The sequence below is a fragment of the Clostridium cibarium genome, assembly GCF_014836335.1.
GTDB lineage: Bacteria > Bacillota > Clostridia > Clostridiales > Clostridiaceae > Clostridium > Clostridium cibarium.
In genome coordinates, this window is record NZ_JACSRA010000003.1 from 58025 (window position 1) to 173367 (window position 115343).

Below are 115343 nucleotides of genomic sequence, written 5' to 3' on the forward strand. Positions count from 1 at the left end.
ATCTGTACTTAAGGGACCTAGAGAGGGATTTACAGAACTTTTTGTAGATAATGTATCATTAATTAGAAGGAAAATTAAAAATGCAAATTTGAAATTTGAGCCTCTGTATGTAGGGGAAAATAGTCAAACAGTTGTGTGCATATCTTACATTAAAGGTATTGCTCCTGAATATTTGATTGAGTATGTTAAATCAAAGGTTAAAAATCTAGATTTGAAATTTATTTTAGATACCAATTATATAGAAGATACTCTAAGAGAGAAAAATAGTGCCTTTGATACAGTTGGATATACTGAAAAACCAGATGAAGTTGCTGCTAGAATATTAGAAGGAAGGGTAGCTGTAATGGTTGATGGAACACCTTTTGTAATAACCTTACCATACTTTTTTTTAGAAAACTTTCAAGCTCCAGATGATTATTATACCAATAAGTATTTTGCTAATTTTACAAGATTACTAAGATGGATTTCTTTTTTTATTGCAACTTTTTTACCAGGTTTATATGTAGCTGTATTAACTCATCATTTCGCTCTTATACCATCCTTATTTATTTTTAGATTAGCTGTTGCTAGAGCTGGAGTGCCGCTTCCTACTATAGTTGAAGTCATAGTTATGATGATAGCCTTTCAGTTAATTAAAGAGGCAGGTTTAAGATTACCGCAGCCAATTGGTGGGGCAATGAGTATTGTTGCAGCATTAATACTTGGAGATGCTGTAGTAGGAGCAGGAATAGCTTCGAGAACAACAATAATAGTTGTTGCTGCAAGTACATTAAGTTATTTCCTAACACCTAAGTTATATGGCGCTATGTCTATATGGTCTATAGTAATTACTATAGTAAGTTCTTTATTTGGATTACCAGGATTTTTTATAATATCGCTAATATTGTTAGCAATGCTTGGGGAATTAGAAACTGGGGGATTTCCTTATCTGTTCCCAATTGGTAGTGTTACAAGTCATAAATTCAAAGATATTATATTTAGGGGGAATTTAAATAAAATTTCTAATAATGTTATAGAGAAAGGTAGGAAAGATGGAAATGAAGCGAAGGGTAATTAGTATTTTATTTGTGCTAATTTTATCAATAAATTTAGGTGGATGCTTTAACTATAGAGAAATAAATAGGATTACCTTTGCTACATCTGTCATTTTTGATGTTGATGAATACAATAATGTGATTTTATATTTGGATTGTATGAGACCCTATAGAGATGCAGGAGAAAGTTCGGATAAAGGTAAAAGAATATTATTTAAGGGTCAAGGAAAGACTGCACTTGAAGCGATAAGGGATATAAATATATCATCAAGCAATAGAATAGATTTAAGTCAGATAAGAGCATATATATTTACAGAAAAGGTAGTTCGAAAGGGAATAAAGAGTTATATTAATTTAATAAATAATAATCAACAATTGAGTTTTAAACCTTATATGTTTGTTTTTTATGGGGATATCGAAAATTTACTGAAGATAAGTAATAATGATGAAGAATATTTAGGGATGTATTTAGATGAACTTATAAATAGGAATGAGCATAATGGACGTATTATTAAGTCAAATGTAAAAGACTATATGACTGATAGATTAACTGGTGATAATGTTAGTCTTATGAGTGCCTTACAGGTTAAGAATGACGAAACTCAGAGTAAGATTCAGTTAAATGGAGGAGTTGTAATAAAGGAAAATCATATTGTAGATAGGCTAGAAGAAAAGGATGCTTTAACTTATAATATCTTAATGGATAACATTAGGGAAGGTACACTTGAAGTTCATAATCCAGAAGAGATAGATAAATTAATTACTCTTGATATATTGGAAGAGGATAATAATACTGGAATAACAATAGAAGGTGATGAAATAGTATTAGAGAAGGATATAAATATTAGAGCAGCCATAGGAGAGATTCAAGGAAAACTTATTGTAAATGATGATGTTATAAATCAAATTAAGGCTAATGAAGAGTGGAAGATTAAAAATTATCAAGAAGAACTGTTTAAAAATTATAAAGAAAAAGGGATAGATATATTTGGAGTTACTAGGTTGTTACAAGAAAAACATCCTAATGTGAATTTAGATAATGTATTATCTAGAACAAAGTTAAAAACAGAAGTAAATTTGATTATTGAAGGTAGCAATTTAGTTAAGGGCAGTATGTGATTAAAAAACAGATTAATTGAAAGTTTTTCGTATTGATATAGAAAAGGAAAAGGGGTATCATATAATTGATTACAAAATATGATTGTTTTAGAATATAATTACATATAAGGTTGGGTGGGAAAATGCAAGAGGATACCTTAAATTATGAAGAACTCAAATTAGAATTTGAGAACTATCAAACTAGTACTGAACTGCAACTACAAAAGCTATCCAAAAGAAATATTAAACTAGAAGAAGACATAAATGTTCTTGCAAATATTGTTGAGATAAGCAAGTATATTAATTCCTTTTTAAGTAATGAAAATTTGATTGCAATGATAAATGACATGGTGTTGGGACTATTAGGAGTAGCGTATTCTACAATATTTATTGAAGAAAACAACATGTTAGAAATCAAGGTGACAAACATTAAAGGAAAGAAACTTAAATTAACTAGAGAAGAAAAAGCTTATATTAATTCAGGTCAGAATTATTTGTTAAATTATAAAGATGGCATTAGAAAATATGATGGTAGTGAATTTACAATATGTTCAGTTATGGGAATGCCTATAAAATTAAGAGAAAAGTTTTTTGGTTTTATATTAGTAGAACATCACAGGTATAATTTTTTTACTAAGGAACATGCAAAATTTCTTAAGGCTATATCTAATCAAATAGCGATTGCTTTAGAAAATTCTATGTTATATAGAGAATTACAGGAAACTGTAAAGAGAGACCCGTTACTCGGAATATATAATAGGAGGCATTTTTTTGAATTAGTAGAGAAAAAGGTAGATGAAAATAAAGAAATGCCTTTTGCAACAATCATGATGGACTTAGATGACTTTAAGAAGATAAATGATGAGTGTGGACACCAGTTTGGAGATAAGGTTTTAATTGAAACAACAGAAATAATTAAAGTTCATCTTGAGCCTAAGGATATTTTAGCGCGATATGGAGGAGAAGAACTTATATTATTTATAGAAGGTTTTAATGATATAAAAGATGTTTATAATAAAGTAGAAAGTATTAGAAGTAGTGTTGAAAACAATATCATAAGGGGAGACTTTATTTCCAAAACTATTACTGTGAGCTTTGGAATAGGATATTGTCCTAGGGACGGTAGAAATGTAAATCAAGTTATAAAAAAAGCAGATACATTGTTATATAAGGGAAAAAAACTAGGAAAGAACAAAGTTCTATATAAGGATATGTAGTGATTAGATTAAAGATTATCTTAAAATAAGATAATCTTTTTTGATTGGAGAAAATAAAATTGTTTAGTATAAAATAATAGTAAATATTAAAGAATGTTAAGAATATATTATATAGAGTGAAAGAATTAAGATAACTGCGACTGGAATTAATAATTAAATATGTGGAGGTATTAATATTGAATACATAAAAATTAGGTCAATAAACATAGATATTAAGTTATAAACGATAATTAGTTATTGTTTAAAATATATTGAAAAGGAGTGGTCCTAATGATACAAGTATTCTGCAATAAAAGAGGGTCTGGAAAGACCAAGAATTTGATTAATCTAGCAAATGAGCAGTTAACTGAGGCAAAAGGGGATTCCGTATACATTGATGATGATAATAGACATATTAGTCAAATAAATAGGAGGATTAGGTTTATTAATACTAATGAGTTTAATATAACAGGCTATAATGAATTTTATGGTTTATTATGTGGGATTATATCAGAAAATTATGACGTGGAAAATATCTATATTGACGGTGTATTTAAAATTAATTCAGGCACTACAAAGGAGTCATCAGAGTGGTTTAAAAGAATTTATAAGTTAACAAAACAGTTTGAAATAAATATTTATATGAATATAAATTATGAAAATCAAGAGATACCTGATTTTATTAAAGAGTATGTAGCTTAGATTTGAAAGTAATTAAATTTAGATAGATAAGATAGAAGTAAAAGCTTCTATCTTTTTTGATTTGGAATAAGATTACTGAAGGGGATAAAAATACAAAGCATAAGTTGATAAAACTAGTCTTTGAGGTTATACTATATATTATGTATAAATTAAAAGCAGGAGGTAAAATAATGGCTAATGTATTAGATGAGTTATTAGAACGTGGATACATAAAGCAATTCACTCATGAAGCGGAGACAAGAGAATTGCTAGAAAAGGAGAAAATAACTTTTTATATAGGCTTTGATCCAACAGCAGATAGTCTACATGTTGGACATTTTATTGCTATGATGTTTATGGCTCATATGCAAAGAGCTGGACATAGACCTATTGCTTTACTAGGTGGGGGAACAGCTATGGTTGGAGACCCAAGTGGTAAAACTGATATGAGAAAGATGCTTACAAAAGAACAAATACAACATAATGTTGATTCAATAAAAAAACAAATGGAAAGATTCATAGATTTTTCAGATGATAAGGCTCTATTAGTGAATAATGCTGATTGGTTATTAGGTCTTAACTATGTTGATTTTCTAAGAGATGTAGGGACACACTTTTCAGTTAATAGAATGTTAAGCGCTGAGTGTTTTAAGCAAAGATTGGAAAGAGGATTATCATTCTTAGAATTTAATTACATGCTAATGCAAGGATATGATTTCTATGTGCTAAATCAAAAGTATGGATGTAAGATGGAACTTGGTGGAGATGATCAATGGTCCAATATGATAGCTGGTGTAGAATTAGTTAGAAGAAAGGCTCAGGGAGAAGCATTTGCTATGACATGCACACTTTTAACTAATAGCCAAGGTCAAAAAATGGGTAAAACTGTAGGGGGAGCTTTATGGTTAAACCCAGAAAAGACGTCTCCATTTGATTTTTATCAATATTGGAGAAATGTTGATGATGCAGATGTAGAAAAATGTTTAGCATTGTTAACTTTCTTACCTATGGATGAAGTTAGAAGATTAGGAGCTTTAAAGGATGCTGAGATTAATAAAGCTAAGATGATTTTAGCTTATGAAGTAACAAAGCTTGTACATGGTGAAGAAGAAGCTAAGAAGGCAGAAGAAGCTTCAAAAGCTCTATTCTCAGGGGGAGCAGACATGAGTAATGTTCCTACTGTTACAATTTCTAGAGATAAATTAGGTACGGAATTACTTGAAGTTCTTGTAGAAAATAAGATTGTGCCATCAAAAGCTGAGGGCAAAAGACTAATTCAGCAAGGAGGCCTTTCCGTAAATGGGGAAAAGGTTACAGACTTTAAGAGAGTTATAAACGATGAAGATTTTAATGATGGATTTGCGTTAATTAAAAGAGGAAAGAAGAATTATAATAAGATAGAACTAGCTTAGTTTATAGTGAAAAAGTGCTTAGATTAATTTCTAAGCTTTTTTCATATAACGCTAAAACAAACTAATTTCTTATAAAATGGGAAAAATAAATATAAATAATCACTTAATATTTAAGGAATTATATACGATAACTATAGTAATAAATTGGATTAAGGGGTAGGTATATATGCCAGCAATTTGGAATGTAGGTACGTTAAATCAGGCTAATGAAAAAAAGGTGTCAAGTAAGTTGACTTTTGAAGTAGGGGAATCATTTAAAGGTAGAATAGTTAGTGAAGGCGATGGAAATGAAGTTGTAGTAAAATTAACTGATGGATGGCAGTTTTCAGCAGAGCTAACGGGTGAGAATATTTCTAAAGATGGAAGAATGGTTCAATTTGAAGTTGAAGGTTTTGAAGATGGAAAGCTAAAACTAAAAATAGTAGAAGGGCAACAAGGAAAAGAAAAAACTTCATCCGGTGATATTGTAGATGATTTTTTAAATAAAGAAGGTATATCTAAGAGTGATTCTGATATATTGAAAGCAATGGTTAAACATAATATTCCGCTTACTAAGGAAAATATATCATTTGTTAAAAGTGTACTTACATTTAGTGGAAAGATAAGTAACAATTCAAATGAGATAGAACAATTCATAAATAAATTTATATCAGGGAGAGGAATAGATTTAGAAAGTGTAGAAGGGCAAAATATCAAATCTACTTTAAATAATTTTTTCGATAGCTTTAAAACAATGGGAGAAAAAGACATTTTACTTTTCTTAGAGAATGATATTGAATTTACGAAAGAGAACATAGATAGCTATAATAAGCTTTTTAAAGAAGATGGGAATATGAAAGAATTTTTTGAGAAGATTTCAAAAGAACTTGAAAAAATGGATCTACCTAAAGGTAATTTAGATGATATAAATTTAGAAGAGAATATAAATTCTAAGTCAATTGAGTCAGAAAATGAACAAAGTGTTTTATCAAAAAATATTGCATCGAAGATATATGACGCAAATGTTCCAACTAAAGAAAAGTTAAGTATTCTTTCATTGATTAAGTCAATAAGTGGTAATGAAATGGAACTTGTAAAGGATTCGTTTAAAGACATAATAAAAGAAACAAAAAATAACTTTAATAGTAGTGAAGTTAAAGGTATGCTTGTAAAATTAGAATCTATGACAGATGAAGATATAATGAATAGCATTAAAAAGACTATAGCAAATGAGGGGATTACAAAGGATTCAATTGATAAAGTTGTATCAAATATATTAGGTAAAGAAGTTCATCTATCAGAGAGCAGTTCTGAAAAATTAATGGATATTATTAATCTTAAATTAAGTGAAGAAAAGCCTTCAACTAAGGAAAATGGCGGAGCTAACACTAGCAATAATAATATTATTAATAATGGAAAAACTACTGAAGAAGGTAATTCTGTAAAACAAGGAGCGACTTCAACTAAAATTAATGAAGCTTTTTCTACGACCGCAAAAGTTAGCAAAGAAGATATAATACAGAACAAGGGAATTCAGAATTCCAATATAGCAGATAAAAAGGCTGTAATTAATGAAGCCATAAAGAATAATAGTATCCAGACAAATTCATCTTCAACAGAGATAGTTAAAAGTGAATTAAATCAAAAGATTGAGAATATGAAGGAGATAATAAAGGATATTATGATACATACTCAACTTAAAGGTGAGGGTATGGAGAAGGTGATGGATTTTATTAAGAGTAATATAAATGATTTTAAAATGTTAAATTCTATAAGCAATGAGTATTATTATTTGGATGTACCTGTAAATAAGTCAGGAAAAGAGTATCCTTGTAAGCTTATAATAAAGGATAATAGAAAAGATAATAAGAAAATTGATAAAACTAATGTTAAGGTAGTGGTGGCTGTTAAAACATTAAATATAGGAACGGTAGACGGATATTTAACAGTGCATGATAAAAATCTTACAGTAGATTTAAAATGTGAAGAACAATTTGTTAAACCAATAGAATTGAGTAAGGATAAGCTAGTTAAAATGTTACAGGAAATTGGTTTCTTTGTTAATATTACAGTAAGCAAAAAGATTGAGGAAGTTAATTTGACTAGTTGTAGGGATTTCTTTGATAAATCTAATCAAAATGCAATTGATATAAAGGTTTAATGAAGAATGTGTTGACCTAATATCATTTAAGATATAAGATAAGTAGAGAAATAAAAGTAGGAGGGGTGATAATGTGAAGCAAAGAAGAAAGGCTGCGGCTTTAAGTTATGAACAGAATTTTGAGGCTCCAGTAGTTACAGCAGCAGGTATGGGTTTAATAGCAGAGAAAATTATTGAAAAGGCTGAAGAAAATGATGTTCCAGTTGTATATAATAAAGAGTTAACAGATCTATTATGTAATGTAGATGTTGGAGATTCCATACCACCAGAATTATATGAAGCTGTTGCTCATGTTATTGCCTATGTTACAGATTTAGATAAAATACTAGAAAGGTGATTAGCTTAATGGCACTTTACGCTATATCAGATTTACATCTGGCATTTAATGATGATAAACCAATGGATATTTTCGGTGAGAAATGGAATGAACATCATAAAAAAATAAAAGAAAATTGGATAACAAAAGTAAAAGATGAAGATACAGTTCTGATAGCTGGAGATATTTCATGGGCTATGAGAGCTGAAGATAGTTTGACGGATTTGGAATGGATAGATAATTTGCCAGGTAAGAAGATTATTTCTAAAGGTAATCATGACTATTGGTGGGGAAGCATAAGTAAGTTAAATTCTATGTTTGAAAAAACAAAATTCTTACAAAACAACTTTTTTGTGTATAGAGATTATGCTATATGTGGAACTAGAGGTTGGATATGTCCTGGTACAGATAGATTTACTGAAAAAGATAAAAAGATATATTTGAGAGAATTAATTAGGCTAAAACTTTCTTTAGATGAAGCAAAGAAAGCTGGTTATAGTAAAATAATAGCTATGCTCCATTATCCACCAACGAATGAAAAATTTGAAGAATCAGGATTTACTAGTGTTATGGAAGAGTATGTTGTGGAAAAGGTTATATATGGGCATCTTCATGGACCTTCATTAAATAGAGTTCTAAATGGTTACTTTAATGAAGTGGAGTATATAATGACATCAGCAGATTTTATAGATTTTAATCCTAAGATGATTATAGATGATTAAATGAAAAGGCTGTTTTAGTAGAAAACAAATCTAACTAAAACAGCCTTTTTATGAGATGAATTATCTAACAATAAAGATAGAAATTAGTTCTCATCTGTTAATTTGTTAACTAATGAAGATAAGGTTTTATTAAAATCATCGACATTAGTTGCTTGCATATCCATTGTAGCAGCGATCTCTTCAGCAAGAGCAGTGTGCTCTTGAGATATTGAATTTGCAGCTTCCACAGAAGTTAGAACTTCATCTTTTTGAGCTGCAGCCATAGCCAAGTTTTCGATACAATCATTTATTTCAGTTGTGGCCCCATCTATAGAAGTTTTAATACTATTAAAACTATCTTTAGTCTCTAATAAAGTAGATTGTTGGATATTTATAGCCTCATTACCAGCATTCATTGCATTAGATGCGTTTATTATGTCAGTTTTTATTTCATCTAATATTTTGGTAATACTTTGAACTGCTTGTTTTGAGTTTTCTGCTAACTTTCTAACTTCACCAGCAACTACTGAAAAGCCTTTACCAGCTTCTCCAGCTCTTGCAGCTTCAATAGCAGCATTTAATGATAATAAATTTGTTTGACTAGCTATTTGGCTTATTGAATCAGTAATACTATTAACAGATTCAAGTTTTGAGACTAGTTCGTTTACAGTTGAGCTAGAACTAGTAAATGCACTTTGAAGGTCATTCAAAGAGGAATCTAGTTTTTCAATTTTACTAATGCCTTCATTAGACAAAGAATCAGTATCAAAAACTGCAATTTGAACGTTAGTTATATTGTAAGCTAACTTTTCCATACTACCACTAAAATCTCTAAGGAGACTAGTTGCACTATCCATTTCTTGACTTTGCTTAACCGTTGCATTACTTAGTGTGCTTGCAGAATCAGAAATGTCATTGATTGAATGTGCGATATTATCGCTTGTAGTTTTTAATATATTGACTTCAGAAACAATATCTTGCGAAATTCCTGAAGGTTTTGTAATTACCTCTTTAGTATCATTATTTATGGTACTACTAGTATTAGTGGCTTCATTCTTAGTAAAAAGACCCATAAAAATCTCCCCCTCTTTGTCTGGATGTATATATTATATCATAATAATATATTCGGATAAAAATAAAATTTCTGAATATTCTATATCATATTGTTTTTAAGTGAATCCTTGCCATTTCTGGCTAAGTCCTTAAGTTTCTGAGAAGCGCCTACAGTAGAAAATACCTTAGAATACCATGTTAGAGCTTCCTTTTCGTTATTAGTCCTTCTATAAAGTTCCCCAATTAAATATGAGATAGAATCTCTTTGCATACCGTAAATTGGGAAATCCTCCATACTATATGCATCTAAAAAGGCAGTTATAGATTGTTTTAAAAATGCCATTTCCTTCTCTACATCTTTTTTTAGTCTATACATCCATGCTAATTTTAGCAAAATCATAGCTTTTGTACTATTAGGCTTCTCAATAATCATAGATGTTACAAGAGCTAATTTATATCTTTCTATTGCATTATCTACAGTTAAGCTTTCAGGATAAACTCTTGGGGTCCATTTTTTAGTTATACCGTCAAGCACAAGTTCCTTTTGGAAGCTTTTTATCTTTGGGAAATCTGCTTTCATAGAGGAATATCCACAATGATTGCACATCCAAACGTCGTAAAAATAAGGATTTACTACTGAATATCTTATGAAAAAGTCAGAGTCCTTGGATGTAATTCTCGGAGAATTAACCTTTACAATTTTCACCTTGAATTTGTTTTCACATATTGGACAGACAATTTCTTTATCATATGTATGTTTTAGTACATCGTTATCAGTCATTTCTATTACCTTTCAATTTACATAATTTTTATAATGCAATTATAACATAATTTTTTTATTTATAAAAAAAAACTTTTTGATATAATATAATGTAGAAGGAATAAATGAGGGTGGTTTTTATGGCAAGTACGAATTGGAAGAGCTTTCTCATGCCTTATGAACAAGCGGTAGAAGAACTTAAGGTAAAGCTTAAAAGTATTAGAAAAGAATATAGAAGAAATAATGAGTACTCACCTGTTGAATTTGTGACAGGAAGAGTAAAAGAAGTATCTAGTATATTAGAGAAGGCCAATAAATTTGAAATACCAATAAGTAGAGTTGGATATGAATTAGAGGATATTGCAGGTATAAGAATTATGTGCCAATTCGTAGATGATATAGATACTGTCGTAGGAATATTAAGAGGCAGAAAAGATATGCAAATACTCTACGAAAAAGACTATGTAAGAAGTGTAAAACAAAGTGGTTATAGAAGTTATCATATGATAATAAAATACCCAGTAAATATGGCAAGTGGACCAGTTGAGATTTTAGCAGAATTCCAAATTAGAACATTAGCTATGAATTTTTGGGCTACTATTGAGCATTCATTAAATTACAAGTATAAACAGCAGATTCCTTTTGAATTAAAAGAAAAGTTAAAGAGTGCAGCAGATGCAGCATTTAAACTAGATGAAGAGATGTTGGAAATAAAAGATGAAATAAAGGATGCTCAAAAGTTATTTGAGGTAAAATCAGATATAATTTCTACTATAATGAGTCAAATATTAACCCTTAAGTCATTGGGAAGAGTCGGAGAAGCAAACAGACATGAAAGATCTTTGAATAAGTTAATTGAAGAAGGAGAAGTATGGCAACTTAATAATTTATTATTTGCTATAAATAAGGATATAGATAAATTTGGGGAGAATTAGTGGAATTTTAAAAGAAAGAACTCGTAGAAATATTTTTACGGGTTTTCTTTTTAATTATTAAGTAATAATAGTTATTATATGATACAATGTAAATGTAATAATATATATGGGAGAAAAATTATGGATGATAGAATTTTATTAAAACAAGTTAAAGAGAATCCTATGGTAATTGAGAATATTAAAAATCCAAGTTTTGAAGTTATATTGGCAGCTATTAGGAAAAACGGAATAGCAATTAAGTTTGTAAAGAATCCATCTTTTGAATTGAAGAGAGAGGCAATAAAGAGTAATCCTTTAGCAATTCAATACATTGAAGATGTGGAAGATGATTTAGGAAAATTAGCTGTAAATTTGCTTTGGAATTCATTAAAGTTTATAAAAAATCCATCCTATGAAGTTCAAAAAGAAGCAATTAATACTAGAGGATGGGCAATACAATATATTGAAAATCCCAATGAGGAGTTATGTTTATTAGCTGTAATTAGAGATTATGATGCTATAAAATATATAGAAAATCCTTCGGAAAAAGTGCAAATTAAGGCTATAGAAAATTCATGGCAAGCTATAAAATATATAAAAGAACCTTCATTAATCGTAAAAAGAAAAGCGATTGTAGAAGATGAAGAAGCTATACATTTTATTCGTAGCTATGATATAGATCAGCTAAAGATTTTTATTGGAGATAACATAAAGATAGTTAAATATTTGTATGAATCTATAGAGCCAGAGCTAGTAGTAGAAGTATTAGTGAACAAATTAGAGAATGATGAGTTTACAAAAGAATATATGAAGGACTTTTTGGAATTGGAAATTTTAGAAATGGATAAGATTAGTTTAGTGTTAGAATATGGAACTAAAAGAGAAAGAAAGTTATTAGTTGATTATAAACTTTCCAAGTAGAAGAGGTGATGAAATGAAATATTCAGAAGTTTTAGGGACTATAAACTTGATAATTGAAACAGATGAGGTTCCACTAATAGTTGGAGAAAGTGGGATAGGAAAGACTGCTTTGGTTCATGAACTAGCAAGAGAAAATAAATATCATTTAGTTATAATAGATGCTAATCTTCTTAAAGAAGGAGAAATTGGTGGACTTCCAACAGTAAATAATGGGGAAACGGTATATGCAACTCATTATAAGTTAGTTGAAATAAAGCGAGCTCTAGAAGAAGGCAAAAGAGTTTTATTATTTGTAGACGAATTAAACAGATGTGAACATGCAGTGCAACAAGAACTTATGAACCTTATATTAAATAGAGAGATAAATGGATACAGTTTGGGGGGAAATGTAAGTATAATAGCAGCCATGAATCCATCAAGTAAATATGATAATTTTAGAGATAGTGAGTATCAAGTTGTGGATATGGATCTAGCTCAAGAAGATAGATTTGTTTGGATAGAGATGGATTCGGATATAAAGGAATGGATAAAGTGGGGAATGGGGAAAGGTGAGATTCATGCAGATATAATTGAATTTTTATCTGCTTTTCCTGAGTATTTTCATACTCCAGATTCAAGAGAGAACTTAAAGGCAACACCAAGAAGTTGGGAAAGGGTATCGAAGGCCTATAAAATATATAAAGCACCTGGAAGTAAATATTCATTAAATATATTTTTAAATGTGGTTAGAGGTAATGTAGGGGAAAGTATATGTATAGATTTTGCAAATTACATATCAAATATAAAAAAACAACTAATATCTCCTGAAAAGTTATTTAATTATGAAGTTTTACCTGTTGAAATAAAAGAGGAAGTAGAAGGTGAATCTCATTCAAGGTTATACATTTTGATGAAAAATTCATTAAGTTATGTAGAAAGGAAGGACAATGAAAGTAATATTATTAGGCTGTCAGAAATTTTAAAGCTTTATCCAAGAGATTTAAGGCTTGGAATTATGAAAGAAATCAGAAAAGATTATAGAAAGGATTTATATGAAAAGTTATTAGATTGTGATGAATTTCTAGAGAGCTTCTTTGAAATCTATACTAGAGTGTAGGTGAAAAATATGTTTGAAGAAAAAAGGCAAAGACTTTTAAAGAAAGCTATGGATATGAAGTTTACAGAAGATTTGAAGAGTGACTTTACTAAAGAATTTTTTGATTTTGTAGGTAGTGTAATAATAGATATGCTAGATGGTGAAGATGATTTTTTCGGAACATTTATGTTAAGGATTGAAAGAAGTATTAGGTTAGATATTAGTTGGCCTATATCAACTTTGCCAAGGGTTTCTGGATTTATAATGTATTTTAATCCAATTTTATTTTTGCAGTTAACAAAAAAAGAAATGGTGGCATTATTTAAACATGAAATATATCATATTATGTATTCTCATTATGAGAGGGTAAATAGCTTGAAAAATAGTTATAGTAGTGAAGCAATTTCTATAGCAATAGATATATCAGTTAATCAATTTATAAAAAATTTACCTGCAAATGCAAAGAAAATAGAAGGTGTTAATAGGGAGTATAACATAGATTTAAAAGGTGATAGAAGCATAGAAGAATATGCAAAAGCTATTCAAGGATCTATTAATAAACGGGTGACTAATAGGGATAAGAATGTAAAAAGTGATACTATAGTTAGAGAAATTGATATTACAAAAGCGCATAAGTTATGGGAAAATAGCGAACTGGCAAAAAAAACTGTAGAAGAAAATGCTAAGAAAATAGCTATAGGTATTAATGGTGAAAATGCTCCGGAAGATTTAAAGAAAATAATTAAATCATTTCATGAAAAAGAGGAATTATCTTGGGAACAAATTTTAAGAAGGCTCATTCCATCAGTAAAAAGTGATTATAGAAAGACAATCACGAGAAGGGACAGAAGGCAACCAGATAGAATGGATTTAAGGGGGAAACTTCCGAACAGTGTTCCAGAGATAATAATTGCTATAGATATAAGTGCTAGTATGACAGATGAAGATATTAGAAAAATAATGATAGAAGTATTAGCTATTACCGCCAATAGAAGAGGTAGAATAAAGGTTATAGAGTGTGATGATGAAATACGTAGTGTATATTCATTAAAATCAGTAAAGGATATAAGAAAAAGAACAGCTAATAACGGATCTACAAAATTTTCTCCAGTTTTTGAATATATTAAAGAAGAGGGACTTAAGGATAGTATAGTAATATATTTTACAGATGGAGTTGGAGAAGAAATATTATCTATTAGGCCTATAGTTAAGAAAATTATATGGGTAATTATAGGAGAAGAAAAATTGTCTTTAAAAAATCATTATGGAATAGTAAAGAGAATAAAAAGTAGTAGGAAAGTTGGAGAAGGAAAAAGTACTGCGCTAGATATGGTAAGAGAAGTAATACATGATTGGGCTAGATAATTTTAATATTGTTGTGATAGAGGGCTAATTTATTAAGTTGGTCCTTTTTTATGTGAAAAATTTTTACTTTTTCAAAAAAATATAATTAAAAATAAATTTGGTTTAAAAATACTAAAAACGAACATTAAATTATGCAAAATAAGTCGATATTATGGTATAATTATCGCATTAACATAAAATAAACAATCAGGGGATACATATGGAAAATAAGGATTCAAAAGAGCTTAAGATACTAAAGATAGTAATGTTTATATTACCTTTTATTTTTGGAATTTACTATGAGTTTACAGCGTTTTTAACATGTGCTATATTATGCACTTATTTAATCTATTTAATTTCAAAAAGAAAATCTGTTAAATTATTTATTAATGTTGTTGTTATTTCAATTATAATTTTTGTAATTACATATCTATTAGTGACGGTTTATTCAATAGATAAGGGAATGGCATTTGTTGGATTTTTGAAAATAGTACCTATTATTCCGTTTTTAGTTATTTTAATGCAATTTGAAAAAGAACAATTAAATGAAGTCTTTTCTGTAATTCCGTATTCAGGAGGAAGCATGGTTTTAATATGCATAGGAGCTTTGCTATTTCCGAATCTTAAAGAAAGTTTTTATATGGCAGATAGATTAGGTGGATTCTTTCAGTATTCTAATACTTTTGCCTTATTTTTATTAATTGGATTTATAGTAATAGGCTACAAGAAAGAGATTGGCTTTAAAGAACAAGGTGTTTTATCAATTTTACTAGTAGGAATTTTAATGACAGGAAGTAGAAGTGTTTTTGTTGTTACAGTAATATCACTTATTGTTCTATTTATTAGAAATAAAGATTTACGTAAGTTTTTAATGACGCTATCTATAATTCTATTTGTTTTTTCTATAATCTTTGTAGCTGTTACAGAAAGCTATCAAAGTTTTGGCAGATTTTTAACCATTTCTTCAGAATCAAGTACATTACTTGGAAGATTGCTTTATTATAAAGATGGAATAAGACTTTTTATGAACAAACCACTTGGTTTAGGATATATGGGATATTACTATATGGAACCATTAATTCAGACTGGGGAATATTCAATAAAATATATACATAATGATTTTTTACAAATAGCTTTAGATGCAGGGATAATTGCAGCTATTGCATTTATTATTTCAATTGTAAGCAGCTTATTTTCAAAAGGCCTTAATAAAATGCATAAGCATGTAATTATAGTTATAGCTGGATTATCTGTTTTTGATTTTAACCTGCAATTTTTAATTGTTTTTTTAATACTTATAATGGCTTTAGATTATAGACAAGCTTCTTCTAAAATTATTTTTATTAAAAAAAGAAGAAAGTTAACAATTTCTTATGGAGTTTTAGGGGCAACTGCAATTTTAAGTTTATATTTTTTTATAGCATTTTTTGCTGAATACAAGGAGAGTTATAAAATAGCCGCTGAGCTATATCCTGGAAATACTGTAGCTAAAACTAAATTGCTATTAAGTGCAGATTCAAAGGAAAAAGCTAGGGATTTAGCTGACGATATATTAGAAAGAAACAAGATGTCTTACCTTTCTTATAATGCAAAGGCTTTAGTGGCAGCAATGGATGGAAAGTTTGAAGATATGGTCTTTTATAAAAAGAAAACATTAAATATAGCCAAATATTCTATTAATGAATATGAGGATTATATAAAACTTTTAGCAAGAGCTATTAACTATTATGAAAGGGTGGGAGATGATACTTCAAGAGAAAAATATGTAGGATATATTAAGGAAGTTCCTAATATGCTTAGAAATATTGAAGAACAAACAGATGAATTAGCTTTTAAAGTTAAAGACAAACCAAACTTTGAATTATCAGAGCAAACGAAAAAATATATTGAATTTTTAGGGGGAGAATAATGAAAAAGGGATTTAGTACAATGGTTGCAGTAATAATGGCTGCGTTACTAACAATAATGTCAACATCAAAAACAGTTGAGGCGTTAGCTACATTAAGTGGGGATGAAATAATCAATATTACAGATACATATTTTTTACAAGCATTAAGAGATAAAGGGGTTGATACTAATAATGATGGCAAAATTAGTGTTAGCGAAATGGAAAAACTGCAGAGCTTATCTATATATGATAATACTGGGCAGATAGCGGATTTATCAGGAATTGAATATGCTAAAAATATAACTTTTCTTAACTTAAATGTTTCTTCGAAGATAAGAAATGTTAATTTTGTTAGTAATATGCTTAAGCTAAAATCTTTAGGAGTATATATAAATGATGATACTGATAATTATACATTAGATATAAATCAGATTAGTAATTTAACTGAATTAGGGAGTCTTGATCTTAATAGGTGTGGTATTAGTGATATTAGTGTATTGAAAAGTTTAACTTCTTTAATAAGTTTATCATTAATGAATAATAAGATAACAGATATAAGTCCATTAGGCGGGCTAATAAATCTATATACTGTTAATCTAAATTATAATAATATTACAGATATAACACCGTTGAAAAATTTAACTGGTTTAAGTGTAGCAAATTTATCTGGAAATAATATTTCTGATGCAGCAAAGTTTGATGTGCTTAGAATATCAGTTGAACAAATGTATAAGGGACAAAGAAAACTAGGTGAGGTTCTTCCTAATGGATTATTAAATGGAGTTTTGGTATCTACAGATACAAATAATATTATTTCATTAGGGGATACGGAGAGGTCTGAAAATATTATTGGGCTAAATCAAGGCTCTGCAACAATAAAGTTACAATATGGAGATTTAACAAAAACATCCACTATAAAGGTAGATGGAATTGATGCAGATCAGCCTATTGAAGGAAGTACAGATGTTACTACAGAATTCTATGATAAAGTAGCATTAAATTCAAAGGGTGAGTTATGGAATTTATCAGGTAACGGATCTAATATGGTTATGAATGGCGTGAAAAAATATGTAGCTTATGATGCTTATGAAGGAGATTGTACATATCTAGAAAGCCGTAAATTAGCAATAGATAATAACAATACTCTTTGGGCTTGGGCTGGAGATATATATTCAACTGTATCTTTTCAAGACAATAAAAGAGAAATGGAAAATGTAAAGTATGTTAATACTCGTTATGCAGTAACATATAGTGGAGAGCTGTGGGATTATTGTAAAGATGATGGTAAGCTGCTTGATAATGTAAAACAAGTTGAGAGAATAAATAACTATATTAAAGGACGAGATGTACAAATAGGAACTGAGGTATTAAAAACAGATAATACTTTATGGGTTAGACGTGATGTAAACCTTCAAGAAACTTCTAAAGCTTTTGCAAAAGTTGATGATGAAGTAAGAGAACTTGTTAGTGGTGGGAGATTCTTGAAAGGTGGATATATAAAAAATGATGGAAGCTACTGGCAAGGTAATGAAGGGGCTACAGGAAATATTGAATTTACAAAGATCACAGATAACGTTATGTCAGTAATAGAAGAGTTTATCGTTAAATCAGATGGAACTGTAATGTCGCCGGATAATAGTAAAGTTGTATTAACTACTGGACTAAAAGAGGTAAAAGACAATCAATATTTAGTTGATAATAATAATACATTATGGTCTTGGAACTCCTATTCAGGAGCAGTAAAAATTACAGATGGGTTTAAAGAATTTACTGAAAGTGGATTTATGAAAGTTGATGGCATTCTCTATGACTATAATAATAAGCCAATAGATTATATACAAAATGTATTTCGTTATAATGTTATGAATGGCGAAGTGAAGCTAGGAGCCGATAATGTGCTTTATTCATCAGGAGTTAAAATATTAACTAATGTTAATAAGATATATCCATATATTTATGGAAGTCAGAGAATTTATGTAGCAAGAATGGATGGAAGTATATGGCAAGTGGGTGACATGGTTCCTACAAAATTGATGGATTTAAGTTTTGATATAAATCATGATGGGATAGTAAATATGACCGATTTGGCTTTTGCTGGAAGTAGGTATAAAGCTACATCAACTTCAGGAAGTTATAATAGTGAGTGTGACTTCAATAAAGATAATATAATAGATATATATGATATAGTAACTCTAGCTAGAAAATTATAGATTTAATAAATAAAAACTCCTTAAGATACCAAAGAGAAATTTTTGGTATCTTTTTGTATAAAATGTTGTTGTTTACTAAAAAGACAACAATTATAATTAAATTTGTAAGGGGTGGAATAATGTGAATAAAAAGAGATTGAGTTTTATATTAATAATTTTGCTTTCAGTTTCATGGATTCTTAGCGGTTATGTAGAAAAGGTAAATGCATTAACTATTACGTCAGGAGACTATGAGTTTGATCAGGAGACAAGAACAATAGTAAAATACAAGGGGGCAGATACTACTGTAGTAATTCCAGATAAGATAAATGATATATCAGTGGAGTCTATAGGAGAGAAAGCTTTTGAGAAGTGTTCTAATATTGAAGAGGTAGTTTTACCTAATGGGTTGAAGAATATAGGCGATTTTGCTTTTCGCTATTGTAATAGTATCAAAGAAATAAATATACCTGAAAGTGTTATATCTATAGGAAAACTTGCTTTTGGAGAATGTTCTAATATTCAAAATATCTTATTACCTAATGATTTGGGAAAAATAGGTGAAATGGCTTTTAGTGAATGTACTAGTATTACTAAAATAATAATACCTAAAAATATTGTTGAAATTGGAAATTTTGCCTTTGATGGATGTACTGGTATTCAAGAAGTCATAGTGCCAAGTAATGTTAAAAGAATAGGAATTTATTGTTTTCGTGATTGTAATGAAATAGCAAGCCTAACAATTGAATATGGAGTTGAGGAAATAGGAAGAGGTGCATTTACGGGGTGTAAAGAAATACAAGAAGTTACTATCCCAGGAAGTGTTTCTCTGATAGGAGAATATGCCTTTAATAAATGCGATAATCTTAAGAAGGTTGAAATAGATAATGGGGTTAAGAAAATAGGATCAAGTGCATTTGCTGAATGTATAAATCTTGTTGAAGCATCAATTCCATCATCAGTAGAAAGTATAGGTGATAGTGCTTTCCAATACTGTCATTATTTTAAAACTTTAACTATGGGGGAAGGAATAAAGAGTATTGGTGAATATGCATTTAACGAATGTGATATAGAAGATATAACTATACCTAATAGTGTTACATCCATAGCAAAATATGCATTTTCAAATGCTGGGCCTACTAGTATATGGATAAGCAAAGCTTCACAAATAGAACCAGAAGCTTTTGGATATATGGATAATCCAAGTAATATATATGTTACAGGAAATCCAACAGAAGATGAGATAAATTCCTTCAAAAAGAATTTTAGTAGCTATATAGATTTTAATAGTATAAAGTTTGTTAGTGTTTTATGCAAGGAAGATATAGATAATAATAAAAAAGTAGAAATAGCTGATGTGGCAAGTTTGGCTGTTAATTATAATGCTTTAAAAGGTGATAGTAAATATAAAAGTGAAATGGATATAAACGGGGATGGAATAATTGATATCTATGATTTAGTAAGAGTAGCTAAAAAATGCAATTCATAGTTAGATCTAATAGTAAAGATTAGCTCTTTTCTATTAAGAAAGCGAATTAAGGATAAACAATATAAATTAAAGAGTAATTCTGATATAATAACTGTGTTAATTATAGGTTGTAGTAGTTAAAATGATAAAAAATATAAATAATGAGGTGTCTTTTTGAAGATTATAGAAAATACAAATAAAAGAAAATTCAAATTAGAAGAAATTATTCAGAAGTATTACTGGATTTTTATTGTTATAGAAGTAGTATTTTTAGCTTTCATATGTTTTTGGAATTTAGGTGAGTTTCCAGTTAGAGATTGGGATGAATCTAGACATGGTGTGAGTGCTTACGAAATGATGAAGAATAATGAAAATATAATTAATACTTATAATTACGAGAATGATTATTGGAATCTAAAACCACCTTTAAGTTTTAATTTAATAATTATTGCATTTAAAGTGCTTGGTACTACCATATTAGCTTTTAGGATCCCTTCAGCAATAGCTATGGTACTGACAGGAATTATAGTAGCTTTTTTTATTGGAAAAAGATATGGCAAAGTAGAATCATTGATTTCATTGATTGCATTTTCAGCTTGTAGCCCTTTATATAGGATTCATACAGGAAGACATGGAGATGCAGATGCTTTATTTATTTTATTTTTTACAATTTCAATGATATCTATGTTATGGATAGAAAAAAGCAAAAAAGCTTTATATATGTGTGGATTTTCTTTTGCCCTAGCATTTTTGACAAAGAGTTGGCATGCATTTGTTATTGTGGCTATTGGAGGATTATTCTTAATATTTACTGGATATATAAAGAAATATAGGATAAAACAATGGATATTATTCTTTTTGTCTTTTGCTGCCCCAATTGGATTATGGATTATAGCCAGAATCGTAGAAGATGGAACTAAGTTTTTAGTAGAAATGGTGAGATATGATTTATTAAAACGAAGTAGTGAGGCAATAGAAGGAAATAAGGGGTCTATATTTTATTATGCCAGATATATATTATTAAATGGTACTTCACTTGTTATTGCTTTAGGGCTAATTATAGTGGTTGGATGTCTATTCTATTATAAAAATTGGATGATGGTGAAAAGTGATGTTATAGGATATAGTTTATGGATTGTAGTTCCTTTTGTATTGTTCAGTGTAGCTAAAACTAAATTGGACTGGTATATAATACCTATGTATATTCCAATAATAATAGTTGGATCAATCCTTTTTGGAAAACTATTAAGTGAAACAAGCGTTAATAGAGTAATTAAAATAGGCTTAAGTATAATACTAGCTGTTGGACTAAGTTATGAAGGATATAATTTAATTAAATATATTAATAATCCACCGAAAGACGAATTGCAAACATTTATGATGAATACATTAAAAAATAACGAAAATATAAGAGGTAGAGAAACATATATTCAAGTAGAAGACTCGGAAGGTAAAGGATGGAGGCAAAGTCAACTTTTAGTTGGAGAACTATATGGAGATTTAAAGTGCAAAGAAGGTGGAGTAGAAGGATTTGCTGCTAACCAAGATGCTATGCTAATAACGAAAAAAGATATGTACTTACAAAATGCTGAAATATTTAAAAACTACGAAGTTGTAAGAGAAAACGAAACTTATATTATAATTAAGAAACAATAGATAAAAAGATTTTGGTGAAATATTTAGATATTTCACCAAAATCTTTTTTTATTTATCTAAGAATATATAATCATTCATTTGTTTTGCTGTTTCATTAATATCGAAGACATAATAGTATATTCCATTAATCATTTGTCCTTCCCCGCAATCATCTCTTGGAAACCTATCTTGAATTAACTCATGAGAAGAAAGAGAGTTTATCTTAAAAGCTAGAGATATAATGTCTGTAGAAGTCATATTAGTATTTATAAGTGGTAATAATTCTTTTAAAAAACCAGGGTAAGAGGTAGGAGAAGTACTTTTAAGTTTATTAAATAAAGCAGTAAGAATAGTTCTATGTCTATGACTTCTTTCAAAATCTCCGCCAGCTGTATATCTTATTCTGGAGTAAGCAAGAGTTTGAGATCCGTTTAATTTTTGTGTTCCAGAAGATGACAGTTGAGATGTACTATTTTCATTTATTAATTTTAGTTCCTCGTCAGTTATAGTTATATCAATTCCTCCAATGGAATCAATGAGTTTGGGAAGTGAAGAGAAATTTACAGATAAAAAATCTTTAATATTTAAGTTGAAGTTTCTATTTAATGTTTTGATTGCAAGGGTAGGGCCTCCATTTTCAGTTCCATCAACTGAGCCGAATGCATAAGCATGATTAATTTTATCTTTACCATCTCTTCCAGGAATCTCAACATAGGAATCTCTTATTATCGAAGATATCTTTAATTTATTATGTTTTTTATCAATAGTAAGTATCATAATAGAATCAGAGCGTCCAATTTCCTCGTCTTTTGAATCAATACCAAAAATAGCTATATTTCTAATTTCATCTAAATCTACCTCGTTGGTTATATTTGGACTGATTTCCAAGTTACTAGTATCTAGTTTGACTGTATTAATTTTGCCTAATGTTTTAAAAGTGTAAGTAAAGAATGCTATAAATAGGATAAGAATTAGAATAATTATTCCAATAATTATTTTGACTGGTTTAGTGATTTTTTTTTGCTTTCGCATAAGCGATATATCCTTTCATTGATAAATAATCATAATATTATATGAAATATTTGGAAAATGTTTACAAGTAATAAATGTGTTTAATAATTATTTAATATTTACAAAGCAAAGACTAGTATATAATATATAAAGTAAGGTAATTAAAATGATTAAGGAGTTACAGTATGGAAAAAAAGAGCAAAGTAAAATGGAGTACTAAGAGGAAAGTAATAGTTATATTATCATCTATTATAGGAGTTATATCACTGTGCATATTAGGAGTAGTTGGTTATGGATATTACGTTTATAGCAAGATGGATACGGTACAGATAAATAGAGAAGAAGTTCTAAATGAAGAAGGAAAAAAAGAGGAATCTAAACATATTATTAATGTAGCTTTATTTGGAGTAGATAGAGGAGAAAATGATGGCGGAGAAGATGGAATGAAAGGTCTATCTGATTCAAATATTATTTTGACTATAAATGAAGATAAAAAGGAAGTGAAAGTATCTTCAATTATGAGAGATACTTACGTTACTATTCCAGGTTATGGTGATAGTATAATCAATCAAGCTATGTATGAAGGTGGACCAGAACTTATGCTTAAAACTATTAATACAAACTTCAATTTAGATATTGATAAGTTTATAGGGGTTAACCTAAATACCTTACCTCAGCTAATTGATAAGTTGGGTGGATTAGATTTAGAAGTAGATAGTGATGAATTTAAGTTTATCAATAGTTATATTGATAATATTAACGGTAAGAACAATACCAACATAGCTCATTTGAAAAGTCCAGGAAAACAACATTTAAATGGAACACAGGCAACAGCTTACTGTAGAATTAGGTATACAGAAGGTACGGATTTTAAAAGAACTGAAAGGCAAAGAAATGTATTAACACTTATAGCTAAAAAGTTAAGTGCCATGTCAGTTGGTGAATTAAATTCTTTTGTACTTGAAGAATTGCCAATAGTAAAAACAAATCTTAGTTATGGAGAAATTGTTTCAATAGGTAAAGCTATATTAAATATAGGGACAGGAAATATACAACAGAATAGATTTCCAAATGATGGGGATCACTGGAGTACTGGTACATTTGGTGATTATAAGTTAAATATAGATAAGCAAGCAACAACTGAGAAGATGCATAAGTTTATTTATGAGTAAAATAAAAAAAGTGGATTTTTAATAAATCCACTTTTTTATATTAGTGACATCCGCCACCACAAGAACCACAGCCACCTTCTGGAGCTATAACTGGTCTTAATGAAAGACCTCTTCCTTCATTCTCTTCAGATGAAAGAATTATAAATCCTCCAAATTCATCTATTAGAGTTTTTTCAGCTATAAAGTTAATATCATTAATTGTTTCAGTTATATCAGAATCAGTTGATTGACTTACTGATATATTGAAAGCAGGGCCGCTACATGCGTAACCAGCTAAGTTGATTCTTATATTATAACCTTCAACTTTATTTTCATCTAAGAATTCCTTGAATTCATTATATGCTTCATCACTTATTGTAATGTTCTTCATAAAATTCACCTTCTTTAATTGATAATTTTTATTATTTAGTATAGTATAACATACTACTAATTAATTTCAAGAAGTTTTTATAAAGACTATTCAGGCAGTAATAAAATAGGTATAATATTATATAAATGGGTAAAAATCTTCCGGAGAATATATACTAAAGATACATTATAAGACTAAATAAGGGGATTAAGTTAATGAGACCATATGAAGGTGTTTTTATTGCAAGTAAGATAGAAGAATATAATTTATTAATCAATGAAGCTAAAAGTGGTGAGTGTAGCATTTCTAAAAGAGAAGGTATAAAAGAAGGATATCTTTATGAAAAGGATGAAGAGATAAAAACTAGAATTCCAGAGCTTTTACAAAGAAATAAACTTTCTATGAGGGTAGGACCAAAGGAAATTCAAGGGTGTTATGAGGCTATAAAATGGGCTAAAGGTAAAGTTGCTATAGTTGGACTAGGCCTTGGATATCTTGCTCAAGAAATGTCTAAGAAAAAAGATGTTAAAGAAGTTATAGTATATGAAATAAATTCAGATGTAATTAAGTTATATAATAGAAACTTCTCCCAAAATGAAAAGATTAAAATTATTGAAGGAGATGCTTATAAAGCAACGAAACAGAAATTTGATTTTTTCTTTGTAGATATATATGGTTATGAGTTAAGTTTAAGGGTAGTAGAAGATTACATTAAATTTAATGAAATACATGAAATACAAGAGTATTCATTTTGGGGAATGGAACATTTTCTTTTAAGCTGTTCGTATGAAGAAATAGTATGGGTATATATACCAGAACTTTGGATGGAAATGAGTAAAGATATTTCAAGAGAATTAGAAAAATCAGGATATATGGATTACTATAAGCAGTTAGATGAAAAGTTAGTTAGTGAAGTATTAGCTGCTTTCAAGGTAGTGTTAAATGAAGGTGAAGATGAATAAAAAGAGCCATAAGGCTCTTTTTATTTTACAACTATATTAACAAGTCTTCCTTTGATTACTATAACTTTAACTACAGTTTTTCCTTCAGTAGTGCTCTTTATAGTTTCATCATTTAGTGCAGCAGCTTTTATTCCTTCTTCATCTAGATCGGAAGCTACATTTATTCTATTTTTAATCTTACCATTAACTTGGATAGCTATTTCAACTTCATCTTTAACTAAAGCATTAGGATCAAATAATGGCCACTTTTCATTAAATACAGATGTTGTATATCCTAAATCACTCCATTCTTCTTCAGAGAAATGAGGTGCAAATGGTGCAAGTAATTTAACAAAGTCAGTGCAAACTTCTTTTAAGAAGTCTAAATTCTTAGTTCCCTCTTGCATATATTTAGATAGTGCATTAACAAATTCCATCATTCTTGCAATAGCAGTGTTAAATTGCATTTTATCTCCGTCTTCAGTAACACCTTTAATGGCATTATGTCTCCAGAAGTTTAATTCTTTTTCAGCTTTATCTATTGAAGATTTACCATTTCTAGCCTTTATAGCATCATTAGATGATTCTAAAGTTCTTTCAATTCTATCCACAAATCTTGCAACAGATTTAATTCCATCATCGCTCCAAGCTCCACCTTCAGTGTAAGCAAAACCAAACATTAAATACATTCTAAACACATCAGCACCATATTGGCTAATATAAGTATCTGGAGAAATTGTATTTCCTTTTGATTTACTCATCTTAAGTCCATCAGGTCCTAATATAAGTCCTTGATGAGTTAATGATTTAAATGGTTCATCAAACTTTAAGTATCCCATATCTCTTAATGCCTTAGTTATGAATCTTGCATAAAGAAGATGCATACAAGCATGTTCAGGTCCGCCAACATATTTATCAACTGGAAGCATTTTATTTATTACTTCTGGATTAAATGGCATATCAGCATTTTTGTTATCAGGATATCTTAGGTAATACCATGATGAACATACAAATGTATCTAAAGTATCGCATTCTCTTGTAGCTTTACCACCACAATGTGGGCAAGTTGTATTTAAGAATTCCTCGCTTTTAGCAAGTGGTGATTTACCATCTGGAGCAAATTCAACATCATAAGGTAATTTAACTGGAAGATCCTTTTCAGGGACAGGAACAATTCCACACTTATCACAGTAGACAACTGGAATTGGAGCTCCCCAATATCTTTGTCTTGAAACTAGCCAGTCTCTTAATCTATAATTAACTTTTTGAGAACCTAAATTTTCTTTAGCTAATTTCTCAACTATTTTAACTTTACCTTCTTCTGTAGTTAAACCATCAAATTCACCAGAGTTTACTATAACTCCATATTCGCAGTAAGGAAGTTCAACTTCTTCACCTTTCTTGTTAGTTATAACTCTTTCTATTGGTAAATTAAATTTAGTAGCAAAAGCAAAGTCTCTTTCATCATGAGCAGGAACGGCCATAACAGCGCCAGTACCATAGCTTACAAGAACATAATCAGAAATCCATATTGGGACTTCTTTTCCGTTTATAGGATTTATAGCATAGGATCCAGTGAATACTCCTGTCTTTTCTTTTGAAATAGATTGTCTTTCGATTTCTGATTGTTTAGCTGAAACTTCTTTATATTCTTCAACCGCATCTTTATATTCAGTAAGAGTTAATTTATCAACTAATTTATTTTCAGGTGCTAAAACAACATAAGTAACACCATTTAAAGTATCAACTCTTGTAGTAAATACATTAAAGCTTAAATCAGAATTTTTAACCTTAAATGTAACTTCAGCTCCAGTGGATTTACCAATCCAGTGTTTTTGCATAGCAACAGTTTTTTCTGGCCAATCTAAATCATCTAATTTATCAAGTAATTCATCAGCGTAATCAGTTATTTTAAAGAACCATTGAGTTAATTCCTTCTTAGTAACTTCACTTGAACATCTTTCACACTCACCATCAATAACTTGCTCATTAGCAAGAACTGTGTTACATGATGGACACCAGTTTACAGGAGCTTTTTTTCTATAAGCTAAACCTTTTTCATAAAGTTTTAAGAATAACCATTGAGTCCATTTATAATAATCAGCGTCACAAGTTACAACTTCATTTTCCCAGTTAAACATAGCGCCCATAGCTTTTAATTGTTGTTCCATAGTTTTTATATTTTTGTAAGTAGAATCTTGTGGATGAATTCCTGTTTTTATTGCAAAGTTTTCAGCAGGTAATCCAAAAGCATCAAATCCCATAGGTTGGAATACATTGTATCCTTCCATTCTCTTCATTCTAGCCCATGAATCAACTGGACCATAATTGAACCAATGACCTGCATGTAATTGACTACCTGATGGATAAGAGAACATTTCAAGAGTATAAAGTTTTTTATCTAAATTTTCGGCGTTGAATTTATAAAGATTATTATTTTCCCAAATTTCTTGCCATTTCTTATCAATACTAGTTCCGTATTTTCCCATGTTTAATTCCTCCTTAAAATAAGTAAAAATAAAAAACCTTTCATCTCTAAAATAAGAGACGAAAGGTGTATTTCCGTGGTACCACTCTAATTAGGATATTTAAAATATCCTCACTTAAAACTATAACGGGTTGCCCGTACTTGCTTCTAACAAGTATAGCTCCTAGACAAGTTCCTATACTTTTAACATTATCTTTCACCAACCGATAACTCTCTAAAGATAAAATATATAGTACTACTTCTACTCAACGCAAACTATAAAATTATTAACAATATAAGTAATTATATAGTTTTAAAGGTTTAAAGTCAACTAGAGGAGTCCATATTAAGAGTTTTTAGTTTCTTTCGAGCTCTAATTATTCTTAAAGCTACAGCATTAGGCGTCATACCATACATTTCTCCAATTTCTTTAAGACTTTTATTGTTGAAGAACTTTTCAATACAAATATTTTTATCTATTTCTTTAAGATTACAAATTTGATTTTTTATATTTTGCAGTTTTTCTTTTTCAATTATGTTTTTTTCAACATCTTCTTTTGAACACATAACTAGATTTTCAATAGTTATATCATAAAAGTGTTTTTTCTCCATTCTTAACATATCTATAGACGTATATTTAGCAATTGCAGAAATCCAATTTTTAAATTTATCATCAGAGTAATCAAAATGATTTATACAATTCCAAACTTTAAAGAGAACGATATTAACACATTCTTCACTAAGCTCATTTGAGCGCAAATTTGAATATGCTATTCTATACACTAGATTTCCGAAGTTGTCTAACACATATAATAAAGCATCTGGATTTTGAAGTTTTAATTGATTTATAAAATTAGAATTGTTTATCATAGCATATTCTCCTTATAAAAATTTGCCCAATATGAGGTTTATAAAAAAATAAGCTATGGCAATTGCAAATATTGAAAAGTATATAATTTCAATAATTCTACCTACAGAAAATCTCTTATGAATAAAAGGTCTAGCTCCAAGATTCATAAGTAAATTTCTAACTTCGATCATATCAAGCATTGTGCCTATTAAATAATAAGTAGTTACATTTTCATTAGACCAGTAATCTATATCAATTATCAAATTATCTCTAGAGAGCTTTAATCTATTTTTATCTAATTTTGATATTCCTACTGATTGTATATATTTTATTGGAATAATTCTTCGGTGTTGAAGTCTGAAAAAGTTATCGAAAGAATACGAAATGAAATAATCCTTTGATATATATATTTGACAATAAAATACTGAATAAAATATCGAAAGAGTAGCATCTCTATTTTCCATTCCAGTACCAATTTGAAAAAACTTTTGGCAAAGAATTTCTTCGTCCTTTAATGGACAATCTTTACGAGCTGCTTCCAAGGCGAGTTCTTTCAATACTCTAGCATGCTTTACTCCATGAATTACATCGTCCTTTTTTGAGCCTAATTTTTCTTCCATTCTTTTTATGTTTTCTAGAGAGTTATCTATTTTTAGTCCGTAATTATTTTCAGTGAATCTTTTTATATTTTTATATAAACTTTTTTTAATTCTATTTTTTTGATTATCTGATAAAAAGACATTGGGCAAACTGCGTTCATCCACATCAATTAAATCTTTTTTACTCATGATATTTTTCTCCTTTAAATTATAACAAAATTAATCTATATTATTATAATCGTAATAAAAGAATAAATATTTCAGGTTATGTATAGAAATTTCCTTTAAAGGGGGGGGGTGACTTTTTTGTATATAAAAAATGTATAACACTTATATATATTATGTATTATTAATAGTCATATATTTTTGGTATAATTAAAAAGAAACAAAAAATATTTAATTATAGTATATTATGAGGTAGAAAAATGAAACTTAATTTTAGAAATAAAGAAAATGGTATAAAAAATATTAAAATTGCAAAAATTACTATATTATTTATCACAATTGTATTATTTGTAATTGTTGGAGTGGCAGTAATTAATAATAAGGTTTCAACAAATGAAAAAGTGGTACAAGCTACAGATAATAATTCAGAACAAAGTGAAGATAAACCCTCCTTACATAATGAAGAAACTGAAGATTCTATAAATAAAGAAAGTAATAGTAGCGTAGAAAATGTTGCATATTTAGAAAAGTATATAAAACAACAAATAAAAGGGCAAAAGCCTGATGGGGCTGATGGGAAGAAAGTTGCCTATTTAACTTTTGATGATGGTCCATCAGAAACAGTGACACCACAGATATTGGATGTTCTTAAATCTGAAAAAGTAAATGCAACTTTCTTTGTTATAGGAAAATATGTTGATAGAAGTGATACAAATAAAAATTTAGCAAAGAGGGAAATAGCAGAAGGAAATACAATTGGTATACACTCTTACTCACATGATTATAATTATTTATTTCCTAATGGAAAGATAAGTTTAGAAAATTGTATGTCTGATTTTGATAAAACAGATAAAGCTTTAAAAAATGTTTTTGGACCAGATTTTTCAACACGTGCTATAAGATTTCCTGGTGGACTAGAGACATGGAGTAAAAAAGATCCACAAGGAGCAGAAAATGTGGACAAGGCTCTACATGAAAAAGGTTGGTATCAAATTGATTGGAATTCATTATCGGGAGATGCAGAAAGTGGACATAAAAATGCAGCACAATTAACTCAGGAAGCTATAAAAACTATAGGTAAAAAAGAAAAAGTTTTGATATTAATGCATGATACCTATGGAAAAGAAGAAACAGCAAAAGCTTTACCAGGAATAATACAATATTTGAAGCAGCAAGGTTATGAATTTAAAGCTATAAAATAATTAAAAAACGCAAAATAAAAGGAATGAATTCTATAGAATTCATTCCTTCTTAGTTTATTAAATAAGCAAAAGTAATAGATTGTGAAAGTGTCATAATTTTAATTATTTTTCTTAGATTGGAGTTCTTTATATGTATAGAAAGGTATTCCTATCAGCATTAAAATAAATATCCACATAGCAGAAGTTGCTCCTGATCCATAAATAATATATATAGAATATAAAAATGCTAATATTGATAGGAATCCGTGTTTTATAAATTTTGCAAAAGTTAATTTATTACCAGACTTATAAGTTAGTAGTATTTCTGCGCAAGCACTTAATGCATAGGCAGGAATAAATGATAAAGTTGCTAAATTTATCATAAAGTTAAATGCATCTGATAAACTTGAAGAATAATTAAGCATTAACAATAAATTTGTTAGTATGCTTGATATTACAAGTGCAGCTACAGGTGTTTTGGACTTTTGATTGACTTTACTAAAGAGTTTAGGAAATAATCCATCTTCGCCAGCAGCGTATGCAGCTCTTCCAGTAGTTAGTATCCATCCACTTGCAGTTCCAGCAGCAGAGATAGCTATTCCAATAGAAATAAATGAGCCACCCCAAGATTGCCCTGTAATATTATTTATTATAGCTGAAAGTGGGGCATCAGAACTAGCAAGCTCCCTTTGAGATAATCCCCCTATAGCTAAAACTGATAGCAATATATATATAATGGTAGCTAAAATTGTTCCGATAATTGTGCTCTTTTTAATATTTACCTCTGGATTTTTTATTTCACCACCAGATAATGAGGCGCTTTCTAGTCCGATAAAAGACCAAAGGGTAACGGCTATAGCGTTTGGAAGAGTTCCAAAGCCTTGAACATCTGGTGATGAGTAAGTATTTAAATATTCTGGGTTAAATCCATATATAGCTATAACAACAAATACTAAGATAGCTGCAAGTTTTAACGTAGTCGTAATTATTCCTACTATTCCAGCTTCTTTAACACCCTTGCAGTTAATAAATGTTAGTATCCATAAAAATGTTGATGATACTAAAAATGCAACGGTACTATTAGTAGATAAGATAGGAAAGAACGGAGTTAAGTATCTAATAATAGCCGTTATAATTGCAGCATTTCCTATCCAAGAACCAATCCAAAAAGTCCAAGCAACTAAAAAAGCGGTAAATTCACCAAAAGCTTTATTTGTATATATTATAGGACCTCCTGTAGAAGGATATTTAGTTCCGAGTTTTGCAAAACTTAATGCCAATAGAAGAGAACCAAAGCCTGTTATTATCCAAGCTAATATAGTAGTATATGGACTTGATACACTAGCTAAGGTTTGGGGTGCGGTAAAAATCCCTGACCCTATCATATTTCCAATAACAATAGCAGTAGCGGCGGTAAGTCCTAGCTCTCTTTTCAATTTATTTTTATTATTATTCATTGTATTCTCCTTCAGTAAAAATAAGTCAGACTTAATTATAAGGTACATATAATATTGAGACAAGCTATTTTATACGAATTATGAAATTTCATGTATTGGAATAAAATTAGGATAAATTTAATAAATATACTATGGTTATGGATAAATATTAGGCAAAAGGAATTAATAAAGATTTTTTTAAAAAAACACTTTACAACTAATAATAATTATTATATAATAAAACATGTAAGGAACACGCGATACAAAAGATGAGAAAATGAGATTAAAATTAAATTTAAATTTATAAATTAAGGGAGGATATTGATTATGAAAAAATTTGTATGTACAGTATGTGGTTATATTCACGAAGGAGATGTTGCGCCAGAAAAGTGTCCAGTATGTGGAGTAGGTGCTGATAAGTTTGCAGAACAAAGCGAAGGAATGGCTTATGCAGATGAACATCATATAGGAACAGCTAAGGGAGTAGACCCAAGAATTATAGAAGGATTACAAGCTAACTTTACTGGAGAATGTACTGAAGTAGGGATGTACTTAGCTATGTCAAGGCAAGCTGATAGAGAAGGATTCCCAGAAGTTGCTGAAGCTTATAAGAGAATTGCTTTCGAAGAAGCAGAACATGCAGCTAAATTTGCTGAATTATTAGGAGAAGTTGTTGATGCTGATACTAAGACTAACTTAGAAAAGAGAGTAGCGGCAGAACATGGAGCTTGCCAAGGTAAGAAGGATTTAGCTACATTAGCAAAACAACTTAATTTAGATGCAATTCATGACACAGTACATGAAATGTGTAAAGATGAAGCTAGACATGGGAAGGCATTCCAAGGTTTATTAAATAGATATTTCAAATAAAAATATAATTAGAAAGTTAGCTGATATTTAAAAAAATTAGACTGTTAATAATGCTGTGGTTCTCTTTATTTAGATAACTTAAATAGAAGATATCTATTTGAATGACGTGGCAATTTTAGAAATAACATTTTTGTAAAATAAAAACAGAAGAGATGTTTTCGATAATGAAAATATCTCTTCTGTTTTTATTTTTAGCTAATTTAGATTTTAGAGAGAACGCAGAATAATTTTCGTAATGAATCATCAGCAGGGTTACCGTTTTAGTTTTAGTAAATTTTCTTAATTGCCTATTCACAGTAACATCTATTCATATATATCCTGCTTTATTAATAATACATTAATCTCTTACCATGAATTGGATAATATCGATAATTTTATGTGTTATTTTAGGCACCATCGATTAAGATAAGTTTATACAATATAGTTATTTAAATTAAGTAGATGTAAGTTGAAATTTATTGATATAAATTAATTATATTAATAATGAGGAAATATTATTGAATAATAGGAGAAAGTTGTTAACAATATGGAAACATTTATGTGATAAAATTAGTGATGTTAGCTGGAGAAAATGTTAATAATGTGAAAAGTTATATGCATATAACTTTTCAAGGTTAAGATTATAGCTAAAATAATTTTATAAGAAATGAACGAACTTATTAGGGGGATAAAATGAAGGTAAAAAAGTTAATGGCGACAGTATTATTATTAGGCATGGTTCAAACATTATTGCCTAGTGTTGATGCTAAAGCAGCAATAGTTGATGAGATGAAGTGGAAAATACACACAGCTACATCTATGGAAGAAATAGGTAATTCAAAGTGGCAATTTTTAATTGGAGACTACAATAGAGATGGTAGAGAAGATTTATATTGCATAAGGAAAGATGCAGGAAATCATACAAGTGTTCATATATTAGATGGATATTCAAATTATAAAGAAAATATGTTACATAAGGAGCTTCCAATAGAAGCGACAGGAGACAATTGGACATTTGTATTGGGAGACTATAATGGCGATGGTATTAAAGATTTATATTGCGTAAGAAAAGATAGTGGAGAACATACTAATGTGCATATATTAGATGGAAGTACAAATTTTCAAACATATATAGTTAGCAATATATTACCAATAGAAAATACAGATGAGAATTGGGATTTTAAAGCAGGAGATTATGACGGAGATGGTAAGGATGACTTATATTGCATAAAGAAAAATGGAGGAGAACATACAACTCTGCATATATTAAGTGCTAAAAGTGATTTCCATGAATTTTTATGTCGAGTACCATTACCAATAGAAAACACAGGAAAGAACTGGGAGTTTGGGGTTAGTGATTATAATGGAGATAAAAAGCCAGATTTTTATGGTATAAGAAAAGATGGTGGAGCTACTACAAATGTACATGTAATGAATGGTAGCGATAATTATCAATCGTTTTTACTGCAGACAACTACAATAGCAGGGGCTACTGATGATAAAACTGATTTTATGGTCGGTAAAGGAAGATTTAATATATATTTTGTTAATAAAAATGGGACAGGCAGTGGAAAAACTGAATTGCATATGTTTGGATTGGATGAATTAGTACAACCAGAGAAGCCTAAACAAGAAGATAAAATAGGAAAATCATATAGAGTAACATATTATACTACATTAGGTGGTGGATCTGAAACAGCTTCTGGAGTTTCTCTTAGAGGGAAGAATATAACAAATTGTAGATATATAGCAGTAGACCCAAGAGTTATTCCATTAGGGGCAAAAGTGTACATTGACTTTGGTGCAAATCATACTGTAACACATAATGGGATTACTACGGATTTAAATGGGTATTATCAAGCTGTTGATACAGGTGGTGCAATTAAAGGTTATAAAATAGATGTATTTTTAGGAGATGGCAGCTGGGAAAATGATGCCAATAGGTTAGGCGTTGGCCAGGCAACTGTTACTATAGTAGGTTAGTAATAATAAAATAAGTTTTTTATATCAATACACTGTTTATTGTAAGAATATAACTAGTTTATCATAAAAGTACTTAAGCGTTTGGATTAATATAAATCAAATATTATTATCCACTACATAAAGGTAACTTATGATGAGTTAGATATTATTAAATAAATTATATATAGTATGGGGGATAAAATGAAGGTAAAAAAGTTAATGGCGACAGTATTATTATTAGGTATGGTTCAAACATTATTGCCTAGTGTTGATGCTAAAGCAGCAATAGTTGATGAGATGAAGTGGAAAATACACACAGCTACATCTATGGAAGAAATAGGTAATTCAAAGTGGCAATTTTTAATTGGAGACTACAATAGAGATGGTAGAGAAGATTTATATTGCATAAGGAAAGATGCAGGAAATCATACAAGTGTTCATATATTAGATGGATATTCAAATTATAAAGAAAATATGTTACATAAGGAGCTTCCAATAGAAGCGACAGGAGACAATTGGACATTTGTATTGGGAGACTATAATGGCGATGGTATTAAAGATTTATATTGCGTAAGAAAAGATAGTGGAGAACATACTAATGTGCATATATTAGATGGAAGTACAAATTTTCAAACATATATAGTTAGCAATATATTACCAATAGAAAATACAGATGAGAATTGGGATTTTAAAGCAGGAGATTATGACGGAGATGGTAAGGATGACTTATATTGCATAAAGAAAAATGGAGGAGAACATACAACTCTGCATATATTAAGTGCTAAAAGTGATTTCCATGAATTTTTATGTCGAGTACCATTACCAATAGAAAACACAGGAAAGAACTGGGAGTTTGGGGTTAGTGATTATAATGGAGATAAAAAGCCAGATTTTTATGGTATAAGAAAAGATGGTGGAGCTACTACAAATGTACATGTAATGAATGGTAGCGATAATTATCAATCGTTTTTACTGCAGACAACTACAATAGCAGGGGCTACTGATGATAAAACTGATTTTATGGTCGGTAAAGGAAGATTTAATATATATTTTGTTAATAAAAATGGGACAGGCAGTGGAAAAACTGAATTGCATATGTTTGGATTAGATGAACTAGTACCAACAACTCCAACAGAAACTTCAGAGCAGAAAGTTATTAATGAAGCAATGAAACATTTGGGTAAACCATATGTATATAATACTACAGGCCCAGATACTTTTGACTGTTCAGGATTTACTTCTTATGTGTATAGGCATGCTTTAGGAATTGAGATAGGTAGGGATACTTATGCTCAAGTTAATTCGGGTAGAGAAGTATCACAAAGTGAATTAAAACCTGGTGATTTAGTATTCCCAAAGAAGGATCACGTTGGAATATACATTGGAAATGGGAAAATGATACATGCTCCGCACCCAGGAGATGTGGTTAAAATAGCTAATGTATATGCATTTTGGAAAGCAAGAAGAATAATAGGATAAGAAATAAAAAGTGAACCATGCTAATGAGTTTTGGTTCACTTTTTATTTTAAGCTTTAATTATCGTTTTAACAGCATTTATTAATATTTCTTCATCATAATAATGGATAAAGTGATCAGAATTTTTAACTACTACTTGGGATGACTTATTTGACCAAGAGAGCATTTCTTCTTGCGATTGAAACCAAGTCTTGTTAAATTCTTTTGAAAAGGATTTTCTGTTTCCAGCAGTAATAATATATAGAGGTGTATTTTTAAAGTTTATATCTTCCTTTAATACCAATGAACAATTAGATGAAAAATTTTTAATTTCTTTTATCATATATTCATTATAAAAGTTTTTAATGTTAAGACGTTTTTTTAGTGATATTAGTTCTTTGGTAGATGTATTTCCTGAAATTTTTTTCTTTACACTTGGAATTAGTGTTATAAGTCTATAAATTCCTGTAAATTTAAAGAAGGTAGCTATTCGTAAATAAACTATAGATGGAAGTTTAATTTTAGCCTTAAAAGTAGGATTAACCCCATCCTCCATTATTATACCTTGAACTTCGTGAGGATATAATTGAGCATATCTTATAATTTCTATGCTTGCCATTGAGTGACATAAAAAAATGTATGGAGGTGTATGACCATTCTCTTTTAATGAATATCTAATATCATTTACAAGATTATCTAGGCCTATAGAGGAAGAAAGATCTGGGCTAAAACCATATCCATATCTTTCGTATAAAGCAGTATTTGAAAATTTTGAAATTTTGTCTTGAAGATTGTAAAAATCACAATATGGGCTAGTAACTCCTAAGTTAGAAGCAATAACAACAGTAGTGGGCCCAGTACCTTTGGAAAATACATTAATGTTACCATGGGGAGTTTTAACTAATTGTCCTGGGTTAACAAAATTTTTATTTTGATAAAATAAAATAATCTCTTCTAATATTAATCCTATTGTGAGTAGGGATACTATTATGAGAACTAAATATAAGAAAACCATAGTCCAACCTCTTTCCATAATTTGCTATAATATAAATATAGGATATTTTAATTAATAGGTCAACTGTAGTTCACAAGTATTATTTGCCTAATTTACATAAAAAATATATAATTTTATGTAATCATAATTCACCTAGGAGGAAAAATAAGAATGATGTTTTTAATATTTTTGATTGGTGCACTTCTGATAATAAATGTAGCATTTTGTTTATCTTTAATTTTTATCGAAAGAAAAGATCCAACAACAACCTGGGCGTGGTTATTAATAATGATTATACTGCCAGGTTTAGGGTTTATAATATATATTTTACTTGGTCAGAATTTAAGTAGAGAAAAATTATTTAAGGAAAAAACTTTTAATGATGCAGTAAAGAGAAGAGAGTTATCAAAAAGCATTTTGGAAGATGGGCAAAGACATCATGTAGCAAGTGAATATCTAGATTTAATTAGGATGAATTATAATCATTGCGGAGCTAAGTATACTACAGGAAATTCTGTGGATATATATTATGATGGTGAAGACAAATTTAGAGAATTGATTAAAGATTTAAAAAAAGCACAAAGATTCATTCATATTCAGTATTATATATTTAGAAGAGATTCAATTGGAAAGAAGATAATAAACATATTAGAGCAAAAAGCAGCTCAAGGAGTGGAAGTAAGATTTTTAGTTGATAGTATGGGATCATATACTTTAACAAAAAATCTTATGAAAAAACTTACTGAGAATGGAGGGAAGTTTGAAATATTTTTTCCAGGGGTGTTGCCGCATATAAATACACGTATTAATTACAGAAATCATAGAAAGATTGTGGTAATAGATGGTGAGTATGGATACATTGGTGGCTTTAATGTAGGCAAAGAATACATTAATGAGGATAGGAAGATAGGTTTTTGGAGAGATACTCATATCAGAATTAAAGGAGAAGCAGTTAATGAGTTAACTGATAGATTTCTATTAGATTGGTGTTATGCATCAGGAGAAAATATAGATAATTTTGAAAATTTTTATCCTGAGAAGACGTATAATGATGGAGATATAGGGATACAAGTAGTAACAAGTGGACCAGATCACGAAGAACAATATATTAAACACGGTTATTTGAAAATGATTAATAATGCTAAAAAGAGTATTTTTTTAGAAACTCCATATTTTGTTCCAGATGAACCAGTGCTTGAAGCATTAAAATTATCAGCTTTATCTGGAGTAGATGTGAGAATAATAATACCAGCAAATCCAGATCATATATTTATGAAGTGGGCAGCAAATTCATATATAGGAGAACTATTAGATTTAGGAGTGAAGGTGTATGAATATGAGAATGGTTTTATTCATGCCAAAACTATAGTGGTAGATGGACAGGTTTCTACAGTAGGAACAGCTAATATGGATATCAGAAGCTTCAAACTTAACTTTGAGGTTAATGCGTTTATTTATGATGATAGGATAGCTAGAAATTTAGAAAGACAGTTTTTTATAGATATTGAAAATTCTAAAGTAATAACAAAAGAAAATCATGATGGAAGAAGTAGACGTACAAGAATAAAAGAATCACTAGTAAGATTACTTTCTCCAATTTTATAAAAAACAGTAAAAATTATTGACAATATTAGTGAAATTGATATAATAATAAGAAAAGGATAAAAAAATAAGGGAAAATATACAAATTTAATAATGGAGGACACTATGGAAGGAATGGTTAAAGAAGTATTAGCAAAATCTTATAGCTTTTTTTACTTTATATTCTGGGGCTTTTATTTTAGCGCTGGCTATTTATTTTGCAAAAAAAAGAATAAATCCTTTCTAATGAGTGTATAGTTGTTATTAGTGTATAATAAATTGTTTTAAATGATTATTTGAGAGAACTCATTAGTGAGTTCTCTTTTTTAATATATAAAAAAAGAGGGGGCAATAAAAAATGATAGTAATATTAAAACAAGGAACAACACAAAAAGAAATTGATAACATTACAGATGCGATTGAAAAAAAAGGTGTTAAGGTTAATCCCGTTATTGGTAAAGAACTAATAATACTAGGCTTAGTTGGAGATACAAGCAAGATTGATCATACACAAATTGAAGCCAACAGAAATGTTGAAAAAGTTATGCATGTGGCAGAGCCTTTTAAAAAAGCTAATAGAATGTTTCATCCTGAACCATCAATTATAGATGTAAATGGAAATAAAATTGGTGGTAATAAAATTGCAATGATTGCAGGACCATGTTCTGTTGAAAGCGAAGAGCAAATTACATCAATTGCTGAAGATGTTAAGAAAAGTGGGGCAAATTTCTTAAGAGGTGGTGCTTTTAAACCGAGAACTTCACCTTATGCATTTCAAGGATTGAAGTATGAAGGATTAGAATTACTAAAGAAGGCGAAAGAGAAAACAGGACTTCCAATAGTAACTGAAATTATGTCGCCATATGATATTGATAAGTTTGTTGAAGATGTAGATGTAATACAAGTTGGAGCAAGAAATATGCAAAACTTTGATTTATTAAAAGAACTAGGGAAAACAAATAAAACAATTCTTTTAAAGAGAGGATTGTCAGCTACTATAGAAGAATGGCTAATGTCAGCTGAATATATTATGGCTGGGGGAAATGAAAATATAGTTCTTTGTGAAAGAGGAATAAGAACCTTTGAAACTTATACAAGAAATACCTTAGACTTAAGTGCTGTTCCAGCTATTAAGAAACTTAGTCATCTACCAATAATAATTGACCCAAGTCATGCTACAGGAAAATGGTGGATGGTTGATCCACTTGCAAAGGCAGCTATTGCAATTGGTGCAGATGGATTAATTATAGAAGTTCACAATGATCCAGCAAATGCGTTATGTGATGGACAACAATCAATCAAGCCTAGCGTATATAACAATTTAGTTACAGAATTAAGGTTAATAGCTAAGGCTATTGGTAGAGAAATTTAATATAAGGAATGATTAAACTATGGCAAGAAAATTATATGTTGATCTAAAAGAGAATAGCTATAATATTTTTATTGAAAAAGGGATATTGAATAAAATTGGTAGAAAGATAAAAAATATCTATAATGGGAAAAAGATATTTATTATAACTGATGAAAATGTAAATAAGTATCATGGAGATAAAGTTAAAGAGTCTCTTGAAGGTGCTGGGTTTAATACAAAGATTATGGTATTAAAACCAGGTGAAGAGACTAAGTCTTTTAATACTCTTCCTAAGATATATAATGAATTACTTGATTTTAAGCTTAACAGAAAGGAACTCATAATAACTTTAGGTGGTGGAGTTATTGGAGATTTAGGGGGCTTTGTAGCTTCCACATTCTTAAGAGGGGTAGCTTTTATACAAGTACCAACATCTTTATTAGCTCAGGTAGATAGTTCTGTTGGAGGAAAAGTAGCTGTTGACCTTGAAAGAGGAAAAAATCTTGTAGGAAGTTTTTATCAGCCAAAAGCTGTTTTCATAGATCCAGAAGTACTTAGTACATTACCTGAAAAGTTTTATAGAGATGGTATGGGTGAAGTGATTAAATATGGATGTATTAAAGATAAAAAATTATTTGATATGTTAATAACCTTGAAAGATAGGAAAGAAGTTATGAATAGCATAGAAGATATAATTTATACATGTTGTTCTATTAAAAAAGATGTAGTAGAAAAAGATGAAAAAGATCTTGGAGAGAGGATGTTACTAAATTTTGGACATACATTAGGGCATGCGGTAGAAACTTTCTATAACTTTACAGGATTTAGTCATGGAGAAGCTGTTTCTATAGGTATGTATAATATTTCAATTTTAGGTGAAAAGCAGGGGATAACTAAAATTGGAGTTTCAGATAGGATTAAGGAGATTTTGGTAAATTATCAATTACCATATGAGATTAATATAGAGCATAATGAAAAAATAGTAGATACTATAGCGTTAGATAAAAAGAATCTTGGGGACAAATTAAAGATAATACTACTAAAAGATATTGGAGAAAGTATTATATATGATACAACACCTGATTTTTTTAAGGAGGTGAATTAATGGGGAGTATAAAGATATATCCGAATAAACTTAATGGAAAAGTGAAAATACCACCATCGAAGAGTATGGCTCATAGAGCTGTAATATGTGCAGCTTTAGGAGATGGAATAAGTAAGATATCTAATATAGATTTTTCAGATGATATTATAGCTACAATTGAAGCTATGAGGGCTCTTGGAGCAATAATAAATAACATATCAGAAGATTCTATAGAAGTAAAAGGGATTAATTCAAAGGATATTTTATCATCAAGAGAATACGAAAGAGTTATAGATTGCAATGAATCTGGCTCAACATTAAGATTTTTAGTTCCGATTGCCTTAGCATTTGAAGGTGTCACTAGATTTGTTGGAAAAGGAAATCTTGGGAAACGTCCATTAGATACTTACTATGAAATGTTTGATGAACAAGGTATTAATTACACCTATAAAGAAGATGTTCTTGACTTAGTTACATCTGGATTGCTAAAGTCTGGAGAATTTAGAGTTAAAGGAAATATAAGCTCTCAATTTATAACAGGGCTAATGTTCTCTCTACCTCTTTTAGAAGGAAATTCAAAAATAATTATAACAACAGAATTAGAATCTAAAGGATATTTAGATTTAACATTATCTGCAATTAAAGATTTTGGAATAGAAATTGTTAATAATGATTATAAGGAATTTGTTATAAGAGGTAATCAAAAGTATAAAAGCCAGAACTATAGAGTCGAGGGGGATTATTCACAAGGAGCCTTTTTCTTATCGGCAGATGCATTAGGATCAGATGTAAAGGTAGTAGATCTTAAAGAAGATTCCCTTCAAGGAGACAGAGAGGTAGTAGATATACTTTCTAGAATGGGAGCATCTATAGCTAAAGGAGAGGACGGTTTTGTTGCTAAAGGTAATGAATTAAATAGTACTTTAATAGATGCGGCACAATGCCCTGACATAATTCCAGTATTGGCATTAGTTGCATCTTTAAGTAAAGGTAGAACTGAGATAATTAATGCCGAAAGACTTAGAATAAAGGAATGCGATAGATTAAAGGCTGTTAAGTTAGAATTAAATAAGTTAGGTGCAAAGATTTGTGAAAAAGAGGATGGGTTAGTTATAGATGGTATAGATGAACTTAGTGGTGGCATAGAGGTATGGAGCCATAAGGATCATAGAATAGCAATGACACTAGCAATTGCATCAACTATATGTAAAGATCCAATAATTATAAAGGATTATGAATGCGTATCTAAATCTTATCCACATTTTTTTGATGATTTTAAGATGTTAGGAGGATGTTTTGATGAGTGGAATGTGGGGAAATAATTTAAAGATATCCATATTTGGGGAGTCTCATGGAAATGCTATTGGAGTTACTATAGATGGACTTCCTTCAGGAATAGATTTAGATTTATGCAAAATTGATAAAGAAATGAAGAGGAGAGCCCCAGGTAGAAATAATTTATCCACAGCTAGGAAAGAAAGTGATGTTCCAGAGATTTTAAGTGGATATTTTGAGGGTAAAACAACAGGCACTCCGCTATGCGCTGTTATTAGAAATGTTGATACTCGTTCAAAAGATTATGGAAAACTTAAAGATTTAATGAGACCAGGGCATGCAGATTATACTGGAGCTATAAGATATGGTGGATTTAATGATTATAGAGGTGGAGGACATTTTTCGGGAAGGATAACAGCTCCATTAGTATTTGCTGGTGCAGTATGTAAGCAAGTATTAGCATTAAAGGGAATAGAAATAGGTGCACATATAAATAGTATAAAAAATGTAAAAGATAAAAGTTTTAATTACACAAGTATATCCAAGGAAGATCTTCAAAGTTTTAGTACAGAAGAATTGCCATTAGTTGATAGATCTAAAGAAGAGGAAATTAGAAAAACTATATTAGATGCAAAGAAAAAAGGTGATTCTGTAGGAGGAACAATAGAATGTGCTGTAGTTGGTATAGAGCCAGGTATAGGAAATCCATTCTTTGATTCTGTAGAATCTATATTATCACATCTTCTATTTTCAGTACCGGCAGTAAAGGGAGTTGAGTTTGGTTTAGGTTTCGGAATAACTGAAGTTTATGGATCTGAGAGTAATGATGACTTTTACTATGAAGGAGATAGCGTAAGAACTAGAAGCAATAATAATGGGGGAATATTGGGGGGAATAACAAGTGGTATGCCAATAATATTTAAGGTAGCCATAAAACCAACTCCATCAATATCAAAACAGCAAGATACAGTAAATATTAAAGAGGAAAAAGAGGATACATTAATTATTGAAGGAAGACATGATCCATGCATAGTCCAAAGAGCAGTCCCAGTTGTAGAAGCCATAACAGCTATCGGAATACTTGATTTAATAAAGGAGAGATATGGATGGCAGATTTAGAAGACTATAGGAAAGAAATAGATAATATTGATAAAGAATTAGCTATTTTATTTGAAAAAAGAATGAATATGGTTCTTAAGGTTGCAGAGTACAAAAAAGAAAATAATATTGAAATATTTCATAGGAATAGAGAAGATATGGTGTTAGAAAAGGCTATAAAAAATCTACAAAACAAAAATTATTCAGATGAAATAGTTAAGTTTTTCAATGTTGTTATGGAAATTGGAAAAGGGCTACAAAGAAGGATGATAGAAGATGTTAAAAAGTTATCAGAAATAGCAGTAAAAAAATCTGAGATAGATAAGAATAAGAAGATTGGATTTCCTGGTGTAAATGGCTCTTTTACAGAGGAAGCTGCTATAAAGTTTTTTGGCGACAATAGCAATAGAATTTCTTATGAAGGGTTTGATGATGTATTTAAGGCAATAGGGCTAGGCCAAGTTGAATATGGTATAGTTCCAATTGAAAATTCATCAACAGGGGCTATTTCTGAGAATTATGATCTTTTAAGAAACTACGGTTTTTATATTGTAGGAGAAGAGTGCATAAGGATAGATCAAAATTTAGTTGGTATTAAAGGGACTAAGGTTGAAGAAATAACCGAAATATATTCACATCCTCAAGGAATTGAACAAAGTAGTGATTTTTTAAAGAAACATCAACATTGGAAAATGATTCCGTTTCATAATACGGCAACAAGTGCAAAACTTATAAAAGATCTTTCAGATACGACAAAAGCTGCAATTGCAAGTAAAAGAGCAGCAAAGATTTATGGACTAGAAATAATAAAAGAGTGTATAAATAATCAAAAGGATAATTACACAAGATTTATTATTATATCTAAAAAACTAAATATAGTTCAAAATTCAAATAAAGTAAGTGTAATGTTTTCACTTGAAAATGAAGCTGGAACATTATATAGATTACTTAGACATTTTGCAGAAAATAATATAAATATGATTAAGATTGAATCAAGACCTATGAAGGATAGTTCATGGAAATACTTTTTATATGTAGATTTTGAAGGGGATATAGAGAGCGAAGAAGTAATTAGTGCTTTAAAACTCATAGAAAGAAATTCTGCATATTTTAAATTATTAGGGGCTTATGAGAAAAGAATAAATTAAGGGGGAGAATCATGGAGTTTTATGGTTTGGTTGGGGCAAGATTATCCCATAGTCTTTCTCCAGAAATAAATAATAGAATATATGAGCTGTTAAATGTAGAAGGAGCTTATAAACTTTTTGAGATTTCTAATGAAGATATAGGAAAACTTGGTGAAGCTATTAAGTTATTAAAGATAAAAGGGGTTAATGTAACTATACCATATAAAGAAGTAGTAATGGATCAACTTGATGAAATATCTAAAGAAGCTCAGGCAATTGGAGCTATAAATACTATATTGTTTAAGAATGGAAAGTTATATGGATATAATACTGATTATTTTGGATTTGGTAGTATGCTTTCAATAAATAATATAGAAGTAAAGGGTAAAAGTTGTGTGATTTTAGGCACTGGTGGAGCTTCAAAAGCTGTAGCTACATATCTTATGGATGAAGAAGCTAAGAATATTTATTTAGTAAGTAGGGATAAAAATAAAGATATTAAGATAAATCCTAAGATGAAATTGATAGATTATGCTGAATTAAAGGATATTCATGGAGATATTATAATAAATACTACGCCTGTAGGAATGTATCCTAATGTAGGGGTATCACCGGTAACTAAGGATATATTGAAAAAATATGATACTTTAGTAGATATAGTATACAATCCTGAAACAACTGAATTTATGAGACTTGGACAAGAACTTGGAAAGAAAACTTGTGGTGGTTTATATATGCTAGTTGGGCAAGCTGTTAAAGCTGAGGAATTGTGGCTTGATAGAAATATTGACATGAAAGTATTAAATAAAATTTATGAGGAAATAGAAAATAAGTTTAAATAGGGGGAATAACTTATATGATGTCAATAAAAGATAAGGTGATTTTAATTGGTATGCCAGGCTGTGGTAAAAGTACTTTAGGGAAATATCTTTCAGAGAAACTTAATTATAATTTTTATGATATGGATGAACATATCCAAAAAATTTCCAATAAGACTATAGCACAGTTATTTAAAGAAGGAGAAGATGTCTTTAGAAAGTGGGAGACAGAATCCTGCCTAGAGTTAGCTAAAACAAAAAAAGCGGTTATAGCTTCAGGTGGTGGGGTTGTAAAAACTGGTAAAAACATAGACATATTAAAAAAAGATTGTATAATTTTATTTATTGATAGACCTGTAGAAGAAATAGTTCAAGATGTTAATGTTAGCACTAGACCATTATTAAAGGATGGTACATTTAAACTATATGAATTATACGATGAGAGATATAAACTTTATAATGGAGCAGCTGATATTATAGTAAAAAATGTCGGATCTATAAATGATGTTGTTAATAGGTGTAAAGAAGAACTTATGAATAGATTAATGATTTAGGAGTGAAACTCTAGAAGAGTTTTTACTATATATTATTTTAGGACAGTAGGATAGAAGAAAAAAATTTATTAGTACAGGAGGATATGTAATGATTATTATTATGAAACCAAAAACTGAGGAAGAACAAATTAAAAAGGTAATTAGTATAGTTGAAGGAAAGGGATTGAAAATAAACCTTTCAAAGGGTATGACCAATTTTATAATTGGTTGTATTGGAGATACATCTGTATTAGATCCTAGCAAACTTTTAAGAATAGATGGAGTTGATAAGGTGTTAAAGGTGCAAGAACCTTTCAAAAAGGCTAATAAGTTATTTAAGCAAGAACCAACAATAGTTGATGTAAATGGGGTTAAAATTGGTGGTAAAAATTTAGGAATCATGGCTGGACCTTGCTCAGTTGAATCAGAAGAACAGATTATAGAAGTAGCAAAGAGTGTTAAAGCATCAGGTGGTAATTTCTTAAGAGGTGGAGCATTTAAACCTAGAACCTCGCCATATAGTTTCCAAGGGTTAGAACTTGAAGGATTAAAATTATTAAAATTAGCTAAAAAGGAAACAGGGCTTCAAATAGTAACTGAGCTTATGTCAACAGATTATATAGATGATTTTGTAGAAAATGTTGATGTGATCCAGATAGGTGCAAGAAATATGCAAAACTTTGATCTATTAAAACAAATAGGTAAGACAGACAAACCAATTCTTCTAAAACGTGGATTATCTGCAACTATTGAAGAATGGTTGATGTCAGCTGAATATATAATGGCAGGTGGAAATGAAAATGTTATTCTTTGTGAAAGAGGAATAAGAACCTTTGAACCTTATACAAGAAATACATTGGATTTAAGCGCAATTCCAGTTGTTAAGAGATTATCCCATTTACCAATAATAATAGATCCAAGTCACGCTGGAGGATACTGGTACTTGGTAGAACCAATGGCAAAAGCTGCGATAGTGGCTGGAGCTGATGGGCTTATGATAGAAGTTCATAATGATCCGGAAAATGCATTAAGTGATGGACAACAATCAATAAAACCAGAAAACTTTAGAAGTTTGATGGAAAAGATTAAAGTTCTTGCAAAACTTGAATCTAAAGAGATTTAGGGGGAACGGCATGAATATTGTAATTGTAGGACTTGGAGTAATTGGTGGCTCGTTTGCTATGGCACTTAATAAAGTTGGCTACAAAGATGTTTATGGGGTTGATGTTGATGAAAAAACTTTGAAAAAGGCTGAAACTCTTGGGATAATTAAAGCTGGATGTACTTCAGGAGAAAAATTTTTCGAAAAAGCAGATTTGATAATTTTATCTATTTATCCAAAGCTTGTAGCAAGGTTTATTGAGAAAAATAGAGACAATTTTAAAAAAGGCTCTATAATAACTGATGCAACTGGGATAAAAGGAATGTTTATTAAAGATATAATGAATATTTTGCCAGAAGAGATTGACTTTGTTTTTGGACATCCTATGGCTGGTAGAGAAAAAAAAGGTATCGATTTTGCTACAGATAAAGTATTTCAAAATGCAAATTATATAATAACTCCTATTGAAAGAAATAAAGAGAAAAACATTAAAGTTGTAGAGAATTTAGCCAGGGAAATAGGGTTTAAAATAGTACGTAGAATAACACCAGAATTTCATGATGAAATGATAGGGTTTACCTCACAACTGCCACATGCTATGGCTGTTGCTCTTATTAATAGTGATGAAGAAAACAGAGATACTGGTAGTTTTATTGGGGATAGTTACAGAGATTTAACTCGTATAGCTAATATAAATGAAGAACTTTGGAGTGAACTTTTCCTGGGAAATAAGAACAATTTGTTGAAAGCAATAAATAATTTTGAGTTAGAGTTAGATTTGATAAAGAAAGCCATATACGATGATGATAAAGAGAAACTTATGGAGTTTTTTAGAAAATCAACTATACGAAGAGAGAAATTATAAATCTCCATTAAAAATTTTAAAAGTGGCATTGCCACTTTTTTATTTTTTTCAAGAAAATTTCAAAGAACTCTTAGGATTTGGCAAATATATAGTATTAAAATATATAATTCATTTTAATATATAAAATACAATATTAAACCTAAATTGACTAATTTATCTATAATATAATGCAAATGTTAGATAGAGGGATAAATATGTCAAAAAATAAAAAAAGTATAAAAATGTTTTTAAGTTTTATGCTATTAATTTTAATGGTAATAACAACTATACTAGGGAGCTCTATTGTGGCTGATGCAGCTCCAATTAGTGGACAAGCTATTGTAAATGAAGCAATGAATCATTTAGAAAAACCATATGTATATGGAGAAACAGGGCCTGATAGGTTTGACTGTTCAGGGCTTGCATTATATGTATATAAAAAAGTAGCTAATATTGATATTGGCCGAGATACATATGCACAAGTTAAGGAAGGTAGAGAGGTATCGCAAAGTGAACTACAACCTGGAGATTTAGTGTTTCCACATGCTTGACATGTAGGCATTTACGTTGGTAATGTGGACAAATGATACATGCACCTGAAACAGGAGATGTAGTAAAAATATCGCCAATTTAGAAGTTCTGGAGGGATAGGAGAATAATAGAAACTCCTATTAGATCTAGTCTTGAAAATTTATTATTCAATGCAAATCTATATCATGATAAGTATAAAGATTTAAGAGATACTTTTGGGCATGATGTTAATCAATTTAGTAATCATTTTTATAGTAATGGAATAAAAGAAGGACGTGGAGCATCAGAAGTATTTGATGTAAGATACTATTTAAGCAAGAGCCTTGATCTTATAGTTGCTTTTGGAAAAGATAATTACCAAGCTGCATATGATCATTTCTTAAGTGATGGTTATAAGGAAAATAGAAAACTTTCACCTGTATTTGATATGGCATATTATATTAAGAATAATCCAGATGTAGCAAATTTTTACGGAAATGATCATAATGGAGTTATAAATCATTTCTTAGTATCTGGAATGAAAGAAGGCAGAGTTGGAAGTGAAGATTTCAATATAAAGGTATATAAGAAAAATTATAAGGATTTGGAAAAGGCATTTGGAGGAGATAATAAAGCATATTTTGATCATTATCTTCAATGTGGGATAGCAGAAGGAAGAATAGCAAAATAAATAAAAAAGGTGGATTAGCCACCTTTTTTTATTTGTTTTCTTCTATCAATTCATAGATTGTCTTAGAAGTTGTATCTTCCATATTATATCCAAGCAATTTAACAATTCTTTCAAGCTTTTCTTCAGAATCTGTTTCTATTTCAATGTATGGAAATGGGCAAAAGGTAGTATCGTTTATATCTATTTCTACTAAGCCATCTTCTAACTCATAGCTTTCTCTATATTTTTTTATAGATTGCTTAAGTACTAAGCCAAGAGATGTATAAATACCTTCAGCAGCAATTTTATTGTCTACTATAACTTCATTTTCTTCCATTTCCTTAAAACGACCTTGAGATAAGAGCTTTTTTGTGGTCATAAAATATATTTCTCTTTTATTTAGTAGGTCATCTATAGTTCTTATTCTAGCGTAGCCTTTATTATTTAACAGACGCCCATCTTCAAAATCATAGATATCATTAGTTTGATTTTCTTCTTTAACTTTTTTTGCACCACTTTCTAGAAGTATGTGTCTAATATGTGCAACATCAATTTTAATTATTCTTGTTTCTAGTTCATTCATATTATTTTATCTCCTAAAGTTTAAAATATGATTAGTTTATTATACCACAAATAGATATATAAAATTATTTTACCCTTTTATTTGATAAATACAATTAGTATAATGGAGTTATATAAAGTTTTGTTATATTAAGTAAAAAACAATAGGAGGAAATAATTATGGCTAAACATTTACACATAATGGCAGAGGAAGGATCTATAGCAGAAACAGTACTTTTACCAGGAGATCCTATGAGAGCAAAATATATAGCGGAGAATTATTTAGAAGATGCTAAATGTTATAATACAGTAAGAGGAATGTACGGATATACAGGAACATACAAAGGAAAGAGAATATCAGTACAGGGTACAGGTATGGGACTTCCATCTCATTCAATTTATGTTAATGAATTAATAAGATTTTACGGGGCAAAGAGATTAATTAGAATAGGGTCAGCAGGTTCGTTAAATGATAATGTTAATGTTAGAGATATTGTATTAGCACAAAGTGCTTCAACAAATTCAGGAATTAATAAGAGAAGATTTAATGGTATGGATTATGCACCTACTGCAAATTTTGAATTACTATTAAAAGCTTACAATAAAGGAATAGAAAAAGGAGCTAATGTCAAAGTAGGAAATGTGTTATCTTCAGATTTATTTTATGATGATACAAATGGATCTATTAAGTTATGGGCAGATTATGGATGTCTAGCTGTGGAAATGGAAACTGCTGAATTATATACTGTGGCAGCTAAATATGGAGTCGAAGCTTTAGCAATACTTACAATATCAGATCATGTGTTTAAGGGCGAAGAAACTACTCCAGAAGAGAGAGAAACTACTTTTACTCAAATGATGGAAATAGCATTAGAGTTAGGTTAAGGTATAGATTACTATGGGGGGAAAGTTATCGGTAAAAGAAATAATTAGGAAAGTTATATTTTCTATTTCGCTAATTGTTTTTATAGTGTGTGCTTATAAGTTGTACAATATATGGAGTGGATATCATAATAACTCTAAGGCATATGATGAGGTCAGGGAATATTCTCCAGAAAAGATTGATGAAAATGGTGGAGAGAAGTTTAAATTTAAGGCAGAAGATTATCAAAAGTTGTATGAAATGAATAATGATTTTAAAGGATGGATTTATATACCTGGTACAAATATCAGTTATCCTTTAGCTCAAACTAATAATAATGATTACTATCTGAATCATAACTTCAAGAAAGAAGAGAATAGTGGTGGTTCAATATTTATTTCATCAAATAATACTCAGCCTTTTATTGATAAGAATACGATAATTCATGGACATCATATGAAAGATGGAAGCATGTTTGCAGATTTGATGAAGTTCAAAGAAGAATCATTTTCAAAAGATACCTTTATTTATATAAATACAAAAGATAAATTGCTACAGTATGAAGTTTTTTCAGTATTTTTTGAGAAAGCTAATAATGAGTCATATCAAGATAGGTTTTCGTCTTATGATGAATATGTAGCTTATACTAATAAATTAAAAGAAAAATCAATGTTTGATTTAGGAAGAGCTAAATTTACACAGGAAGACAAAATAATAACTTTATCAACTTGTGATTATGATGTTGATGATGGAAGATTACTTGTATGTGCAAAGTTAGTTTCCAGCTCAGATTATTAAAATCAGCCTTATGGCTGATTTTTTATTTTAGTAAAAGATGATTATGATTTAACGCTAGTTTATTTTTTAGTCAGTTTAATGATAAAATAAGATATGTAATAAAATATGAGGTGAAGAAAAGTGGATTATATTAGTGATATAAATATAAGTGAAGCAGTTATACATATATTAGACTCTAATGGAGAAGAACCTATATTAAATGAATATAATTTACAATTAGATGAAGATACATATAAGTTTCTATTTAAGCATATGGAAAAATGCTTAAAAGATGAAGAATTAAAATATGCTGTATTTAATTCTGAAAGAAATATAGCAAAGGAGATAGTTCAAGATTATTTGAATGGGATAGATAATGATTTGATAAAATTATCTAAGGAATTAGCTAGACAATTATTTTTAATTATGAAGGGCAACGTAAATATACCTTCTTGTGATTTAATTGTAGCATCAATTATAACTGATCAAGGGCCTATGATAGCTATTCTTAAGATGGATTATGTAAGAAATTTTACTCATCAAGTAGATTTCGTTGGAGATAAAATAGGAATAGGGATAGTGCCTCAGTCAGCTGGACTTCCAGGAAGCAGCCAAAAGATACAAAAAGCAGCTTTCATTAGGCCAATAAAAGAAGAAGATACATATAATTTGATGGTATTAGATAAACAAAAAAAGAGTAAAGATGAAGAAGATTATGGAGCTAATTACTTTGTAAGTAGTTTCTTAGGTTGTTCTATAATAACCAATGAACGGGATATGACTAAAACTTTTTTAAAGGCAACGGAAAATTGGACTAGAAAGAATTATGCTAATGATGCGGTTAAAGCAGAATTAATTAGAACAGCTGTGAAGAGTAAACTTAAGGAGGAAGACACAGTTAATATAGATGAACTTTCAACTGAATTGTTTGGAGATAAATTATTTGAGGGAGAACTTCAAGCTAAAGAAGATTTCTCAATTTTTGTTAAAGGACAAGGGCTAAATGAAAATGTGAATGTGGATAAAACATGGGTAGAGAAAAAGTTAAAAAGAGTAAGATTAAAGATTGATAAGGAAATAGATTTGTATATAAATCAGGAAACATATCATGATAATAGTAAGTTTGAAATTCAGCGCAATGGTGATGGAAGTATTAATATGATAATCAAGCATGTTATAAATTATATAGAAAAATAGATTATGTTTAACAAAGGAAGAATTAATAATAGAAATAGGTGAAGTTTTTGAGAGAGTTTGATGAATTAGTTATTAAGGCTCAGGAAGATGAACGAATACATGAAAGATTAATTACTGATAATGAATTTTTTATAATTAAAATGGCTTCAAAGGTTACAAGTAAGTATATAACTAAAAATGATGATGAATGGTCTATTGCGTTAAATGCTTTTAACGAAGCGATAAGAAATTATAAAATTGAAAAAGGTAGTTTTTATAGTTTAGCTGAATTAGTTATTAAGAGGCGAATAATTGATTATATAAGAAAAGAATCTAGATCTAAGAATGAAATTTCAGTAGATTCATATGTTTTTCAAGGTAACTCACAATTTGATGAAGAGGATGAAAAGATTAATTATGAAATTGTAAAAAAACTTTCAGAAACTTCAATTGAAAGTTCTGCCAAACTGGAAATTGAAGAAGTCACAGAAAAATTAAATTTATATGGATTTTCTTTTCATGACTTAATTAAAGTTTCGCCAAAATCAGAAAAAACCAAGTATACTTGTGCCAAAGCAGTAGCATATATAATAAAAAATGAAATTGTATATAATGAACTTATTGAATGTGGAAAACTTCCTATAAAAAATATTGAAAAAAATATAAAAGTACCCCGAAAAGTTCTGGAGAGGCATCGAAAGTATATAATAGCAGCAGTTGTGATAATGTCCGGAGATTATCCACACCTTGCTAGTTATATGCGTTTTATCAGAAGGGAGTTAACATAAATGAAATGTATAGTTGTAGAAATTAAGAATAAAAATGCAGTTGTACTTTCTGATAATGGTAGCATAATCAAAGTGAAAAATGATAATTACCAAATCGGGGAGGAAATTCAAATGAAGAGAAGCATTGTGAAAAAGTCAAAGATAAAAATAGTTGCAGTTGCAGCAGGATTAATTGTTTTCTTAACTGGAGCGAGCGGAGTTTATGCATATAATAAACCATATGCTTACGTAAGTCTTGATGTAAATCCATCAATAGAATACACAGTTAATGCCTTAGACAGGGTTATTGATGTTAATGCTGTTAATGATGATGGACAAGAAATAATTAATAATATTGATGTTGAGAATAAAACTATTGATGAAGCTATAAAAAATACTGTTTCTGAAATTGCGGAGCAAGGATATATTACAGAAGAAGCTGGAGGAATTGTAATTTCTACATCTAGCGAAGATGAGAAAAATGCATCTGATGCTGAGAAGTTAGCAGATGAATTAAAAACAGATGCTGAAAAAACCCTTGAAGAGAATAATTTAAATGCTGAAGTAGAAGCTCTTAGTGTTGGAAGAGAAAGAGTTTTAGAAGCTAGAGAATTAGGTGTTACACCTGGAAAATTAAATTTAGTTGAAAAACTACAAAAGAGTGCAGCAAATCCAGACGATATATCAATTGAAGAATGGCTTAATAAACCCGTAAAAGATATAATGAAAGCAACTAAAGCCAATAAGGAAGAGCAAAGGGTTAAGACTGAAGGAACTGCTACTAATACAGAAGATCAAGAGCAACAAGGAGAAAGTGAAGCTACTCAAAGTGAATTAACGAACTCAACAAATTCAATGAATTCAGTTAAAGAAAAAAATGAAAATAAAGAGGTTAAAGAAAAAGTTAATAAAAATAAAGAAACAAGCACTACTCCAGCAAAAGAAAATGTAAATAAGGCAGAGGAAAAGAAGTCAGAAAACAAGTCTCAAGGTTCTCAAGGAAATACAGAAAAAGGAAATAATAAGGAGAATAAGAAAGATAAGTAAGTAAATTAAAGAAACACAGCATACATATTATAATGAATGCTGTGTTTTTATTGTAAAAAATAATTTGTTTAGTTAACAGAAATTAAGCTTTGTTAACTGAACCGAAAAGTTCCATCTTTTCTTTTACAGTAGCCTTTATAGCTTCAAATCCTGGAGCAAGAAGTTTTCTAGGGTCAAATCCCTTACCTTCTAAGTCCTTACCAGCTTCAACATACTTTCTTGTAGCTGCAGCAAATGATAATTGACATTCAGTGTTAACGTTGATTTTAGCAACTCCAAGAGAGATAGCTTTCTTAATCATATCTTCTGGAATTCCAGTACCACCGTGAAGTACTAATGGCATTTCTCCAACAGTATTCTTAATGTTTTCTAAAGCATCAAATGCTAAACCAGCCCAGTTTGAAGGATATTGTCCGTGGATATTACCGATACCAGCAGCTAACATTGTAACTCCTAAATCAGCGATTTGCTTACATTCATTTGCATCAGCAATTTCACCAGCACCAACAACTCCATCTTCTTCTCCACCTATTGAACCAACTTCACATTCAACTGAGATTCCCTTAGCTGAAGCGTCAGCAATAAGCTTCTTACTTTTTTCGATATTTTCTTCTATTGAATAGTGAGATCCATCAAACATTACTGATGAGAATCCAGCTTCAATACAAGCATAAGCTCCATCAAAGCTACCGTGATCTAAGTGTAATGCTACAGGAACTGTTATTTTTAAATCTTGAAGTAATCCGTTAACCATACCTACGATTGCATGGTAACCACCCATATACTTTCCAGCACCTTCTGAAACTCCAAGGATAACTGGTGAATTGTTTTCTTGTGCAGTTAATAGAACGGCTTTAGTCCATTCTAAGTTATTAATGTTAAATTGACCTACAGCATATTTCCCATCTCTAGCCTTGTTTAACATTTCTTTAGCTGAAACTAACATAACTAAACCTCCAATTATTGTGAATATATTTGGGAAAAATATATAATGTATTTCTCCCACCACTCTTTATTATAACTTCAAATTGTTAAAAAAGAAACAACTTCTCAGAATTTTAGTAATTGTTTTTCATTAGTTTTAGCAAAACAGCTTTTTGAGCATGTAGTCTATTTTCAGATTCATCGAAGATTTCATTTGAGTGTTCATCAATTATGTCACCAGTTATTTCTTCTCCACGATGAGCTGGCAGACAGTGGAGTACAAGTGCATTGGATTTTGCTAGTTCCATTAATTTTTTATTTATTTGGAAGCCTACAAAAGCTTCTTTTCGTATTTTGGCCTCATCTTCCTGCCCCATACTAGCCCAAACATCAGTTATTACGACATCAGCATCTATAACAGCTTCCTCAGGGGAAGTTGTTATAATAAATTTAGTACCTTCTAATTCTGATAATTCTTTACCACGAGCTATATATTCTTCTTTAGGCATATAGCCTTTAGGACAAGCGATTGAAATATTCATTCCAATTTTTAAAGTGCCTATTATAAGGGAGTGAGCTATATTGTTACCATCTCCAATATAAGCAACTTTCAAACCTTCTAGTATATTTTTATATTCTCTAATAGTCATTAAGTCAGCAAGTACTTGACATGGATGCTCTAAGTCTGTTAACCCATTAATTATAGGAATAGAAGAATATTTGGCTAAGGTTTCTACTTCTTCTTGGGAGTATGTTCTTATCATTATCCCTTGAATGAACCTTGATAATACTCTAGCTGTATCTTCTATAGGTTCACCTCTACCAATTTGTAGATCTCTACTGCTTAAAAATAGTGCATTGCCACCAAGCTGATACATTCCAACTTCGAAGGATACTCTAGTCCTTGTTGAACTTTTTTCAAAAATCATTCCAAGACTTTTCCCTTTTAAGTGCTCATGTGGGATGTTATGTTTGTGCTCATACTTTAATTGGTCTGCAGTATTTAGAATATCTAAAATATCATCTTTTGATAAGTCATCGATTTTTAATAAATCTTTTTTCATAAAAAAGCCCCCTCTTGTTGTTAATTTTTAGTCAATGTATAAATTTTACTTTAGTAACTCAACTAAAATATTTGCCCCTTTTAAAATCTCTTCTTCGCTTATAATTATAGGTGGAAGAAGTCTAATGACATTTGTTCCAGCTGTTAAAACCAAAAGCCCTTTTTCTATCGCTTTTTGTTGAATTTCAGAAGAGTTTCCTTTTAGCTCTATACCTATCATTAAGCCTATACCTCTAACTTCAACTATCTTGTTTAAATTTGCAGCTGTTAATTTATCTTTTAATAATTTACTGTTTTTAGTAACTGAATTATAAGTCTTATCATTACATATTTCATCTAATACAACTAATGCTCCAGCACATACTGCAGGATTACCTCCAAAGGTTGTTCCGTGATCACCTGGATTAAACACATTAGATAATTTTTCATTACAAAGTACTGCTCCAATAGGAAGTCCAGCCCCAAGTCCTTTTGCAAGTGTTATAATGTCTGCTTTAACGTCGAAGTTATTAAATCCAAAAAGTTTGCCAGTTCTAGCAATTCCACTTTGAACTTCATCAAAGATTACAACTATATCTTTACTATTACAAATAGAAACAACTTCTGTAACAAAGTCTTTATGAAGGGGATGAATTCCCCCCTCTCCTTGAACAGCTTCCATAATTATTGCACATACATCATCTGTTAATTTAGAATTAAAGTCATTAATATTGTTTGCTTCAACGTAATCAAATCCCTCTGGGAAAGGGAAGAAGTAATTATGAAATTTTTCTTGACCATTTGCAGTTAAAGTTGCTAGAGTTCTTCCATGAAAAGATTGTTTTAATGATAAAATTTTATTTCTATTTTTTCCGTATTTATCAAAACTATATTTTCTAGCAAGTTTAAGTGCTCCTTCATTGGCTTCGGCACCAGAGTTGGCGAAGAAAACCTTATCCATTTTTGCAAGTGAAGTTAATTTATTACTAAGTTCAACGGTAACTGGATTTAAAAATATATTAGAACAGTGTTGTAAAGTATTAATTTGATCATTTACAGCCTTTGTCCATTTAGGATGTGAATATCCTAAGGAATTAACCCCAATTCCACTTGTAAAATCTAAATATTTATTTCCTTTTGTATCATATAAATAAACCCCATCTCCTTTAGAAAGAATAGGAGAGAGGGGAGCATATGTGCTCATAAGTGAATTTTTCATTTAATCATCTCCTAATAAATCATGGTTCCAATACCTTCATGAGAGAATAATTCCAAGAGTATAGAATGAGGGATTCTGCCGTCAATAATATGTGCTCTTTCAACACCCATGCGAACAGCTTCCACGCAACAATCTATTTTAGGAATCATACCACCCTTAATTATTCCTTCAAAAGATAACTTTGGTACTTGATGAAGTCTTAATACAGATATTAGAGAAGCAGGATCACTAGGATCTCTTAATACCCCGGGAACATCTGTTAATAAAACTAATTTTTCAGCTTTTAAAGCAGCTGCAATTTTGGCTGCGCAGAGGTCAGCATTTATGTTATAAAGTGAATTATCATTTTCACCTAAAGCAACACTTCCTACAACAGGAATGTAGTCTGAAGACAATGCCATATTCAATATATCAGGATTAACAGAAGTTATTTCGCCAACATATCCTAAATCAACAGTTCCTTCTAATTTTTTTGCTTTAAGAAGTGAGCCATCCATACCGCAAATACCAATAGCTTTTCCACCGGCTTTTTCAATTAAAGAAACGAGATCTTTATTAACCTTTCCTCCAAGGACCATTTGAACTACTTCAATAGCTTTTTCATCTGTATATCTTAGCCCGTTTACAAACTTGCTTTTTTCTCCAAGACGTTCAAGAAAACTTGTTATATCTGGACCACCACCATGAACTACAATTGGCTTAAATCCAACACATTTCATTAATACAATATCATTTATTACAGTTTCTCTTAGTTCCTCACTTACCATGGCGTTACCGCCATATTTAACAACTATTATCTTTCCATTATATTGTTGTATATATGGTAAAGATTGAACTAATATATCAGCACGATCACTATGGTTCATCTTATTATTCCTCCTAAATTAACTTCTATAATCACCATTGATTTTTACGTAGTCATAACTTAAGTCACAACCCCAAGTGGAGACTTCGTAATCACCTATAGAAAGTTCAACTTTAATTAAAATCTCTTTTTCTTTAAGGATTTTAAGAGCTTCATCTTCATCAAAATTTACAGATGAACCATTTTTACATACTATAATTGAACCAGCCAAACTTTCAAAATAAACATTTACTTTATCTGGGTCAAAATCTACTCCTGAATATCCTAATGCACAGAGGATTCGTCCCCAATTAGCATCACAACCAAACATAGCTGTTTTAACTAAACTAGAATTAATTACACTTTTTGATAGTAGAAGAGCATCTTCTTCACTATTTGCACCAATTATTTTGCACTCTAATAATTTAGTCGCACCTTCTCCATCTTGAGCCATTTTTTTTGCTAAATTTATGCTTATATATTTTAATGCTTCTAAAAAAGCATAGTAGTTTTCGTTTTTTTCTGTAATTTCATCATTTTCTGCTAGACCATTAGCTAATATGAATAAACTATCATTAGTACTTTGATCTCCATCTACACTTATTCTGTTAAAACTAACATCGGCAGAATCTTTTAGAGCTTCCTTTAAAAGAGTAGGAGAGATGTTTATATCAGTAGTAATGAAAGCAAGCATTGTACACATATTAGGTTCTATCATTCCAGAACCCTTTGCCATAGAACCGAGTGTTATAACTTTATTCCCAATTTCTATATTTATAGCAAGTTCCTTTTTTACTGTATCAGTAGTCATAATTGCTTCAGAAGCATCTTTATAACCTTCTTTAGAAAGAGATTCTGTTAATTTGCCAACATTTTGTTCAATAGCTTTTATATTAAGAGGTACCCCAATAACCCCAGTTGAAGCTACTAATACATCTTCTGTATTAATATTTAATGCTTTAGCTTCAGAAGATGACATACGTTTAGCCTTTCCAAGGCCATCATCACCATTGCAGGTATTTGCATTTCCACTGTTTATTATTACTGCTTGAGCAAACCCGTTAGATAGATGTTCTTTTGAAACATATATAGGAGCCCCCTTTACTTTATTGCTCGTAAATACTCCAGCAGCTGAAGCAGGTTTTTCTGAATAGATTAAGGCTAAATCCTTACTTTCTTCATTTTTCTTCAAACCACAATGAATGCCTGAAGCTAGAAATCCTTTTGGAGCAGTAACTCCACCTTCAATTACATTTATATTCAAATTAATTGCCCCCTTTTTATTAAAAGGATGGTGAAATAAAGTTTAATCCTTCTTTTTCATCAAGTCCTAATAGAATGTTCATATTTTGTACTGCTTGCCCTGCAGCACCTTTAACCATATTGTCTATTGCACTAACTACTATTATTTGATCTTTTCTATGATTTAAGTGAAGTGATATGTGGCAGTAGTTAGAGTACCTAACATTTTTAGTACAGGCTACTTCGCCTAAAGGTAGTACGCTAACAAATGGTTCATCTCTGTAAGCTTCAATATATAGATCATGAATTTTCTCTAAATCAACTTGGTTTTTAGGTGTACAGTAAATAGTTGAAATTATTCCTCTACTTATTGGAAGTAAATGAGGAGTAAAGGTTACTGTAACATTATCACTTGCCATAAAACCAAGGGTTTCTTCAATTTCAGGGGTATGTCTATGACCTCCAACTTTATAAGGTGCAAAGTTTTCGTTTAATTCTGCAAAGTGGCTAGAAAGCGTTAACCCTCTACCAGCGCCAGTAGCACCTGATTTAGAGTCGCAAATTATTCCCTTAGTTTCAATTAAAGAATTCTTAAGTAGAGGCATTAATCCAAGTTCTATAGAAGTTGGATAGCAGCCAGGATTAGCTATAAGCTTAGCTTTCTTAATTTTTGTTCTATTAAATTCAGGCAATCCATAAACACTTTCTTTATGGATTGCAGGATGAGAAAAATCTTTTTCATACCAAAGTTTGTAATTTTCTTCCTTTGATAATCTAAAGTCAGCACCCATATCAATACAAATTTTTCCGTGATCTATACATTTTGATGCTATATCTTCACTTAATCCATGTGGAAGAGCAGTGAAAATTATTTCGGATTTTTCTAGTACATCCTCAATAGTTTCACATTTTAAATTAGTTTTATCTATGAATGTTTTATATATTGATGATATTTCTTCTCCTTCAAAAGATACTGAACTTATTGCTGATACAGTTACATCCTTATGATTTAAAAGTATTCTGAGTAATTCAGCTCCAACATAGCCAGTAGCCCCAATAATACCGACTTTTATCATTTTATAGGCCCCCTTTAGTTTCTTCTATAAATTTTTTTAAAGCATCTAGTTGTATATTTACAGATTGAGAAGATGGACCACCAATAACCTTTCTTTCCTCAACACATGTAAATAAGTCTATTGCTTTATATACATCCTCTTCAAAAATAGGAGAGAATTCTTTGAGCTTTTCTATAGAAAGATCTTCGATAGCTTTATTTTCTTTTATGCAGTGAAGTACTATTTCTCCAACTATTCCATGTGCAGTTCTAAAAGCTTCACCCTTTTTAACTAGGTAATCTGCAAGATCTGTAGCGTTAGTAAATCCACCAGCAGCCCCTTTTCTCATAGTGTCTTTATTAACTTTCATTGTTTTTAACATTCCGGTAAAAGTTTTAAGAGAAAGTGTAATAGTATCTAATGCATCAAAAAGACATTCTTTATCTTCTTGCATATCTTTGTTGTAAGCTAGAGGTATGCCTTTCATCACAGTAAGAAGAGTCATTAAATCTCCATATACTCTACCAGTTTTACCTCTTATAAGTTCAGCTACATCAGGATTTTTTTTCTGAGGCATTATAGAACTTCCAGTACTATAGGCATCATCAAGTTCTATAAAACTAAATTCATTAGTACACCAAAGAATAATTTCTTCAGAAAATCTTGATAGGTGCATCATAATCATAGAAAGAGCTGAAAGTGTTTCTATTACATAATCTCTATCAGAAACTGAATCCAAACTATTTAAAGTGATTTTTGAAAATCCAAGGTCTTTTGCTACGGCAATTCTATCGATTGGATAAGTTGATGTTGCTAATGCACCTGAACCTAAAGGCATTTCATCAGTTCTCTTGTAGCAATCTTGTAAACGACCAATATCTCTTTTAAGCATTTCACCATATGCAAGCAGATGATGAGCTAGAGTTATAGGTTGAGCTTTTTGCATATGAGTATATCCTGGCATTATAGTAGATATATTTTCCTTAGATTTATTAAATATAACTTCTTGAAGTGAAAGAATATCAGATATAATATCTTTCTGAGCTTTCTTTAAATACATTCTTAAATCTAAAGTTACTTGATCATTTCTGCTTCTACCTGTATGAAGTTTTTTTCCACAAGGTCCTATATAATATGTTAGTGTTCCTTCTACAAAACTGTGAATGTCTTCTGAAGATGAATCTATTTCAATAACCCCATTTTCCATGCGAGTTAAGATTTCATTTAATCCACTTTCAATTTTATCGCTAGATGCTTTTGGAATTATACCTTGTTTCCCTAGCATCTTTACATGAGCTAAACTTCCTTCTATGTCTTCTTTATACATTCTTGAATCAACTCTGATAGAAGAGTTGAAATCATTAACTAAATCACTTGTTCCTTTTTTGAATCGTCCGCCCCAAAGTTTCATTTATTTTTCCTCACTTTTTATTTTTGCATTCATTTTGGCATGAACGACTATTGGAAGACCAAAAAGATTAACAAATCCAGCAGAATCCTTTTGATCATATACAGCGTCTTCACCAAATGTTGCATATTCTTCGCTATATAATGAATAAGGAGATGTCATGCCTGCATTAACTACATTTCCTTTATATAATTTAAGTTTTACTTCTCCAGTTACTGTTTCTTGAGTTTTTAGTACAAAAGAGTGTAGAGCTTCTCTAAGTGAAGTAAACCATAATCCGTTATATACAATATCTGCAAATTTTAAAGCAACTTGCTCTTTATAATGGGCAGTTTCTTTATCTAAGCATAACTCTTCTAAATCTTTATGTGCTTTATAAAGGATTGTTCCACCTGGAGTTTCATAAACACCTCTAGATTTCATACCAACTAGTCTATTTTCAACCATGTCGGTAATTCCTATTGCATTTTCTCCACCTAATTTATTAAGTTCTTCAAGAAGTTTAACTCCATCCATTTTAACTCCATTTAAAGCTACAGGAATTCCTTTTTCAAAAGAAAGAGTGATGTATGTTGCTTTGTCTGGTGCCTTTTCAAGGGTAGTAGAAAGTTCTAAAATCTTTTCATAGTTTGGTTCATTATTTGGATCTTCTAAATCTAGCCCTTCATGACTTAGATGCCAAAGATTCATATCTTTACTATAGTTTGTTTCATAGCTTATTTTTATAGGAACCTTTTTTTCTAAAGCATAAGCTATTTCTTCTTCCCTTGATTTTATGTCCCATATTCTCCAAGGAGCTATAATTGGCATTTCTGGTGCAAATGCTTTTATAGCTAATTCAAATCTTACTTGGTCATTACCTTTACCAGTGCATCCGTGACAAATAGCATCAGCACCTTCTTTTTTTGCTATTTCAACCATTCTTTTACCTATAAGAGGTCTTGCAAAAGAAGTACCTAAAAGATATTTTCCTTCATATATAGCTCCAGCTTGAATTGTTGGGAAAATATAATCATTTACGAATTCTTCTGTTAAGTCCTCTATGTAAATTTTTGATGCTCCTGTTTTTAAGGCTTTTTCTTCTAAACCTTCTAGTTCGGATTTTTGTCCAACATTTCCAACGACTGCGATAACTTCGCAACCATAGTTCTCTTTAAGCCATGGAATTATTACTGATGTATCAAGTCCTCCTGAGTATGCTAAAACAACTTTATTATATTTTTTCATTACAATAGCCCCCTTAAATAAAACGATAAATTTTTCTAACTGTTTATAATTATACATACATTTAAATAAATATGCAATAATTATTCATAAAAAATGAGTAAAATTTCATAGGCATATAGAAAAAATGCTTAATAACTAAAGTTACGTAGCGGATTGTATGCATAAAAATAAAAAAAGAATATTTCTATAGTATAGTTATTCATAGTATGACTTGTGTTATAACTTTTATACTAAGAAATCATTGGTGATTTAGATGAATGTTTATTGTATAATTAGGAAATAGTTATTTCTAAGCATGTGGTATTAAATGTAAGTTTAAGATTGTTTTAAGAAAAAAGACATGTTAGATTTAATAAAAAAGGATAGTATATTAATATTCAAGATAATTTAAAGGAGAGTCAGAATGATTGAGGTAAAAGAAGTTTCAAAAGTATATAAAATGGGAAAAGAAAAAGTAGTAGCGTTAAAAAATGTTTCATTAAAAATTGAAAAAGGTGAGTTTGTTGCAATAATTGGTCCTTCAGGATCTGGAAAGTCAACACTAATGCATATTGTTGGGGGGTTAGATTCTCCTACAGTTGGAAATGTATATATAGAGGGAAATGATATTAGTAGATTAAAAGATAAGCAACTTTCTAAATATAGAAATGACAAGATAGGTTTCGTGTTTCAAGCATTTAACCTAGAGAATAGTCAAACAGCTCTTGAAAATGTAATGATGCCATTAATCTTTGCAGGAATATCAAAAAAAGAGAGAAAGGAAAGGGCATTAAAAGCGTTAGAACAAGTAGGCTTAAAAGAATATGTAAAACATAAACCAAATGAAATGTCAGGAGGACAAAGACAAAGGGTATCTATAGCAAGAGCATTAGTTAACAATCCAGAGATAATATTTGCAGATGAACCAACAGGAAACTTAGATTCTAAAAGTGGTGAAAACATAATGCAACTATTTAATGAAATTAATGCAAAAGGATATACAGTAATTATGGTTACTCATAATCCACTTGAAGCTAATAAGGCAAAGCGTGTTGTTAAGATCAAGGATGGTGAAATTATATCTGATATTATAAAAGAAGAGGAAATAGCCTTAGGAGGAGAAAAAGATGAAGCTTAAAGAGTATGTACTTATGTCCCTAAGGGATTTATGGAGAAGAAAAGGCAGAACTATTCTTACTTCCTTAGGTATTACCATTGGTACCTTACTTATAGTAACTATGATGGGAATAGTGCTAGGTCTTCAAAATTTTATGGTGAACACTGTTAATAATGAAGATACTGCAAAAAATATTAAAATTCAACCTTATAAATATATGACAGATGAAGAGGCTTCGGATGCAGATCTAAGTACATTACAAGATGAATATGGGAAAAAACTTGACAATAAGTTAATAGAAGAACTTAAGAATACTGAAAAAACAGAAAGCATAGTAGCTTCAATATCATATGATCCAAGTGCGTTAAGGGTTAATGGGAAAGAATATACAGGAGAAATATCTTGCATTGGTTATAATGATGGCGTAAATATTTATCCAAGTTCAGTAGTGGACAAAGTAAGATTCGAAAAAGGTAATGATGAATTAAAGCCAATTAAGGTAGGTAAAGAAATAGATAATAATTCAGGCCAAGCTCTTATTGGTAAAGAACTTTTAAATAACTTAGGGTTATCAGAAGATGAAATACTTAACAAAGAGATGGAAATAGTTACAAGTTCATCAAGTATAATAAAAACTAATAAAACAACTAAAAAGGTTACTGTGGTTGGAATTATTGATGAAAATTTTGAAAATGGAAGGAAGGTAGTTATATCTGCAAGGGATGCAGCTGAACTAAAAGGATATAGCACTTTGCAGAAAGATTATATGGAAAACAAGGGGTATGACAAGGTTGAGGTTACAGCAAAGGAAATAAGTGATGTAGAAGCTTTAAGTGAAAAAATTAAAGATTTAGATTATTACTCTGTATCTTCGATTGATATGGCAGAAGAAGTAGAAGAAAGTCTTAGTGGTATAAATACAGCTTTCTTAATACTTGGAATAATAGTATTAGTAGTAGCTGCGATAGGAATTGTTAATACCATGACTATGGCTGTTATTGAAAGAACAAAGAGTATTGGTGTTATGAAATCAGTAGGTGCAGATAGTGGCGCTATAAGAACTATATTCTTAGTTCAATCTTCTTTGATAGGATTAATTGGTGGAGCATTTGGAATTTTAATTGGGTCAGGAGTTAATGGATTAATTCAGATGTTTGCAACATCTAAGATATCTGATGCAGGAATGAAGATGTCAATTACAATAGGTTTGCCTTGGTATTGGCTTTTAGTAATATTAGCTTTTGCAATGATTATAGCATTAGTTTCAGGAATATATCCAGCAAATAAGGCATCTAAGTTAGATCCAATAGAAGCATTAAGAAGATAGGAGGGAGCAGTAAAAATGAAATTAGTAGATAAAATAAGCATGGCTTTCAGAGATTTAATGAATAGAAAAGTTAGATCAATACTTACTATTATTGCTGTATCAATAGGATCCCTTTTATTAGTAGTAATGATGGGAATTGGTGATGGAATAGTAAATAAGATGAAAAGTATGATTAGTAGTTTTGGGGATACAAATGTAGTGCAAGTAATGCCTATAGACTCAAACAAGATGAAGGATGCATCAAATAATAAATCTAGTATGTCAATTAGAATTAATGAAGAAGGGACATCAGCTAGCTCAAAGGATTTTAATAACAAAAAATCGGAGTATACAAAGAAAATATCAGAGGAAGATATAGAAAATATAAAGAATATAGATGGTGTGGACAAAATAGAAGCATCTATTAGTGGGAAAGCTACTAGTTTGAAACTTGATGGAGGATCAAGTTTGGATAAAAATATATCTGTCACAGGGGTAAATCTAAAATATAATAGTGATTTTAGTAAAAAGTTGGTGGCAGGTAATTCTCTAGTAAATGCAGATACAGATGTTTTAGTAGGAGAAAATCTTGTTAGTAAGTTAGGGATTAATGACAATGAAGAACTGCTAGGAAAGAAAATAAAAATTAAAGTAGAATATCCTAAGATGAATGGAATTCAAATAAAAGAACCAAAAGAAATAGAAGGAACTGTAGTTGGAGTGCTAAATAAAAAGGATTATAGAGATACTATTGTTATGGCAGATAAGAAGGCAGAAACCCTAATATCATATTTTACAGATAAAGAAAACTACATAAGTGAAAACGGCTATAATAGTGTTAGTGTATACGCTAAAGAGGGAACAAGCTTAGGTACATTAAGTAGTAAAATAACTCAAGAATATGGATATGAAACTTTTAGTTTAGATATGATTAATAGCATGCTTGATGTTCTAGGAACAGTAGTAAAAAGTGTATTATCTATAGCTGGAATAATAGTTCTTATAGTTGCAGCTTTAGGATTAGTTAATACTATGACTATGACTTTGCAAGAAAAGAGAAAAATGATAGGTGTAATGAGATCTGTAGGCGGATCAAGATCAAATATTAGAATGATATTTATATTCCAATCCGTAATGCTTGGTTTGGCCGGAGGGGCACTGGGAGGATTATTGTCTTCTGGTGGAATTATTTTTACTAACGAATATATTACAAAGAGTAGTAATTTCATAATATCATTAACTGCAAATAATGTATTTATATCTATAATAATTACATTACTAATTTCAATTATAGCTGGATTAATTCCTGCAAGTAAAGCGGCAAAATTAAATGTAGTAGAAGCGGTGGCTGAGGAATAAAAATAGTAATTATGGGAAATACTAAACCTACAATATGATGTTGTAGGAGGGATAGTATGACACAATTGAGTTGTTGTGCGGATAGTTGTGGACATAACAAAAATGGCTATTGTTGTTTAAATTGTGTAGAAGTTGGAGGGGATCTTGCTAATAGTTCTGAATCAACTTGTTGCAATAGTTTTGTAGAGAAGTCAGGATCATTTACAAATGATACACAGTTGCCAAGTCCATACTCAGATATTAAATGTAAAGCAGAAAATTGTATTTACAACAGTGGCTATCACTGTGAAGCATATAATATAGATATTTCAGGTCATGCTGCTTCATATGTAGATGATACTTTATGTTCAACATTTACTTCTAAATAAAAATGAGCTGTCTAAAATATAAATTTTAGACAGCTCATTTTTATAATGGGAGTAATTAAGTTATTAAAAAATATTTTCAATATTTGGATTATGAAGATGTTTTATATTTTTAGCAAAATTTTTTAATGAATTTACTGCTATGATAGATTCAGTATAATCTCTGCAAGAAGTATATAAAGATAATTCAACAGCTTCATCCATCAAGTTATCAAAGTCATTATGATTTATATAAATTGAAGAGACCATTTGATTTTTATCAATTAGGTCTATTATCTCATTAGTAGAAGAATAGGCTTTTTCCCATTCTTTATTACTAATTAATAATTCTATTTCTTCAGTACGATTACTTATAGTATCGCATAATTCAATTAAGGAGTTATTAGCAAAGTAAACAAAGCAAAGTAGTGAGAAAAATATAATTACAGACATTATTGTACTTCTCATTTATTACACTCCTTTTCATAATCACCATATAGCTGATATTTAAAATTTCCTTGAGTATCGTACATAGCTATTAAAATATCATCCATAGAAGATAAATTATGTTTCTTTAACAATTTATTTATCCATTCTTTATCCTTACCTATAGTAGTTAATGAATTAGTATTTATTTTGCCATCGGTAATTATTATTTTAGGTAGTAAAGGTGGCTTATTATTTGATTTACTTTTAGAAGAATTATTATCCTTTGGAAGAATGGATAATTGACCATTATTTTCAAGTATTGCATATTGAATTTCTTCCAAGTCAAAGTATCCTGCAAGACGGATTTCTTCCATTAATTCATCAATATTAATTTGCTGTTTCTTTAAAACTTTATAGTTGAGCTTACTTTTATAAACTAATATGCAAGGTTCCCCATCTACAACTTTCCTTATGAATTGACTTTTTAATTCAAGTAGTGAAAGAAGAGTCTTCATAAAAAGCAAAGTAATTATAGGGATTATACCTAAAAGTAATGGAAATCTTGTATCCTGCATGGGAAGCGATGCTAAATCTGAGATCATAATGGTTATTACAAATTCATAAGGTTGAAGTTCACCAATTTGACGTTTTCCCATTATTCTCATAACTACGACTACCAATGTATATAAAATAGCTGTTCTGATAAAAACTATGAACATAATTAAACACCTCTTTAAATTATTATTTCTCAGTCCTAGAAACTATATTCTATATCTTATATCTTTGTAGGAGTAACACTTGGGTATATAATGGAATAGAGTGAGAATTTATGCTACAAATCTAAGGAGAGGAAAATTTATATGGAAGAAATAAAATTACAATTAGGAAATACAAACATAATTAATGCTAACAAGGAGACTACTTTTAAGGAATTAGCAGATAGATACTATAAAGATAAAAGCATAGTCCTATGTGAATTAGAAGGAGAGTATTATGAACTAAGTAAAAAAGTCCCTGAGGCAGGTAAGATAAACATGATTTCTGCCAATAGTGAGATTGGTTGGAAAGTTTACTCAAGAACACTTCAATTCATTTTTATAAAGGCAGCTTTAGATATATTTCCAAATGCGAAGATTACGATAGAACATTCAATATCAAAAGGGATATTTGGAGAGATACATAAAGAAACTCCATTGACTGAAGATGAAATAATATTAATTAAAGAGGCTATGAAAAGATTAATCCATAGAGATATACAAATAAAGAGGGTAAAGATTGATAAAAAGAAGGCTATGGATATATTTGAAAAGTACGGTATGCAAGATAAGGTTATGCTTTTAAAGCAGATGGATTTTAATGAAGTGAATTTATATGAGTTAGATGGAAGATATGATTATTTTTATGGACAAATGGCATATTCTACAGGAATAATAGAAGCTTTCGATTTAATTAGATATGCTCATGGGTTTATTTTAAGAAATCCTAAAGAAGGGGATATTAGTTCGCTGCCTGAATTTAAGGAACAGAAAAGTCTTGCAAATATTTTTTATGAAACAGAGGAATGGCTTAGGATACTTGGTATAGGTGAAGTTGGAAGTTTAAATGAAAAAGTCATTAATGGAGATTTGAAAGATGTAATATTAGTTTCTGAAGCCTTACATGAAAAGAAGATTGCTCATATAGCAGACCAAATAAGTAAGAAAGAAGATATAAAGATAGTACTTATAGCAGGGCCTTCTTCATCTGGAAAGACTACCTTTGCGAATAGGCTTGGAATTCAATTAAGGGTTAATGGGCTTATTCCAATTTCAATATCTCTTGATGATTATTTTCTAGATAGGGAAAGGACGCCTAAGGATGAGGAAGAAAATTATAATTTTGAATCTATTTATGCTATAGATTTAGATTTATTTAATGAAAATTTAAAAGGTCTTTTAAAAGGTGAAGAAGTAGAAATTCCTAGTTATAATTTTAGGACAGGAACTCGTGAATGGAGTGGAAACAAGATAAAGTTGCCACAAAATGGAGTCATAATTATAGAAGGGATACATGGATTAAATCCAATACTTACAAGTGAGATAGAGGATAAAAATAAGTTTAAAATCTATATTTCAGCCTTAACTCAGCTAAATATAGATAATCATAATAGAATTGCAACTACTGATGTCAGAAAGATTAGAAGAATAGTTAGAGATTACTTGTCACGAGGATATGGTGCAGAAGATACATTAAATATGTGGTCATCAATCAAAAAAGGGGAAAAAGAGTATATATTTATATATCAAGAAGAGGCAGATGTAATGTTTAATTCAACATTAGTGTATGAATTAAGTGTACTTAAATCTTATGCAATTAAAGAGTTAGATAAAATTAAGCATGGAAGTCCATCATATAATGAAGCTGTAAGGTTAAAATCATTTTTGAATTTTTTTAAGGAAATTAAATTTGAAGATGTACCTGAGAATTCTATTTTAAGAGAATTTATAGGTGGAAGTTGTTTTTATAAGTATTAAATAAAATGAACTATATCCTGACACTTGAGTAAAAAGAGTGTTTGGAGATAGTTCATTTTTTAAGTTTCGCTTGGATTTTTAAGTTTTTTTATGATAATTCTTAATTTATGAACAATAATGTAAATTTATATTGATTTAATTATAAGTTTTGCTTAAACTAAAATGAGGAATTTACAAGGAACGAAGGAGAAAATATATGACAAATCTAGGCGTTTTTGATATTTTAGGACCTATTATGGTTGGTCCTTCAAGTTCGCATACAGCAGGAGCAGCAAGACTTGGAAAGGTCGCTAGAGCTGTTTTAGATGGAGAACTTGAAAGTGTTAAGTTTTATTTACATGGTTCTTTTGCTAAGACGTACAAAGGACATGGAACTGATAGGGCATTAGTTGCAGGAATATTAGGAATGGAACCTAGTGATATAAGACTTAGAGATTCATTAGAAATAGCAAAGGAATATGGATTAAGGATAGAATTTATTGAAGCAGATTTAGGAGATGTCCACCCTAATACAGTAAAGTTTATAATGAAAAGTGTAAAGGGTAGAGAATGCGAAGTTATGGGATCTTCAATAGGTGGAGGTAGTATTAAAATTACCGAAGTCAACGGAAATAATGTGGAGTTTACAGGAGAGTATCCTACATTAATTATTTCCAATAAAGATGTACCAGGATCTGTTTCGAAGGTTACTTCTATACTTTATGAAGAGGGGATAAACATAGCGTTTATGAAAGTGTTTAGAAATCAAAAAGGAAAAGATGCTACTATGGTTTTCGAAGTGGACTATAGAGTTGAGAAAAATGTTATAGAGAAAATCGAGAGTATAGATTCAATAAGTAGAGTTATAAGTATTCATCCTGTTAAGGAGGGAGAGTAGTATGAAAATAGCTAGAAGTGGTGACGAATTAATAAAGATTTGTTTTGAAGAAAATATCTCCCTAAGTGAATATGCTATAAGATATGAAATTGAGAATAGGGAGATAACAAGGGAAGAATTATATATAAAGATGAAAAAAAATCTCAATGTTATGATAGAATCTGCTAATAGTGGAATGAATAAAGAAATATATTCAGTTAGTGGGCTTATAGGTGGAGATGCATATAAGATAAAAAAATACTTAGATAAGGGAAATACTCTTATTGGTGAAACAATGGTATTAGCAATGGCAATGGCATTATCCTCATCAGAAGTAAATGCCGCTATGGGGAAAATAGTAGCTTGTCCTACAGCTGGATCTTGTGGGATATTACCAGCAGTTATTCTTACAGCAGGTAAAAAACTTAATAAAAGTGAAGATGAATTAATTACTGCACTTTTTGCAGCATCTTCAGTAGGAATGATAATTGGAATGAATGCTACATTATCTGGAGCAGAAGGTGGATGTCAAGCAGAGTGTGGATCAGCATCGGCAATGGGGGCAGCAGCGGTTGTTGAAATGATGGGTGGTACTCCCAAAATGAGTTTAGATGCAGCAGCTATAATTTTGAAAAATGTTTTAGGATTAGTTTGTGATCCGGTTGCAGGACTAGTAGAAATACCTTGTGCAAAGAGAAATATATCGGGAGCTATAAGTGCATTAAGCATAGCAGATTTAGTAATGGCTGGTGTAGACTCAAAGATACCATTTGATGATGCGGTTTCAGCTATGTATAAAGTAGGAAAGTGTTTGCCAACATCATTAAGGGAAACAGCTGAAGGTGGAGTAGCTATAACTAAGGCAGGACTTGAACTTAGAAAGAAAGTTTACGGAGAAGAAGAATAGTGATAAAATAAAATACGAAAATTAAATAAAATTACTAGGGGAGCTGAATTAAAGCTGAGATTGAAGAAAGTAATCTTCTAAACTCTTGAACCTGATGTGGTTAGAACCACCGGAGGGAAGTAATAAAACTAAAATGTTTATTAGTATAGCCTTCAAAAGCTATACTTTTTTTATTACAGATTTAATTTATGCTCAGCTTTTTAGGAGGCTTTTATGAAAAGAAGAAACGTAGCTTATAAGTTAGCTATGAGCGGTATATTTATTGCTATTTCAACTGTTTTTGGAACTTTTTCAATACCAATCTTCGGAGCTAAAATGTCACCAGTCCAACATTTTATAAATGTTGTTTCAGCTGTTATTTTAGGGCCAGTTTATGCTTTGGGAAATGCATTTGTAACATCTCTATTAAGGAATATGTTGGGAACAGGTAGTTTGCTGGCTTTTCCAGGGAGTATGATAGGAGCGTTACTTGCTGGACTAGCTTATAAGAAGTTTAAAAGAGTAGGTTTAGCATTACTTGGTGAAGTTATTGGAACAGGAATTATAGGGGCATTAGCTGCATATCCAATTGCAACCTTATTGTTAGGTAAAGAAGTTGTATTGTTCGTGTATATTGTACCTTTCAGTGTAAGTTGTATTGGTGGAGCAGCAATAGCATATAGTTTTTTTAAAATACCAGCTATTAGAAAATTGTTAATAGAAGAAAGGGGAGAACAATAATATGAAGACAGCACTTACAATTGCAGGTTCAGATTCTTCAGGAGGAGCAGGGATACAAGCAGATATTAAATCAATATCTGCAAATGGAGTTTTTGCTATGAGTGTAATAACTGCTGTAACTGTACAAAACACTATGGGGGTTTTTGGGGTCCAAGATATCGAAGCTGAAATTATCGAAGCTCAAATAAAGGCTATTTTTGATGATATTGATGTTAATGCTATAAAAATAGGAATGGTATCTAAGATTGAATCAATCAAAGCAATTAGTAAAGGATTGAGAAGACAAAAAAACTTACCGCCTATAGTTGTGGATCCAGTGATGATTTCTAAAAGTGGATTTAAGCTTTTATTAGAAGATGCTAAAGAAACTTTAATAAAAGAATTATTTCCTCTAGCAACACTTATAACTCCTAATTTACCTGAAGCAGAAGAAATTTTAGACGATAAAATAAGTAATGTTGAGGAAATGAAAAAGGCTTGTATTAAATTAAAAGAACTTGGACCTAAATATGTATTAATTAAAGGTGGACATCTTGAAGAAGATGCTACTGATGTGTTATATGATGGGGAAAAGTTTATATATTTAAATCAAAAAAGAATAGATACTAAAAATACTCATGGAACAGGATGTACTCTTTCCTCAGCAATAGCAGCTAGCTTGGCAAAAGGTATGAATATTGAAGAAGCTGTGAAAGAAGGAAAGAGATACATAACAGTTGCTATTGAACATGGATTTAAATTAGGCAAAGGTGTTGGACCTACAAATCATTTTTATGAATTATATAAAAATGCTAATTTAGAAATAAAATAAAGAATTATAAGGAAAGTGAAGGTTGATTTTATCTCCATTTGAAAAGATCATTTCTTTTTTTGAAAGAGTTAAATGAATACTTTTACTTTCTTTTTTGTCTTTATTTTTTACATATAAAGTATAATCGAAAGGATTTTCAATTATATTTTCAATTGTAAAACTGAAAGAGTTTTCATGTGAATTAGTAAGTTTAATACTATGAGATCTTATTCCTATAAATTGAACATCTAATTTAATTGTATCTTTAAATGATAATTCATATCCCCAATTCTCAGCATAAATAGTATTAGAGCCAGTTTTTTTACAAGTAGAAATATTCTTACAACCAGTAAGTTTTGCTTCTTCCAAAGACTGTGGTTTTTCAAATAAATCTTTTTTATCTCTTTTACACAAGGTTGATCCTTTATCATAAATTATTATATTATCACACACCCTAAAAGCTTCTTTAATATTATGGGTTACAAAAATTACATCGGCTCTAAAATCTTTTAAAATATACATTAATTCTTTTTCCATCTCACTTCTAAGGTGATGATCTAAAGCTGAAAAAGGTTCATCTAAAAGAAGAATATCTGGAGAAGTAATTAATGCTCTAGCTAGAGCAACTCTTTGTTGTTGCCCTCCTGATAATTGAGAAGGGTATCTATTTTCTAATCCATTTAGGTCTAACCTTTTTATGTAGTTTTTAATTAAATTATTCTTTTCATTTCTATTTGTTTCATTTAAAACAATTTCAATATTTTCTGTTATTGTCATATTAGGAAATAGAGCATAGTTTTGAAATAAGAATCCAACATTTCTCTTTTGAGGAGGTAAGTTAATGCCTTTTTCGGAATCAAAAAGAGTTTTATTATTCAATACTATTTTCCCAAAGGTGGGAGTTTCTAGCCCAGCAATACAACGTAAAGTCATACTTTTTCCAGATCCTGAAGCTCCCAAAAAGCCTAAAATTTTATTTTCTTCTGTAAATTTTGCTTCAAGCTTAAAGGTAGGTAATTGTTTTTCAATATCAATATGTAAAGACATGTTATCTACCTCTCTTTTCCATAATTTTAATTTGTATTTGTGACCAATAATTTAATAGCAATATCATAAATAGGGATATTGTTATTATTATTATGACCCATAGAATTGCCTCATCCATGTTTCCACTTTCTACAGCAAAAAATATGGCAAGTGGCATTGTTTGGGTTTTACCTGGAATATTTCCAGCTAACATCAATGTTGCACCAAATTCCCCCATAGCTCTAGCAAAGGATAAAACAATTCCTCCTATTATGCCAGGTTCAGCAAGGGGAATAGCAATTTTATAAAAGATTTTCTTTTCACTTAACCCTAAAGTTCTAGCAGCAGAAATTATGTTTTCATCAATTTGTTCAAAGGCAGATCTTGTTGTTCTATACATCATTGGGAATGATACCACAGTAGCAGAAATAACAGTGGCAAACCATGTAAATATTATAGATGTATTAAAAAAGCCCAGGAGCTTTCCAACAGCTCCATTTTTACCACATATGACAAGTAATACAAATCCAACTACAGTAGGAGGAAGGAGAAGAGGAAGGGTTAAAATGCCATCAATAAATCCCTTAAAGTGCCCTTTATAATTTGCTACTATATATGCTGTTAATATGCCAAGTATAAATGTTATAAAAGTTGATATTAATGAGGTTGATATAGAAATCAATAAAGGTGATAAATCCAAGATGCTCCCTCCTTATAAAAATTAGTTTACAGATTTATAACCATACTTTTTAAAAATTTTTTGCGCTTTATCTGTAAATAGAAAGTTTTCAAACTCTTTTGCTATATACTGATTCTTAGTTGTATTAATTATACCTACAGGATAGTTAATTGGAGAATGATATTCAGAAGGAATTTGTTCAATGATCTTTACTGAATCATTACTTAATGCGTCGCTTAGATAGACAAATCCTACTTCTGCATTACTAGAAATTACCCAAGAAAGTACTTCTTTAACGTCTTTTGCAAATACCAGTTTAGGTTGCAATGAAGTTTTAATATTAAGTTTTGTAAAAACTTCATCAGCATATTTGCCAGCAGGTACACTGCTTGCTTCGCCAACAGCTATTTTCTTAACAATGTCACTAGTTAAGTCATTAATCCCTGTTATTTTAGAATCTTTTGGACCTACTAATACCAGTTCATTTTTAATTAAATCTTTATCTGATGAATCTATTAATAAGCCTTTATCCTTTAATTGTTTCATCTGACTTTTACCAGCAGATATAAAGACATCACAAGGGGCGCCTTGTTCGATTTGTTGCTCTAGAGAGCCAGAAGCACCAAAATTAGTTACTAAAGTAACGTTAGGGTTTACCTCTTTAAAAGACTTTTCTAAATCAGCCATGGCTTCTTTTAAGCTAGCAGCAGCAGATATATTTAATTCAATTGAAGCACTGGCTGTAATTTTTTTATTACTACAGCTAATAGAGGAAAAAGGTAGTATAAGAATTATCAGTAAAGATAGAAATTTAATTAATTTTTTCATATTATCCCTCCTAAATTATATTTTTTTTAAAATCATTTCAAAATCCTGATCTGTAACTCTTTTTACATCAAAAGATAAGTTGTTTTTATCACTATGACTTCTAAGCCAAGGTGGTACATGGCAACATCTAAGCTTAAGTGCATCAAAGGCTGTAGTTTCAATAAAAGGCAATAAGGCTTTTTTTGAAGAAAGTTCTGGGTTTTCAAGTTGGGCTTTAATTAAGTCTAAATAATATTCACCTTCTTTAATTTTTATAATTTTATTCTTATTCTCATTGAACTTTAGTTCTTCTTCAGCTTCGTGTTTCATTTCCTGATTTAAAACCTCATCTAAAATTCCTTCAGCTTTACCAGGTAACTCCCAGATGCTAAAATCTTTTGAATAAAAAACGCTATAAGGAATACCATATCCTTTTTTGACAACAACAATTTTGCAGTCATCAAATTCATCAATTAATTTTAAATAACCATGACGTAAGGCTCTTATCCCTTTAACATCTTTCATATCTACATCTAGTTTTTTGTATATGATCCACATCTTTTCTTTTTTATGAAAAATCTTAAGTTTAGTTGCTTCTAAGAATGTTGCTATTTCATCTTTTGCATCAAGAAATACTGCTATTTTTTCCATGAGATTCCTCCTTTTTAAAACAAAAAAGACCCAGTGTTAAACTGCGTCTTTGCATTTGAAATATTTAATTATTTCTAGTTTATCTCATATAATTGGTTTGTCAAGATATTTTTTCAAAATATTTCAAATTTTAATTTTTATAAAGTAAGATTGACGTTATTGTTATTAACATTTATTCTTAATATTAAAATAACAAAAAATGTTAATAGAGAGGTGTTGTTAAATGAGTACAATCAAGACAAAGTACGGCTATTTAAATGGGGCAAGCATTACTGGAAGATATAATTCAGGGGAATATGAATGTTGTACCGTAAAAGAAAAAAGTAAAGTAAATATATTAGGGTACACATTTATACCTTTGTATGAAGAGATGAAAGAAAGAAGAAAGGAGTTACCTGCAGTAAAGTTTTATAAAAGTGGAGATATAAAAACTATATCTTTAAATGAGCAGGTACGCATAAATACTAGTGCAGGTGATTTTCCAGTTGAAAAGATAGTATTTTACGAGAGTGGTGAAATAAAAAGATTATTTCCTCTGGATGGAAGATTGTCTGCTTACTGGTCTGAAGAAGATGAGTATAAGTTAGCTACAAGAGATAGAGTACACACAGATATTGGTGATTTTTATTCAAAATTCATATCATTGCTTTTTTATAGATCAGGAAAAATTAAAAGTGTTACTTTATGGCCAAAGGAAAGAATAAAATATAAAATACAAAATAAATTTATAAATATAAGGATAGGGTTATCTTTCTATGAAAATGGACAAATCGAATCTTGTGAACCAGGAGTACCAATAGCTATAAAAACTCCAGTAGGAATAGTTGAAGCTTTTGATAAGAACGCCTTAGGAATTCATGGAGAGGATAATTCTTTGAAACTTAATGAAGATGGAAGTATTAAGTCAGTAATTACTAGTACGAATAAGATAGAAGTCAAAAATAAGGAGGGTGATAAAATAATATATTCTCCTAAAACCATAAAAAAGTATGTTGGCGATATTAATACGATAATACCAGTAAAGTTGGAGTTTTATAATAATTCAATAAAAATAAATAATTATGAATATAAAATTAAAGAAAATTCCTTTGAAATTCTTTCATCATTAGGGAAGACATTAACCTTAAAGGGTGATTTGTAAAAAGAATCCGTTTTCAATTTGTAAATTATTTTTAGAAAATGGGGGTAAATATTTTTATGATAAATATGCAATAAATGATATATTTTAACATTATTGTGTGATATTATAAATACAATAAACTATAAGTAAATAAAACTTGAAGAAGACAATGGGGTCTAAATCTTATCGACTAGTTAAGATTTGGGCCTTAATTTTTTCTTCATATTAGACAAAGGCGTCTTTCAAAAATAGGGAAAGGCGCCTTTCTGCTTTACTAATAATCAATATACTGCTTATAACTTCTTAAATAAATGAGAAGGTATATAAATTTAAAAATAAAAGGAGGAAATGTAAATGAGACAAGTTGCAATTTACGGAAAAGGTGGTATAGGAAAATCAACTACCACACAAAATTTAACAGCAGGTTTAGCAGAGTTAGGAAAGAAAATCATGGTTGTAGGGTGTGATCCAAAGGCTGATTCTACAAGATTATTGCTTGGAGGGCTAGCACAAAAAACAGTTCTTGATACTTTAAGAGAGGAAGGAGAAGATATTGACTTAGATTACATCATGAAAGATGGATTTAAGGGTATTAAATGTGTTGAATCAGGTGGGCCAGAACCAGGAGTTGGATGTGCTGGTAGAGGCATTATAACCTCAATAGGTATGCTTGAAAGATTAGGTGCATATACACCAGATTTAGATTATGTTTTTTATGATGTATTGGGGGATGTTGTTTGTGGTGGCTTTGCAATGCCAATTAGAGAAGGTAAAGCACAAGAAATATATATAGTTGCAAGTGGTGAGATGATGGCATTATATGCAGCAAATAATATTTCAAAAGGTATAAGAAAGTATGCCAAAACAGGTGGAGTTAGACTTGGAGGAATTATTTGTAACTCAAGAAAAGTTGATAAAGAGTTAGATCTTTTAGAAGCATTTGCTAAGGAACTTGGAAGCCAACTTATTCACTTTGTACCAAGGGACAATATGGTTCAACGAGCTGAAATTCATAAACAAACAGTTATTGAATTTGATCCAAAAGCAGATCAAGCTGAAGAATATAGACAATTAGCAAAGAAAATTGATGAGAATAAGATGTTTGTTATTCCAAAACCAATGACACAAGAAAGATTAGAAGAAATATTAATGGAATATGGATTGATGGATATTTAATTAAAAATGTGAGGAGTGTGTGTTGAGATGTATATGATTCGTGCAATATTAAGACCTGAAAAAGTGAATATAGTACTTTCGGAATTATTAGATGCGGGTTTTCCAGAAGTAACAAAGATGAGTGTTTTTGGTAGAGGTAAGCAAAAGGGAATAAAGGTTGGAGATATTCATTATGATGAATTACCAAAAGAAATGTTGTTACTTGCAGTAAAAGATGAAGATAAGGATGATGTTATAAGAGTTATAATGAAAAATTCTAGAACTGGAGAAAAAGGTGCATTTGGAGATGGCAAGATTTTTGTCTCACCGATAGAAACTGCCTACACAGTAAGTAGTGGTAAAGAAGGATTATAAAAAATAGGAGGAAAAGCTCATGAAAGAAGTTATGTGTTTTATTCGTTTGAATAAAGTAAACAAAACTAAAGAATCTCTTGCAGAAGCTGGCTTTCCATCAATTACTTGTATGAAAGTTTTAGGAAGAGGCAAAAAATCTATTGATCAAGTTTATGTTCAAGGTTTTATAGATGCTGGTGAAGAAATACCTAGTCCTTATGCTGAAAATTTCACAGAAAGAGGAAGGTTAATTCCTAAGAGATTTATAACTCTTGTAGTAAATGATGATGAAGTTAAAACTGTAGTGGACACAATTATGGATGTTAATTCTACTGGAACTCCCGGTGATGGAAAGATATTTATACTACCAATAAATGAAGTATATAGAGTAAGAGATGGTGAAAGCAATGAGAGTGCAATTTAATTTTGGAGGTGATGCTAATGAGTAAGGTAGATAGTGTTTTAGAAAACTATAGTGCTAAAGTTTATAAAAATAGAAAAAAACATATGTTAGAACTTGTTGAAGATAAACAAGAAATTGGAGCTAACAGTAGAACTATGCCAGGGATGCTTACCCATAGAGGTTGTTGCTATGCTGGATGTAAAGGTGTTGTACTTGGTCCTATAAAAGATGCGGCAATAATTACTCATGGACCTATAGGGTGTGGATATTATTCTTGGGGGACAAGAAGAAATAAGGCTATAGCTAAAGAAGATGGAAAGAATTTTCTAGAATATTGTTTTTCAACTGATTTACAAGAAAGTGATATCGTATTTGGAGGAGAAAAAAAGCTAAAGCAAGCAATTAAAGAAGTTGTAGAGATATTTAATCCTAAAACAATATTTATATGTGCTACATGTCCAGTTGGTTTAATAGGTGATGATTTGCCAGCGGTTGCAGCAGAAGCTAAGAAGATGTATGGAATTGAAGTTGTATCATTTGCCTGTGAAGGGTATAAAGGTGTTTCTCAATCAGCAGGACATCATATAGCAAATAATTCAATAATAAAAAATTTAATAGGAACAAGTGACTATGAACCTAAAAAACACTCTGTAAATATTCTTGGAGAATATAACATAGGTGGTGACGGTTTTGAAATCGGAAGAATTTTAAAAAGTATAGGCTATGAAGTTATATCAATCATGACTGGTGATGGTAGTGTAGATGATATAAGAAAAGCCCATACAGCTGATTTAAACCTAGTTCAATGTCACCGTTCGATTAATTATATCGCAGAAATGATGAACATTCAATATGGAACAAGTTGGATGAAAGTTAATTTTATAGGAGTTGATTCAACTATACAAACTCTAAGAGATATGGCAAAATTCTTTGACGATCCAGTACTAACAGCTAGAACTGAAGAGGTAATAGAAGAAGAACTTGAAAATATTAAAGATGATATTGCGGTATATAGAGAAAAGTTAACTGGCAAAAAAGCAGCTTTATTTGTGGGAGGCTCAAGGTCTCATCATTATCAAATGTTATTAAAGGATTTCGGAGTAGAAACAGTACTTGCAGCTTATGAATTTGCTCATAGAGATGACTATGAAGGTAGAGAAGTTATACCAACAATCATAGAAGATGCAGATTTAAAGAATATAGAAGTACTAGAAGTAGAAAAAATTGAAGACAAATTTAAGATAGTGAAGAGCCAAGAAGATATAGAAGAATTAAAGACACAACTTAAAGATTTAGAAGACTACCCTGGAATGATGAGAGATATGAATAAAGGTTCTGTTGTAGTGGATGACTTAAATCACTATGAAACAGAGGAATTTATAAAGAAACTCAAACCAGATGTATTCTTCTCAGGTATAAAGGATAAGTTTGTGATCCAAAAGGGCGGGGTTTTATCTAGACAATTACATTCCTACGATTATAGTGGACCATATGCTGGATTTAGAGGAGCTGTTAACTTTGGTAGAGATTTAACTATGGGCTTATATACTCCAGCTTGGGGATTTACATGTCCACCATGGAAGAAAGAGCCTATATTAGAAGGAACTTTTGGAGGTGAGGAATAATGTTAGATTTAACACCACAAGAAATAAAAGAAAGAAAAGCGCTTAAAGTTAATCCAAGTAAGACATGTCAACCAGTTGGAGCGATGTATGCAGCTCTTGGAGTTCATAATTGTATGCCACATAGTCATGGATCACAAGGATGTTGTTCATATCATAGAACTTTTTTAACAAGGCATTTTAAAGATCCAGCAATTGCTTCAACTTCAGCATTTAGTGAAGGTGCTTGTGTATTTGGTGGAGGAAGCAACTTAAAAACTGCTGCTAAAAATATATTTGATATATATGATCCAGATATTATTGCGGTACACACAACTTGTCTTTCAGAAACAATAGGTGATGATATTGGATCTATTATAGAAACAATAGATATACCAGAGGGGAAATATATGGTTCATACCAATACTCCAAGTTATGTTGGCTCTCATATTACTGGATTTGCCAATATGGTAACTGGTTTTATAAGAGATTTATCTAAATCTACTGGTGTTTCAAATGGAAAGATGTGTGTAATACCTGGTTTTGTTAACCCTGGTGATATGAGAGAAATGAAAAGATTATTAAAACTTATGGGAGTAGCTTTTACAATGCTACCTGATACTAGTGGAGTAATAGATGCGCCAATGACTGGCAAATATGAACTATTCCCTAAGGGAGGAACAAAGATTGAAGATATCATAGCTCTTGGAGACTGTGAAAAAACTTTAGCTCTTGGAAGTTTTGCATCAGAAGCTGGAGCAACTGAACTAGAGAATACTTATAAAGTTCCTTATAAGAAGTTATATATGCCAATAGGTGTTGGATCTACTGATGATTTCATAATGGAATTAAGCAAATTTAGTAAAGAACAAGTGCCTTATGAAATAGAAGAGGAAAGAGGACAATTAGTTGATATAATGGTTGATTCTCATCCTTATTACAGTGGAAAAACAGTAGCAATATATGGTGATCCAGATACGGTTATAGGATTAACTAAATTTGTGCTTGAGCTTGGAATGATCCCCAAGTATGTAATAACAGGTACTCCAGGAAATGCATTTGAAGTAGAAGTAAATTCATTATTTGAGCAATTTGGGGTAGAAGGCTGTATTTGTAAACAAGCAAGTGACTTATTTGAACTACATCAGTGGATTAAGAATGATAAAGTTGATCTACTTATTGGAGGAACTCATGGAAAATATATAGCTAGAGCTGAGGATATTCCTCTAGTAAGAGCTGGTTTCCCAATATTAGATAGATATGTGCATTCATATATGCCACTAGTAGGGTATAAAGGAGCAATGAGATTACTTGAGCTTATACTAAATGCTTTAATGGATAGACAAGATAGAGATTGTTCAGAAGAAAATATGGAGTTAGTAATGTAACAATCATGGATAGACTTAACGAAGTTTCTAAGGATTTAAAGAAACTTCGTTGAAGTTTTATCTAATAAATAAATGAAAGGTGTGATTTATTTGGGAGAAAAGGTATCAGGTGATTTGCTCAAAGAGAGAGAAGAATTTATTTTTTGCAAGAATGATAGTTGTAGTGGTGAAATGAAATGTGATAGTGATAGTTTATCAGGTGCAGTAAGTCAAAGAGCTTGTGTATATTGTGGAGCAAGAGTTGTCCTAAATCCTATAACAGATGCTTATCACATCGTTCATGGTCCAATTGGATGTGCAAGTTATACATGGGATATAAGAGGGAGTCTTTCAAGTGGTGAAGAGCTTTATAGAAATAGTTTTTCAACTGACTTAAGTGAAGAGGACATAATATTTGGTGGAGAAAAGAAATTAACTTCCGCAATAGAAGGCATTATGGAAAATCATAGTCCTAAAATAATATTTATATATGTAACTTGCATAGTAGGGGTTATAGGAGATGACGTTGAAGCAGTTTGTAGAAAAGCAGAAGAAAAATATGCTATTCCTGTTATACCTGTAAAAGCTCCAGGGTTTTCAGGTAATAAATCTAAGGGATATAAGGCTGCAGGTGATGCCTTAATGAACCTATTTAGAAGAAATATTTATCCAAAAGTTAATGGAGTAAATATACTTGGAGATTTTAATTTAGCTGGAGAAATGTGGATAATACAAGACTATTTAAAGAAAATAGGTGTTAATATAGTGTCTACGATAACAGGCGATGCCAGTTATGATAAGTTAAAAAGAGCAAGTAGCGCAAGCTTTAACATAGTTCAATGTGCAGGATCTATGACAGCTCTCGCTAAGAAAATGGAAGCTGAAATGGATATTCCATTTATTAAAATAAGTTTTGTTGGACTAGAGGATACTAAGAATTCTCTGCTTAAAATTGCAAGCCTTTTTGGAGATAGGAAAACTATAGAAAGAGCAAAAGATCTTATAAGTAAAGAAGAAGAGCGAATTATTCCTATACTGAACTCTTACAAAGAAAATCTTAAAGGAAAAAAAGCTGCTATTTATGTAGGTGGAGGATTTAAAGCTATTTCATTAATAAAACAATTTAAAGAATTAGGAATGGATACAGTTCTAGTTGGGACACAAACAGGTAAAAAAGATGATTATGAAGTAATAAATAATCTAGTTGATAACGGAACAGTGGTTTTAGATGATGCAAATCCAGCAGAACTAGAAAAGTTTATAAAAGAAAAAGGTGCCGATATATTAGCAGCAGGAGTAAAAGAGCGACCTCTTGCTTATAAGCTAGGTTTAGCTTTTTGTGATCACAACCATGAGAGAAAACATCCTCTTGGAGGCTTTATAGGAGCAATAAATTTTGCAAAGGAAGTAAACGAATCAGTTAATAGTCCAGTTTGGAAGTATGTTAGGGAAGGAAGGTAGAACTATGAAAGAAGATTATAAAAACTTAACAGTTAATCCTTGCAAGATGTGCATGCCTATGGGAGCTGTGAATGCTTTATATGGAATTAAAGGAGCAATGACAATATTACATGGTTCTCAAGGGTGTAGTACATACATTAGAAGACATATGGCAACACATTATAATGAACCAATAGACATAGCTTCTTCTTCTTTAACAGAACAAGGAACTGTTTATGGTGGAGAGAAAAATTTAATAATTGGGGTAGAAAACTTAATTAAGCTATACAATCCAAAAGTTATTGGAATAGCAACGACTTGTTTGGCAGAAACAATAGGTGAAGATATAGTGCGTATTTCTAAAACTTTTAAAGAAACTCATAGTGAAAGCAATGTGGAATTAATACCAATTTCATCGCCAGGGTATGGTGGTACACAGTATGATGGGTTTTGTAGAGCACTTAGGGCAGTTGTTGAAAATTTAGATCTAGATGATACAAAAAATAAAAAGATTAATATTGTAACAAGTTTAATAAGTCCTGCAGATGCAAGGAGGCTTAAAGAAATATTAAATAGTTTCAATATAGACTATATTCTATTACCTGATATAAGTGAAAATCTTGATGGAATTCACAAAATAAACTATGAAAGACTACCATCTCATGGTACTAGCATAGAAGAGATAAAGATGATGGCTGGAGCAAGAGCAACAATAGAAATTTTTAGCTTTGTAAATGATGAAAATTCCGTTGGAAAATATCTAGAAGATAATTTTGGCGTTGAAAATTATAGAGTAAACATACCAAGAGGACTTAGGGATACTGATAAATTTTTAGAGGTGTTATCGAAGGTTTCGGGAAATCTTGTACCTGAAAAATATAGAGATCAAAGAGGTAGATATTTAGATGCTATGATAGATTCTCATAAATACAATAGTGAAGGAAGAGCGGTTATATATGGAGAACCTGATTTTGTATATTCTATATCCAGAATGTGTTTGGAAAATGGTGTTATGCCAGTATTGATAGCATCTGGAGAAAAATGTCCTAGCTTGAAAGAGAAACTTGAAGAAGAAGTTAGGGAACTTGGAAGTAGATTATTCGTTCATAAATATAAAATCATAGATGAAGCAGATTTTAAAGATATAGAGAAATATTCAGTAGATTTTGAAGCTAATGTTATGATAGGAAATTCAGATGGTAGAAGGATAGAAGAAAAGCACAATATACCACTAGTAAGAGCAGCATTCCCAATACATGATCGAGTAGGTGGACAAAGAATTATGTCTATAGGGTATGAGGGATCATTAAATTTAGGCGATGAAATAGCAAATGTAATTTTGGGAAGAAAAGAAAGAAGTTTTAGAGAAAATTTATATGATGAATTATATAAAGGAGAGAAGGTGTCACAATTGGATAATCAAAAAATTAGTATAGAAGAAAAAACAAAAACTCATCCATGCTTTAGTTGTAGCTCGGCTCATAAATATGCGAGAATGCATCTACCAATAGCACCAAAGTGTAATGTAAGTTGTAATTATTGTCTAAGAAAATACGATTGCCCAAATGAAAGTAGACCAGGAGTTACAACAGAGGTTTTATCTCCTAAGGAAGCTTTTGAAAAATATAAGTATGTTAAGAACAAGATGGATAACCTTAAGGTTATAGGAATAGCAGGTCCTGGAGATTCTCTAGCAAATTTTGATGAGGTAAAAGAGACATTAACATTAATAAGGGAATATGATAATGAAGTTACTTTTTGTTTATCGACTAATGGTTTAATGCTTCCTTTTTATGCACAGCAATTAATAGATCTTGGAGTTACTCATGTAACTATAACAATGAATGCTGTAGATCCAACTATAACAGCTAAAGTTTACAAATATATAAATTACCTAGGTGTTACTTATACTGGAATTGAAGGAACTCAAATATTACTTAATAACCAGCTTTCAGGACTTAAGTATTTAACTGATAGAGGAATTGTATGTAAAGTAAATATAGTTATGCTTAAAGGAATTAATGATTATCATATTGAAGAGGTTGTTAAAAAGGTTAAAGAATATGGGGCTAGTATTACAAATATTATGCAGATGATACCTGTTAAGGGCAGTGTATTTGAAAATATGCCATTAGTTAGCAACAAAGAAATAAAAGATTTAAGAGATAAGTGCAAAGAACATTTAAGCCAAATGTATCACTGCAAGCAATGTAGGGCAGATGCAATTGGACTACTTGGAGATGATCAGTCTTTGAAATTTAGAAAAGAAGAAAAAAATCATACTTTATTAAAATTCGCAGTAGTATCAAAGAGTGGAATGGTTGTTGACGAGCACTTTGGACATGCTACAGAATTTTATATTTATGAATATAAAGATAATATGCCTATGTTTTTAGAAAAGAGAAACGTAGAAAAATACTGTAATGGAAAAGAAGTATGTGAAGAAGAGGTAGATAAATTTGAAAAGATAGCTAATATGCTATACGATTGCGATGGTGTAATCTGTCTTAGAATTGGAGAAGAACCAACCAAGAAATTGCGAAATTTAGGCATAGACATATTTATGACTTATGAAAGAGTTGAGGTGGCTGTAGCCTTTGCAGCAGAAGATATTTTAAGTGGGAAAAAGAGTAAAAGTATTCTTAATGTAAAATAACATTTGGATTTTCCAATTAGAAAGGTAGGATATCATGAAAGAGAGACAAGTTGAGATTGTAGATAAAACATTAGTTGCACTTTGGGACTTATATAGAGAAAAAGTCAAAGGGAAAAAAGAAAAAGTTAAGGAACTAATTAAATTAATATATTTAATTGGCAGTGATTATATTGAAATTACTCCGGAAATATATGAACAATTATTTCCTCTTCCAATAGATGTGGAGTTTAGGGTAAATGTAGTTAAAGAAATTCACATACCAAGAGGAAAATATATAGAGTCAAGTATTAAGGTGAATAGAAATATAAATAATCTCAACAATGTAAGAATAGTAGGGTTGGACGATTTGATGAACTATTCATATGAAGAAAAATTACTAAAACTTATGGATTCCTTTGGAAAGGGCATGGAACTATGTATTGGTAATGAATATGGATGCTCAACTGCATTGACTCTTGAATGGATAAAGTTAGGTGGACATAAAGTTGTTACTAGTTTTGCTGGTATTGGAGGATATGTTCCTTTGGAAGAACTTTTAGGAGCAATTGAATTTATACAAAAAATCAATTTAAGAGGAAATCATGTTCTTTTTCCCACTGTACTAAAAATTTTTGAAGAAATTACAGGTGAAGAATTACCTTCTAATATGCCTTTCATTGGGAAAAACATATTTAATGTTGAATCAGGGGTGCACGTTAATGGAATTTCAAAGGATGTTCATACTTATGAACCTTATGATCCCAAAAAGATAGGGAGGGAAAGAAAAATAGTAATAGGAAAACATTCAGGAATAAAATCCTTAAAAATTAAATTGGATGAGTTAAATATAGCTTATGAAGATGAAAAACTTGAAAGTTTATTGGAAGTTATACGAAAAGAAAGTACTAAAATGGGAAGAGGGCTTTTAGATGATGAAATAGAAGCTATATATAATAAGGTAGGTGCTAAGGTATGAACAGAGAAATATATATTGTTGATACAACATTAAGGGATGGGGAACAAGCTCCAGGAAAAGCATTTACAGTGAATCAAAAGGTTGAAATTGCAAAGTATCTAGATTCAAATGGAATTTATCAGATAGAGGCAGGAACTCCTGCTATGGGGAACATAGAAAAAGACTGCATAATTCAAATTGTAGATGCTATGGAAAATTCTTTTGTTTCAACTTGGAATAGAATTAATAAGAATGATATAAAACATTCTATTGACTGCAAGCCCGACATTATTCATTTAAGTGTTCCATCATCTGAAATACAAATATATTCAAATTTGAGAAAGGACAAAACTTGGGTAGAAAATAAACTAAAGGATTGTGTATATTTTACTAAAGAGCAGGGGTACGAAGTAACTATTGGATTTGAGGATGCATCAAGAGCAGATATTAAGTATCTTATACATTTGTGTGAAGTGCTTGGAAAATTGGATGTTCATAGGGTAAGGTATGCTGATACTGTAGGGATATTAAGTCCTTCAACAACTAAAAAAGCAATAACTACGTTAATTGAAAATACTAATATGGAAATAGAGATACATGCCCATAATGATTTTGGTATGGCAACAGCTATATCTATAGAAGGGGTTAAAAGTGGAGCTAAATATGTTAATTGTACTCTAGACGGAATAGGCGAGAGAGCTGGCAACTGCAACATACAAGAGTTTATTAAAGCTACTAAAGGATTTTTTCATAATATTCGTCAGTTAGATGAATGTTAAAATATTTAGTTTAATATATTGTATAAAAATGTGATAATTATTAAGGTAAGTCTAAAATCACTTTCTTTAATAATTATCACATTTTATTGTTCCGGTAAAAAATCATGATAATTAGATTAAAATATTGTAAAATAGAGAAGAGTTAAAGATGACATAAGGAGGAGGTAATTAAATGAATGATAGGGAAAAAGCGCAGTATGCTCTAAAGAGGTTTTTTGGATATGATAAGTTTAGATTTGGACAACTAAATATAATAATAAATATTTTATCTAAGAGAGATGTGTTTTGCATAATGCCTACTGGTGCCGGAAAATCTATTTGTTATCAGATACCAGCGTTAATTTTAGATGGTATTACTATAGTTATATCGCCTCTTATATCATTAATGAAGGATCAAGTAGATGGACTGAAAGATAATGGAATAGAAGCAGCTTACATAAATAGTACTCAAAGTATGGATGAGATAAAAGAAATTCTTAAGGATGCTTCATTAGGATTATATAAGTTAATTTACATAGCGCCAGAAAGGTTGGAATCTAAAGTTTTTATTAAAATGATTAAATCCCTTAAAATATCTCAAGTAGCAGTAGATGAAGCTCATTGTGTGTCAGAGTGGGGACATGATTTTAGAGTTAGTTATAGATACATAAAACCATTTATAGAAAATTTAGATAACAGACCAGTTTTATCAGCTTTTACAGGTACTGCAACAGATGAGGTTAAGGAAGATTCAATGAAGCTTTTATCTTTGAACAATCCATATATTTTTACTGGAAATATAGACAGAGAAAACTTAGCCATTACTATATATAAAGAAGAAGATAAATTAGAAGGTATTAAAGATATATTAAGAGAACATGATTCAGAATCTGGAATAATATATTGTTTATCAAGAAAAGAAGTAGAAAGTTTATATCAATACCTAAAGGAGTTAGGTTATAGTGTAGGAATTTATCATGGAGGGCTTAATGACGAAGAGAAAAAAAGAAATCAAGAGGATTTTCTTTATGAGAGGTTCGACACTATGATAGCTACAAATGCCTTTGGGATGGGAATAGATAAATCTAATATAAGGTATGTAGTTCACTGTACTATTCCAAAGAATTTAGAGAGCTATTATCAAGAGATAGGCCGAGGGGGAAGGGATGGTACTCCTTGTGATTGTTATTTGTTTTATAATAGAGAAGACATAAGAAGAGTTGAATTTATTATTAATAATAGTAGTAATTTAAATAGGAGAGAAATTGCACTTAGAAAACTACAGGCATTAATAGAGTTTTGTGAAGAAAAAAGATGCTATAGAACTAATCTTTTAAGGTATTTTGATAGTAAATGGACTAGAGAGTATTGCACTAATTGTAGTAATTGTCTAGAAAATGATGAACTTAGAGATTATAAGAAAGAAGCTCAAATGATATTATCTACAGTATATAGAACAAGAGAAAACTATGGAATATCAGTACTTATAGATGTATTAAGGGGAATTAAGGGACCTAAGGTAATTCAAAATAGGTTAGATGAATTAACGACTTTTGGATTAATGAAGGATTATAGTACAACTTTTATTAGAGGACTAATAAAACAAATGCTAGTGCAAGATTTTGTAGCTCTTAAGGAAGGCACATATTCCATGCTTAAGCCTACAAAAAAGTCCATGGAAATTCTTAAGGGCGATAGAAGTGTACTATTATTAATAAAGGATGAAGAAACTGCAATAAATAAAGAATTATTTAATATTATTAAAAGTTGGAGAATGGATAGAGCCAATAGAGATGGTATTAAGCCGTACATAATATTTTCAGATGCAACTCTAATTGAGATAGTTAATAAGCTTCCAAAGAATAAGGAAGAATTATTTGAAATTAGAGGGGTCGGAGAAAAGAAAGTTCAAAGGTATGGGGAAGAATTATTAAAGATTATAAATAAAAGTGCAACTTAAAAATGAATTTCAGCTAGGGTATTCAGGTATAGTATCTATATAGAAAAAGTATTTTCATTTAGTGATGTTAAAAGATATACCGCCAGTCGATTTTTACTGGCGGTATATCTTTTATTTTGCTTTAATTGTTGTAATATCATCACGGGTGATCTCAATTTCACTGTTATTTATTAACTTAACATTAGTTGCCTCTAAAGGAATAGGTATAAATGCTTCATTCTTATCAGTATCAACTACTGCTATCAAAGTCTCGTCAGGGTAACTTCTTTTTGTAATTCCATCTTCAGTATATTCGAAAGAAATTTTAGATTTATCAAGATTGTCCTTGGTTATTTTTACGATAAAGAAATTTTTTTGTATACCAATAATTTCTTGGAAATTATAATAGTGAGCTGCATAAATATTAGCTATAGAATTAGGATTGCTAGTTAGCTGAGAAGGAGCAGCTCCATAGTAATTACGTACTAAACTTGAAGGCGCAGGTTGAATTGGTAATACAGCTTGAGTTTGCCCTTCGTAAGCCTTAATCTCAGAGTTAAAATCCTTTTTCCAGGAAGCTAATGAAGTTACATAAAAGCGCAATGTTAGTGTTAAAGTTATAATAGATAAAGCGAAAATTGTGGAAGTTAGAAAATAACTTTTTCTAAACTCTAAATAGGTAGCAAAACCAATCACTGAGGTGCTAATAAAAGTACAACTTAAAAAGAAACTTCTATCAGGACACTCGGGCATAACATTCATCGCCAATGCGCTCACCATTCCAATGAAAAATAAATTTAGGTTAGGTAATAATTTTTCTGTTGGAATATTGTGCTTTATGCATTTTAGAGCTAAAAATACTGCTATTGATACTAGTGTTAATAAAAATCTGAAATTATATATTTTTATTAGTCCATTAAGGTTAGAAGGATAATAGTTTGTTAAATTCAGCATTACTAACAAAATAAATAATAATATACATAATCCTGATAATACAGTAGGTATTTTACTGCATTTGATTTGTTCTTTATATTTTGCAAAAGTAGTTTTTGATTTTGTGTTTATAAGTACTATTCCAGAAAATAAGATAACTCCTATTATAATTTTAATAATATTAACTTTCCTTAATATAGGTAAGGATTCAGCCGCTCTTAAGAAATTTCCAGGAGCTAATACTAGGAATAAACCACCAATTAAAAAGCATGAAAATACCAGTGATTTCTTCTTGTTGAATTTACCAATACATATATCTAATAAAAAATAAGCGCCTCCACATATAACTATCATCTCATGAGAAGCACCTGAAAAAAGTGCAACTATCATTAATAAAGCAGTATTAAAATTATCTCTAGAATATAAATTTAGCAATAATAAAAACAAAGTGCTAGGCCATAAATAATTAATGCTTCCAGAGAGCCAAATTGTTGTTTCGCCAAATACTGGAGCAAAGAGCCAGATTGTAAAGAAAGCTAAAAGTAAAATATAAGGAGTTTTCTTTGCTTGTATTAAATTTAATATTAAATAAATAAATAAGCAAAAAACAAGTGAATTTACAATAGAATAAACATTATATCCAATGAATAGAAAAGTTTGAATAAGAAAATGAACCAACACTCTTCCAGTCCAATGAGTATACAATAATTTTTGAGAGTTTAATATATCGCTAAAGGATTGAATTCTTATGTTGGTCCATGGAATATTGCTGTAATTATATTCGTCAGCATTATAGTGCATATTACTTGTTAATATAAACATTACTAGAAATATTATTAAGTATAAATAGAAATTGGGGTTTTTTATAATATTACGGATAGATTTCATAGTTTCCTCCTTTGAACAAATATTACAATTGTAGTTAACAATAAATGCATGGCAAATATTATACAATATAATTTATTGAATTTCAAATAGTGAATTGCATTATCCATGGTAGTAAAGAGATATAATAATAAGCTGATATATTAATTCTAGTTAATTAAGCTATAAGTGAGGTTAATTTATATATTTAAAAATCTGGGGAACAAATTATTAATTCTTAATTGAAAAATACAACAAAGTTTCATATTAAAGTCATACATCTAGCCTTTTTATGAATATATTTTAGTAAAAGGAGGGAGTGTGTATGAACTTCAAAGAATTTATAAAAAATGATAGAGAAAATAGAAACAAGGAGAAGTTTGAGGGAACTTTTTTAGATTACTTAGAAATTGTAAAGAAAAATCCAGATGTGGCAATGTTATCGCACAAGAGAATGTACGAAATTATTAAGAGTAAAGGGGTTGAAGTTTTAAAGGGGGAGGAAAACCCTAGAGTAAAAAAAATATATGGAAATGAGACAATAAGAAAATACGGATTTTTTAAAGATGATTTCTATGGAATTGATAAAGTTATTATGAAATTGGTTAATTATTTCAATTCTGCAGCTATGAAAGGTGAAGAATCAAGACAAGTATTATATCTAGTTGGACCTGTTGGAGCAGGTAAATCTTCTTTAGTTGAAAGTTTAAAAAAGGCATTAGAGGATTGTTTACCAGTGTATTCCTTAAAGGGTTGTCCGATGCATGAAGAACCTTTGCATCTTATACCTAAACATTTAAGATCTAAATTTGAAGACTTGCTTGGAGTACAAATAGAAGGAGACTTATGTCCTGTTTGTAGATATAAATTAACCAATGAATATGGCGGAAGATATGAAGAATTTCCTGTTGTGACAAATACTTTTTCTATAAGGTCAAGAAAAGGTATAGGGGTAGTTCCACCTGTAGATCCTAATAATCAAGATACATCTATACTTACTGGATCTGTAGATATATCAAAGATGGATTTGTATTCAGAAGATGATCCTAGAATATTCTCCTTAAACGGAGCATTTAATGTAGGTAATAGAGGACTTGTTGAATTTATAGAAGTATTTAAAAATGATGTAGAATATCTTCATACAATTATTACTGCAACCCAAGAGAAATCTGTTCCTTCACCAGGAAAAGGTTCCATGATTTATTTTGATGGAGTTATAGTTGCTCATTCAAATGAAGCTGAGTGGAATAAGTTTAAGTCAGATCATACTAATGAAGCCATTTTAGATAGAATAGTTAAGATAGAAGTTCCGTATTGTCTAGAGCTTGATGAGGAAAAAAAGATATATGAAAAAATACTTAAAAAGAGTAATTTTAAAGCACATATAGCACCTCATACAATTGAAGTTGCAGCAATGTTTGCTATACTTTCTAGACTTAGTCTATCAGCAAAAGCAGATCCAATGACAAAACTTAAGATATATAATGGGGAAGAAATAGTTGAAAAAGGGACAACTAAGAGAATTGATATTATGGAACTTAGAGAAGAAGCTGGCCCTTATGAAGGAATGAAAGGAATATCAACAAGGTTCATAGTTAAAGCAATAGATAATGCGTTGTCTAATTCTGAATATGACTGTATAAATCCATTGAGTATTATGGAAAGTATAATAAAATCAATAAAGGAAATGGATATAGGTGCTGACGATAAAAAGAAGTATTTGGGATTTGTACAAGATACCATTAGAAAAGAGTATAACAAGGTTTTGGAAAAGGAAATTACAAAGGCATTTATACATTCATTTAGAGAGCAAGCTGAAAGTCTATTTAATAATTATATTGATAATGCAGAAGCATTTGTTAATAAATGTAAGATTAAAGATACTTCAACCGGTGAAGAATTAAATCCAGACGAAGAGTTCATGAGAAATATAGAAGAACAGATAGGAGTATCTGAATCTTCAAGCAAAGGGTTTAGAGCTGATGTTACTTCATATATGTTTTATTTGGTTAGAAAAGGTGTAAAGATAGAATATACTTCCTATGAACCATTAAAAGAAGCTATTGAGAAGAAACTTATGGCCTCAGTTAAAGACCTCTCAAGAATAGTAACAAAATCTAGAGTAAGAGATAAGGAACAAACTGAAAAATATAATGCTATGGTTGATGAGATGAAGAGTAAAGGCTACTGCTTACACTGTTGTGATGTTATATTAAAATACGCTGCAAATAATTTGTGGAAGGATTAATAGGATAATGGCAATCTTTAGGGATAATAGTGAAAATATAGTTGATCACGATAGATCCATTGAAGATAGAAGAAGACATAGGCAGTTAGTAGATAAATCAATCAAAGAAAATTTAGGAGATATTTTATCAGAGGAAAGCATTATAGGTGAAGGTAAGAATAAAAAATTCAAGATACCAATAAGAGGGATAAAAGAATATCAATTTGTTTATGGAAAGAATTCTAAAGGTGTAGTTTCAGGAACAGGTGAAGAAAAAAGAGGAGAAAAAATTGGAACAGATGACCCAAGAGCTGGAAGTGGGAATAAGGGAGCTGGGAATAAAGAGGGAGAGGACATATACGAGACTGAAATCACATTAGAAGAATTATTGGATTATATAACTGAGGATTTAGATTTACCAAACTTAGATAGAAAGAAATATTCTGAAATAGTGACGGAAACATCAGGGAAGAAGCAAGGTTATCAGAGATATGGAATAAATCCAAGATTGGCAAAAAAGAAGACGGTTATGTCTAAGATTGCTAGGAAACAAGGGAAAAAAAGAGCTTTGAAAGAAGAAAATATAGATGAAGAAATTGAGAGATTTCCTTTTAAAGAAGAGGATTTAAGATATTATAGAGTAAAGAAAAAGCCAAAGCGGGAAAGCAATGCGGTTATGATTTTTATTATGGATGTATCGGGTTCAATGGATAGTTCTAAAAAGTTTTTAGCTAGATCATTTTTCTTTGTGTTATCTAAATTTTTAAGGAGAAAATATAACAATATTGCCTTTGAGTTTATTTCCCATACAACTGTTGCAAAAAAGGTAGATGAATATGAGTTTTTTCATAAGGCAGAATCGGGGGGAACATATATTTCTAGTGGGTTAAATTTAGCATTAGATCTTATAAAAGAAAGTTATTCACCTAATGTGTGGAACATTTATCCTGTTTATGCTTCAGATGGGGACAACTGGACAGAAGATAATGAAAAGGCTATGACAGCTGTAAAAGAATTAAGTAAGGTAAGCAATATGTTTGGATATGCAGAATTATTACCATCAACCTATTCTACAACAATGTATTATAGGTTTTCTAAAGAGATAAAGTTAAATAATTTTGTACCTGTTATAGTAAAGGAAAAAAAGGATTTGTGGGAAGCGTTAAAACTTATGTTATCTAAAGAGCTAAAGGAGGAGTAAAGGTGGATTATAATCTTAATGATTTGATGAAATGGAATGAAAAAATAGAAGAAAAGGCTATTGAACTAGGATTAGACTTTTATCCTCAAGAGTTTGAAATAATAGGATTTAACGAAATGTTAGGATATGAGGCATACCTTGGTATGCCTTCTAGATATCCACATTGGAGTTTTGGAAAGTCATATGAAAAAAACAAAACTTTATATTCATTTAACCTGACTGGTTTGCCATATGAAATGGTAATAAATTCAGATCCCTGTCTTGCTTACTTAATGAGGGAAAATACGTTATTATTGCAAATACTAACAATGGCGCATGTTTATGGACATAATGATTTCTTTAAAAATAATAGAATGTTTAGAGAAGGAACAAAAGCTAGATATTCTTTAGAATTATTTAAGTTGGATTCAGATACAATAAGAAGTTATATTAATACCCCTGGTATTGGATATGAGAAGGTTGAGAGAATTTTAGATTCAGCACATTCTATAAAATTAAATGTAGGACGTGTAATTGGACAAAAACAAAGGACAGATGAAGAAATAAAAAAAGATATTATTGAAAGTTATAAGCAAAAAGTTGAGAATAGAGGGGTATTAGATTCAAATAAAGTTATAGAGTTACCCGATTTAGATAAGGTACCACTAGAGCCGTATGATGATGTGGTAGGATTTATAATTGAACATGGAGATTTAGAAGAGTGGGAAAGAAGTATATTAAAGATAGTGAAAAGGGAAGCTGAATATTTTTTACCTCAAATAGAAACAAAGACTATGAACGAAGGATGGGCCAGTTTCTGGCATTATACCATATTGAAAGAATTAAATTTAGAAGAAGAATTGCATTTTGAATTTTTAAAAAGACATAATGATGTAGTTGCTCCTATAGTTGGAGGGCTTAATCCTTATTTTGTTGGATTTAAGATTTTTAAAGATTTAGATGAGCGGTATGGCAGAGATAAGATATTTGAAGTAAGAGAAATAGAAAGAGATTCTTCATTTATCAGAAGGTATCTAACAAGAGACTTGTGTGAAGAATTGAATTTATTTCAATATGGAAAAAGAAGCTTTGACTATGTAATTGAAGAAGTTTCAGATGAGGATGGATGGGAAGAAATTCGAGATAATTTAGCTTTTAATAGTGGATTAGGTATGATTCCGTATATTAGGGTTGTGGACTTAAATAAGAAGAACAATATGTTAACATTAGAGCATGTATTTGACGGACGTGAGCTTGAACTCATATATGCTAAGGAAACATTAAAGCATATACAATGTCTATGGGGACATACTGTAAGGCTAATTAGCAAATCAAAGGATGGAAATAACTTTATAATAAATTGTGATGATGGAAAAATAACTATAATTGATAGTAACAAATCTTAAGCTAAGGGAATAATTTATAGATTAGAAGGAATACTTAGGAGAAATGTAATGGATCTAGAAGGAAGTAAAACAGAAAGATGTCTTTATAAGACATTTGCAGGAGAGTCAAGAGCAAGAAATAAATATTCATTCTATGCTGAGCATGCAAGGTGTGAAGGTTATAGATGGGTAGGAGAAATTTTTGATGAAACTGCCAATAACGAGAAGGCTCATGCGAGAGAAGCCTTTAATAGATTCTTAAGAAAAGTAGGCCCTACTGAGCAAAATTTAATGGATGCTGTAATGGGAGAAACAGAGGAGAGCAAAAAAATCTATAAGGAATTTGAAGAAATAGCAAGAGATGAAGGATTTATTGAGATAGCTGATTTTTATAAGGAACTACAAGAAGTAGAAGAATTTCATGGAGAGAGATTTTTAAAATTAGCAAATGAAATAAAAAATGATGCTATGTTTAAAAGTGACGAAGTTTCTTTATGGCAATGTATGAATTGTGGATATATCCATGAAGGAAAAGAAGCTCCAATTGTCTGTCCTTTATGCAAGTATCCAAGGGCGTATTTTAAACCTTTAGAAGAGAAAGAGTAACTATCGGGAGGTCGTATGTTTTATAGAGTTCCTGAAGAATTTTTCTTCCCTGTAGTAATTGAGGATGATTTGGATTTTTTAGATAAGGAAGATAAAATAAATTGTTTTCATGAAGATGCAGGAATAAAAGGTGTTTTTGAAGAGGCGGATGAAGAGTATTTACAATCTGAAATAGGTGAATAGAGCTGTTAATAGCAGCTCTATTAATTTTCTAAAATACATATTAATTATAGGGAGAGATTTGATTTGGGATATGATAAAGTTATACATGGACATTATGAAGACTTAAATAACTTAAATACATTGCTTAGAAATTACATAGAGATATATAGATTGTTAGTTAGTAGTACTTCGGAGTTAAATACTATACCTTTAGCAAAAAAAAGTGAGGTTAAGGATGCGTTAGATAGGATAAAAGAAGTGGGAAATTTAATAGATGATCTTTTGGATGTTATTGGAAAGTGTGAGGGGTCTTATGTTAAATATTGCTTTTTAAAGAATGAAGTAATATATGAAAATACTCAAAAGGAAAATATTAAGACAGAGATACATGATGAGTTGGAGTATCATAATTAAAATAAAACTGCCTCATATCTGAGACAGTTCCTTTTCAACTGTATTTAGAGCTTCTTCAATAACATTATGCATGTCATAATATTTATATTGAGCTAATCTTCCACCAAATATCACATTAGTTTCAGAATCAGCTAAAATTTTATATTTATTATATAGAGAATTATTTTTATCGTCATTTATTGGATAGTATGGCTCATCACCTTTTCTCCAGCATGCAGGATATTCTCTTGTAATTATAGTCTTTGTACTGTAGTTATTTTCAAAATGCTTATGTTCTATTATTCTGGTGAAAGGAGTTTCATAATCTGTATAATTAACCACGGCATTACCTTGGTAGTTTTCTAAGTCAAAAACCTCATTTTCAAATTTTAAACTTCTATATTCGAGCATACCGTATTTATATTCATAAAACTCATCAATCATTCCTGTAAAAACAATCTTATTCGCGATTTTTTCTAATTCATTTCTATTATGAAAAAAATTAATATTAAGTTTTACTTCAATGCCTTCTAATAATTTGTCTATTAACAAATTATAGCCTCCAATAGGAATTCCTTGATATTTGTCGTTGAAATAATTATTGTCAAAAGTAAATCTTACAGGTAACCTTTTTATAATAAAAGGAGGCAGTTCGGTAGCTTTCTTTCCCCATTGCTTTTCAGTATATCCTTTGATTAGTTTAAAATATATATCTTCTCCAACTAATTTAATAGCTTGTTCCTCTAAGTTCTTTGGTTCTTTTATATTGGATTTTTCAATTTGTAAAGAGATTTTCTCTTTAGCTTCTAAAGGTGTTTTTGTTCCCCATAGCTGATAAAATGTATTCATATTAAAAGGTAGATTGTATAATTCTCCTTTATAATTAGCAATTGGGGAATTTATATATTTATTAAACTCAACAAAATTGTTAACATAGTCCCAAATCTTTTTGTTACTAGTATGAAAAATATGAGCACCATATTTGTGAACATTAATATCATGAATTTTCTCGCAGAAAATATTTCCGCCAGTAGTATTTCTTTTATCTATTACTAAACAAATTTTTCCTCTTTTTTTTGCTTCGTGGGCGAATACAGAACCAAATAGCCCGGATCCTACAATTAAATAATCATACTGTTTCAAAGCTTTTACTCCTTACATTTAATCTGTTAGTAGTTTTGAAAAAACATTTTCTACAGCTTTTTCAAACTTCATTTCTTCGTTAGAAATAGTTTCTCTATAGTAATTAAATTTATTCGTTTCAGTATCAAAGTTATTAAGCAGAAAATGAATTTTTTCTATTATTAAATCTATATTTTCATCTTTATCTTGAAATTTATATTCCTCTGAAATTGGAATATCCTCATAAAATTGAGCTGAACCTTTTAAATTAGTGAGAATGCAACATCCTGAAATAGCAGCCTCTCTAGGAATTCTGTCTTTACCAGGGTGATTACCAAAATCTATATATACTTTACTTTTTTGCATTAATTCAGCCATTTCAGCTGGAGTATAATTAATTAAAGGTATCCAATTAAGGTCTGGTACTTTTTTTATTAACTTTTTAGTAAATTCCAAACCTTTATTAGGATTATATAAAACATTGTTTTCTCTTATGTAATTAGAATTTTTACATTCATCAATGAAAGTTTTATTTAAGTAATCTGATAAATAATAAATTTTGTTCTTGTCAATTTCAAGTTCAGATAAAAAAGAATTTGCATATTCCGACTGAACAAAATGGATAAGTTCTGTATTTCTGTAGAGATAGGTTATTTCTTTAGAGTATGATCCGCTTGGAGTATCTTCCCAAGTTAATCTGCTTAGGAAATTATCTACGCTTAACCACCAAATAATTTTTTGAGAAAGTGGGAATATGTCCATATATGGAAAATGTATCTCGGGAAGTATTAGTATATTATTTTCGGTATCTTTGATTTTCGTAATATATTTATTATTATAAATTTCATAATTGGGGTGAATTGGATTGCTCTCGATGTCGCCAACATAAAACATTTTTGCATTTATCCCAATTTTATTTAGTTTATAGCAAAGTTGATGTAATAATTCAGGACCTCCAGTTGCAACTTTTGCTGGACATAAAATGTAAATATCTTTCATAAATTAATCCTCTCATTTATAATATATTCAGGTAAATTATAACATTGTTTCAGAAAGTATTACAATGTGAAGTATAAGAATCAATAAATTTTGTTGTAAAACTTTAAGCAGATAAAAAAAATCTTATCTGTTAAAAACAGATAAGATCTTTTGCATTTTTTATAATTTTAAACTTTCTTTAAATGTAACTTACTTACCATTAAATAAGAACCTAAAATCATTAATATTACAGCCACAAACGATGGGATAGATATCCAAATACATATAAGCGCAAATAATGCTAAAAAGCAACCAACTATTGTTATTGGAACTCCAGTGAACACACCATCAAAAGATGAAGTATTAAATCTAGCTAATCTAAATGCTCCACATATTGGAAGTGTTATTAATAGTATTATACCTAATACCCCATATGGGCCAAATGTGTTAAGATTAAAAAGAAGATATATTAACATTGAAGGTGCAACTCCAAAGGATACTAAATCTGCTAAAGAATCCAATTCTTTACCCAATTCACTTGAAACCTGTAAAAATCTAGCAACTCTTCCGTCGTATCTATCTACTAAACCAGCTATAAGTATAAAAATACTTGCTAAAATATAATTACCTTTATGTGTATATAGTAAAGAAATAACTCCACATGAAAGGTTTACAAAGGTAAAGATATTAGGAATACAACTTTTTCTCATATAATCACTCCTAAAAACATTATTACAATGAATAATTATAGCATAGAAATTAGTAGAATATAAGAGTTACATTATATATTAAGATAAACTTAATGTTATTTTTGGATAACTATGGCGAGATAGGGGCAATTGAGATTCTCGACAATATATGGTATTGGTGATATAATCCTTTTAGGATTAATTAATGGAGGTAATTTATGAAGAAGGTTAGATTCATATATAACCCTTATTCGGGAGAAAATATAATTTTACATGAATTAGACAATGTTTTTAAGCTACATCAGGAGAAAGGATATCAAATTGTTCCTTATAGAATACAAAAAGACAAGGATATTTCAGAAGCTTTTGATATTGTAGATGAATCTTACGAGTACATACTAGTTGCAGGTGGTGATGGAACAGTAGATTCAGTTGTAAATGCTATGATGGATAGAGAACTTAATATACCAATAGCTATATTGCCAGTTGGAACTGCAAATGACTTTGGTACTTTTCTAAATATACCTCAAGATATAACTGAAGCTTGTGAACAAATTTTGTCAACTGAGCCGACTCCAGTTGATATAGGTAGAATTAATAATAAATACTTTGTAAATGTAGCAAGTACAGGTTTGTTTACAGATGTATCTCAGAAGACAGATGTAAATCTAAAAAATACTATAGGAAAGTTAGCCTACTACCTTAAAGGGTTAGAAGAGATTCCTAATTTCAGAAAGTTAAAGGTAAAACTTAAATCTAAAGAATTAGAGTATGATGGAGAAATGTACTTGATTCTTGTATTTAACGGACAAACAGCAGGTAGTTTTAAGTTAGCAACTAGAGCTGATTTAACAGATGGATATCTTGATGTTATAATGATTAAGGCAGTGGCAATACGTGAAATACTTCCTTTGTTTATAAAGATACTCAAAGGTGAGCATTTAGATTCGGATAAAGTTATATACTTTAAAACAGATGACATACTAATAGAATCTAATGAAGATATTTTAACTGATATAGATGGAGAAAAAGGACCAGATTTTCCACTACATATCCAATGTATAAAGGGTGGAATTAAAGTTTTAGGAATAAAATAAAATAGAAATTAATAATAATAAGTAACAATAATATATGTTTGGAGGAACTCTTGTGAATTTGGCATATTACACTTTTTTGTTGCTTATTATTTTTTTTCTCTACCTATTAGTAAGAAAGAATATGAAACTTTCACCTAAGAAAATAAGGTTGTACATGGGCGTGGTTAGTATTTTGTTTATATTAAGATACATAGGATTATTTCTGTTATCGCTAATAAAGAGTGGGAGTTTTGTTTATTTTCTAAAACCATTATTATTTTTAAATCATTTAGCTATACCACTAATGGTATTAGCTTTATCATATGTATATTTAAGATGGGATAAACTTAACTTTAATTTTAATTATATAATAGCAGTTGTATTTTCTATCATATATTTTACAGGTATGTTTTTGGTTAAAGGAAGAATTACATTTAATTCAACCTATGGATATGTTATTAATATAAATAATGAGACGTTGCTATATTTCATATCTTTAATTATTGTAGGAACCTTATTAGTTTTTTGCGTGTATTTTTTTGATAAACCTAATAATAATAGGCATGGAATGTTTTATTTAATAGTGGCCCTTACTGTGGTAATAGTAGAGAATATATTATATCTAGGTGGAATTAGATTGTTTCCATATCCTATAATTGGAGATGGGATTTTTATAATGATAATGAATTTAGCAGTAAATACTTTTAAAAAACAAACTATAAAAGCTGTTTCAAGTAAGTAACTTGAGACAGCTTAAAATTATCTTTTTTTATTGTATCTAGAATTTTTACTATGATTTGATCTGTTGCTAGTTTTTTTAGAATAGTTAGTACTTGCATTATGTGAATTAGGTGGTTTTTTATTATTCTTGCTAAACTTAGGGGGAGTAGCAGGAATTAAGCAATCCTTACCATTACCAATCAAATCTTCTCTGCCTGCCATAATTAATGCCTTTTTTACAATTTCATAATTTTTTGGGACTGCAAATTGTATTAATGCTCTTTGCATATTTTTTTCTTCTTGAGTTTTAGGCGTATAAACTTTCTCACCAGTTAATGGGTTAACACCTGTGTAATAAATGGTTGTAGATAAACTACCTGGAGTTGGGTAGAAATCTTGAACTTGTTCTGGAGTATATCCCATCTGTTTTACATACTGTGCAAGTTCTATAGCAGCATTTAAATCTGAACCAGGATGAGATGACATTAAATAAGGAACTAAGAATTGTTTTTTATTTATTCTTTTATTTATCTCAAAATATTTATTTACAAATCTATCATATACTGCTCGTGTAGGTTTTCCCATTTGAGCTAAAACTTTCGGAGCAACATGTTCTGGAGCAACCTTTAATTGACCACTTATATGATGTTCGCATAATTCTTTGAAGAAGGATTCATTTTTATCGTGAATTAAATAATCATATCTAATTCCAGAACGGATGAATACTTTTTTAATACCATTAATAGATCTAATCCTCTTTAATACAGAAAGATACTCAGTATGATCTATTATTAAGTTTTTGCAAGGTTTAGGGAACATACATTGTTTGTTTCTACATGTTCCATGCTCAGCTTGTGTTTTGCAAGCTCTGTGTCTGAAGTTAGCAGTAGGGCCGCCTACATCATGAATATATCCTTTAAAATCAGAAAGATTAGTTAAAAGTTTTGCTTCATCTATTATAGAATCGGCATTCCTAGTTTGAATAACTCTTCCTTGATGGAAAGTTAAGGCACAGAAGGAGCATGAACCATAACAGCCTCTATGACTAGTTATAGAAAATTTCACTTCTTTTATTGCTGGAATGCCACCTTCAGATTCATATGTTGGATGGTAAGTCCTCATAAATGGTAAGTCATATGTGAAGTCCATTTCCTCATTTGTAAGTGAATCTTGAGGAGAGTTCTGAACTAGATATCTGTCCCCATGTTTTTGAATAATCCCTTTTCCTCTAATATTATCCTGTTCATAGTATTGAATTTTATATGCTTCTCCATATGAATCTTTATTATTAGCTACATCTTCATATGATGGACATATTATATAATTATCAAGTTTTTCTATGTCTTTAGTTAAATAACATGTTCCTTTAATGGAAGTCATATTTGAGATAGTCGCACCGTATTTAAATAATTCTGCAATTTGAATTATTGTTTTTTCACCCATTCCATAAATTAATAGGTCAGCTTTAGAATCTAATAGGATACTCCTTCTGACTTTATTACTCCAGTAGTCATAGTGAGCAAATCTTCTAAGGCTAGCTTCAATACCTCCAATTACTATTGGAATATCCTTAAAGGCTTCTCTAATTCTATTACAGTAAACAATAACTGCTCTATCAGGTCTGAATCCAGATTTGCCACCAGGTGAATATAAATCGTCGTGTCTTTTTTTCTTTGCAGCTGTATAATGATTAACCATAGAATCTATATTCCCAGAGTTAACTAGAAACCCATATCTTGGTGTGCCTAGTTTTTTAAAATCATCAGTATTATGCCAATCAGGTTGAGCAATAATCCCAACAGTGAATCCTTGAGATTCTAAAGTTCTTCCTATAATTGCAGTACCGAATGAAGGGTGATCTACATATGCATCTCCAGTTACAAGGATAAAGTCTAGAACATCTATATTATGTTTTTTCATATCTTCTTTACTAATAGGTAAAAAATCTTTAGCTAAAATCATTTTCTTATACTCCCATTCCTTTTATATTCCGAAAGTTTCATCTTATAGTATCATACAAAAAGTTCATATTCAAATTAATAATATTTCTAATGTTAAGAGAAAAAGCCTTTGCCTTTTAGAGAAGTTAATTATATAATAAAAATATATAATTTATGGAGGCAGACTTAGGTCTGCTAATTTTATGACTAAATTTAGAAAAACAAGGTGGTGTAAATAATGGATGAGGGACCTCATAAACTGAAAAAGAGAAAAATGAATACAACATTTTTGAGGGAAACCATACATTATTTATTGTAGAATAATATTTGCTTCCCTCAAAAGGAAATAGGAGGAAGTTTAAATGAAAAGATTATTAGTTTTTCTTTATACTGAAATTTTAGGGAAGAAGATTTATGATGAATTTAATGATGTACTTGGAGAACTTAAGGATATATATGTAACTACTGAGGAAGGATATCCAAGAGTTATAGGCTACAAAGTTAAAAGAGAAGGTGTTACTTTTCATTATGAATTTAAAAATATAAATTTTTATGAGGATAAGAGTAAAGTTAAAATTAAAACTACAGGAAGTAGAGAAATCCTTCCAAGAACTTACTCATACCTTTTATCTGAACATTTATTGGATAGAAAGATAGTTGATATAAATGGTAAGAAAGTAGTTAGAGTTAATGATTTAAGAATAGCGGAGATTGCAGGAGAATATAGAGTTGTGGCTGTAGAAACAGGTCCAGCAGCTATGTTTAGAAGAATGGGAACTCCAAAGCTTGGAAAATTAATATATAAGACTTTTAGGAAAGAATATGAAGATAGAGTATTAATGTGGGATGATGTTGAGTCAGTAGAAATGGTAAATAATAATCTGCAATTATCTGTTCCATATAAGAAATTATCGACTCTACATCCAGCTGACTTAGCAGATATACTAGAAGAGCTTGATGATAAATCTAGAAAGCAGGTTTTTGAATCATTAGATGAGGATTTAGCTGCAGATACTTTTGAAGAGATAGAAGATGAATACAGAGGAAGTATAATAAAGGATTTGTCAGTAACAAAAACAGCAGAACTTCTTGAGAACATGGATAATGATGAGATAGTTGACCTTTTAGATGACCTAGAAGAAGAAGAAAGAGATAAAGTACTTTTCAACCTAGAAAAGGAAGATGCTGAAGAAGTAGAAGAATTATTGAAGTATGAAGATGAAACTGTTGGAAGTATGATGTCTAAGGATTTTATATCTTTTGGATTAAATTTAACTGTAGAGGAAACAATAGATATATTAAAGGAAATGCAACCAGATGAAGATGTTATGTATTATATATATGTAACAGATGAAGAGGATAAAATAGAAGGTCTTGTAATACTAAGAGATTTGATTCTTAGCAAGGGGACTGTAAAACTTAAAGATATAATGGAAGATAATATAACTACAGTAAGACATGATGAACCAATTGCAGAAGTCATTGAACAAGCAGCGAAATATGATTTGTTATTAACACCAGTAGTAGATGATGAAGGTAGAATCATTGGAGTAATACAATTACATGATATTGTAGATGAGGTATTATATCCTTTATGGAAGAAGAAAAATAGAAAAACTAATAATAATTAATATTATAAAATACTAAGTTAAATTTAAGCAAAATTGTTGACATTTTAAGAGCAAAGAATATAATAATATATAAAGGATAGTAAATTACTCAGAATTAAAAGCTATGAAAAAGGAAAGTAGCATTAATTAAGATTACAGAGAGAAAAGGTAGCTGGAAACTTTTTATCTACAATTTATGTGAAGTGCCCTTTGGAGTTGAAGCCTGAAATGATCAGTAGGGTTTTTCGGTGCCACCCGTTACAGTGGAAGAGTATATTTAGTACTTGCAAAAGTGGGATTAATTATAATCCAATTAGAGTGGAACCACGGATGTTACTTCGTCTCTATAATTATTTATAGAGGGGAAGTTTTTTATTATATAAAATGCTTTAGTTTTAGGAGGAATTGAAATGATATATTATAACGGATTAGATCTTATAGGAAATACGCCTGTATTAAAAGTAAAGAGTTTAACTCAAGAGAATAGCGCAGAGGTTTATGTAAAACTTGAAAAATGGAATCCAGGTGGAAGTGTAAAAGATAGAGCTGCTCTAGGTATGATAGAAAAAGCTGAAAAACAAGGGATTCTAAAAAAAGGTACGACAATAGTTGAACCAACAAGCGGAAATACTGGTATCGGATTAGCTTTAGTAGGCAGATTAAAAGGATATAATGTAATAATTGTTATGCCAGAAACTATGAGCAAAGAGAGAAGAGATCTTATAAAAGCTTATGGAGCTGAACTTATATTGACTGATGGAAGTAAAGGAATGAAAGGTGCTATAGATAAGGCATTAGAGTATGAAGATAAACCAGGATATTTTATACCTCAACAATTTGAAAATATAGCTAATCCTGAAAAACACTATGAAACAACAGCTGAAGAAATATATAAAGATATAAATGACCTTGATTATATAGTAGCTGGAGTAGGTTCAGGAGGAACAATAACTGGTGTAGCAAAGAACTTAAAGAAGAAAATACCGGGCATTAAAGCTGTAGCTGTTGAACCTGCTGCATCACCAGTATTAAGTGGGGGTAATCCAGGAGCTCATAAAATTCAAGGTATTGGGGCAGGGTTCATTCCAGGAAATTATGAAAGTGAATATATTGATGAAGTAATTCAAGTAGATGATTCAAATGCATTTAAAGTTGCAAAAGAATTTGCAGAGAAAGAAGGAATTTTAATTGGAATTTCTTCAGGAGCAGCAATTTATGCAGCATTAGGAATTGCTAAAAAGGTAGGAAAAGGGAAAAAGGTATTAGCAATAGCACCAGATGGAGGAGAAAAGTATATATCAATGGGGTTATACGACTAGTAAATAATTATACAAAGGAGTTGTAGGCTTTGTTCAAAAATTTGAACTATGACTTAAAAAGGGTATTGGAAGATGATCCAGCAGCACGAAGCAAGCTAGAAGTGTTTTTATTATATCCATCTATCCACGCTTTAATTGCATATAGATTTTCACATTTTTTATATAAGAATAAAGCATTTTTATTGGCTAGGATAATATCACAATTTTCAAGATTTTTTACTGGTATAGAAATACATCCAGGAGCAACTATTGGAAGAGGTTTGTTTATAGATCATGGAATGGGTGTAGTAATAGGGGAAACAGCTGAAGTTGGTAATGATGTTACTATATATCATGGAGTAACTTTAGGGGGAACAGGAAAAGATAAAGGGAAAAGGCATCCGACTATAGGTAATAATGTGGTTATAGGAGCAGGTGCTAAGGTTTTAGGTCCTATATATGTAGGAGATGGTGCTAAAATTGGTGCTAATTCGGTTGTCCTAAAGGATGTAGTGCCAAAATCTACAGCAGTAGGAGCTCCTGCTAAAAATATAGTAAAAACAGATGCCACTATAATTGAAATAAAATCAAGAAAAGGCACAAAACAAAAGTTATATAATGATATGATTATTTAATTGAAAAAACAGCAACTTTAAGTTGCTGTTTTTTCAATTAGAATATAAAGGAGATTGTACAAGTTAATATACCGCTTAGAATTAAAGAAAACTTTAAGATACTTAAAGGAAGTATATTTCTTATTGAAGAGACATCTCTTTCATATTTGGTTTTTCCAGAAGTATCAGTAGTTGTAAATTGGGTGTTAGAATTACTATTTGCTTTAAAGTATAAGCCAGTAGAACCTGTTCCAATACAAGAGAATACACCGATAATAGTTAGTATAATACCCTCCATGAACAATATGTCCACAAAAGCATATTTTTTTATATAGTTTATTATCATGCCTATTATAATAGTAAGAACACAAATGCAAATGCTTAATATGAAGCATTTGCATATAGTAATTAAATTATCTCCATTCATTAATCTCTCCTCCATTAAATAAAAGTATAGTTTGGAAATTGAAGTTCTTTTACTATATTATACAGGGTATATATGTAAAGTAAAACTGTTAATGGGAAATAAGAGCGGAAACTAGCTATACATAGACTTTTATATTGAAGTAGAATATAATATAAATGTTAAAAATCAAAAAAGGTAGGTGGAATAATGTTATCGCCATTAGCTGTTAAGTTGATAAAAATAATGCCTGAAAGTTTTGTAATTGCATTTGCAAAGAGAACTGTAAAGAGCTATTTAAATAAATATTGTAAATTTAATATCGAAGGATTTGAAGAAGTTAAGTCTATAAAAGGACCTATTATATTTATAGGTAACCATCTTAGTAATTCTGATGGATTGATTTTAGATAAAATACTAAAAAAAGATTTTGATCCTTTCTTTGTAGCAGGCGTCAAATTATCTGATGATCCTATAACTAATATAGGGACAAAAATAGTTAAGAATATTGCCGTTAAGCCTAATACAGCAGATAAAGAAGCTATAACTAATATGGTTAAGACTGTTAGGGGAGGAAGTAATCTTGTTATATTTCCAGAGGGTACTAGGAGTAGAACTGGTGCAATGATAGAAGGTAAAAAAGGAATATTGTTACTTGCAAGAATGACTAAAGCTAATATTATTCCTATAGGAATGAGCGGAACAGATAAACTTTTACCAATAAATGATTCTGGAGACATGGGAAGTGAAAAGTGGCATAATGCAGATGTGAATGTTAAGTTTGGTAAACCAGTAGTACTTGATAAACGAGAAAAAGATGAGGATAAGCACGATTATGATGAAAGATGCTTAAATAAAATAATGAGGTCAATTGCAGATTTATTGCCTGAAAGCTATAAAGGTGTGTATAAATAAATGAAGCAAAAAACAAAAAAGATACTGGAAATACTGAAGGAAACATATCCAGATGCGAAATGTGAATTAAACTATGAAACACCATTTCAATTATTGGTTGCAACTATTTTATCGGCGCAAACTACTGATAAAAAAGTTAATGAAGTGACTAAGACACTTTTTGGTGATTATCCAGATTTAGAAGCTTTTTTGAAAATTGAAAGTGATGAATTAGAAGAGAGAATTAGGCAGATCGGACTTTATAGGAGTAAAACCAAGAATCTAATTATGATGTTTCATCAGCTAAAGGAAAATTTTAATGGTGAAGTTCCAAAAACAATGGAAGGGATAACTTCACTAGCTGGAGCTGGAAGAAAGACAGCAAATGTAGTATTGTCTAATGCTTTTGGGGTTCCATCTATTGCTGTAGATACTCATGTGTTTAGAGTATCAAACAGATTAGGTCTTGCGGATTCAGACAATGTACTTGAGGTAGAAAAACAGCTTCAAAAAGAGCTTCCAAAGAAAGAATGGTCTCTTGCACATCATTTGCTAATATTTCATGGAAGAAGATGTTGCATAGCTAGAAAGCCAAAGTGCGAGATATGTTCATTGACTGAACAGTGCCAATATTATCGAGAAATAAGCAAGTAGAATAAAACCACTTTAGTAATGATTTAACAATGCAGTGGTACTTAACTAATAAAAAAAGATTGAATATAATTATATAGGATAATAAATGTTATATTAATTAGGAGGCACGGTACAGTATGAAAGTTGGAGTTATAATGGGGGGAATCTCTTCAGAAAGAGAAATTTCATTAAAGAGTGGAGAATCAATAATTGAAAATATTGATAGAAATAAATATGAAATAGTACCTATAGTTATAGATAAAAAAGTAGATGTTGTAGAAAAGGTGAAAGGTATAGATTTTGCTTTACTTGCACTTCATGGGCAATTTGGAGAAGATGGAACAGTTCAAGCTGTACTTCAAACTTTAGATATTCCTTATTCAGGTTGTGGACCATTAAGTAGTGCGGCTTGTATGGATAAGGATATGACTAAAAGCTTATTAAAGGCAGCAGGAATTAGAACAGCTCCATGGATAAATATTAGAAAAGGCGAAAGCATAGACTATGAAGAAATAAATAAACTTGGTTATCCGGTTGTTGTAAAGCCAACTCATGGAGGATCGAGTGTTGCAACATTTATCGTAAAAGAGAAAAAAGATATAGAGAAGTCAGTTAAGGAAGCTTTTGAATGGGATACAGAAGTTATGATTGAAAAGTTTATTAAAGGGGAAGAAATCACTTGTCCTATATTAAACAATGAAATGTTCCCAGTTGTTGCAATAAAGCCTAACGCAGAATTTTTTGACTTCACAGCAAAATATCAAGATGGTGGAGCTAATGAATTTGTTATTGAACTGGAAGCAAAACTTCACAAAGAAGTTCAGGAAATGGCATTAGATACATTTAAAGCTTTGAAATGTGTAGTTTACTCAAGGGTTGATATGATAATAACAGAGGATGGAATACCTTATGTACTTGAAGTGAATACATTGCCAGGAATGACTAAAAATAGTCTTTTCCCTAAGAGTGCTGCTGGAAAAAATATTAGTTTTAGTGGATTATTAGATCTAATAATAGAAGAATCTTTAAAAGAAAAGAGATAGAAAAGGTAAGGATAAACATTTCTAAATGTTTATCCTTTTTTTTAAGAAATAATTAAGAAGTTATAAAACTTTATATTAAGATGTTATATATAGAATAAAATTATCCAATCTGATAATATTTATGATATGAATATTAAGATAATGTGGAGGGTGAGTTAAATGGAAAAGATATTAATTGTAGATGATGAAAAAGAAATAAGAGATTTAGTTGAAATATATTTAAAAAGTGAAGGATACGAAACTATAAAATGCGGAGATGGTGAAGAAGCTTTACAAATTCTCAGTTGTGAAAAAGATATTGATTTAGTTGTTCTAGATATAATGATGCCAAAGTTAAATGGAATAGAAACGTGTCTTAAGATTAGAGAGGAAAGGGAAATGCCAATCATAATGCTATCTGCTAAATCAGAAGATGTAGATAAAATTTTAGGATTAAATATGGGGGCTGATGATTATCTGACCAAACCTTTTAATCCTCTAGAATTAGTAGCAAGAGTAAAATCACAACTAAGAAGATTTTATAGGTTAAATCCAAGCGTTAATTCAAAGATTGAGGAAGATACAAAAAATTTAATCCAAATTGAAGATTTAGAGGTTAACTTGGAAACTCATGAGGCCTTTATAGATAAAAATGAAGTTAAATTAACTCCTACAGAATTTGATATTTTAGTACTCTTAGCAAAAAATCGTGGAAAGGTATTTTCTATTTCAAATATTTATGAAAGTGTCTGGAATCAGGAATTCATGGAGTCTGATAATACAGTAATGGTGCATATAAGAAAGATTAGAGAGAAGATTGAAGAGAATCCAAGAAAGCCTAGATTTATAAAAACAGTATGGGGGGTTGGGTATAAAATTGATAAATGATAGAAATAAAAAGAGACCACTTATTGAAAGAATTTTGAAGAGGATATATAGGAGCAGAATTTTTAATCCTACAAGAAAATATTTTGATATACTAAGAGAAAAGATAGAGAAAAGCATACGATTTGAGGTTATGGTAGTTGTTGCAATATGTTTTGTCTTGTCATTCATTTTTTATGGATTTCTAAATAGTGCTATGAAAAGTGAAAATAAACAAGCATCAATAAGTTATGATTCTCAAAGTGTAGAAAACTCTGCCAAAAGTTATGTAGATAGATTGCAAAAATCTGATGGGAGTGTAACTTTAAAGAATGAAGAGTTTTTTAAACAATTTTTTGCTACGATCGGGTCAAATGCTGGAACTAAGGCATATATAACCGACCTAGATGGAAATGTAATAAAAAAATCATCTAATGTTGTAGAGGATAAAATAGATTTGTTTTCACTTATGTCTGGGGTGAGTACTGTAAATTATGATAATAATTCTGGAAAACAGCTTAAGTTTGTGTATCCTGTAAGAATAGGTGAGGATAGATGCTATTTTGTATATGAAGATTCGCCAAAATCATATATTAAGTACAAGTATTACGAATCTAGTAATTCATTTTTAGCATTAATACTTTCTTGCATAGTTTTTATAGTAGCATTTATTATAATAACAAATAAGAAAATGAAATATTTAGATGAAATAAGCCTTGGATTGAAACAAATTGCAGGAGGGAATTTAGATTATAAAATTCAGGAAAAGGGCAGTGATGAAATAAGAAATTTTGCAGCTAATATAAATTATATGTCTAAAGAGATTAATAAAAAGATAGCAGCAGAAAGAAGAGCAGAAAAAACCAAAACTGATCTTATAACAAATGTATCACATGATTTAAGAACGCCTCTTACATCTATTATGGGATACATAGGTTTAGTCAAAGATGGTAGGTATGATAATGAAAAAACTAAAGATGAGTATCTAGATATAGCATTTAGCAAAGCAGAAAAATTAAAAGTTTTGATTGAGGATTTATTTGAATATACAAAGCTTAATAATGATGGAATAAAGATAAACAAAAGTCAGGTGAATGTAACAGAATTTTTATTTCAGTTAATAGATGAGTTAACGCCACTATTTGAAGAAAATAAGTTATCTATAATAAAGAGTAACGTTGAAGAAAAGGTATTAGTAGATTTAGATACGGATAAGATGCTTAGGGTATTTGAAAATTTGCTTACTAATGCTATTAAGTATTCATATAAGCCAGGAAATATAATTGTTGGAGTATCAAAAAAAGATGGATATGCCACTATTTCAATAAGAAATAAGGGGGAAAATATACCTCCAGAGAAAGTTTCAAAGCTTTTTGAAAGATTTTATAGGTTAGATGAGTCTAGAAATGGGAAGAGTGGAGGATCGGGACTTGGGCTCGCTATATCAAAAAATATAGTAGAATTGCATGGTGGTCAAATTTGGGCTGAGTGTTATGGAGAAGACATAAGCTTTTATGTAAAATTGGAAAGCATAAAATATTAGAAATGTGAGTAACTTTTTTGAAAGAAATAAATATTCTATTATAGAGAGAATAATTTATTACTTTTGGAGGAAAAATGCAAAATAGAAATCCCAATAGCTTATTTGGCATAGATATCAATGAATATTCACAAAATGTAAACTTTACGACTTTAGCTACAAGGATAGATTTTTTATACTTAAGATCTTCAGGGTCAGGAACCGGACGGTTTAGAGTAGATAAAAAGTTTTTAGAGTTTGCGCGTCAAGCAAGAAATTTTGGCATACCAGTTGGAGCGTATCATTTTGGTATACCATCATATGATTTGAATACAGCAGATTTACAGTGTGATGATTTTATTGATATATTACAACGTGGTTTTGGAACTAGAGATTATGGAGATCTTTTCCCTGTACTTGATATTGAAACACCTGTTGATAAAACTATTTCTACAGCAGCTTTGGTAAATTGGATAGATAGGTTTAGAAAAAGGTTTGAAAGAAAGACAAGAAGAAGATTAATGCTTTATACAGGAGCTTTTTTTATAGAGATATACGATAATTTTCAGGTTCCGGGAAGAGGATTTCCGTTAAGAAATATGCCTCTTTGGATTGCTATGTATACTAAAATTCCAGGAAATCCACCTTATCCAAAAGATCAGGGAGGATGGACTAGATGGAGAATATGGCAGTATAGTGAAGATGCAAATGTTAGAGGTGTTGGAAACCCGGTAGATGCAAACTGGGGACCAAATAATATTGATTTATTAACACAACCAAGTAATGTAACAGGGCTAACAGCAAGGAGAGATGGAGGGAACATTGTAGTTAATTGGAATAGGGTTCCGGATGTGGATTTATTAGGCTACAACTTATTTGTTAATAATTATTGGGTAGGAACTGTTGATGAAGGAGACACACAATTTGTTATTAAGAAAGGTACTCTTAATGTACCAAGTGGATCTAACATCACAATAACTATTGAAGCTTTTGATTATGATGGTGAAACATCTAAGAGGAGAGCAAGAGTAGTATTGTAAAGAAGCTTATGAGAGGAGTTTTCATAGGCTTCTTTCATTTTTAAAATTAACTATTTAAGATAATAATAATTTTAATATATGCATTTATGAAATAAAGAATTTGATATAAAAGTTTTCCTTATTTTACATAATGATATCTTATAATTTCTTTCGGTATAATATATAATTAAAAGGTAATAATATATATTTTTATATAAACAATCATAGAAGGGGATGAAGTTTTGGGAAGTCAAGTAAAGAATATATCTATGTCGAAAAGTAGAAATTTTCAAATTATCATATTAGGAATTATAGTTATTATTTTTTCGGGTTTTTTAGCATATTCCATGTCTAATCAAGGTCTTATAAAAGACTGGGAGAATAAAGTTTACCCAGGCGTTGATGTCAAAGATGTAGAATTAGGAGGTAAAAGTAAAGAAGAGGCAAGTCAAATATTAAATGATAATTTTAAAACTAAGTTAGGAGAAAAAAAACTTAATATAAATGTTGGAAAAAAGACTTTTAGTTATACCTATAAGGATTTGACAGCAAATTATAATATAGATAAGGCTGTAGAGGAA

At 30.2% G+C, this 115343-nt stretch carries 106 protein-coding genes, 1 pseudogene, 1 riboswitch and 2 other annotated features (2 of these 110 running past the window's edge); of the genes and pseudogenes, 77 read left to right on the top strand and 30 right to left on the bottom strand.

The annotated features are described in order from the left end of the window. The 8 genes from H9661_RS02565 to H9661_RS02600 all read left to right on the top strand — a co-directional run. On the top strand, positions 1-1057 hold the 3' portion of the coding sequence (locus H9661_RS02565; protein WP_191767646.1) for a spore germination protein. The gene continues 365 nt to the left of window position 1, outside the view; only the last 1057 of its 1422 coding nucleotides appear in the window; its start codon lies off the left edge, out of view; it ends in the stop codon at positions 1055-1057. Further along, a complete protein-coding gene (locus tag H9661_RS02570) occupies positions 1038-2153 on the top strand; it encodes a Ger(x)C family spore germination protein (protein WP_185966794.1) in 1116 nt (371 codons plus the stop codon). The genes H9661_RS02565 and H9661_RS02570 overlap by 20 nt, the downstream gene beginning before the upstream one ends. Before the next feature lie 122 nt (positions 2154-2275). Further along, positions 2276-3349: a sensor domain-containing diguanylate cyclase gene (locus tag H9661_RS02575; protein ID WP_143316603.1), complete on the top strand. Its 1074-nt coding sequence runs from the start codon at positions 2276-2278 to the stop codon at positions 3347-3349. Between the two features lie 270 nt (positions 3350-3619). Continuing rightward, on the top strand, positions 3620-4030 hold the full coding sequence (locus tag H9661_RS02580) for a hypothetical protein (protein WP_143316604.1): 411 nt from the start codon (positions 3620-3622) through the stop codon (positions 4028-4030). A gap of 170 nt (positions 4031-4200) precedes the next feature. Further along, positions 4201-5421, top strand: a complete 1221-nt coding sequence (tyrS, locus tag H9661_RS02585; protein WP_143316605.1) for a tyrosine--tRNA ligase — start codon at positions 4201-4203, stop codon at positions 5419-5421. A 166-nt stretch (positions 5422-5587) separates the two neighbouring features. After that, on the top strand, positions 5588-7561 hold the full coding sequence (locus tag H9661_RS02590) for a flagellar hook-length control protein FliK (protein ID WP_191767647.1): 1974 nt from the start codon (positions 5588-5590) through the stop codon (positions 7559-7561). A 73-nt stretch (positions 7562-7634) separates the two neighbouring features. After that, positions 7635-7898, top strand: a complete 264-nt coding sequence (locus H9661_RS02595; RefSeq protein ID WP_143316607.1) for an EscU/YscU/HrcU family type III secretion system export apparatus switch protein — start codon at positions 7635-7637, stop codon at positions 7896-7898. An 8-nt stretch (positions 7899-7906) separates the two neighbouring features. Next, a complete protein-coding gene (locus H9661_RS02600; protein WP_191767648.1) occupies positions 7907-8599 on the top strand; it encodes a metallophosphoesterase in 693 nt (230 codons plus the stop codon). 83 nt (positions 8600-8682) lie between these two features. On the opposite strand, the gene H9661_RS02605 is transcribed toward H9661_RS02600, so the two are convergent. Both H9661_RS02605 and H9661_RS02610 read right to left on the bottom strand, forming a co-directional pair. Further along, positions 8683-9651 (bottom strand): methyl-accepting chemotaxis protein, encoded by a 969-nt coding sequence (locus H9661_RS02605; RefSeq protein WP_143316609.1) that lies wholly within the window; start codon positions 9649-9651, stop codon positions 8683-8685. An 80-nt stretch (positions 9652-9731) separates the two neighbouring features. After that, positions 9732-10412, bottom strand: a complete 681-nt coding sequence (locus tag H9661_RS02610; RefSeq protein ID WP_143316610.1) for a DUF2225 domain-containing protein — start codon at positions 10410-10412, stop codon at positions 9732-9734. Between the two features lie 119 nt (positions 10413-10531). On the opposite strand from H9661_RS02610, the gene yjbM reads away from it, so the two are divergent. The 8 genes from yjbM to H9661_RS02650 all read left to right on the top strand — a co-directional run bounded on the left by yjbM (position 10532) and on the right by H9661_RS02650 (position 21846). Beyond that, positions 10532-11326: a GTP diphosphokinase gene (gene yjbM, locus H9661_RS02615; RefSeq protein WP_143316611.1), complete on the top strand. Its 795-nt coding sequence runs from the start codon at positions 10532-10534 to the stop codon at positions 11324-11326. 120 nt (positions 11327-11446) lie between these two features. Continuing rightward, a complete protein-coding gene (locus H9661_RS02620) occupies positions 11447-12226 on the top strand; it encodes a hypothetical protein (RefSeq protein ID WP_191767649.1) in 780 nt (259 codons plus the stop codon). A 13-nt stretch (positions 12227-12239) separates the two neighbouring features. Further along, positions 12240-13322, top strand: a complete 1083-nt coding sequence (locus tag H9661_RS02625) for an AAA family ATPase (RefSeq protein WP_191767650.1) — start codon at positions 12240-12242, stop codon at positions 13320-13322. A gap of 9 nt (positions 13323-13331) precedes the next feature. Beyond that, positions 13332-14666, top strand: a complete 1335-nt coding sequence (locus H9661_RS02630) for a vWA domain-containing protein (RefSeq protein ID WP_191767651.1) — start codon at positions 13332-13334, stop codon at positions 14664-14666. A gap of 199 nt (positions 14667-14865) precedes the next feature. Beyond that, positions 14866-16554 (top strand): O-antigen ligase family protein, encoded by a 1689-nt coding sequence (locus tag H9661_RS02635; protein WP_191767652.1) that lies wholly within the window; start codon positions 14866-14868, stop codon positions 16552-16554. Next, the gene (locus H9661_RS02640) at positions 16554-18743 is read left to right on the top strand and encodes a leucine-rich repeat domain-containing protein (RefSeq protein WP_191767653.1); all 2190 of its coding nucleotides are present in this window, start codon (positions 16554-16556) and stop codon (positions 18741-18743) included. The genes H9661_RS02635 and H9661_RS02640 overlap by 1 nt, the downstream gene beginning before the upstream one ends. A 121-nt stretch (positions 18744-18864) precedes the next feature. Continuing rightward, positions 18865-20211 (top strand): leucine-rich repeat protein, encoded by a 1347-nt coding sequence (locus tag H9661_RS02645; RefSeq protein ID WP_191767654.1) that lies wholly within the window; start codon positions 18865-18867, stop codon positions 20209-20211. A gap of 153 nt (positions 20212-20364) precedes the next feature. After that, entirely contained in the window at positions 20365-21846 is a 1482-nt protein-coding gene (locus tag H9661_RS02650) for an ArnT family glycosyltransferase (RefSeq protein ID WP_191767655.1), read from the top strand. Between the two features lie 48 nt (positions 21847-21894). Here the strand turns inward: H9661_RS02650 and H9661_RS02655 are convergent, their stop codons facing one another. Continuing rightward, on the bottom strand, positions 21895-22857 hold the full coding sequence (locus H9661_RS02655; protein WP_191767656.1) for an LCP family protein: 963 nt from the start codon (positions 22855-22857) through the stop codon (positions 21895-21897). 164 nt (positions 22858-23021) lie between these two features. Between H9661_RS02655 and H9661_RS02660 the strand changes: the two genes are divergently transcribed. Beyond that, complete coding sequence (locus H9661_RS02660; RefSeq protein WP_191767657.1) at positions 23022-24008, top strand: LCP family protein; 987 nt, start codon at positions 23022-23024, stop codon at positions 24006-24008. A 40-nt stretch (positions 24009-24048) separates the two neighbouring features. Here H9661_RS02660 and H9661_RS02665 read toward each other — a convergent pair whose 3' ends face one another. Then, on the bottom strand, positions 24049-24378 hold the full coding sequence (locus H9661_RS02665) for a HesB-like protein (protein ID WP_143316621.1): 330 nt from the start codon (positions 24376-24378) through the stop codon (positions 24049-24051). Positions 24379-24572: 194 nt separating this feature from the next. On the opposite strand from H9661_RS02665, the gene H9661_RS02670 reads away from it, so the two are divergent. After that, complete coding sequence (locus tag H9661_RS02670) at positions 24573-25319, top strand: methyltransferase (protein ID WP_143316622.1); 747 nt, start codon at positions 24573-24575, stop codon at positions 25317-25319. 20 nt (positions 25320-25339) lie between these two features. On the opposite strand, the gene leuS is transcribed toward H9661_RS02670, so the two are convergent. From leuS to H9661_RS02685, 3 genes are all read right to left on the bottom strand, one after another. Next, positions 25340-27787, bottom strand: coding sequence for a leucine--tRNA ligase (gene leuS / locus H9661_RS02675; protein WP_143316623.1), 2448 nt, complete (start codon positions 27785-27787; stop codon positions 25340-25342). 51 nt (positions 27788-27838) lie between these two features. Further along, positions 27839-28044, bottom strand: a binding site (T-box leader). Between the two features lie 48 nt (positions 28045-28092). Beyond that, entirely contained in the window at positions 28093-28635 is a 543-nt protein-coding gene (locus H9661_RS02680; protein ID WP_143316624.1) for a sigma-70 family RNA polymerase sigma factor, read from the bottom strand. Positions 28636-28647: 12 nt separating this feature from the next. Continuing rightward, positions 28648-29403 carry a hypothetical protein gene (locus tag H9661_RS02685; RefSeq protein ID WP_191767658.1) on the bottom strand — a complete coding sequence of 252 codons (756 nt, stop codon included), beginning with the start codon at positions 29401-29403 and terminating at the stop codon, positions 28648-28650. Between the two features lie 236 nt (positions 29404-29639). Between H9661_RS02685 and H9661_RS02690 the strand changes: the two genes are divergently transcribed. Then, positions 29640-30581 carry a polysaccharide deacetylase family protein gene (locus tag H9661_RS02690; RefSeq protein WP_143316626.1) on the top strand — a complete coding sequence of 314 codons (942 nt, stop codon included), beginning with the start codon at positions 29640-29642 and terminating at the stop codon, positions 30579-30581. 98 nt (positions 30582-30679) lie between these two features. Here the strand turns inward: H9661_RS02690 and H9661_RS02695 are convergent, their stop codons facing one another. Continuing rightward, a complete protein-coding gene (locus H9661_RS02695; protein ID WP_143316627.1) occupies positions 30680-32017 on the bottom strand; it encodes an amino acid permease in 1338 nt (445 codons plus the stop codon). A gap of 306 nt (positions 32018-32323) precedes the next feature. Here H9661_RS02695 and H9661_RS02700 point away from each other — a divergent pair, with 306 nt between their 5' ends. The 3 genes from H9661_RS02700 to H9661_RS02710 all read left to right on the top strand — a co-directional run bounded on the left by H9661_RS02700 (position 32324) and on the right by H9661_RS02710 (position 36286). Beyond that, positions 32324-32866 carry an NADH peroxidase gene (locus H9661_RS02700; RefSeq protein WP_143316628.1) on the top strand — a complete coding sequence of 181 codons (543 nt, stop codon included), beginning with the start codon at positions 32324-32326 and terminating at the stop codon, positions 32864-32866. A 672-nt stretch (positions 32867-33538) separates the two neighbouring features. Beyond that, positions 33539-34828 carry a 3D domain-containing protein gene (locus H9661_RS19820; protein ID WP_191767659.1) on the top strand — a complete coding sequence of 430 codons (1290 nt, stop codon included), beginning with the start codon at positions 33539-33541 and terminating at the stop codon, positions 34826-34828. 180 nt (positions 34829-35008) lie between these two features. Further along, positions 35009-36286 carry an NlpC/P60 family protein gene (locus H9661_RS02710; RefSeq protein ID WP_191767660.1) on the top strand — a complete coding sequence of 426 codons (1278 nt, stop codon included), beginning with the start codon at positions 35009-35011 and terminating at the stop codon, positions 36284-36286. 47 nt (positions 36287-36333) lie between these two features. On the opposite strand, the gene H9661_RS02715 is transcribed toward H9661_RS02710, so the two are convergent. After that, positions 36334-37278, bottom strand: a complete 945-nt coding sequence (locus tag H9661_RS02715; protein WP_191767661.1) for an alpha/beta fold hydrolase — start codon at positions 37276-37278, stop codon at positions 36334-36336. Between the two features lie 153 nt (positions 37279-37431). On the opposite strand from H9661_RS02715, the gene cls reads away from it, so the two are divergent. From cls to H9661_RS02775, 12 genes and pseudogenes are all read left to right on the top strand, one after another. Beyond that, a complete protein-coding gene (gene cls, locus H9661_RS02720; protein WP_191767710.1) occupies positions 37432-38862 on the top strand; it encodes a cardiolipin synthase in 1431 nt (476 codons plus the stop codon). 334 nt (positions 38863-39196) lie between these two features. After that, positions 39197-40210: a 3-deoxy-7-phosphoheptulonate synthase gene (aroF, locus tag H9661_RS02725; RefSeq protein ID WP_143316630.1), complete on the top strand. Its 1014-nt coding sequence runs from the start codon at positions 39197-39199 to the stop codon at positions 40208-40210. A 19-nt stretch (positions 40211-40229) separates the two neighbouring features. Further along, on the top strand, positions 40230-41294 hold the full coding sequence (gene aroB, locus H9661_RS02730; protein ID WP_191767662.1) for a 3-dehydroquinate synthase: 1065 nt from the start codon (positions 40230-40232) through the stop codon (positions 41292-41294). Further along, a complete protein-coding gene (aroA, locus tag H9661_RS02735) occupies positions 41294-42595 on the top strand; it encodes a 3-phosphoshikimate 1-carboxyvinyltransferase (protein ID WP_191767663.1) in 1302 nt (433 codons plus the stop codon). The genes aroB and aroA overlap by 1 nt, the downstream gene beginning before the upstream one ends. Beyond that, positions 42573-43667, top strand: a complete 1095-nt coding sequence (gene aroC, locus H9661_RS02740; RefSeq protein ID WP_191767664.1) for a chorismate synthase — start codon at positions 42573-42575, stop codon at positions 43665-43667. The genes aroA and aroC overlap by 23 nt, the downstream gene beginning before the upstream one ends. After that, positions 43655-44794 (top strand): prephenate dehydratase, encoded by a 1140-nt coding sequence (gene pheA / locus H9661_RS02745; protein WP_191767665.1) that lies wholly within the window; start codon positions 43655-43657, stop codon positions 44792-44794. Before aroC ends, pheA begins: the two co-directional genes overlap by 13 nt. Positions 44795-44805: 11 nt before the next feature. Continuing rightward, positions 44806-45615 (top strand): shikimate dehydrogenase, encoded by an 810-nt coding sequence (gene aroE / locus H9661_RS02750; RefSeq protein WP_143316634.1) that lies wholly within the window; start codon positions 44806-44808, stop codon positions 45613-45615. A 14-nt stretch (positions 45616-45629) separates the two neighbouring features. Then, positions 45630-46145, top strand: coding sequence for a shikimate kinase (locus H9661_RS02755; RefSeq protein WP_243240319.1), 516 nt, complete (start codon positions 45630-45632; stop codon positions 46143-46145). 88 nt (positions 46146-46233) lie between these two features. Beyond that, on the top strand, positions 46234-47247 hold the full coding sequence (gene aroF / locus H9661_RS02760) for a 3-deoxy-7-phosphoheptulonate synthase (protein ID WP_191767666.1): 1014 nt from the start codon (positions 46234-46236) through the stop codon (positions 47245-47247). A 10-nt stretch (positions 47248-47257) separates the two neighbouring features. Then, positions 47258-48091, top strand: coding sequence for a prephenate dehydrogenase (locus H9661_RS02765; RefSeq protein ID WP_191767667.1), 834 nt, complete (start codon positions 47258-47260; stop codon positions 48089-48091). Between the two features lie 275 nt (positions 48092-48366). Beyond that, positions 48367-48704 (top strand): annotated as a pseudogene (locus tag H9661_RS19400) (C40 family peptidase); the annotation flags it as partial. 324 nt (positions 48705-49028) lie between these two features. After that, positions 49029-49271 (top strand): hypothetical protein, encoded by a 243-nt coding sequence (locus tag H9661_RS02775; RefSeq protein WP_191767668.1) that lies wholly within the window; start codon positions 49029-49031, stop codon positions 49269-49271. Between the two features lie 28 nt (positions 49272-49299). Here the strand turns inward: H9661_RS02775 and H9661_RS02780 are convergent, their stop codons facing one another. Then, positions 49300-49833, bottom strand: a complete 534-nt coding sequence (locus tag H9661_RS02780) for a class IV adenylate cyclase (protein ID WP_143316638.1) — start codon at positions 49831-49833, stop codon at positions 49300-49302. 158 nt (positions 49834-49991) lie between these two features. Between H9661_RS02780 and deoD the strand changes: the two genes are divergently transcribed. The 5 genes from deoD (at position 49992) to H9661_RS02805 (ending at position 54440) form a co-directional block, all read left to right on the top strand. After that, the gene (gene deoD, locus H9661_RS02785) at positions 49992-50696 is read left to right on the top strand and encodes a purine-nucleoside phosphorylase (RefSeq protein ID WP_191767669.1); all 705 of its coding nucleotides are present in this window, start codon (positions 49992-49994) and stop codon (positions 50694-50696) included. A 13-nt stretch (positions 50697-50709) separates the two neighbouring features. Further along, positions 50710-51471, top strand: coding sequence for a class B sortase (srtB, locus tag H9661_RS02790; RefSeq protein WP_191767670.1), 762 nt, complete (start codon positions 50710-50712; stop codon positions 51469-51471). A gap of 120 nt (positions 51472-51591) precedes the next feature. Beyond that, complete coding sequence (locus H9661_RS02795) at positions 51592-52647, top strand: nucleoid-associated protein (RefSeq protein ID WP_191767671.1); 1056 nt, start codon at positions 51592-51594, stop codon at positions 52645-52647. A 47-nt stretch (positions 52648-52694) separates the two neighbouring features. Beyond that, a complete protein-coding gene (sigI, locus tag H9661_RS02800; protein ID WP_191767672.1) occupies positions 52695-53414 on the top strand; it encodes an RNA polymerase sigma-I factor in 720 nt (239 codons plus the stop codon). Beyond that, positions 53415-54440, top strand: coding sequence for an anti-sigma factor domain-containing protein (locus H9661_RS02805; RefSeq protein ID WP_191767673.1), 1026 nt, complete (start codon positions 53415-53417; stop codon positions 54438-54440). Between the two features lie 82 nt (positions 54441-54522). On the opposite strand, the gene fba is transcribed toward H9661_RS02805, so the two are convergent. The 8 genes from fba to H9661_RS02845 form a co-directional block, all read right to left on the bottom strand. Then, a complete protein-coding gene (gene fba, locus H9661_RS02810; RefSeq protein WP_143316644.1) occupies positions 54523-55386 on the bottom strand; it encodes a class II fructose-1,6-bisphosphate aldolase in 864 nt (287 codons plus the stop codon). Positions 55387-55498: 112 nt separating this feature from the next. Beyond that, positions 55499-56428: an ornithine carbamoyltransferase gene (argF, locus tag H9661_RS02815; protein WP_191767674.1), complete on the bottom strand. Its 930-nt coding sequence runs from the start codon at positions 56426-56428 to the stop codon at positions 55499-55501. Positions 56429-56473: 45 nt separating this feature from the next. Then, positions 56474-57625 (bottom strand): aspartate aminotransferase family protein, encoded by a 1152-nt coding sequence (locus H9661_RS02820; RefSeq protein WP_191767675.1) that lies wholly within the window; start codon positions 57623-57625, stop codon positions 56474-56476. An 11-nt stretch (positions 57626-57636) separates the two neighbouring features. Continuing rightward, on the bottom strand, positions 57637-58491 hold the full coding sequence (argB, locus tag H9661_RS02825) for an acetylglutamate kinase (RefSeq protein ID WP_143316647.1): 855 nt from the start codon (positions 58489-58491) through the stop codon (positions 57637-57639). Positions 58492-58509: 18 nt separating this feature from the next. Continuing rightward, the gene (gene argJ / locus H9661_RS02830) at positions 58510-59733 is read right to left on the bottom strand and encodes a bifunctional glutamate N-acetyltransferase/amino-acid acetyltransferase ArgJ (protein WP_191767676.1); all 1224 of its coding nucleotides are present in this window, start codon (positions 59731-59733) and stop codon (positions 58510-58512) included. Between the two features lie 19 nt (positions 59734-59752). Further along, the gene (argC, locus tag H9661_RS02835) at positions 59753-60787 is read right to left on the bottom strand and encodes an N-acetyl-gamma-glutamyl-phosphate reductase (protein ID WP_191767677.1); all 1035 of its coding nucleotides are present in this window, start codon (positions 60785-60787) and stop codon (positions 59753-59755) included. Position 60788: 1 nt separating this feature from the next. After that, complete coding sequence (argH, locus tag H9661_RS02840; RefSeq protein WP_191767678.1) at positions 60789-62177, bottom strand: argininosuccinate lyase; 1389 nt, start codon at positions 62175-62177, stop codon at positions 60789-60791. After that, complete coding sequence (locus H9661_RS02845; RefSeq protein ID WP_143316651.1) at positions 62178-63401, bottom strand: argininosuccinate synthase; 1224 nt, start codon at positions 63399-63401, stop codon at positions 62178-62180. It lies immediately after the preceding gene. Between the two features lie 403 nt (positions 63402-63804). Here H9661_RS02845 and H9661_RS02850 point away from each other — a divergent pair, with 403 nt between their 5' ends. From H9661_RS02850 to H9661_RS02865, 4 genes are read left to right on the top strand one after another with little or no spacing between them, the layout of a single operon-like run. Continuing rightward, positions 63805-64518 (top strand): ABC transporter ATP-binding protein, encoded by a 714-nt coding sequence (locus H9661_RS02850; protein ID WP_143316652.1) that lies wholly within the window; start codon positions 63805-63807, stop codon positions 64516-64518. Continuing rightward, positions 64508-65824, top strand: a complete 1317-nt coding sequence (locus H9661_RS02855) for an ABC transporter permease (protein ID WP_143316653.1) — start codon at positions 64508-64510, stop codon at positions 65822-65824. The genes H9661_RS02850 and H9661_RS02855 overlap by 11 nt, the downstream gene beginning before the upstream one ends. Positions 65825-65839: 15 nt before the next feature. After that, complete coding sequence (locus H9661_RS02860; protein WP_191767679.1) at positions 65840-67162, top strand: ABC transporter permease; 1323 nt, start codon at positions 65840-65842, stop codon at positions 67160-67162. Between the two features lie 56 nt (positions 67163-67218). Continuing rightward, on the top strand, positions 67219-67530 hold the full coding sequence (locus H9661_RS02865) for a DUF1540 domain-containing protein (protein WP_143316655.1): 312 nt from the start codon (positions 67219-67221) through the stop codon (positions 67528-67530). A gap of 63 nt (positions 67531-67593) precedes the next feature. Here H9661_RS02865 and H9661_RS02870 read toward each other — a convergent pair whose 3' ends face one another. Further along, the gene (locus tag H9661_RS02870) at positions 67594-67974 is read right to left on the bottom strand and encodes a DUF4363 family protein (RefSeq protein WP_191767680.1); all 381 of its coding nucleotides are present in this window, start codon (positions 67972-67974) and stop codon (positions 67594-67596) included. Further along, entirely contained in the window at positions 67971-68654 is a 684-nt protein-coding gene (locus tag H9661_RS02875; RefSeq protein WP_143316657.1) for a DUF421 domain-containing protein, read from the bottom strand. Before H9661_RS02875 ends, H9661_RS02870 begins: the two co-directional genes overlap by 4 nt. Positions 68655-68795: 141 nt before the next feature. Between H9661_RS02875 and H9661_RS02880 the strand changes: the two genes are divergently transcribed. From H9661_RS02880 to thiD, 5 genes are all read left to right on the top strand, one after another. Continuing rightward, positions 68796-70448 (top strand): nucleoside kinase, encoded by a 1653-nt coding sequence (locus H9661_RS02880; RefSeq protein WP_191767681.1) that lies wholly within the window; start codon positions 68796-68798, stop codon positions 70446-70448. A gap of 196 nt (positions 70449-70644) precedes the next feature. Continuing rightward, a complete protein-coding gene (gene sdaAB, locus H9661_RS02885) occupies positions 70645-71325 on the top strand; it encodes an L-serine ammonia-lyase, iron-sulfur-dependent subunit beta (RefSeq protein ID WP_191767682.1) in 681 nt (226 codons plus the stop codon). 1 nt (position 71326) lies between these two features. Next, entirely contained in the window at positions 71327-72211 is an 885-nt protein-coding gene (sdaAA, locus tag H9661_RS02890; protein ID WP_191767683.1) for an L-serine ammonia-lyase, iron-sulfur-dependent, subunit alpha, read from the top strand. Positions 72212-72237: 26 nt separating this feature from the next. Next, positions 72238-72346: riboswitch (TPP riboswitch) on the top strand. Positions 72347-72424: 78 nt separating this feature from the next. After that, complete coding sequence (gene thiW, locus H9661_RS02895) at positions 72425-72931, top strand: energy coupling factor transporter S component ThiW (protein ID WP_143316661.1); 507 nt, start codon at positions 72425-72427, stop codon at positions 72929-72931. Position 72932: 1 nt separating this feature from the next. Continuing rightward, positions 72933-73742 (top strand): bifunctional hydroxymethylpyrimidine kinase/phosphomethylpyrimidine kinase, encoded by an 810-nt coding sequence (thiD, locus tag H9661_RS02900; RefSeq protein WP_191767684.1) that lies wholly within the window; start codon positions 72933-72935, stop codon positions 73740-73742. On the opposite strand, the gene H9661_RS02905 is transcribed toward thiD, so the two are convergent. From H9661_RS02905 to H9661_RS02920, 4 genes are read right to left on the bottom strand one after another with little or no spacing between them, the layout of a single operon-like run. Next, positions 73728-74768, bottom strand: a complete 1041-nt coding sequence (locus H9661_RS02905; protein ID WP_191767685.1) for a sulfate/molybdate ABC transporter ATP-binding protein — start codon at positions 74766-74768, stop codon at positions 73728-73730. The genes thiD and H9661_RS02905 overlap by 15 nt on opposite strands. 1 nt (position 74769) lies before the next feature. Continuing rightward, on the bottom strand, positions 74770-75447 hold the full coding sequence (modB, locus tag H9661_RS02910) for a molybdate ABC transporter permease subunit (protein ID WP_143316664.1): 678 nt from the start codon (positions 75445-75447) through the stop codon (positions 74770-74772). A 21-nt stretch (positions 75448-75468) separates the two neighbouring features. After that, the gene (modA, locus tag H9661_RS02915) at positions 75469-76254 is read right to left on the bottom strand and encodes a molybdate ABC transporter substrate-binding protein (protein WP_143316665.1); all 786 of its coding nucleotides are present in this window, start codon (positions 76252-76254) and stop codon (positions 75469-75471) included. A gap of 15 nt (positions 76255-76269) precedes the next feature. Then, positions 76270-76884: a Fe-only nitrogenase accessory AnfO family protein gene (locus tag H9661_RS02920; RefSeq protein WP_191767686.1), complete on the bottom strand. Its 615-nt coding sequence runs from the start codon at positions 76882-76884 to the stop codon at positions 76270-76272. Between the two features lie 223 nt (positions 76885-77107). Between H9661_RS02920 and H9661_RS02925 the strand changes: the two genes are divergently transcribed. The 11 genes from H9661_RS02925 to recQ all read left to right on the top strand — a co-directional run bounded on the left by H9661_RS02925 (position 77108) and on the right by recQ (position 90632). Then, a complete protein-coding gene (locus tag H9661_RS02925) occupies positions 77108-78025 on the top strand; it encodes a hypothetical protein (protein WP_143316667.1) in 918 nt (305 codons plus the stop codon). A 333-nt stretch (positions 78026-78358) separates the two neighbouring features. After that, entirely contained in the window at positions 78359-79180 is an 822-nt protein-coding gene (gene nifH, locus H9661_RS02930) for a nitrogenase iron protein (protein WP_143316668.1), read from the top strand. A 27-nt stretch (positions 79181-79207) separates the two neighbouring features. Then, entirely contained in the window at positions 79208-79534 is a 327-nt protein-coding gene (locus H9661_RS02935; protein ID WP_143316669.1) for a P-II family nitrogen regulator, read from the top strand. A gap of 19 nt (positions 79535-79553) precedes the next feature. Beyond that, entirely contained in the window at positions 79554-79937 is a 384-nt protein-coding gene (locus H9661_RS02940) for a P-II family nitrogen regulator (RefSeq protein ID WP_191767687.1), read from the top strand. Between the two features lie 17 nt (positions 79938-79954). Next, the gene (locus tag H9661_RS02945; protein WP_191767688.1) at positions 79955-81541 is read left to right on the top strand and encodes a nitrogenase component I subunit alpha; all 1587 of its coding nucleotides are present in this window, start codon (positions 79955-79957) and stop codon (positions 81539-81541) included. Then, positions 81541-82905, top strand: coding sequence for a nitrogenase molybdenum-iron protein subunit beta (nifK, locus tag H9661_RS02950; protein ID WP_191767689.1), 1365 nt, complete (start codon positions 81541-81543; stop codon positions 82903-82905). Before H9661_RS02945 ends, nifK begins: the two co-directional genes overlap by 1 nt. Before the next feature lie 90 nt (positions 82906-82995). Beyond that, positions 82996-84345: a nitrogenase iron-molybdenum cofactor biosynthesis protein NifE gene (nifE, locus tag H9661_RS02955; RefSeq protein ID WP_243240320.1), complete on the top strand. Its 1350-nt coding sequence runs from the start codon at positions 82996-82998 to the stop codon at positions 84343-84345. A 4-nt stretch (positions 84346-84349) separates the two neighbouring features. After that, a complete protein-coding gene (nifB, locus tag H9661_RS02960; RefSeq protein WP_191767691.1) occupies positions 84350-86980 on the top strand; it encodes a nitrogenase cofactor biosynthesis protein NifB in 2631 nt (876 codons plus the stop codon). A gap of 34 nt (positions 86981-87014) precedes the next feature. Next, on the top strand, positions 87015-87935 hold the full coding sequence (locus H9661_RS02965) for a homocitrate synthase/isopropylmalate synthase family protein (protein WP_191767692.1): 921 nt from the start codon (positions 87015-87017) through the stop codon (positions 87933-87935). Then, positions 87932-88693 (top strand): beta/alpha barrel domain-containing protein, encoded by a 762-nt coding sequence (locus H9661_RS02970; RefSeq protein ID WP_191767693.1) that lies wholly within the window; start codon positions 87932-87934, stop codon positions 88691-88693. Before H9661_RS02965 ends, H9661_RS02970 begins: the two co-directional genes overlap by 4 nt. 172 nt (positions 88694-88865) lie before the next feature. Further along, positions 88866-90632 (top strand): DNA helicase RecQ, encoded by a 1767-nt coding sequence (recQ, locus tag H9661_RS02975; protein ID WP_191767694.1) that lies wholly within the window; start codon positions 88866-88868, stop codon positions 90630-90632. A 111-nt stretch (positions 90633-90743) separates the two neighbouring features. Here recQ and H9661_RS02980 read toward each other — a convergent pair whose 3' ends face one another. Further along, positions 90744-92432, bottom strand: coding sequence for a DUF6056 family protein (locus H9661_RS02980; protein WP_191767695.1), 1689 nt, complete (start codon positions 92430-92432; stop codon positions 90744-90746). A gap of 301 nt (positions 92433-92733) precedes the next feature. On the opposite strand from H9661_RS02980, the gene H9661_RS02985 reads away from it, so the two are divergent. The 6 genes from H9661_RS02985 to H9661_RS03010 all read left to right on the top strand — a co-directional run bounded on the left by H9661_RS02985 (position 92734) and on the right by H9661_RS03010 (position 98382). Continuing rightward, positions 92734-94656, top strand: coding sequence for a PrkA family serine protein kinase (locus H9661_RS02985; RefSeq protein ID WP_143318307.1), 1923 nt, complete (start codon positions 92734-92736; stop codon positions 94654-94656). A 7-nt stretch (positions 94657-94663) separates the two neighbouring features. Continuing rightward, positions 94664-95836: a sporulation protein YhbH gene (yhbH, locus tag H9661_RS02990; RefSeq protein ID WP_143318308.1), complete on the top strand. Its 1173-nt coding sequence runs from the start codon at positions 94664-94666 to the stop codon at positions 95834-95836. Between the two features lie 2 nt (positions 95837-95838). Continuing rightward, the gene (locus H9661_RS02995) at positions 95839-97221 is read left to right on the top strand and encodes a SpoVR family protein (RefSeq protein ID WP_191767696.1); all 1383 of its coding nucleotides are present in this window, start codon (positions 95839-95841) and stop codon (positions 97219-97221) included. Positions 97222-97269: 48 nt separating this feature from the next. After that, a complete protein-coding gene (locus H9661_RS03000) occupies positions 97270-97806 on the top strand; it encodes a rubrerythrin family protein (protein WP_143318310.1) in 537 nt (178 codons plus the stop codon). Positions 97807-97821: 15 nt separating this feature from the next. Further along, positions 97822-97989: a hypothetical protein gene (locus H9661_RS03005; protein ID WP_191767697.1), complete on the top strand. Its 168-nt coding sequence runs from the start codon at positions 97822-97824 to the stop codon at positions 97987-97989. Positions 97990-98052: 63 nt separating this feature from the next. Beyond that, entirely contained in the window at positions 98053-98382 is a 330-nt protein-coding gene (locus H9661_RS03010; RefSeq protein WP_143318311.1) for a hypothetical protein, read from the top strand. Positions 98383-98394: 12 nt separating this feature from the next. Here the strand turns inward: H9661_RS03010 and glf are convergent, their stop codons facing one another. The 3 genes from glf to pssA all read right to left on the bottom strand — a co-directional run bounded on the left by glf (position 98395) and on the right by pssA (position 101171). Beyond that, entirely contained in the window at positions 98395-99504 is a 1110-nt protein-coding gene (glf, locus tag H9661_RS03015; RefSeq protein ID WP_191767698.1) for a UDP-galactopyranose mutase, read from the bottom strand. 18 nt (positions 99505-99522) lie between these two features. Beyond that, positions 99523-100482 (bottom strand): hypothetical protein, encoded by a 960-nt coding sequence (locus H9661_RS03020; protein ID WP_143318313.1) that lies wholly within the window; start codon positions 100480-100482, stop codon positions 99523-99525. A gap of 167 nt (positions 100483-100649) precedes the next feature. Next, complete coding sequence (gene pssA / locus H9661_RS03025) at positions 100650-101171, bottom strand: CDP-diacylglycerol--serine O-phosphatidyltransferase (protein ID WP_143318314.1); 522 nt, start codon at positions 101169-101171, stop codon at positions 100650-100652. Between the two features lie 197 nt (positions 101172-101368). Between pssA and H9661_RS03030 the strand changes: the two genes are divergently transcribed. Beyond that, positions 101369-102247 (top strand): YegS/Rv2252/BmrU family lipid kinase, encoded by an 879-nt coding sequence (locus H9661_RS03030; protein ID WP_143318315.1) that lies wholly within the window; start codon positions 101369-101371, stop codon positions 102245-102247. Between the two features lie 160 nt (positions 102248-102407). Next, complete coding sequence (locus tag H9661_RS03035) at positions 102408-102968, top strand: hypothetical protein (RefSeq protein ID WP_185966894.1); 561 nt, start codon at positions 102408-102410, stop codon at positions 102966-102968. Positions 102969-102985: 17 nt separating this feature from the next. Here the strand turns inward: H9661_RS03035 and H9661_RS03040 are convergent, their stop codons facing one another. Next, entirely contained in the window at positions 102986-104908 is a 1923-nt protein-coding gene (locus H9661_RS03040; RefSeq protein ID WP_191767699.1) for a YgiQ family radical SAM protein, read from the bottom strand. A gap of 340 nt (positions 104909-105248) precedes the next feature. On the opposite strand from H9661_RS03040, the gene H9661_RS03045 reads away from it, so the two are divergent. The 3 genes from H9661_RS03045 (at position 105249) to epsC (ending at position 108429) form a co-directional block, all read left to right on the top strand. Then, the gene (locus tag H9661_RS03045) at positions 105249-106517 is read left to right on the top strand and encodes a magnesium transporter MgtE N-terminal domain-containing protein (RefSeq protein WP_143318318.1); all 1269 of its coding nucleotides are present in this window, start codon (positions 105249-105251) and stop codon (positions 106515-106517) included. A 94-nt stretch (positions 106518-106611) separates the two neighbouring features. Beyond that, positions 106612-106845: a binding site (T-box leader), on the top strand. Positions 106846-106906: 61 nt separating this feature from the next. Further along, positions 106907-107815 (top strand): cysteine synthase A, encoded by a 909-nt coding sequence (gene cysK / locus H9661_RS03050; RefSeq protein WP_191767700.1) that lies wholly within the window; start codon positions 106907-106909, stop codon positions 107813-107815. 29 nt (positions 107816-107844) lie between these two features. Then, a complete protein-coding gene (epsC, locus tag H9661_RS03055) occupies positions 107845-108429 on the top strand; it encodes a serine O-acetyltransferase EpsC (RefSeq protein ID WP_143318320.1) in 585 nt (194 codons plus the stop codon). Between the two features lie 37 nt (positions 108430-108466). Here epsC and H9661_RS03060 read toward each other — a convergent pair whose 3' ends face one another. Beyond that, positions 108467-108835: a hypothetical protein gene (locus H9661_RS03060; protein ID WP_143318321.1), complete on the bottom strand. Its 369-nt coding sequence runs from the start codon at positions 108833-108835 to the stop codon at positions 108467-108469. Between the two features lie 186 nt (positions 108836-109021). On the opposite strand from H9661_RS03060, the gene H9661_RS03065 reads away from it, so the two are divergent. The 7 genes from H9661_RS03065 to H9661_RS03095 form a co-directional block, all read left to right on the top strand. Further along, positions 109022-109726 (top strand): lysophospholipid acyltransferase family protein, encoded by a 705-nt coding sequence (locus H9661_RS03065; protein ID WP_191767701.1) that lies wholly within the window; start codon positions 109022-109024, stop codon positions 109724-109726. Next, entirely contained in the window at positions 109727-110359 is a 633-nt protein-coding gene (gene nth, locus H9661_RS03070) for an endonuclease III (protein ID WP_191767702.1), read from the top strand. Positions 110360-110475: 116 nt separating this feature from the next. Further along, a complete protein-coding gene (locus H9661_RS03075) occupies positions 110476-111381 on the top strand; it encodes a D-alanine--D-alanine ligase (RefSeq protein WP_143318324.1) in 906 nt (301 codons plus the stop codon). A 159-nt stretch (positions 111382-111540) separates the two neighbouring features. Beyond that, positions 111541-112248 (top strand): response regulator transcription factor, encoded by a 708-nt coding sequence (locus H9661_RS03080; protein ID WP_191767703.1) that lies wholly within the window; start codon positions 111541-111543, stop codon positions 112246-112248. Next, positions 112241-113767 carry a sensor histidine kinase gene (locus tag H9661_RS03085; protein ID WP_423738976.1) on the top strand — a complete coding sequence of 509 codons (1527 nt, stop codon included), beginning with the start codon at positions 112241-112243 and terminating at the stop codon, positions 113765-113767. The genes H9661_RS03080 and H9661_RS03085 overlap by 8 nt, the downstream gene beginning before the upstream one ends. Before the next feature lie 74 nt (positions 113768-113841). After that, the gene (locus tag H9661_RS03090) at positions 113842-114783 is read left to right on the top strand and encodes a glycoside hydrolase family 25 protein (protein ID WP_191767704.1); all 942 of its coding nucleotides are present in this window, start codon (positions 113842-113844) and stop codon (positions 114781-114783) included. Positions 114784-115004: 221 nt separating this feature from the next. Further along, a protein-coding gene (locus tag H9661_RS03095) for a VanW family protein (RefSeq protein ID WP_185966895.1) crosses the window boundary here: on the top strand, positions 115005-115343 show its start. 942 nt of this gene lie beyond the right edge of the window; the window shows 339 of its 1281 coding nt (coding positions 1-339); the start codon lies at positions 115005-115007; its stop codon lies off the right edge, out of view.

Excerpts from the sequence above, each read along its gene's own strand:
- H9661_RS02570 (WP_185966794.1), top strand. The coding sequence starts at position 1,038 with ATGAAGCGAAGGGTAATTAGTATTTTATTTGTGCTAATTTTATCAATA.
- H9661_RS02575 (WP_143316603.1), top strand. The coding sequence starts at position 2,276 with ATGCAAGAGGATACCTTAAATTATGAAGAACTCAAATTAGAATTTGAG.
- H9661_RS02580 (WP_143316604.1), top strand. The coding sequence starts at position 3,620 with ATGATACAAGTATTCTGCAATAAAAGAGGGTCTGGAAAGACCAAGAAT.
- tyrS (WP_143316605.1), top strand. The coding sequence starts at position 4,201 with ATGGCTAATGTATTAGATGAGTTATTAGAACGTGGATACATAAAGCAA.
- H9661_RS02590 (WP_191767647.1), top strand. The coding sequence starts at position 5,588 with ATGCCAGCAATTTGGAATGTAGGTACGTTAAATCAGGCTAATGAAAAA.
- H9661_RS02600 (WP_191767648.1), top strand. The coding sequence starts at position 7,907 with ATGGCACTTTACGCTATATCAGATTTACATCTGGCATTTAATGATGAT.
- H9661_RS02605 (WP_143316609.1), bottom strand. The coding sequence starts at position 9,651 with ATGGGTCTTTTTACTAAGAATGAAGCCACTAATACTAGTAGTACCATA.
- H9661_RS02610 (WP_143316610.1), bottom strand. The coding sequence starts at position 10,412 with ATGACTGATAACGATGTACTAAAACATACATATGATAAAGAAATTGTC.
- yjbM (WP_143316611.1), top strand. The coding sequence starts at position 10,532 with ATGGCAAGTACGAATTGGAAGAGCTTTCTCATGCCTTATGAACAAGCG.
- H9661_RS02620 (WP_191767649.1), top strand. The coding sequence starts at position 11,447 with ATGGATGATAGAATTTTATTAAAACAAGTTAAAGAGAATCCTATGGTA.
- H9661_RS02625 (WP_191767650.1), top strand. The coding sequence starts at position 12,240 with ATGAAATATTCAGAAGTTTTAGGGACTATAAACTTGATAATTGAAACA.
- H9661_RS02630 (WP_191767651.1), top strand. The coding sequence starts at position 13,332 with ATGTTTGAAGAAAAAAGGCAAAGACTTTTAAAGAAAGCTATGGATATG.
- H9661_RS02635 (WP_191767652.1), top strand. The coding sequence starts at position 14,866 with ATGGAAAATAAGGATTCAAAAGAGCTTAAGATACTAAAGATAGTAATG.
- H9661_RS02640 (WP_191767653.1), top strand. The coding sequence starts at position 16,554 with ATGAAAAAGGGATTTAGTACAATGGTTGCAGTAATAATGGCTGCGTTA.
- H9661_RS02655 (WP_191767656.1), bottom strand. The coding sequence starts at position 22,857 with ATGCGAAAGCAAAAAAAAATCACTAAACCAGTCAAAATAATTATTGGA.
- H9661_RS02660 (WP_191767657.1), top strand. The coding sequence starts at position 23,022 with ATGGAAAAAAAGAGCAAAGTAAAATGGAGTACTAAGAGGAAAGTAATA.
- H9661_RS02665 (WP_143316621.1), bottom strand. The coding sequence starts at position 24,378 with ATGAAGAACATTACAATAAGTGATGAAGCATATAATGAATTCAAGGAA.
- H9661_RS02670 (WP_143316622.1), top strand. The coding sequence starts at position 24,573 with ATGAGACCATATGAAGGTGTTTTTATTGCAAGTAAGATAGAAGAATAT.
- leuS (WP_143316623.1), bottom strand. The coding sequence starts at position 27,787 with ATGGGAAAATACGGAACTAGTATTGATAAGAAATGGCAAGAAATTTGG.
- H9661_RS02680 (WP_143316624.1), bottom strand. The coding sequence starts at position 28,635 with ATGATAAACAATTCTAATTTTATAAATCAATTAAAACTTCAAAATCCA.
- H9661_RS02685 (WP_191767658.1), bottom strand. The coding sequence starts at position 29,403 with ATGAGTAAAAAAGATTTAATTGATGTGGATGAACGCAGTTTGCCCAAT.
- H9661_RS02690 (WP_143316626.1), top strand. The coding sequence starts at position 29,640 with ATGAAACTTAATTTTAGAAATAAAGAAAATGGTATAAAAAATATTAAA.
- H9661_RS02695 (WP_143316627.1), bottom strand. The coding sequence starts at position 32,017 with ATGAATAATAATAAAAATAAATTGAAAAGAGAGCTAGGACTTACCGCC.
- H9661_RS02700 (WP_143316628.1), top strand. The coding sequence starts at position 32,324 with ATGAAAAAATTTGTATGTACAGTATGTGGTTATATTCACGAAGGAGAT.
- H9661_RS19820 (WP_191767659.1), top strand. The coding sequence starts at position 33,539 with ATGAAGGTAAAAAAGTTAATGGCGACAGTATTATTATTAGGCATGGTT.
- H9661_RS02710 (WP_191767660.1), top strand. The coding sequence starts at position 35,009 with ATGAAGGTAAAAAAGTTAATGGCGACAGTATTATTATTAGGTATGGTT.
- H9661_RS02715 (WP_191767661.1), bottom strand. The coding sequence starts at position 37,278 with ATGGTTTTCTTATATTTAGTTCTCATAATAGTATCCCTACTCACAATA.
- cls (WP_191767710.1), top strand. The coding sequence starts at position 37,432 with ATGTTTTTAATATTTTTGATTGGTGCACTTCTGATAATAAATGTAGCA.
- aroF (WP_143316630.1), top strand. The coding sequence starts at position 39,197 with ATGATAGTAATATTAAAACAAGGAACAACACAAAAAGAAATTGATAAC.
- aroB (WP_191767662.1), top strand. The coding sequence starts at position 40,230 with ATGGCAAGAAAATTATATGTTGATCTAAAAGAGAATAGCTATAATATT.
- aroA (WP_191767663.1), top strand. The coding sequence starts at position 41,294 with ATGGGGAGTATAAAGATATATCCGAATAAACTTAATGGAAAAGTGAAA.
- aroC (WP_191767664.1), top strand. The coding sequence starts at position 42,573 with ATGAGTGGAATGTGGGGAAATAATTTAAAGATATCCATATTTGGGGAG.
- pheA (WP_191767665.1), top strand. The coding sequence starts at position 43,655 with ATGGCAGATTTAGAAGACTATAGGAAAGAAATAGATAATATTGATAAA.
- aroE (WP_143316634.1), top strand. The coding sequence starts at position 44,806 with ATGGAGTTTTATGGTTTGGTTGGGGCAAGATTATCCCATAGTCTTTCT.
- H9661_RS02755 (WP_243240319.1), top strand. The coding sequence starts at position 45,630 with ATGATGTCAATAAAAGATAAGGTGATTTTAATTGGTATGCCAGGCTGT.
- aroF (WP_191767666.1), top strand. The coding sequence starts at position 46,234 with ATGATTATTATTATGAAACCAAAAACTGAGGAAGAACAAATTAAAAAG.
- H9661_RS02765 (WP_191767667.1), top strand. The coding sequence starts at position 47,258 with ATGAATATTGTAATTGTAGGACTTGGAGTAATTGGTGGCTCGTTTGCT.
- H9661_RS02775 (WP_191767668.1), top strand. The coding sequence starts at position 49,029 with ATGGCATATTATATTAAGAATAATCCAGATGTAGCAAATTTTTACGGA.
- H9661_RS02780 (WP_143316638.1), bottom strand. The coding sequence starts at position 49,833 with ATGAATGAACTAGAAACAAGAATAATTAAAATTGATGTTGCACATATT.
- deoD (WP_191767669.1), top strand. The coding sequence starts at position 49,992 with ATGGCTAAACATTTACACATAATGGCAGAGGAAGGATCTATAGCAGAA.
- srtB (WP_191767670.1), top strand. The coding sequence starts at position 50,710 with ATGGGGGGAAAGTTATCGGTAAAAGAAATAATTAGGAAAGTTATATTT.
- H9661_RS02805 (WP_191767673.1), top strand. The coding sequence starts at position 53,415 with ATGAAATGTATAGTTGTAGAAATTAAGAATAAAAATGCAGTTGTACTT.
- fba (WP_143316644.1), bottom strand. The coding sequence starts at position 55,386 with ATGTTAGTTTCAGCTAAAGAAATGTTAAACAAGGCTAGAGATGGGAAA.
- argF (WP_191767674.1), bottom strand. The coding sequence starts at position 56,428 with ATGAAAAAAGATTTATTAAAAATCGATGACTTATCAAAAGATGATATT.
- H9661_RS02820 (WP_191767675.1), bottom strand. The coding sequence starts at position 57,625 with ATGAAAAATTCACTTATGAGCACATATGCTCCCCTCTCTCCTATTCTT.
- argB (WP_143316647.1), bottom strand. The coding sequence starts at position 58,491 with ATGAACCATAGTGATCGTGCTGATATATTAGTTCAATCTTTACCATAT.
- argC (WP_191767677.1), bottom strand. The coding sequence starts at position 60,787 with ATGATAAAAGTCGGTATTATTGGGGCTACTGGCTATGTTGGAGCTGAA.
- argH (WP_191767678.1), bottom strand. The coding sequence starts at position 62,177 with ATGAAACTTTGGGGCGGACGATTCAAAAAAGGAACAAGTGATTTAGTT.
- H9661_RS02845 (WP_143316651.1), bottom strand. The coding sequence starts at position 63,401 with ATGAAAAAATATAATAAAGTTGTTTTAGCATACTCAGGAGGACTTGAT.
- H9661_RS02850 (WP_143316652.1), top strand. The coding sequence starts at position 63,805 with ATGATTGAGGTAAAAGAAGTTTCAAAAGTATATAAAATGGGAAAAGAA.
- H9661_RS02855 (WP_143316653.1), top strand. The coding sequence starts at position 64,508 with ATGAAGCTTAAAGAGTATGTACTTATGTCCCTAAGGGATTTATGGAGA.
- H9661_RS02860 (WP_191767679.1), top strand. The coding sequence starts at position 65,840 with ATGAAATTAGTAGATAAAATAAGCATGGCTTTCAGAGATTTAATGAAT.
- H9661_RS02865 (WP_143316655.1), top strand. The coding sequence starts at position 67,219 with ATGACACAATTGAGTTGTTGTGCGGATAGTTGTGGACATAACAAAAAT.
- H9661_RS02870 (WP_191767680.1), bottom strand. The coding sequence starts at position 67,974 with ATGAGAAGTACAATAATGTCTGTAATTATATTTTTCTCACTACTTTGC.
- H9661_RS02875 (WP_143316657.1), bottom strand. The coding sequence starts at position 68,654 with ATGTTCATAGTTTTTATCAGAACAGCTATTTTATATACATTGGTAGTC.
- H9661_RS02880 (WP_191767681.1), top strand. The coding sequence starts at position 68,796 with ATGGAAGAAATAAAATTACAATTAGGAAATACAAACATAATTAATGCT.
- sdaAB (WP_191767682.1), top strand. The coding sequence starts at position 70,645 with ATGACAAATCTAGGCGTTTTTGATATTTTAGGACCTATTATGGTTGGT.
- sdaAA (WP_191767683.1), top strand. The coding sequence starts at position 71,327 with ATGAAAATAGCTAGAAGTGGTGACGAATTAATAAAGATTTGTTTTGAA.
- thiW (WP_143316661.1), top strand. The coding sequence starts at position 72,425 with ATGAAAAGAAGAAACGTAGCTTATAAGTTAGCTATGAGCGGTATATTT.
- thiD (WP_191767684.1), top strand. The coding sequence starts at position 72,933 with ATGAAGACAGCACTTACAATTGCAGGTTCAGATTCTTCAGGAGGAGCA.
- H9661_RS02905 (WP_191767685.1), bottom strand. The coding sequence starts at position 74,768 with ATGTCTTTACATATTGATATTGAAAAACAATTACCTACCTTTAAGCTT.
- modA (WP_143316665.1), bottom strand. The coding sequence starts at position 76,254 with ATGAAAAAATTAATTAAATTTCTATCTTTACTGATAATTCTTATACTA.
- H9661_RS02920 (WP_191767686.1), bottom strand. The coding sequence starts at position 76,884 with ATGGAAAAAATAGCAGTATTTCTTGATGCAAAAGATGAAATAGCAACA.
- H9661_RS02925 (WP_143316667.1), top strand. The coding sequence starts at position 77,108 with ATGAGTACAATCAAGACAAAGTACGGCTATTTAAATGGGGCAAGCATT.
- nifH (WP_143316668.1), top strand. The coding sequence starts at position 78,359 with ATGAGACAAGTTGCAATTTACGGAAAAGGTGGTATAGGAAAATCAACT.
- H9661_RS02935 (WP_143316669.1), top strand. The coding sequence starts at position 79,208 with ATGTATATGATTCGTGCAATATTAAGACCTGAAAAAGTGAATATAGTA.
- H9661_RS02940 (WP_191767687.1), top strand. The coding sequence starts at position 79,554 with ATGAAAGAAGTTATGTGTTTTATTCGTTTGAATAAAGTAAACAAAACT.
- H9661_RS02945 (WP_191767688.1), top strand. The coding sequence starts at position 79,955 with ATGAGTAAGGTAGATAGTGTTTTAGAAAACTATAGTGCTAAAGTTTAT.
- nifK (WP_191767689.1), top strand. The coding sequence starts at position 81,541 with ATGTTAGATTTAACACCACAAGAAATAAAAGAAAGAAAAGCGCTTAAA.
- nifB (WP_191767691.1), top strand. The coding sequence starts at position 84,350 with ATGAAAGAAGATTATAAAAACTTAACAGTTAATCCTTGCAAGATGTGC.
- H9661_RS02965 (WP_191767692.1), top strand. The coding sequence starts at position 87,015 with ATGAAAGAGAGACAAGTTGAGATTGTAGATAAAACATTAGTTGCACTT.
- H9661_RS02970 (WP_191767693.1), top strand. The coding sequence starts at position 87,932 with ATGAACAGAGAAATATATATTGTTGATACAACATTAAGGGATGGGGAA.
- recQ (WP_191767694.1), top strand. The coding sequence starts at position 88,866 with ATGAATGATAGGGAAAAAGCGCAGTATGCTCTAAAGAGGTTTTTTGGA.
- H9661_RS02980 (WP_191767695.1), bottom strand. The coding sequence starts at position 92,432 with ATGAAATCTATCCGTAATATTATAAAAAACCCCAATTTCTATTTATAC.
- H9661_RS02985 (WP_143318307.1), top strand. The coding sequence starts at position 92,734 with ATGAACTTCAAAGAATTTATAAAAAATGATAGAGAAAATAGAAACAAG.
- yhbH (WP_143318308.1), top strand. The coding sequence starts at position 94,664 with ATGGCAATCTTTAGGGATAATAGTGAAAATATAGTTGATCACGATAGA.
- H9661_RS03000 (WP_143318310.1), top strand. The coding sequence starts at position 97,270 with ATGGATCTAGAAGGAAGTAAAACAGAAAGATGTCTTTATAAGACATTT.
- H9661_RS03005 (WP_191767697.1), top strand. The coding sequence starts at position 97,822 with ATGTTTTATAGAGTTCCTGAAGAATTTTTCTTCCCTGTAGTAATTGAG.
- H9661_RS03020 (WP_143318313.1), bottom strand. The coding sequence starts at position 100,482 with ATGAAAGATATTTACATTTTATGTCCAGCAAAAGTTGCAACTGGAGGT.
- pssA (WP_143318314.1), bottom strand. The coding sequence starts at position 101,171 with ATGAGAAAAAGTTGTATTCCTAATATCTTTACCTTTGTAAACCTTTCA.
- H9661_RS03030 (WP_143318315.1), top strand. The coding sequence starts at position 101,369 with ATGAAGAAGGTTAGATTCATATATAACCCTTATTCGGGAGAAAATATA.
- H9661_RS03040 (WP_191767699.1), bottom strand. The coding sequence starts at position 104,908 with ATGATTTTAGCTAAAGATTTTTTACCTATTAGTAAAGAAGATATGAAA.
- H9661_RS03045 (WP_143318318.1), top strand. The coding sequence starts at position 105,249 with ATGAAAAGATTATTAGTTTTTCTTTATACTGAAATTTTAGGGAAGAAG.
- cysK (WP_191767700.1), top strand. The coding sequence starts at position 106,907 with ATGATATATTATAACGGATTAGATCTTATAGGAAATACGCCTGTATTA.
- H9661_RS03060 (WP_143318321.1), bottom strand. The coding sequence starts at position 108,835 with ATGAATGGAGATAATTTAATTACTATATGCAAATGCTTCATATTAAGC.
- H9661_RS03065 (WP_191767701.1), top strand. The coding sequence starts at position 109,022 with ATGTTATCGCCATTAGCTGTTAAGTTGATAAAAATAATGCCTGAAAGT.
- nth (WP_191767702.1), top strand. The coding sequence starts at position 109,727 with ATGAAGCAAAAAACAAAAAAGATACTGGAAATACTGAAGGAAACATAT.
- H9661_RS03075 (WP_143318324.1), top strand. The coding sequence starts at position 110,476 with ATGAAAGTTGGAGTTATAATGGGGGGAATCTCTTCAGAAAGAGAAATT.
- H9661_RS03080 (WP_191767703.1), top strand. The coding sequence starts at position 111,541 with ATGGAAAAGATATTAATTGTAGATGATGAAAAAGAAATAAGAGATTTA.
- H9661_RS03090 (WP_191767704.1), top strand. The coding sequence starts at position 113,842 with ATGCAAAATAGAAATCCCAATAGCTTATTTGGCATAGATATCAATGAA.